The 91,507-nt window shown below is 58.6% G+C and carries 76 protein-coding genes, 1 rRNA gene, 1 other RNA gene and 1 pseudogene (1 of these 79 cut by a window edge); 35 read left to right on the top strand and 44 right to left on the bottom strand.

Going from position 1 to position 91,507, the window contains the following annotated elements:
* The 4 genes from glmM to rlmE all read right to left on the bottom strand — a co-directional run.
* A protein-coding gene (gene glmM / locus AC1DIG_RS13690) for a phosphoglucosamine mutase (RefSeq protein WP_477767726.1) crosses the window boundary here: on the bottom strand, window positions 1-1,316 show its 5' portion. It extends 22 nt beyond the left edge of the window; the window shows 1,316 of its 1,338 coding nt (coding positions 1-1,316); its start codon is at window positions 1,314-1,316; its stop codon lies beyond the left edge, outside the window.
* 16 nt (window positions 1,317-1,332) lie between these two features.
* The gene (gene folP / locus AC1DIG_RS13695) at window positions 1,333-2,184 is read right to left on the bottom strand and encodes a dihydropteroate synthase (protein ID WP_477767727.1); all 852 of its coding nucleotides are present in this window, start codon (window positions 2,182-2,184) and stop codon (window positions 1,333-1,335) included.
* An 8-nt stretch (window positions 2,185-2,192) separates the two neighbouring features.
* Window positions 2,193-4,097, bottom strand: coding sequence for an ATP-dependent zinc metalloprotease FtsH (gene ftsH / locus AC1DIG_RS13700; RefSeq protein WP_477767728.1), 1,905 nt, complete (start codon window positions 4,095-4,097; stop codon window positions 2,193-2,195).
* A gap of 202 nt (window positions 4,098-4,299) precedes the next feature.
* On the bottom strand, window positions 4,300-4,929 hold the full coding sequence (gene rlmE, locus AC1DIG_RS13705) for a 23S rRNA (uridine(2552)-2'-O)-methyltransferase RlmE (RefSeq protein WP_007933535.1): 630 nt from the start codon (window positions 4,927-4,929) through the stop codon (window positions 4,300-4,302).
* A gap of 101 nt (window positions 4,930-5,030) precedes the next feature.
* On the opposite strand from rlmE, the gene AC1DIG_RS13710 reads away from it, so the two are divergent.
* The gene (locus AC1DIG_RS13710) at window positions 5,031-5,339 is read left to right on the top strand and encodes a YhbY family RNA-binding protein (protein WP_019691785.1); all 309 of its coding nucleotides are present in this window, start codon (window positions 5,031-5,033) and stop codon (window positions 5,337-5,339) included.
* A 9-nt stretch (window positions 5,340-5,348) separates the two neighbouring features.
* Here AC1DIG_RS13710 and AC1DIG_RS13715 read toward each other — a convergent pair whose 3' ends face one another.
* The 8 genes from AC1DIG_RS13715 to grpE all read right to left on the bottom strand — a co-directional run bounded on the left by AC1DIG_RS13715 (window position 5,349) and on the right by grpE (window position 15,841).
* The gene (locus tag AC1DIG_RS13715; RefSeq protein ID WP_019691784.1) at window positions 5,349-5,753 is read right to left on the bottom strand and encodes a hypothetical protein; all 405 of its coding nucleotides are present in this window, start codon (window positions 5,751-5,753) and stop codon (window positions 5,349-5,351) included.
* Window positions 5,754-5,781: 28 nt separating this feature from the next.
* Window positions 5,782-6,258 (bottom strand): transcription elongation factor GreA, encoded by a 477-nt coding sequence (gene greA, locus AC1DIG_RS13720; protein ID WP_071555727.1) that lies wholly within the window; start codon window positions 6,256-6,258, stop codon window positions 5,782-5,784.
* Between the two features lie 2 nt (window positions 6,259-6,260).
* Window positions 6,261-9,482 (bottom strand): carbamoyl-phosphate synthase large subunit, encoded by a 3,222-nt coding sequence (carB, locus tag AC1DIG_RS13725; RefSeq protein WP_477767729.1) that lies wholly within the window; start codon window positions 9,480-9,482, stop codon window positions 6,261-6,263.
* A gap of 139 nt (window positions 9,483-9,621) precedes the next feature.
* Window positions 9,622-10,758, bottom strand: a complete 1,137-nt coding sequence (gene carA, locus AC1DIG_RS13730; RefSeq protein WP_477767730.1) for a glutamine-hydrolyzing carbamoyl-phosphate synthase small subunit — start codon at window positions 10,756-10,758, stop codon at window positions 9,622-9,624.
* Window positions 10,759-11,016: 258 nt separating this feature from the next.
* Entirely contained in the window at window positions 11,017-11,823 is an 807-nt protein-coding gene (gene dapB / locus AC1DIG_RS13735; RefSeq protein ID WP_477767731.1) for a 4-hydroxy-tetrahydrodipicolinate reductase, read from the bottom strand.
* Between the two features lie 10 nt (window positions 11,824-11,833).
* Window positions 11,834-12,958, bottom strand: coding sequence for a molecular chaperone DnaJ (dnaJ, locus tag AC1DIG_RS13740; RefSeq protein ID WP_477767732.1), 1,125 nt, complete (start codon window positions 12,956-12,958; stop codon window positions 11,834-11,836).
* A 297-nt stretch (window positions 12,959-13,255) separates the two neighbouring features.
* Window positions 13,256-15,172, bottom strand: coding sequence for a molecular chaperone DnaK (gene dnaK / locus AC1DIG_RS13745; protein ID WP_477767733.1), 1,917 nt, complete (start codon window positions 15,170-15,172; stop codon window positions 13,256-13,258).
* A 102-nt stretch (window positions 15,173-15,274) separates the two neighbouring features.
* The gene (gene grpE, locus AC1DIG_RS13750; protein WP_477767734.1) at window positions 15,275-15,841 is read right to left on the bottom strand and encodes a nucleotide exchange factor GrpE; all 567 of its coding nucleotides are present in this window, start codon (window positions 15,839-15,841) and stop codon (window positions 15,275-15,277) included.
* 248 nt (window positions 15,842-16,089) lie between these two features.
* Here grpE and recN point away from each other — a divergent pair, with 248 nt between their 5' ends.
* Window positions 16,090-17,763, top strand: coding sequence for a DNA repair protein RecN (gene recN, locus AC1DIG_RS13755; protein WP_401124749.1), 1,674 nt, complete (start codon window positions 16,090-16,092; stop codon window positions 17,761-17,763).
* Between the two features lie 75 nt (window positions 17,764-17,838).
* Here the strand turns inward: recN and fur are convergent, their stop codons facing one another.
* A complete protein-coding gene (gene fur / locus AC1DIG_RS13760) occupies window positions 17,839-18,243 on the bottom strand; it encodes a ferric iron uptake transcriptional regulator (RefSeq protein WP_019691775.1) in 405 nt (134 codons plus the stop codon).
* A gap of 97 nt (window positions 18,244-18,340) precedes the next feature.
* On the opposite strand from fur, the gene AC1DIG_RS13765 reads away from it, so the two are divergent.
* Complete coding sequence (locus tag AC1DIG_RS13765) at window positions 18,341-18,868, top strand: outer membrane protein assembly factor BamE (RefSeq protein ID WP_477767735.1); 528 nt, start codon at window positions 18,341-18,343, stop codon at window positions 18,866-18,868.
* Between the two features lie 60 nt (window positions 18,869-18,928).
* Here AC1DIG_RS13765 and AC1DIG_RS13770 read toward each other — a convergent pair whose 3' ends face one another.
* From AC1DIG_RS13770 to AC1DIG_RS13780, 3 genes are read right to left on the bottom strand one after another with little or no spacing between them, the layout of a single operon-like run.
* Window positions 18,929-19,252, bottom strand: coding sequence for an RnfH family protein (locus AC1DIG_RS13770; RefSeq protein ID WP_477767736.1), 324 nt, complete (start codon window positions 19,250-19,252; stop codon window positions 18,929-18,931).
* Window positions 19,245-19,679 (bottom strand): type II toxin-antitoxin system RatA family toxin, encoded by a 435-nt coding sequence (locus AC1DIG_RS13775; protein WP_477767737.1) that lies wholly within the window; start codon window positions 19,677-19,679, stop codon window positions 19,245-19,247. Before AC1DIG_RS13775 ends, AC1DIG_RS13770 begins: the two co-directional genes overlap by 8 nt.
* A gap of 7 nt (window positions 19,680-19,686) precedes the next feature.
* Window positions 19,687-21,090: a sodium-dependent transporter gene (locus tag AC1DIG_RS13780; RefSeq protein WP_103318585.1), complete on the bottom strand. Its 1,404-nt coding sequence runs from the start codon at window positions 21,088-21,090 to the stop codon at window positions 19,687-19,689.
* A gap of 118 nt (window positions 21,091-21,208) precedes the next feature.
* Between AC1DIG_RS13780 and smpB the strand changes: the two genes are divergently transcribed.
* Complete coding sequence (gene smpB, locus AC1DIG_RS13785; protein WP_019691770.1) at window positions 21,209-21,691, top strand: SsrA-binding protein SmpB; 483 nt, start codon at window positions 21,209-21,211, stop codon at window positions 21,689-21,691.
* A gap of 149 nt (window positions 21,692-21,840) precedes the next feature.
* Here smpB and AC1DIG_RS13790 read toward each other — a convergent pair whose 3' ends face one another.
* Window positions 21,841-22,608: an FCD domain-containing protein gene (locus AC1DIG_RS13790; RefSeq protein ID WP_477767738.1), complete on the bottom strand. Its 768-nt coding sequence runs from the start codon at window positions 22,606-22,608 to the stop codon at window positions 21,841-21,843.
* Window positions 22,609-22,869: 261 nt separating this feature from the next.
* Between AC1DIG_RS13790 and AC1DIG_RS13795 the strand changes: the two genes are divergently transcribed.
* From AC1DIG_RS13795 to AC1DIG_RS13830, 8 genes are all read left to right on the top strand, one after another.
* Entirely contained in the window at window positions 22,870-24,558 is a 1,689-nt protein-coding gene (locus tag AC1DIG_RS13795) for a lactate permease LctP family transporter (RefSeq protein WP_477767739.1), read from the top strand.
* 164 nt (window positions 24,559-24,722) lie between these two features.
* Window positions 24,723-25,547: a (Fe-S)-binding protein gene (locus AC1DIG_RS13800; protein WP_477767740.1), complete on the top strand. Its 825-nt coding sequence runs from the start codon at window positions 24,723-24,725 to the stop codon at window positions 25,545-25,547.
* The gene (locus tag AC1DIG_RS13805) at window positions 25,544-26,998 is read left to right on the top strand and encodes a LutB/LldF family L-lactate oxidation iron-sulfur protein (protein WP_477767741.1); all 1,455 of its coding nucleotides are present in this window, start codon (window positions 25,544-25,546) and stop codon (window positions 26,996-26,998) included. Before AC1DIG_RS13800 ends, AC1DIG_RS13805 begins: the two co-directional genes overlap by 4 nt.
* The gene (locus AC1DIG_RS13810; RefSeq protein ID WP_477767742.1) at window positions 26,998-27,669 is read left to right on the top strand and encodes a LutC/YkgG family protein; all 672 of its coding nucleotides are present in this window, start codon (window positions 26,998-27,000) and stop codon (window positions 27,667-27,669) included. Before AC1DIG_RS13805 ends, AC1DIG_RS13810 begins: the two co-directional genes overlap by 1 nt.
* A complete protein-coding gene (locus AC1DIG_RS13815; protein WP_477767743.1) occupies window positions 27,666-30,476 on the top strand; it encodes an FAD-binding and (Fe-S)-binding domain-containing protein in 2,811 nt (936 codons plus the stop codon). The genes AC1DIG_RS13810 and AC1DIG_RS13815 overlap by 4 nt, the downstream gene beginning before the upstream one ends.
* 162 nt (window positions 30,477-30,638) lie before the next feature.
* On the top strand, window positions 30,639-30,914 hold the full coding sequence (locus AC1DIG_RS13820) for a hypothetical protein (RefSeq protein ID WP_477767744.1): 276 nt from the start codon (window positions 30,639-30,641) through the stop codon (window positions 30,912-30,914).
* 93 nt (window positions 30,915-31,007) lie between these two features.
* Window positions 31,008-31,401, top strand: a transfer-messenger RNA (tmRNA) gene (gene ssrA, locus AC1DIG_RS13825).
* 220 nt (window positions 31,402-31,621) lie between these two features.
* A complete protein-coding gene (locus tag AC1DIG_RS13830; protein ID WP_477767745.1) occupies window positions 31,622-32,476 on the top strand; it encodes a DUF1460 domain-containing protein in 855 nt (284 codons plus the stop codon).
* A gap of 106 nt (window positions 32,477-32,582) precedes the next feature.
* Here the strand turns inward: AC1DIG_RS13830 and AC1DIG_RS13835 are convergent, their stop codons facing one another.
* The 3 genes from AC1DIG_RS13835 to AC1DIG_RS13845 are packed head-to-tail and all read right to left on the bottom strand — an operon-like array spanning window position 32,583 to window position 36,688.
* Window positions 32,583-33,923: an MFS transporter gene (locus AC1DIG_RS13835; RefSeq protein WP_477767746.1), complete on the bottom strand. Its 1,341-nt coding sequence runs from the start codon at window positions 33,921-33,923 to the stop codon at window positions 32,583-32,585.
* Window positions 33,924-33,965: 42 nt separating this feature from the next.
* On the bottom strand, window positions 33,966-35,507 hold the full coding sequence (locus AC1DIG_RS13840) for a class I adenylate-forming enzyme family protein (protein ID WP_477767747.1): 1,542 nt from the start codon (window positions 35,505-35,507) through the stop codon (window positions 33,966-33,968).
* 2 nt (window positions 35,508-35,509) lie between these two features.
* Window positions 35,510-36,688, bottom strand: coding sequence for an acetyl-CoA acetyltransferase (locus AC1DIG_RS13845; protein ID WP_477767748.1), 1,179 nt, complete (start codon window positions 36,686-36,688; stop codon window positions 35,510-35,512).
* Between the two features lie 150 nt (window positions 36,689-36,838).
* Between AC1DIG_RS13845 and AC1DIG_RS13850 the strand changes: the two genes are divergently transcribed.
* On the top strand, window positions 36,839-37,411 hold the full coding sequence (locus AC1DIG_RS13850) for a LuxR C-terminal-related transcriptional regulator (protein ID WP_477767749.1): 573 nt from the start codon (window positions 36,839-36,841) through the stop codon (window positions 37,409-37,411).
* Window positions 37,412-37,523: 112 nt separating this feature from the next.
* Here AC1DIG_RS13850 and AC1DIG_RS13855 read toward each other — a convergent pair whose 3' ends face one another.
* A complete protein-coding gene (locus AC1DIG_RS13855) occupies window positions 37,524-37,961 on the bottom strand; it encodes a YciI family protein (RefSeq protein ID WP_019691737.1) in 438 nt (145 codons plus the stop codon).
* Between AC1DIG_RS13855 and AC1DIG_RS13860 the strand changes: the two genes are divergently transcribed.
* The 3 genes from AC1DIG_RS13860 to AC1DIG_RS13870 are packed head-to-tail and all read left to right on the top strand — an operon-like array spanning window position 37,945 to window position 38,795.
* Complete coding sequence (locus tag AC1DIG_RS13860; RefSeq protein WP_477767750.1) at window positions 37,945-38,163, top strand: hypothetical protein; 219 nt, start codon at window positions 37,945-37,947, stop codon at window positions 38,161-38,163. The two genes, AC1DIG_RS13855 and AC1DIG_RS13860, sit on opposite strands and share 17 nt — an antisense overlap.
* 45 nt (window positions 38,164-38,208) lie before the next feature.
* Window positions 38,209-38,502, top strand: coding sequence for a DUF6124 family protein (locus AC1DIG_RS13865; protein WP_477767751.1), 294 nt, complete (start codon window positions 38,209-38,211; stop codon window positions 38,500-38,502).
* Between the two features lie 35 nt (window positions 38,503-38,537).
* Complete coding sequence (locus AC1DIG_RS13870; protein ID WP_477767752.1) at window positions 38,538-38,795, top strand: hypothetical protein; 258 nt, start codon at window positions 38,538-38,540, stop codon at window positions 38,793-38,795.
* A 250-nt stretch (window positions 38,796-39,045) separates the two neighbouring features.
* On the opposite strand, the gene AC1DIG_RS13875 is transcribed toward AC1DIG_RS13870, so the two are convergent.
* Entirely contained in the window at window positions 39,046-39,963 is a 918-nt protein-coding gene (locus AC1DIG_RS13875; protein ID WP_477767753.1) for a YeeE/YedE thiosulfate transporter family protein, read from the bottom strand.
* A 231-nt stretch (window positions 39,964-40,194) separates the two neighbouring features.
* On the opposite strand from AC1DIG_RS13875, the gene AC1DIG_RS13880 reads away from it, so the two are divergent.
* Both AC1DIG_RS13880 and AC1DIG_RS13885 read left to right on the top strand, forming a co-directional pair.
* On the top strand, window positions 40,195-41,604 hold the full coding sequence (locus AC1DIG_RS13880) for a DUF2252 domain-containing protein (RefSeq protein WP_477767754.1): 1,410 nt from the start codon (window positions 40,195-40,197) through the stop codon (window positions 41,602-41,604).
* A gap of 168 nt (window positions 41,605-41,772) precedes the next feature.
* Window positions 41,773-43,227, top strand: a complete 1,455-nt coding sequence (locus tag AC1DIG_RS13885; protein ID WP_477767789.1) for an ArnT family glycosyltransferase — start codon at window positions 41,773-41,775, stop codon at window positions 43,225-43,227.
* A 112-nt stretch (window positions 43,228-43,339) separates the two neighbouring features.
* On the opposite strand, the gene pmrG is transcribed toward AC1DIG_RS13885, so the two are convergent.
* Window positions 43,340-44,014, bottom strand: a complete 675-nt coding sequence (gene pmrG / locus AC1DIG_RS13890) for a lipopolysaccharide core heptose(II)-phosphate phosphatase PmrG (protein WP_477767755.1) — start codon at window positions 44,012-44,014, stop codon at window positions 43,340-43,342.
* A gap of 392 nt (window positions 44,015-44,406) precedes the next feature.
* Between pmrG and AC1DIG_RS13895 the strand changes: the two are divergent.
* The 4 genes and pseudogenes from AC1DIG_RS13895 to AC1DIG_RS13910 all read left to right on the top strand — a co-directional run.
* Window positions 44,407-45,333, top strand: a pseudogene (locus AC1DIG_RS13895) (methyl-accepting chemotaxis protein); the annotation flags it as partial.
* 144 nt (window positions 45,334-45,477) lie between these two features.
* Window positions 45,478-46,191 carry a methyl-accepting chemotaxis protein gene (locus tag AC1DIG_RS13900; RefSeq protein ID WP_404943199.1) on the top strand — a complete coding sequence of 238 codons (714 nt, stop codon included), beginning with the start codon at window positions 45,478-45,480 and terminating at the stop codon, window positions 46,189-46,191.
* A gap of 222 nt (window positions 46,192-46,413) precedes the next feature.
* A complete protein-coding gene (locus AC1DIG_RS13905) occupies window positions 46,414-48,636 on the top strand; it encodes a Tc toxin subunit A (protein WP_477767756.1) in 2,223 nt (740 codons plus the stop codon).
* Window positions 48,611-50,539 carry an RHS repeat-associated core domain-containing protein gene (locus AC1DIG_RS13910; RefSeq protein WP_477767757.1) on the top strand — a complete coding sequence of 643 codons (1,929 nt, stop codon included), beginning with the start codon at window positions 48,611-48,613 and terminating at the stop codon, window positions 50,537-50,539. Before AC1DIG_RS13905 ends, AC1DIG_RS13910 begins: the two co-directional genes overlap by 26 nt.
* A gap of 26 nt (window positions 50,540-50,565) precedes the next feature.
* Here the strand turns inward: AC1DIG_RS13910 and AC1DIG_RS13915 are convergent, their stop codons facing one another.
* The 6 genes from AC1DIG_RS13915 to mdaB all read right to left on the bottom strand — a co-directional run bounded on the left by AC1DIG_RS13915 (window position 50,566) and on the right by mdaB (window position 56,876).
* Window positions 50,566-50,934 carry a glyoxalase superfamily protein gene (locus AC1DIG_RS13915; protein WP_477767758.1) on the bottom strand — a complete coding sequence of 123 codons (369 nt, stop codon included), beginning with the start codon at window positions 50,932-50,934 and terminating at the stop codon, window positions 50,566-50,568.
* A 120-nt stretch (window positions 50,935-51,054) separates the two neighbouring features.
* Window positions 51,055-52,512 carry a D-aminoacylase gene (locus AC1DIG_RS13920; protein ID WP_477767790.1) on the bottom strand — a complete coding sequence of 486 codons (1,458 nt, stop codon included), beginning with the start codon at window positions 52,510-52,512 and terminating at the stop codon, window positions 51,055-51,057.
* A gap of 1 nt (window position 52,513) precedes the next feature.
* Window positions 52,514-53,374, bottom strand: a complete 861-nt coding sequence (locus AC1DIG_RS13925; protein ID WP_477767759.1) for a MurR/RpiR family transcriptional regulator — start codon at window positions 53,372-53,374, stop codon at window positions 52,514-52,516.
* Between the two features lie 16 nt (window positions 53,375-53,390).
* A complete protein-coding gene (locus AC1DIG_RS13930) occupies window positions 53,391-54,740 on the bottom strand; it encodes a GntT/GntP/DsdX family permease (RefSeq protein ID WP_477767760.1) in 1,350 nt (449 codons plus the stop codon).
* A gap of 519 nt (window positions 54,741-55,259) precedes the next feature.
* Complete coding sequence (locus AC1DIG_RS13935) at window positions 55,260-56,171, bottom strand: LysR substrate-binding domain-containing protein (protein WP_477767761.1); 912 nt, start codon at window positions 56,169-56,171, stop codon at window positions 55,260-55,262.
* A 114-nt stretch (window positions 56,172-56,285) separates the two neighbouring features.
* On the bottom strand, window positions 56,286-56,876 hold the full coding sequence (mdaB, locus tag AC1DIG_RS13940; protein ID WP_477767762.1) for an NADPH:quinone oxidoreductase MdaB: 591 nt from the start codon (window positions 56,874-56,876) through the stop codon (window positions 56,286-56,288).
* A 201-nt stretch (window positions 56,877-57,077) separates the two neighbouring features.
* Here mdaB and AC1DIG_RS13945 point away from each other — a divergent pair, with 201 nt between their 5' ends.
* Window positions 57,078-57,392, top strand: a complete 315-nt coding sequence (locus AC1DIG_RS13945; protein WP_019691724.1) for a putative quinol monooxygenase — start codon at window positions 57,078-57,080, stop codon at window positions 57,390-57,392.
* Here the strand turns inward: AC1DIG_RS13945 and AC1DIG_RS13950 are convergent.
* Window positions 57,382-58,146 (bottom strand): sulfite exporter TauE/SafE family protein, encoded by a 765-nt coding sequence (locus AC1DIG_RS13950; RefSeq protein WP_477767763.1) that lies wholly within the window; start codon window positions 58,144-58,146, stop codon window positions 57,382-57,384. The two genes, AC1DIG_RS13945 and AC1DIG_RS13950, sit on opposite strands and share 11 nt — an antisense overlap.
* Before the next feature lie 210 nt (window positions 58,147-58,356).
* Here AC1DIG_RS13950 and AC1DIG_RS13955 point away from each other — a divergent pair, with 210 nt between their 5' ends.
* On the top strand, window positions 58,357-59,250 hold the full coding sequence (locus AC1DIG_RS13955) for a LysR substrate-binding domain-containing protein (protein ID WP_477767764.1): 894 nt from the start codon (window positions 58,357-58,359) through the stop codon (window positions 59,248-59,250).
* 1 nt (window position 59,251) lies between these two features.
* Here the strand turns inward: AC1DIG_RS13955 and AC1DIG_RS13960 are convergent, their stop codons facing one another.
* Together AC1DIG_RS13960 and kynU are read right to left on the bottom strand one after the other, a co-directional pair.
* Window positions 59,252-60,667 (bottom strand): amino acid permease, encoded by a 1,416-nt coding sequence (locus AC1DIG_RS13960; RefSeq protein WP_477767765.1) that lies wholly within the window; start codon window positions 60,665-60,667, stop codon window positions 59,252-59,254.
* A 255-nt stretch (window positions 60,668-60,922) separates the two neighbouring features.
* Window positions 60,923-62,173, bottom strand: coding sequence for a kynureninase (gene kynU / locus AC1DIG_RS13965; protein ID WP_477767766.1), 1,251 nt, complete (start codon window positions 62,171-62,173; stop codon window positions 60,923-60,925).
* 176 nt (window positions 62,174-62,349) lie between these two features.
* On the opposite strand from kynU, the gene AC1DIG_RS13970 reads away from it, so the two are divergent.
* Entirely contained in the window at window positions 62,350-62,823 is a 474-nt protein-coding gene (locus AC1DIG_RS13970) for an Lrp/AsnC family transcriptional regulator (protein ID WP_123424152.1), read from the top strand.
* A gap of 22 nt (window positions 62,824-62,845) precedes the next feature.
* On the opposite strand, the gene AC1DIG_RS13975 is transcribed toward AC1DIG_RS13970, so the two are convergent.
* Window positions 62,846-63,859 carry an AraC family transcriptional regulator gene (locus AC1DIG_RS13975; protein WP_477767767.1) on the bottom strand — a complete coding sequence of 338 codons (1,014 nt, stop codon included), beginning with the start codon at window positions 63,857-63,859 and terminating at the stop codon, window positions 62,846-62,848.
* Window positions 63,860-64,456: 597 nt separating this feature from the next.
* On the opposite strand from AC1DIG_RS13975, the gene antA reads away from it, so the two are divergent.
* From antA to AC1DIG_RS13995, 4 genes are all read left to right on the top strand, one after another.
* Window positions 64,457-65,845, top strand: coding sequence for an anthranilate 1,2-dioxygenase large subunit (gene antA / locus AC1DIG_RS13980; RefSeq protein ID WP_477767768.1), 1,389 nt, complete (start codon window positions 64,457-64,459; stop codon window positions 65,843-65,845).
* Between the two features lie 2 nt (window positions 65,846-65,847).
* Complete coding sequence (gene antB / locus AC1DIG_RS13985; RefSeq protein WP_477767769.1) at window positions 65,848-66,339, top strand: anthranilate 1,2-dioxygenase small subunit; 492 nt, start codon at window positions 65,848-65,850, stop codon at window positions 66,337-66,339.
* An 18-nt stretch (window positions 66,340-66,357) separates the two neighbouring features.
* On the top strand, window positions 66,358-67,380 hold the full coding sequence (antC, locus tag AC1DIG_RS13990) for an anthranilate 1,2-dioxygenase electron transfer component AntC (protein WP_477767770.1): 1,023 nt from the start codon (window positions 66,358-66,360) through the stop codon (window positions 67,378-67,380).
* A gap of 77 nt (window positions 67,381-67,457) precedes the next feature.
* A complete protein-coding gene (locus AC1DIG_RS13995; RefSeq protein ID WP_477767771.1) occupies window positions 67,458-68,858 on the top strand; it encodes an amino acid permease in 1,401 nt (466 codons plus the stop codon).
* Window positions 68,859-69,086: 228 nt separating this feature from the next.
* Here AC1DIG_RS13995 and kynA read toward each other — a convergent pair whose 3' ends face one another.
* On the bottom strand, window positions 69,087-69,956 hold the full coding sequence (gene kynA, locus AC1DIG_RS14000; protein WP_477767772.1) for a tryptophan 2,3-dioxygenase: 870 nt from the start codon (window positions 69,954-69,956) through the stop codon (window positions 69,087-69,089).
* Window positions 69,953-70,618 (bottom strand): arylformamidase, encoded by a 666-nt coding sequence (gene kynB / locus AC1DIG_RS14005; RefSeq protein WP_477767773.1) that lies wholly within the window; start codon window positions 70,616-70,618, stop codon window positions 69,953-69,955. The genes kynA and kynB overlap by 4 nt, the downstream gene beginning before the upstream one ends.
* A gap of 280 nt (window positions 70,619-70,898) precedes the next feature.
* Here kynB and AC1DIG_RS14010 point away from each other — a divergent pair, with 280 nt between their 5' ends.
* Window positions 70,899-71,243 carry a cupin domain-containing protein gene (locus AC1DIG_RS14010; protein WP_019691702.1) on the top strand — a complete coding sequence of 115 codons (345 nt, stop codon included), beginning with the start codon at window positions 70,899-70,901 and terminating at the stop codon, window positions 71,241-71,243.
* Window positions 71,244-71,357: 114 nt separating this feature from the next.
* Here the strand turns inward: AC1DIG_RS14010 and mmsB are convergent, their stop codons facing one another.
* Together mmsB and AC1DIG_RS14020 are read right to left on the bottom strand one after the other, a co-directional pair.
* Complete coding sequence (mmsB, locus tag AC1DIG_RS14015) at window positions 71,358-72,245, bottom strand: 3-hydroxyisobutyrate dehydrogenase (RefSeq protein ID WP_477767774.1); 888 nt, start codon at window positions 72,243-72,245, stop codon at window positions 71,358-71,360.
* Window positions 72,246-72,255: 10 nt separating this feature from the next.
* Window positions 72,256-73,779 carry a CoA-acylating methylmalonate-semialdehyde dehydrogenase gene (locus AC1DIG_RS14020; RefSeq protein WP_477767775.1) on the bottom strand — a complete coding sequence of 508 codons (1,524 nt, stop codon included), beginning with the start codon at window positions 73,777-73,779 and terminating at the stop codon, window positions 72,256-72,258.
* A gap of 150 nt (window positions 73,780-73,929) precedes the next feature.
* On the opposite strand from AC1DIG_RS14020, the gene AC1DIG_RS14025 reads away from it, so the two are divergent.
* On the top strand, window positions 73,930-74,877 hold the full coding sequence (locus AC1DIG_RS14025; protein WP_477767776.1) for a LysR family transcriptional regulator: 948 nt from the start codon (window positions 73,930-73,932) through the stop codon (window positions 74,875-74,877).
* Here AC1DIG_RS14025 and yfiB read toward each other — a convergent pair.
* Genes yfiB through yfiR form a run of 3 tightly spaced genes read right to left on the bottom strand, consistent with a single transcriptional unit; the run spans window position 74,874 to window position 77,223 of the window.
* On the bottom strand, window positions 74,874-75,377 hold the full coding sequence (yfiB, locus tag AC1DIG_RS14030; RefSeq protein WP_477767777.1) for an outer membrane lipoprotein YfiB: 504 nt from the start codon (window positions 75,375-75,377) through the stop codon (window positions 74,874-74,876). The two genes, AC1DIG_RS14025 and yfiB, sit on opposite strands and share 4 nt — an antisense overlap.
* A gap of 5 nt (window positions 75,378-75,382) precedes the next feature.
* Window positions 75,383-76,651, bottom strand: a complete 1,269-nt coding sequence (gene dgcN, locus AC1DIG_RS14035) for a diguanylate cyclase DgcN/YfiN (protein WP_477767778.1) — start codon at window positions 76,649-76,651, stop codon at window positions 75,383-75,385.
* Window positions 76,648-77,223 carry a regulatory sequestration protein YfiR gene (gene yfiR, locus AC1DIG_RS14040; protein WP_477767779.1) on the bottom strand — a complete coding sequence of 192 codons (576 nt, stop codon included), beginning with the start codon at window positions 77,221-77,223 and terminating at the stop codon, window positions 76,648-76,650. Before yfiR ends, dgcN begins: the two co-directional genes overlap by 4 nt.
* Before the next feature lie 350 nt (window positions 77,224-77,573).
* On the opposite strand from yfiR, the gene AC1DIG_RS14045 reads away from it, so the two are divergent.
* The 4 genes from AC1DIG_RS14045 (at window position 77,574) to AC1DIG_RS14060 (ending at window position 81,977) form a co-directional block, all read left to right on the top strand.
* Window positions 77,574-78,425, top strand: coding sequence for a sugar phosphate isomerase/epimerase family protein (locus AC1DIG_RS14045; RefSeq protein WP_477767780.1), 852 nt, complete (start codon window positions 77,574-77,576; stop codon window positions 78,423-78,425).
* Window positions 78,426-78,437: 12 nt separating this feature from the next.
* Entirely contained in the window at window positions 78,438-79,496 is a 1,059-nt protein-coding gene (locus AC1DIG_RS14050; RefSeq protein WP_477767781.1) for an isopenicillin N synthase family dioxygenase, read from the top strand.
* Window positions 79,497-79,538: 42 nt separating this feature from the next.
* Window positions 79,539-80,339: an ABC transporter substrate-binding protein gene (locus tag AC1DIG_RS14055; protein WP_477767782.1), complete on the top strand. Its 801-nt coding sequence runs from the start codon at window positions 79,539-79,541 to the stop codon at window positions 80,337-80,339.
* 99 nt (window positions 80,340-80,438) lie between these two features.
* A complete protein-coding gene (locus AC1DIG_RS14060; RefSeq protein WP_477767783.1) occupies window positions 80,439-81,977 on the top strand; it encodes an amino acid ABC transporter permease/ATP-binding protein in 1,539 nt (512 codons plus the stop codon).
* Window positions 81,978-82,042: 65 nt separating this feature from the next.
* On the opposite strand, the gene recD is transcribed toward AC1DIG_RS14060, so the two are convergent.
* From recD to rrf, 4 genes are all read right to left on the bottom strand, one after another.
* Window positions 82,043-84,130: an exodeoxyribonuclease V subunit alpha gene (gene recD / locus AC1DIG_RS14065; RefSeq protein WP_477767784.1), complete on the bottom strand. Its 2,088-nt coding sequence runs from the start codon at window positions 84,128-84,130 to the stop codon at window positions 82,043-82,045.
* A complete protein-coding gene (gene recB, locus AC1DIG_RS14070; protein WP_477767785.1) occupies window positions 84,127-87,816 on the bottom strand; it encodes an exodeoxyribonuclease V subunit beta in 3,690 nt (1,229 codons plus the stop codon). Before recB ends, recD begins: the two co-directional genes overlap by 4 nt.
* A complete protein-coding gene (recC, locus tag AC1DIG_RS14075; protein WP_477767786.1) occupies window positions 87,813-91,265 on the bottom strand; it encodes an exodeoxyribonuclease V subunit gamma in 3,453 nt (1,150 codons plus the stop codon). The genes recB and recC overlap by 4 nt, the downstream gene beginning before the upstream one ends.
* 154 nt (window positions 91,266-91,419) lie before the next feature.
* A 5S ribosomal RNA gene (gene rrf, locus AC1DIG_RS14080) occupies window positions 91,420-91,507 on the bottom strand; the annotation flags it as partial.

A 91,507-nucleotide genomic window follows, 5' to 3' on the forward strand; every position in this document is an offset into this window, starting at 1 on the left:
AGTTTTGCCAGCTCTTCGGCGTAACCACGAACCAGAGTTTCGTCCTCGCCTTCGACCATGACACGCACCAGCGGCTCGGTGCCAGACTTGCGCAACAACACGCGACCACGCCCTGCCATAGCCTGGGTGACGCGCTCGGCGGTTTCTTTGACAGCGGCATGTTCGACCGGGTTTGCACCACCACCGAAACGCACATTGATCAAGACCTGAGGGCATTTGCGTAGCGCCTGGCGCGATTGCGCAAGACCTTCTGAACGACGCTTCAGCGCCATCAACACCTGCAACGCAGCGATAATCGCGTCACCTGTGGTGGTATGGCTGAAGCACACGACGTGACCGGAGTTTTCACCACCCACCAACCAGTTACGCTCAAGCAGCTCGGCGATTACATAGCGATCACCGACGTTGGCCCGCACAAAAGGAATCCCCAGGTCCGCCAGGGCCAATTCCAGCCCCAGGTTACTCATCAAGGTTCCAACAACGCCACCCTGCAACTTGTTACGCTCATGCAGATCGCGCGCAATGATGAACAGCAACTCATCACCATCGACGATCGCGCCAGTGTGATCAACCATCAACACCCGATCACCATCACCATCGAAAGCAATACCCAGGTCGGCCTGCTCGGCCACTACAGCCGCCTGCAATTGCCCCATATGGGTCGAACCGCAATTGTGATTGATGTTCAGGCCGTCAGGCTGTGCAGAAAGCACCGTCACCTGCGCGCCCAACTCACGAAAAACACTCGGCGCCACTTTGTAGGTAGCACCGTGAGCGCAGTCGATCACGACTTTCAGACCGGCGAAATTGGTACCCGTTGGAACACTGCTTTTGCAGAACTCGATGTAACGGCCAGAGGCATCATTGATTCGCGAGACTTTACCGATCTTGCTCGACTCAACGACGGTCATCGGCATATCGAGCAACTCTTCGATCATCAGCTCAACATCGTCCGGCAGTTTCGTGCCCTGGCCGGAGAAGAACTTGATGCCGTTATCGTCATGAGGGTTGTGCGAAGCACTGATCACAATGCCAGCTTCAGCATGGAAGGTACGCGTCAAATAGGCGATAGCCGGGGTAGGCATCGGCCCCAACAACATGACGTCAGCTCCGGCAGAGGTAAGCCCGGCCTCAAGTGCCGACTCGAACATATAACCAGAGATTCGAGTGTCCTTGCCGACCAGAACCTTGCAAGCACCCTTGCTGCGAAAGGCCATGCCCGCAGCCCAACCAAGCTTGAGCATGAATTCAGGGGTAATCGGATATTCGCCGACCCGACCACGAATGCCGTCGGTGCCAAAATATTTCTTAGTCATAAGCGCTCCATCATTCTTATTCGGCTGATTCAACTGCTGTGATCATCCGTACCACATCTACCGTTTCGGCCACGTCATGCACGCGCAAGATGCGCGCACCCTTGACGACAGCCAACGCCGCGAGAGCCAGGCCGCCATGCAGCCGCTCTCCCACCGGGCGATTCAATGCCTGCCCGATCATGCTCTTTCGCGAAACCCCGACCAACAGGGGCCGCCCCAAGGCATGCAGGGCTTCCATATGCTTGAACAGACTCAAATTGTGCTGCAAATTTTTCGCAAACCCGAAACCCGGATCAAGAATGATCCGTTCGGCCGGAATACCGACCGCAGCACATGACGCCATACGCTCGGAAAGAAACTCACCGACTTCGCTCGTCACGTCATCATAATGTGGATTGTCCTGCATATCTCCCGGCTCACCGAGCATATGCATCAGGCACACCGGCAATCCGGTAGCTGCCGCCGCATCCAGCGCGCCGTCTCGACGCAACGAACGTACGTCGTTGATCAGACCTGCTCCCAGGCGTGCAGTTTCACGCATGACTGCAGGTGTCGAGGTATCGACCGAGATAATCACGTCCAGTTCGCGATGAATACGCTCGACGATCGGCGCCACGCGCTCTAGCTCCTCAAGCGGCGAGACCGCCCGAGCGCCAGGTCGGGTCGACTCCCCCCCTACATCAATGAGGGTCGCACCGGCAGCCACCATCGCCTCAGCGTGTCGCAAAGCAGCATCAAGCTGGCTGAAGCGTCCACCATCGGAGAAGGAATCAGGAGTGACATTGAGAATGCCCATGACATGCGCATGGGCCAAATCAAGAACCCGGTTGCCGCAAGGCAACCGGGTTGAGGACTGTACAAGAGTCATTTCAAACCTTAGACGTCGGCGGCCGGGCCACCGATAGGAGTTTCCGGACGCTCTTCCTGTACGACAGGAGGAGGAGTACCGGTTCCACCCGACCAGTCACGAGGCTCACGCGGTGTGCGACCAGCCATGATGTCGTCGATCTGATCGGCATCGATGGTTTCGTACTTCATCAGCGCATCGGCCATGGCATCAAGCTTGTCGCGGTTATCCGTCAGGATCTGCTTGGCCGTGCCGTAGCACTGGTCAATGATGCTGCGCACTTCAGAGTCAATCAGCTTGGCAGTCTCGCCCGAGAAGCTGGCGTGTTGACCACCACCGCCACGACCGAGGAACACTTCGCCCTCTTCTTCGGCATACATCAAAGGACCGAGTTTTTCCGACAAGCCCCACTTAGTGACCATGTTTCGTGCTATCTGGCTGGCACGCATGATGTCGTTCGATGCACCCGTGGTCACGCCATCAAAGCCCAAGGTCATCTCTTCAGCAATACGGCCGCCATACAGCGAGCAGATCTGGCTGATCAACGCACGTTTGGACAGACTGTAGCGATCCTCTTCCGGCAGGAACATCGTCACACCCAACGCTCGGCCGCGCGGGATGATCGAGACCTTGTAGACCGGATCGTGCTCGGGAACCACACGACCAACGATCGCGTGACCCGCTTCGTGATAAGCGGTGTTCTGTTTCTCTTTCTCGGACATGACCATGGATTTGCGCTCAGCACCCATCATGATCTTGTCTTTCGCCAGTTCGAACTCTTTCATCTCGACAATACGCTTGCCGGTACGAGCAGCGAACAGCGAAGCCTCGTTCACCAGGTTGGCCAGGTCGGCACCGGAAAAACCAGGCGTACCACGTGCGATAACCGCTGGAGCAACGTCATCACCCATCGGCACTTTGCGCATATGGACCTTCAGGATTTGCTCACGACCACGAATATCCGGCAGCCCCACGACAACCTGACGGTCAAAACGGCCCGGACGCAACAGCGCAGGGTCAAGCACGTCAGGACGGTTGGTTGCGGCGATGACGATAATGCCGTCATTCATTTCGAAACCATCCATCTCTACCAGCAACTGGTTGAGAGTCTGTTCACGCTCGTCGTGACCACCGCCCATGCCTGCACCACGATGGCGACCGACAGCGTCGATTTCATCGATGAAGATAATGCACGGAGCGTGTTTTTTCGCCTGCTCGAACATATCGCGAACACGGCTGGCACCCACACCAACGAACATTTCGACGAAGTCGGAACCGGAGATGGTGAAAAACGGTACTTTGGCTTCACCGGCAATAGCTTTGGCTAACAGGGTTTTACCGGTACCCGGAGGCCCCACCATCAGCACACCGCGAGGAATACGACCACCCAGGCGCTGGAACTTGCCCGGATCACGCAGGAACTCGACCAGTTCGCCCACTTCTTCCTTGGCTTCGTCGCAACCGGCAACGTCAGCCAGGGTGGTTTTCACCTGATCTTCGGAAAGCAGGCGCGCCTTGCTCTTGCCGAAGCTCATCGGCCCGCCCTTGCCACCGGCACCGCCCTGCATCTGCCGCATGAAGAACATGAAGACGGCGATGATCACCAGGATCGGGAAGCTTGCGACCAGGAGCTGAGTCCAGATGCTTTGCTGTTCAGGCTGCTTGCCTTCAACGACTACGTGGTTATCCACCAGGTCGCCGATCAGACCGTTGTCCTGAATCGCCGGACGAATGGTCTTGAAGCTGTCGCCATCATTGCGCTTGCCAGTAATGACATAACCGTCCACGGCTACGCGCTCGACCTTGCCATCCTTGACCTGCTGGATGAAGTCGGAATAGTTGAGGGTCTGTGGCTCGTTAGGGCTGGAGAAGTTGTTCATCACCGTCACCAGGACAGCCGCGATGATCAACCACAGGATCAGATTCTTTGCCATATCGTTCAATTAACTACCCTCTGAAGCAAGCTCCGCTACTGGCGCGCGCTTCGCATGATATTCACCGGCCTAACTTACTACATTACCTACGGCTCTGGCAGGCGCCGTCTGTAACCCTTTGTGAAACACTTTCTACACGATATTCGCTAATGCACGCGGGGCGAAATATGAAAAACCTATCACCCCGCCAAAAAACCTCGTTTTACTCACTACGCCCGCGGTAACCCCAAGCCAGCATGTATTGCTCGCGGGAACTGTCACGGGAAGAGTCTGGCTTGATCATCTGGATCTTGTCGAATTTCCGACGAGCATCCTTCAGGTAAACATCAAACCCTTCGCCCTGAAAAATCTTGATCACAAAATTACCACCCGGCTTGAGTATCCGTTCCGCCAAATCTAGCGCCAGCTCGCAAAGAAACATGGCTTTTGGCATGTCCACTTCAGGCGTACCACTCATATTGGGGGCCATATCGGAAATCACAAGGTCCACCTGCGAATTACCCACAGCTTCAAGGATCCGCGTGAGCACTTCGTCCTCGGTGAAGTCCCCCTGAATGAAAGTCACGTCCGGAATGCTGTCCATTTCCAGAATGTCCGAGGCGATCAGACGCCCCTGACCACCAATCAGACGGCTAGTCACCTGCGACCACCCCCCGGGCGCCGCACCCAGGTCGACAACGCTCATGCCGGGACGGATCAGCTTGTATTTCTCCTGGACCTCCAGAAGCTTGTAACTCGCACGCGAGCGGTAGCCATCCTTCTGCGCCTGCTTCACATAGGGATCGTTGACATGTCTTTTCAGCCAACCAAGGCTTGTCTTGGAACGCGCCATTGGGCACCTCGATGATAAGGGTCGTGATTAATTGGGCGGATCCACGAGCCCTCGGGTAAAATGGCCGCCATTTTACAGAATCCAGACGAAAGGGTCAGATTATGCCGCTCACTCAAGAGCAGAAGAAACAGTACAAGTCCATTGGCCACCATCTGAAACCAGTTTTGACTGTGGCTGACAACGGTTTGACTGAAGGTGTTTTAGCCGAACTGGAACGCGCATTGGGCGATCACGAGCTGATCAAGATCAAGCTCAGCATCCTCGATCGCGAATCGCGCCTGGCAGCCATTGCAGAACTGTGCAAGGCCGGCAAAGCGGATCTGGTGCAAGTCATCGGCAAGATGGCGCTGATTTACCGCAAGAACTTCAGCGTCAACAAGCAGCTGTCGAACGTCCATCGCTTCAAGTGATGATACGGGTCAAGGGTGTGCTTCGCGCACCCTGCCACCCCATCCCGGCACCGGCTGCAAAACCAGCAGCAACCCGGAAAAACCCAGCACAAGATAGCTGAACAACAACCAGTGCTGCGCCTGCGGCCAGTCGATTCGCACGACGAAGTACATCGCACTCGCGTACAGCGCTATCAACAGCAGTTGCCCGCGAATATCGCGCCATAGACTGACAAGGCCCTTGGCCTGAACCAGCACCAAAACCTGAAAAACCACGCACGCCGCTGAAAACCCGACCAGCAGCGCACTCAGCATGCTTGAAATTTCTTCGACCAACAGCGGCGCCAGGCCAATACGGCCCAGCACCGGCAGCAGACCGATGTGCAACAACCACAGGCCGCCAACCCATAACATCTGAGTCAGTTGCCAAAGCATGGCGCCCGCACGACGCAGGCGCTTGCCTTCAGATATGGCGGACTTCGACAATCTCGTACTCGATAACGCCGCTAGGCGTTTTGACCGCCACCACATCACCCTCTTCCTTGGCAATCAAGGCGCGAGCAAGTGGTGAACTGACGGAGATCTTGCCGAGTTTGAAGTCAGCCTCATCCTCGCCCACGATGTGGTAAGTGACACTTTCATCCGTTTCGACGTTGGCGATTTCAACGGTGGTACCGAAAATCACTTTACCGGTGTGAGGAATGCTCGTGACATCGATGATTACCGCATTCTGCATGCGGCCTTCGATGTCACGGATCCGCGCCTCGACCATACCCTGCTGCTCGCGAGCAGCGTGGTATTCGGCGTTTTCCTTCAAGTCACCCAACTCGCGGGCCGTACCGATGTCCTGGCTGAGCTTCGGACGGACGACCTTGGTCAGGTGAGCGTGTTCTTCTTCCAGGGCCTTCGCGCCCTGAACGGTCATTGGGTACTTGGTTATGCTCATGCCTTCAATCCTGCGTGTAGATCCTGCAAGCGGCGCACAGTCTTCTCGGGACCGAACTTCAGCGCTTCACAGATAGCTTCGCCAGCAGCAATGGTGGTAGTGCAGTAAATCTTGTGCTGCAAGGCATTACGACGAATGGAGTACGAATCAGCGATCGACTGACGACCTTCGGTGGTGTTGATGATCAGCGTGACTTCGTCATTCTTGATCATGTCGACCACGTGCGGACGACCCTCGGTCACCTTGTTCACACGGCGCACTTTCAGGCCTGCAGCCTCGATCAGCTTGGCAGTACCGGCAGTGGCGACCACTTCGAAGCCCAAGTTGATCAGATCACGGGCCACGCCTGCAACCAGTGGCTTGTCATCGTCACGCACGCTGATGAACGCAGTACCGCCGGTCGGGAGCACTTCGCTGGCGCCCATCTGGGCTTTGGCAAAGGCTTCGCCGAAGGTGTCGCCCACGCCCATCACTTCACCGGTGGACTTCATTTCCGGGCCGAGGATCGGGTCAACGCCAGGGAATTTGGCGAATGGGAACACCGCCTCTTTCACACTGTAGAAGTTAGGAATGATTTCTTTGGTGAAACCAATTTCCTTCAGGGTTTTACCGGCCATCACGCGAGCCGCGATCATTGCCAGGGAAACACCGATGCATTTGGAGACGAACGGTACGGTACGGGACGCGCGCGGGTTGACTTCGATGACGTAGATGTCTTCGCCTTGCAGCGCCAACTGAACGTTCATCAGGCCGACAACGCCCAGCTCCAGGGCCATTTTCTTGACCTGCTCACGCATCTCGTCCTGGATATGCAAAGGCAACGAGTACGGCGGCAGCGAGCACGCGGAGTCACCGGAGTGAACACCTGCCTGTTCGATGTGCTGCATGATCGCGCCGATCACCACGTCGGTGCCGTCGCAAACCGCATCCACGTCCATTTCGATGGCACAGTTGAGGAAGTGGTCCAGCAGCACAGGACTGTCGTTGGACACTTGAACTGCTTCACGCAGGTAGCGCTTGAGTTCTTCTTCTTCGTAGACGATTTCCATCGCACGACCGCCCAGTACGTAGGACGGACGCACCACCAGCGGGTAACCGATCTTCGCGGCAGCACGAATGGCTTCGTCTTCGCTGCGCACGGTGGCGTTTGGCGGCTGACGCAGGTTCAGGCGCTGGACCATCTGCTGGAAGCGCTCACGGTCTTCGGCGCGGTCGATTGCGTCAGGGCTGGTGCCGATGATCGGCACGCCAGCAGCTTCCAGGGCGCGAGCCAGTTTTAGCGGAGTCTGGCCGCCGTACTGGACGATCACGCCTTTTGGCTTCTCGACGCGGACAATTTCCAGCACGTCTTCCAGGGTCACCGGCTCGAAGTACAGGCGATCGGAGGTGTCGTAGTCGGTGGATACGGTTTCCGGGTTGCAGTTGACCATGATGGTCTCGTACCCGTCATCGCGCAGGGCCAGTGCCGCGTGTACGCAGCAGTAGTCGAACTCGATGCCTTGGCCGATACGGTTAGGACCGCCGCCCAGGATCATGATCTTGTCGCGACCCGATGGCGCGGCTTCGCACTCTTCTTCGTACGTCGAGTACAGGTAAGCAGTGTCGGTGGCGAACTCGGCGGCGCAAGTGTCGACGCGCTTGTAGACCGGGAACACTTCAAGCTTGTGGCGATGGGCACGCAGGCTCTTCTCGGTCACACCCAGCAACTTGGCCAGGCGCTGATCGGAGAAACCCTTGCGCTTGAGGCGGAACATCATGTCGCGGTCGATGCTGGTCAGACCCAGGGTCTTGACCTTCTCTTCGTCCTTGATCAGATCTTCCATCTGCACCAGGAACCAAGGATCGATCATGGTCATGCCGAAGATGTCTTCAACGCTCATGCCGGCGCGCATTGCGTCCGCCACGTACCAGATACGCTCGGCGCCCGGCACGGTCAGCTCGCGTTTGAGCACGCTCATGCTTTCCGGGTTGCTCAGGTCGAGCTTCTCGTCCAGACCGCACACACCGACTTCCAGACCGCGCAGGGCTTTCTGCAGGGATTCCTGGAAGGTCCGGCCGATAGCCATGACTTCGCCAACCGACTTCATTTGAGTGGTCAGGCGGGCGTCGGCTTTCGGGAATTTTTCGAAGGCGAAGCGTGGCAGCTTGGTCACGACGTAGTCGATGGACGGTTCGAAAGACGCTGGGGTTTTACCGCCAGTGATGTCGTTCGACAGCTCATCCAGGGTGTAACCCACAGCCAGTTTGGCCGCGACCTTGGCAATCGGGAAACCGGTAGCTTTCGAAGCCAGCGCCGAGGAACGGGACACTCGCGGGTTCATCTCGATGACCACCATGCGACCGGTGTTCGGGCAGATGCCGAACTGGACGTTGGAGCCGCCGGTTTCCACGCCGATCTCGCGCAGTACCGCCAGGGAGGCGTTACGCAGGATCTGGTATTCCTTGTCGGTCAGGGTCTGTGCCGGAGCCACGGTGATCGAGTCACCGGTGTGCACGCCCATCGGGTCAAAGTTTTCGATCGAGCAGACGATGATGCAGTTGTCCTTTTTATCGCGGACAACCTCCATTTCGTACTCTTTCCAGCCGATCAGCGATTCGTCGATCAGCAGCTCTTTGGTCGGCGACAAGTCCAGACCGCGGGCACAGATTTCTTCGAACTCTTCACGGTTGTAAGCGATACCGCCGCCGGTGCCGCCCATGGTGAAGGACGGACGGATGATGCACGGGAAGCCAAGCTTCTCGAGAACCGCGTTGGCCTCTTCCATGCTGTGGGCGATGCCGGAACGCGGGCAAGCCAGGCCGATGGATTTCATCGCCTTGTCGAAACGCGAGCGGTCTTCAGCCTTGTCGATGGTGTCAGCGTTGGCACCGATCATCTCTACGCCGAACTTCTCCAGAACGCCTTCGCGCTCCAGGTCCAGGGCACAGTTCAGAGCAGTCTGGCCGCCCATGGTCGGCAGCAGCGCGTCCGGACGCTCTTTCTCGATGATCTTGGCAACGGTCTGCCATTTGATCGGTTCGATGTAGGTGGCGTCGGCCATGGCCGGGTCGGTCATGATGGTGGCCGGGTTGGAGTTCACCAGGATGACGCGGTAACCCTCTTCGCGCAGGGCTTTGCAAGCCTGGGCGCCAGAGTAGTCGAATTCGCAAGCCTGGCCGATCACGATCGGGCCAGCGCCGAGAATCAGGATGCTTTTAATGTCTGTACGTTTTGGCATAGGTAGTCACTCAAATCCGCAGGTCCGACGGCAATCCCCGAGGAGAAGCCGTCTTGATCAATCTCTGAAGCCCTTCAGGGACCGCCGGGTTACCGGGGCCACCCTCAGGGGCTTCTCGCTACATGCTCAAGCCCGGCGATTAACGTCGCTTGGCCATCTCGTTGATGAAGCGATCGAACAGCGGCGCCACATCGTTCGGACCAGGGCTGGCTTCAGGGTGACCCTGGAAGCTGAACGCGCTCTTGTCGGTACGCTCGATGCCTTGCAGGGTGCCGTCGAACAGCGATTTGTGGATCGCGCGAACGTTGCCTGGCAGGGTCGCTTCGTCTACCGCAAAACCGTGGTTCTGACTGGTGATCATCACCACGCCGCTGTCCAGATCCTGGACCGGGTGGTTGGCACCGTGGTGGCCGTGGCCCATTTTCAGGGTCTTGGCGCCAGAGGCCAGGGCCAGCAGTTGGTGGCCGAGACAGATGCCGAACACCGGAATCTCGGTTTCCAGCACATCTTTAATGGCCTGGATCGCGTAGTCGCATGGCTCAGGATCACCAGGGCCGTTGGACAGGAACACACCGTCCGGCTTCAGAGCCAGAACGTCAGCAGCCGGTGTTTGAGCTGGCACCACGGTCACGCGGCAACCGCGCTCGACCAGCATGCGCAGGATGTTGACCTTGACGCCGTAGTCGTAGGCAACCACGTGGTACGGCAGCTCGGAGGCTTCGAGGGTCGCGTGGCTGTCGGTTTTCAGATCCCAGACAGTCGAGCGCCATTCGTACTGCTCTTTGGTGCTGACGACTTTCGCCAGATCCATGCCCTTCAGGCCCGGGAAGCCGCGCGCCGCTGCAATCGCAGCTTCGTCGGAAATGTTGTCACCAGCCATGATGCAGCCGTTCTGCGCGCCTTTTTCACGCAGGATGCGTGTCAGGCGGCGAGTGTCGATACCGGCGATTGCCACGACATTGTTGGCTTTCAGGTAATCGGACAGGGACATCGTGTTACGCCAGTTGCTCGCAACCAGTGGCAGATCACGAATGACCAGACCTGCAGACCAGACGCGGTTGGACTCGGCATCTTCCGGCGTGGTGCCGGTGTTGCCGATGTGCGGGTAAGTCAGGGTAACGATCTGTTGGGCGTAGGAAGGATCGGTAAGGATTTCCTGATAGCCGGTCATGGCGGTGTTAAACACCACCTCACCAACGGTTTGACCGTCGGCTCCAATGGCTTCGCCGCGAAAAATGCTGCCATCAGCAAGGGCGAGTATGGCTGGCTTAGTCAAGAAGACCTCCCGTAAATAAAGCCTGAAAGGGCGATCGCAGGTTGTAAAAAAGCGGAGTGACGTATGGACACGTCACCCCGCTTCTTCACTGAATTATTCTGCGCGCTTTTAGTGGACACACTAAAGCTGTAGCTTACAGAAAAAGGCTTTTTTGGTCTACCGCCAATGAGCCTAAAAGGCCGGGGAATGCGACAGGACGTCGCTTGGCGGGATAAATCGGGCTCAAACGCAGTGTTTGAACCCGATTTCAGGGGCATCTTAACGCAGGTCGAGCACGTCTTGCATGTCGTAAAGACCCGGCTCACGACCATCCAGCCACAACGCGGCACGCACCGCACCCTTGGCGAAGGTCATGCGACTGGACGCTTTATGGGTGATCTCCAGCCGCTCGCCCTCACAGGCGAACAACACCGTATGATCGCCAACCACATCACCACCGCGAACCGTGGCAAAACCGATGGTTTCGCGCTCGCGCACACCGGTGTGGCCTTCACGCCCATAGACCGCTACTTTTTGCAGATCACGATCCAGCGCACTGGCGATCACCTCTCCCATGCGCAAAGCCGTACCCGAAGGTGCATCGATCTTGTTTCGATGATGGGCTTCGATGATTTCAATATCAGCATCATCACCCAACACGCGAGCTGCCATATCGAGCAGCTTCAGCGACAGGTTCACGCCAACACTGAAATTGGCTGCGAAGACAATTGGAATGTCCTTGCCTGCCTCGGCCAGCAACTGCTTTTGCGCAGCATCCAGCCCCGTAGTGCCGATGACCATGGCCTTGCCCACCTTGCGGCAGAACGCCAGGTTATTCAGCATGACCTCTGGGAGCGTGAAGTCGATCAGCACATCGAACTCAGCCGCCACCATATCCAGGTTACCGGACAGCGGCACACCGATCCGCCCCAGCGAGGCCAGCTCACCGGCATCCACCCCGATCAGCGTGCTACCGGGGCGCACGATTGCCGCCGTCAGCCCGGTGAGTGGCGCGCGCTGCTGCACCGCTTCGATCAGGATCTTGCCCATGCGCCCGGCAGCGCCCATCACAGCTATACGTCGCATGCCCGACTCCTTACAGATCGCCGAAGAAGCGCTTCACGCCTTCGAACCAACCGGTGGTTTTCGGCGAATGGCTGTTGTCATCCGCCAAGGAACTGCGGAACTCTTCCAGCAATTCGCGCTGACGACGCCCCAGATTGACCGGAGTCTCGACCACCACACTGCACATCAGGTCGCCCGCACCACCGCCACGAACCGGTGCCACGCCCTTGCCACGCACCCGGAACTGCTTGCCGGTCTGTGTGCCTTCAGGAATCTTCAACCTGACTCGACCATCAAGGGTCGGAATCTCCAGCTCGCCGCCCAGTGCTGCATCAACGAAGCTGATCGGCACTTCGCAGAACAGATGCTTGCCGTCACGCTGGAAGATTGCGTGCTCGCGCACATTGATCACCACGTACAGGTCGCCAGTCGGCCCACCTTGAGTACCCGCCTCGCCTTCGCCAGACAGACGAATACGGTCGCCGGTATCAACGCCAGCCGGCACTTTCACCGAGAGGGTCTTGTACTCTTCGACACGGCCTTCGCCATTGCAGGAGTTGCACGGATCGGAAATGATCTTGCCCTGGCCATGGCAACGCGGGCAGGTTTGCTGCACCGAGAAGAAGCCTTGCTGCATGCGCACCTGACCGATACCACCACAGGTCGGGCACGTGACCGGCGCAGAACCTTTCTTGGCACCCGAACCGTCGCATGGCTTGCAGTTGACCAGTGTCGGAACACGGATATTCACGGTCGTACCGCGCACCGCTTCTTCCAGGTTCAGCTCCAGGGTGTAACGCAGATCGCTGCCGCGCTGAGCGCCGCCACGAGAACCGCCACGACCACCACCGAAGAAATCACTGAACACATCACCGAAGATGTCGGAGAAGTTCTGACCACCAAAGCCAGCACCGCCGCCACCCATGCTTGGGTCGACACCGGCATGACCGTACTGGTCGTATGCCGCGCGCTTGCTGGAATCGGACAGTACTTCGTAGGCCTCGTTGGCCTCTTTGAATTTCTCTTCCGACGCTTTGTCGTCAGGATTACGGTCCGGGTGGTGCTTCATCGCCAAGCGACGGTAGGCCTTTTTCAGGTCTGCTTCGCTCGTGCCACGCTCAACACCCAACACTTCGTAATAGTCACGCTTTGCCATAAGTCTTTGCACTCTTAAGGACGTTCGGCAAACCCCTCCTGAGCTTCGCCAAACTCGTTGAGCCCCAATACAGGCCCGGACCCAACTCACGTCAATTCAACGATCCTGGTCTTTGATTCGATGCGGTACCTGTGGATCGGAAAGCAGGAGCATCCCCGTCCGCACCGCCAACATCCGAACGCTGTCGCATGCTGTAAAAATTCGTCTACTCCAGACACGCCAACGCGGGAGCAAGCTCCCGCGCGGCGACATCCTACCAGTCACCGCACAAAGGCAGTCAACCGGCCGACCAACAACTTACTTGTGTTCTTTGACTTCTTCGAACTCAGCGTCGACGACGTCGTCAGCTTTCTCAGCTTTTTCAGCGTGCGGTGCCGCACCTTCAGCTGGCTGGGCTTGCTCGGCGTACATTTTTTGCGCCACTGGAGCGGAGACTTTCGATAGTTCTTCAACCTTGGCTTCGATGGCAGCCTTGTCGTCGCCTTTGACAGCGGCTTCCAGGGCAACCACAGCGGCTTCGATTGCAGTCTTCTCTTCAGCAGTCACTTTTTCGCCAGCGTCAGCGACCATTTTGCGCGTCGAGTGAACCAGTGCGTCGCCCTGGTTGCGGGCAGTCGCCAGCTCTTCGAACTTGCGATCTTCGTCGGCGTTGGTTTCAGCATCGCGAATCATCTGCTGAATTTCTTCCTCGGACAGACCGGAGTTGGCCTTGATCACGATCGACTGAGTCTTGCCGGTGGCCTTGTCTTTGGCGCCTACGTGCAGGATGCCGTTGGCGTCGATGTCGAAGGTCACTTCAATTTGTGGCACGCCACGTGGTGCTGGTGGAATCTCGGCCAGGTCGAACTTGCCCAGGGACTTGTTCTGGGCAGCTTGCTTACGCTCGCCTTGCAGCACGTGAATGGTCACTGCGCCCTGGTTGTCATCGGCAGTCGAGAACACTTGCGATTTCTTGGTAGGAATCGTGGTGTTTTTCTCGATCAGCGCAGTCATCACGCCGCCCATGGTTTCGATACCCAGAGTCAGCGGGCTGACGTCGAGCAGCAGAACGTCTTTCACGTCGCCGGCCAATACTGCGCCCTGGATAGCAGCACCCATGGCAACCGCTTCGTCCGGGTTCACGTCTTTACGGGCTTCTTTACCGAAGAACTCGGTAACAGCCTTCTGAACCAGAGGCATACGGGTCTGACCGCCGACCAGGATCACGTCGTTGATCGCGCCAACGTCGATACCCGAATCTTTCAGGGCAATGCGGCAAGGCTCGATGGTGCGTTGAACCAGGTCTTCAACCAGCGCTTCCAGCTTGGCGCGGGAGATTTTCACGTTCAAGTGCTTAGGACCGGTCGCATCTGCAGTGATGTACGGCAGGTTAACGTCGGTCTGCAGGCTCGAAGACAGTTCGATCTTGGCTTTTTCAGCGGCTTCTTTCAGGCGCTGCATGGCCAGCGGGTCACCTTTGAGGTTCATGCCGCTTTCTTTCTTGAATTCGTCAACGAGGTAGTCGATCAGACGAATGTCGAAGTCTTCACCGCCCAGGAAGGTGTCACCGTTGGTGGCCAACACTTCGAACTGGTGCTCGCCATCAACTTCGGCGATTTCGATAACGGAAACGTCGAAAGTACCGCCACCCAGGTCATAAACGATCACGGTGTGATCGCCCTTGGCCTTGTCCATACCGTAGGCCAGAGCGGCTGCGGTTGGTTCGTTGATGATACGTTTTACGTCCAGGCCAGCAATACGGCCGGCGTCTTTGGTTGCCTGACGCTGGCTGTCGTTGAAGTAGGCCGGAACGGTGATGACCGCTTCAGTCACGGTCTCGCCGAGGTAGTCTTCGGCGGTTTTCTTCATCTTCTTCAGGATTTCAGCCGAGATCTGTGGCGGCGACATTTTCTGGCCGTTCACTTCAACCCAAGCGTCGCCATTGTCAGCCTTGGCGATTTTGTAAGGCACCATCTTGATGTCTTTCTGCACGACTTCTTCGTCGAACTTACGGCCGATCAGACGCTTCACCGCATACAGGGTGTTGTGCGGATTGGTCACAGCCTGACGCTTGGCCGACTGCCCTACCAGGATCTCACCATCATTGGCATAAGCGATGATCGACGGCGTCGTGCGCGCGCCTTCAGCGTTTTCAATAACTTTGGCTACGCCGTTTTCCAGCACGGAGACGCAGGAGTTGGTAGTCCCCAGGTCGATACCGATAATTTTGCCCATGTTCACTCTCCTGAAACTTTGGATTTGGTTGCCGCAGCAGTGGTGGCTAACTGCGGTAGCACTTAAACGCTTGACTTCTAAATGGGGGCCTTACGGCGGATTTCAAGCCTGCTCGTCAATCGAAGGCGAAACCGGCGCCGGAGCTTTGCTGACCACGACCATGGCCGGGCGCAGCAGGCGACCGTTAAGCATGTAACCCTTCTGGAACACCTTCAGCACGCTGTTGGGTTCGACGTCGGCGCTTTCCTGCATAGCCATCGCCTGGTGATGCGCAGCATTGAACGGTTCGCCTTCAGGATCGATCGCTTCCAGCTGATAGCGTTTCAGGGTGTCCTGGAACATTTTCAGGGTCAGCTGGATGCCTTCACGCATCGGACGAATGCTTTCGTCGTCTGGACTGGACAGCTCAAGGCCACGCTCCAGGCTGTCGATGATCGGCAGCAGGTCGTTGGCGAATTTTTCCAGCGCGAATTTGTGAGCTTTTTCTACATCCTGCTCGGCGCGACGGCGGACGTTCTGCAGATCGGCAGCAACACGCAAAGACTGATCCTGCGCCCCAGCCAGTTGCTCTTCGAGCACTTGTACACGAGCCACCAGGTCTTCACCCGATGCTTCGGGAGCCTGATTGGCGTCTAGATTTTGCGTATCCAGCGTCTGTTCGTCAGCCATAGATTTCTCCTTTCAAAATCGTGCGCGAACTCGACTCGCGCTTCTGCCCCGGTATATGGGGTCGCAAATTCCAGGTTCAAGGGCTGCCGGAGCGTTGAACGCCATTACCCTTACAAAATGACTGATTTAATATTCCAGCGGTTTTAAAAAAATCCATTTGCCAAGCAAATCGAGCTAAACACGGGCATTGTCAGCCAGAAACAAAACACTGTATAAATAACCAGACCTAAAGCCTGGGAGCGGCCTCTATGCTGGTGCACCTGTCCGTACATAACTACGCCATCGTTGAACATCTCGATCTGGAACTCGATCGCGGGATGAGCGTGATCACAGGGGAAACCGGCGCCGGCAAGTCGATCATGCTCGACGCCCTGGGCCTGACCCTAGGCGATCGCGCCGACAGCGGCGTGGTTCGCCCAGGCGCCGAAAAGGCCGACATCCTGGCCACGTTCGACCTGGCCGACATCCCGGAAGCCAGTGCCTGGCTGGCCGAGCGCGACCTCGATACCGACGGCCCGTGCATACTGCGCAGGGTAATTACCGCCGAAGGTCGCTCACGCGGCTACATCAATGGCAGCCCCTGCCCGCTTGGCGACCTTAAAGCCCTTGGCGAACTGCTGATCGATATCCACAGCCAGCATGAACACCAATCGTTACTGAAAACCGACACGCACCGTCGGCTGCTCGACGAATACGCCGGCGCCACGGACCTCGCCCGCCAGGTACAACTGGCCGCCCAGCGCTGGCGCCAGACCCGCCAAGAGCTGGAGCGCCTCTCCAATTCCGGAGACGAGCAGCGTGCTCGCCACCAGTTGCTCAGCTACCAACTCGAAGAACTGGAAAACCTCGGCCTCGGCGAAAGCGAGCTCGAGCAACTGGAACAGGAACACAAAAACCTGACCAACGCCGAAACCTTGCTGGGCATTTGCCGACAAGTGGTCGAGCAGTGCAGCGAAAGCGATTCCGGCAATGTACTGAACGCCCTGACGGCCAGCCTCAATCGCCTGTCGAGCGTGAACAATTCGGTGGGCGCCCTGGGCGAAGCGACCAACCTGCTGACCAGCGCGCAGATTCAGGTTGAAGAAGCCGTTGGCGAACTGAACCGCTTTCTCGACCATTTCGATGCCGATCCGGCACGCCTCCAGCAACTCGAAGAACGCCTGGATTCGATCTACACCCTGGCGCGTAAACACCGGATCCAGCCCACCGAAGTCGCAGAGCTTCAGCAAAGGTTGCTGGACGAAATCGAAACACTGAATGCCAACGACGAATCCATCGAACGACTGAGCGAAGAACTGGGTGCATTCGCCCGGCATTACCAGGAAAAAGCCCGGGAGCTGAGCGATCTGCGTCATCAGGCTTCGACCAGCCTGGCCAATGCCGTCGAACAGGAAATTCAACGCCTGGGCATGCCCGGCGGCCGCTTCACCATTGAGCTACGCCCCAACACCAGCACTGAACTGCTGCCCAACGGCCTCGAACAGGTGGAACTGCTGGTCAGCGCCAACCCAGGGCAACCGCTCAAGGCGCTGGCCAAAGTCGCATCGGGGGGCGAGTTGTCGCGAATCAGCCTGGCCATCCAGGTGATCACAGCACAAACCTCGCGAGTACCAACACTGGTGTTCGACGAAGTGGACGTCGGGATTGGCGGCCCGACAGCGGAAATTGTCGGCCAGCTCTTGCGCCGCCTCGGAGAGCGCGGACAGGTGCTGACCGTCACGCACTTGCCGCAGGTAGCCTCCCAGGGCCATCAGCATCTATTTGTCCACAAGGTGCGCGGTGACGATGCCACGCACACCGCCGTGTCCAAGCTGAGTAAAAACGAGCGTATTGAAGAAGTGGCGCGAATGCTGGGAGGGATCGACCTGACCAAGGAGTCCCTGGCCCACGCAAAGAAAATGGTCGTGACGGCAAAAATCTAAAGTCACCAGACAGCACGAAGGCGACCCTTGGGTCGCCTTCGTTCGTATCGCGGACCAGAAATCCGCGCGACATGCTTACTTTTTCTTGCGTACGTACAGCACCAGGTTGTGATCCACCAACTCGAAGCCGTGCTTCTCGACGATTGCCTTCTGAAGCTTTTCGATTTCTTCCTCGAAGAACTCGATCACTTCACCGTTCTCCACGTTAACCATATGGTCGTGGTGACCGCCGTCAGCCAGTTCGAAGACCGCGTGACCGCCGTCGAAATTGTGACGTACCACCAGACCAGCCGCTTCGAATTGGGTCAGTACACGGTAAACCGTGGCCAGACCGACATCCTCGCCAGCTTCCATCAGCGCCTTGTAAACATCTTCGGCACTCATGTGACGTTGCTCGGCGGAATCGAGCATTTGCAGAATTTTGACCCGTGGCAGGGTCACTTTAAGGCCGGCTTTGCGTAGTTCGCTATTTTCAACCATGGTCAGCTTTCTCGCGATGCTGCTTCGCAGCTACTCTTAATGCGGGTATGATCGGCGTTTACGTTGTCCCAGCCAAGATAGTGGAAGTCGCCCACCGATGCAAAACACCAAGCTCTTGCTAACCAGTTTCACCTTTGTGGGACTGCTCGCACTCGCCGGTTGTTCATTCCCCGGGGTTTACAAAATCGACATCCAGCAGGGCAATGTCGTCACGCAGGACATGATAGACCAGTTACGCCCGGGAATGACCCGTCGGCAAGTACGGTTTATCATGGGCAACCCTCTGCTGACCGACACGTTCCATGCCGATCGCTGGGATTACTTGTATAGCCTGCAGCCAGGCGGCGGTGAACGCCAACAGGAACGCATCAGCGTTATCTTCAACCCTAACGACCAGCTTGTCAGCCTGTCGGGCGATTTCATGCCTGGCGTGAGCCGTGACGAAGCGATTCTCGGCAAGAACAGCGGCACCACCGTGACCGCCCCTGTTGAAAACGCCGAGAAGCCGAAGCCAGAGAAACCGGTAAAACCGGGCTCGCTGCTGGACCAGATCCAGAAGGACGTCGACAAAGTCGAAACCGTTCCGGTCCCGACGCCAGCACCATTGGACACTTCACCGCAATAAATTGCGACACAACAAAAAGCCCGGCATGCCGGGCTTTTTGTTGCCTGTCATTTGGGAAATCTACTGGTCCCGGGCCTTGGCCTTGGCCTGCGCCGCAGCCTTGGCCGCACGTAACCGACGAACCTCTTTTGGATCCGCCAGCAACGCTCGATAAATCTCGATGCGGTCACCCGCCTGAACCTGGCAGCTCTCGGGATCGGCAATCACCTTGCCGAATATCCCTACCGGACAGGTTGCCGGATCCAACTCGGGAAATTGCTCGGCGATGCCTGACTCAGCCAATGCCGCTCGCAGAGTAGTGCCCACGGGCACCGCCACCTTGAGCAACATCTGGCGATCGACGGCGGCATACACCACCTCGACGACTATCACCGACTCAACCATGCAACTGCTTGGCGCGCTGACAGAACGCGTCCACCAGCGTGTTCGCCGCCTGATTGAACAACGGCCCCAGGGTCGCCCGAACAATCGGCCCGGCATAATCGAACGACAAGTCCAGGCTGATCTTGCAGGCTTTCTCACCCAACGGCTTGAACACCCAGACACCATGCAACTGATTGAATGGGCCCTCTTCGAGATTCATCTCGATCGACTGCCCAGGCACCAGCGTGTTGCGCGTCACGAAATGCTGGCTTAACCCGCCCTTGGCCACACCTACGCTTGCACGCATGTGCACGGTAGAGCTTTCCAGAACTTCGGCCTCGGAACACCAGGGCAAAAATTCCGGATAGCGCGCCACGTCATTGACCAGGTCATACAGCGCTTGCGCCGGATACGGCAACAGAGCCGAACGTTGAATATGTGTCGTCATGTCAGCGTCACTTCCACAGCTGGGCGGCAAACACTACAAGAATGCCGATTGGCGCCACATAGCGCATCAAGAACAATGTCAGAGCAAACAATGCCGGGCTGCGCATCGACAGTTCGTCGCGCACCGCTTCACGGCCCATCACCCAACCTGCAAACACCACAAAACACAAACCACCGAGCGGCAACATGATCCGCGAGGTGAAGAAATCGATCACGCCAAAGAAATCCAGACCATTTTGCGCCCCCCACTGGTAGAGGTGAAACGCACCACCATCATTCACGAAAAACTTGGCCTGCTTCCAGATATTGAAGGAAAACACCGTTCCCAAGCCAACAAACCAGCAACTGAATGCCAGCCAGAACGTTACCCAGCCACGACGGATGTTGGTCCGCTCGACCAGGTAGGCCACCATCGGCTCCAGCAAGGAAATCGCCGAACTCCAGGCCGCAATTGCCACCAACACGAAAAACACCACACCCATCAACTGGCCGAATGCGACGTTACCAAAGGCAAATGGCAGACTGACAAACATCAATCCCGGCCCTTCGCTTGGGTTCAAACCTGCCGCAAACACAATCGGAAACAACGCCAGGCCGGCCAGCAGTGAAACAAAGGTATCCAGTAACGCAACGCCGACGATGGTCCCGGAGATCGATGAATGCTTAGGCATATAAGCACCGTAGATCATGATCGAACCTACACCGACGCTCAGGGAAAAAAACGCATGCCCCATGGCCGGCAGCAAGCCGTCCAGCAACTTGTCCGGGTTGAAGTCGAACATGAAATGCACGCCTTCCATGAAATGCCCGGTGGTCAGGCTGTAGCCCAACAGAATCACCAGCATCACGAACAGCAACGGCATCATGATCCGCAGGCTGCGCTCAAGACCCGCGACTACGCCTTTTGCGATAACGAATGCCGACAGCAACATGAAGAGGGTATGCCACAGCGTCAGACGCCAAGGGTCGGCGATCACCCCGCCAAAATAGGCGCCGACCTGATCGGCCGTCACGCCCTGGAAGTCACCGCGCCCCATATCAATGATGTAATCCAGCGACCAGCCGCCCACCACACTATAGAACGACAGGATCAGCAGCGCCGTGATCATCCCGGCAAACGCACCCCAGGACCATTTCGCCGAATGTCCGGCTTCAAGCGCCAGCACCTTCAAGGCGTTTGCCGGACTTTGCCGGGCACGACGACCGATCAGGGTTTCGGCCAGCATCACCGGCACGCCGATCAGCGCAATACACGCCAGAAACACCAACACAAACGCGCCGCCGCCATAGACGCCGACCATGTACGGAAACTTCCAGATACTACCCAGCCCCACGGCTGAACCGGTCGCAGCGAGTATGAAAACCCAACGGCTAGCCCAACTCCCGTGGACTGAAACCTTGTCTGACGACATCCTGAACACGCCCAACCGATCAAAAAAGAGGGCGCATTGTCCGGGATTCACTCAATGCGCTCAAGCACGCAGGTTCACCGTAGCCGACTCGCGCGCAACTCCCTATAATGCCGCCCCTATGGCTAAACAGAAGAAACACCCCGAAGGGACCATCGCGCAAAATAAAAAGGCGCGACACGATTACTTCATCGAACACCGGTTCGAGGCTGGCATGGTCCTGGCCGGCTGGGAAGTAAAGAGTCTGCGTGCAGGCAAGGCACAACTGGTCGACAGTTATGTGCTGCTCAAGGATGGCGAGGCGTGGCTGCTCGGCAGTCATATCACTCCGCTGACCACCGCCAGCACCCACGTCATCGCCGACCCGACGCGCACGCGCAAGCTGCTGCTCAACCAGCGCGAGCTGGAGAAGCTGTTTGCCGCCGTGCAACAGAAGGGTTACGCCTGCGTCTGCCTGTCGTTGTACTGGAGCAAGCACTTGATCAAGTGCGAGATCGCTCTGGGCAAGGGCAAGAAGGAATACGACAAGCGTGATACCGAGCGCGAGCGCGATGCCGGTCGCGAGTTGCAGCGCGCGGTGCGGAACAAGGGCAAGGAAGACTAACTCCTCCCCTACTGATCGTTCCCACGCTCTGCGTGGGAATGCCGCCTTGGACGCTCTGCGTCCGCTCCGGATGTGACGCAGAGCGTCACGGGATGCATTCCCACGCGGGAGCGTGGGAACGATCATGCACACAAAATCCACTCACACAGCTACATCCCCTTGCGCCGCTCCGCCCGAGCCATGCGCTGCATTTCCTGACGCACTTCTTCGAGCACTTCCTGCACATACAAAATGTGTCGACTGGAAATTTCTCGCGCCTGCTCTGCACGCCCTTCGATAATCGCCTGATACAACTCCCGGTGCTGGCTGATCAGCATGTCGCGAGTTTCGGCGCGCTGCTTGTACATGCCACCGATGTTGGTCACCACGTTGCGCTTGAGCAGATCGAACAGCCCGCGAATGGTGTGCAACAGCACCGCATTGTGACTGGCTTCGGCGATGGCCAGGTGAAAATTCGCATCCGCCGCGCCCTCTTCCGCACGACTCACCTGATCATGGCGCGAGTAGCAATCCTGCAACTCTTCGAATGCCGCAGTCAGTCGCTCGCGGTCAACATCCGTCGCACGCAAGGCGGCGTAATAGGCGCATGACGCTTCCAGCGTATGGCGAAATTCCAGCAGATCACGCTGGGCTTCCGGGTTGCTTTCCAGCAGGTGCAGCAACGGATCGCTGAAGGTTGAACCAAGCGATTCAACCACATAGTTGCCGCCACCCTGACGACTGATCAGCAGCCCTTTGGCCGTCAGTTTCTGGATCGCCTCACGCAATGAAGGGCGCGACACACCGAACTGCTCGGCCAAGGCGCGCTCTGCCGGCAATCGCTCACCGGACTTCAGCGTGCCCTCAAGGATCATCCCCTCGAGCCGCTCGACAATATCGTCAGACAAACGGCGCTGACGAATCTGATCAAACCCCATAACTCATTCTCCACGATCCCGACGGCTCGCCGGGCTCTCTATTCTGGCCTATTGGCGTCACGCCAGCACCTACCAGGCGGCGTTTGATCGAACAGATCAGATGACCTCTGCACCGCTCATTCGACGAAAGTTTCAGGGCGGCAAATTGACACACCACACCCAAGGCTTTTACCCTAGCCGACAGCGATTGTAAATTGGTATTACCAATTAACCAAGAACGCTGACCAGTGCCTGACCAACAACAATTAGGGGCCACCCCATATGCAAACCTGGCAACAGCTCTACAGCCCGCTCGGCAGTCTCGGCTTGTCCGCGCTCGCGGCCGTTATCCCCATCGTATTTTTCTTCCTGGCTCTGGCCGTGTTCCGCCTCAAAGGACACGTCGCCGGGAGCATCACCCTGGCGTTGTCGATTCTGGTGGCGATCTTTGCCTTCCAGATGCCTGTCGACATGGCCTTCGCCGCGGCGGGCTATGGATTTGCCTACGGACTGTGGCCGATTGCCTGGATCATCGTAGCCGCAGTGTTCCTCTACAAACTGACGGTCAAGAGTGGCCAGTTCGAAGTGATCCGCAGCTCGGTGCTGTCGATTACCGACGACCAACGCCTGCAAGTGCTGCTGATCGGCTTCTGCTTCGGCGCGTTCCTGGAAGGTGCCGCCGGATTCGGCGCACCGGTAGCGATTACCGCCGCGCTGCTGGTAGGACTGGGTTTCAACCCGCTGTACGCCGCCGGCCTGTGCCTGATTGCCAACACCGCGCCGGTAGCCTTCGGTGCACTGGGGATTCCGATCATCGTCGCCGGGCAAGTAACCGGCATCGACGCGTTCAAGATTGGCGCCATGGCGGGTCGCCAGCTGCCGTTGCTGTCGGTGTTCGTGCCGTTCTGGCTGGTGTTCATGATGGACGGCTTGCGCGGCGTCAAAGAGACCTGGCCGGCAGCGTTGGTGGCGGGCTTGAGCTTTGCCGTGACCCAGTTCTTCACCTCGAACTTCATTGGCCCAGAGCTGCCGGACATTACGTCGGCGTTGGTCAGCCTGGTCTCCCTGACCCTGTTCCTCAAGGTCTGGCAGCCCAAGCGTTCGTTCGCCGAAGCGACCGCCAGCGTCGGTGCCGCAACCGTGAGAAGCGCCGGTGGTTTCGGTCAACCGCGTACGAGCCAGCCTTCGCCGTACAGCTTCGGCGAGATCTTCAAGGCCTGGTCGCCGTTCCTGATCCTCACCGCCTTGGTCACCATCTGGACGTTGAAACCCTTCAAAGCAATGTTCGCCGCCGGTGGTTCCATGTACAGCTGGGTGTTCAACTTCGCCATCCCGCACCTGGACCAACTGGTGATCAAGACCGCCCCGATCGTGGCCGCCCCGACTGCAATTCCTGCAGTGTTCAAACTCGATCCGATTTCGGCGACCGGCACAGCGATTTTCTTCTCTGCGCTGATCTCGATGCTGATCCTGAAGATCAATTTAAAAATTGGTCTTACCACCTTGAAAGAGACCTTCTTTGAACTGCGCTGGCCTATTTTGTCGATCGGCATGGTGCTGGCCTTCGCCTTCGTCACCAACTATTCGGGCATGTCATCGACCATGGCGCTGGTACTGGCAGCCACCGGCGCGGCCTTCCCGTTCTTCTCGCCATTCCTTGGCTGGCTGGGCGTGTTCCTGACCGGTTCGGACACCTCGTCCAACGCGCTGTTCAGCTCACTGCAAGCGACCACCGCCCACCAGATCGGCGTCAACGACACCTTGCTGGTCGCGGCGAACACCAGCGGTGGCGTGACCGGCAAGATGATCTCGCCACAATCGATCGCCGTGGCCTGCGCCGCGACCGGTCTGGTGGGCAAGGAATCCGACCTGTTCCGCTTCACCCTCAAGCACAGCCTATTCTTTGCGACTATCGTCGGCCTGATTACGCTGGCCCAGGCCTACTGGTTTACCGGCATGCTGGTGCACTAAGACTACGAGCAACTACATAAATTAAGAACCGAAAGAACCGACGCCGGACTTTGGCTCCGGCGTCAGCGACTCACTACCCGGTCTGCAAGGCTGCTGAAAGCTTCCCGCTTTATAGTCAGCAGCCTCAGCGGACGGATAACCGGGACCACCCGGAGACACGCCTGATGAGCGAGCTTTTTTACAACGCTGTGCCGAACGCGACCCGTGTCGCCCCGCCACTGCCTGAACCGCGCCAGTACCCCAGCGAAAAACCGCAGCGGGTCTACCTGTTCGGCACCTGTGTGGTCGACCTGTTTTATCCCGAGGCCGGGATGGACGCGATTCACCTGCTCGAACGCGAAGGCATTCGCGTGGAGTACCCGCAAGGGCAAAGCTGCTGCGGACAACCGGCCTACACCTCGGGTTACACCGAACAGGCCCGGACCGTAGCGCGCTCGCAATTGGCGCTGTTCGCCGGTGACTATCCGGTAGTGGTGCCTTCAGGCTCCTGCGCAGGAATGCTGCGTGAACATTACGCCGACTTGTTCAAGGACGAGCCGGACACGTTGAAACAGGTTCAGGCCCTGGCGGCGCGAACCTATGAGCTGGCCGAGTTTCTGCTGTTCGTCTGCAAGGTGCAGCTCAAGGACAGCGGCGAACCGGTCAAAGTGGCGCTGCACACCTCGTGCTCGGCACGGCGGGAGATGAACACCCACTTGCATGGTCGCGAGTTGTTGTCGCAACTGAGCAACGTGAAGCGGGTCGACCACGATCACGAAAGTGAATGCTGTGGCTTTGGTGGGACATTCAGCGTCCGAATGCCAGACATTTCCGGAGCAATGGTCGCTGACAAGACCAAAGCCCTGAAGGAATCCGGCGCACACACGGTGCTGAGTGCCGACTGCGGCTGCTTGATGAACATCAATGGCTCGCTGGAAAAACAGAACGAAGCGTTACGCGGCCAACATCTGGCCAGCTTCCTCTGGCAGCGTACCGGAGGTGCAAAATGAGCACTTCCACGCTGATTCCAACGGTAGCGGTTGAAGAAGATTTTCGCACCCGGGCTCACGAGGCGTTGGGTGACAAGCAACTGCGAAACAACTTTCGTAGTGCAATGGATTCACTGATGGCAAAGCGGGCAGCGTCCTTCAGCGATGCCTTCGAGCGAGAACACTTACGCGCACTGGGTAATGCTATTCGTGCCCGCGCGTTATCCAAGTTGCCCGACCTGCTCGAGCAACTGGAACAGAACCTGACCCGCAACGGTGTGACAGTGCACTGGGCGGAAACGGTGGACGAGGCCAATGGCATCGTCTTGTCGATCATCCGTGCTCACGAGGCGCGGCAAGTGATCAAGGGCAAATCGATGGTCAGCGAAGAGATGGAGATGAACCATGTCCTCGCTGAACAAGGCGTTGAATGCCTTGAGTCGGACATGGGCGAGTTCATCGTCCAGCTCGACCACGAGAAGCCTTCACACATTATTATGCCGGCGATCCACAAGAATGCCGGTCAGGTCGCGTCCTTGTTCCACAACAAACTTGGCGTGGAATACACCAAGGACGTTGACCAACTCATTCAGATCGGTCGCAAAGTCTTGCGGCAGAAATTCTTCGAAGCGGACATCGGCGTCTCCGGCGTCAACTTCGCCGTGGCCGAAACCGGCACCCTGCTGCTGGTGGAAAACGAAGGCAACGGCCGCATGTCGACCACCGTGCCTCCGGTACACATCGCGGTCACCGGGATCGAGAAAGTCGTCGAAAACCTGCGCGACGTTGTACCGCTGCTCTCCTTGCTGACGCGCTCGGCCCTCGGCCAGCCCATCACCACTTACGTCAACATGATCTCCGGCCCGCGCAAGGAGCATGAACTCGACGGCCCGCAAGAAGTGCACCTGGTATTGCTCGACAACGGTCGCAGCCAGGCCTTTGCCGACAGCGAACTGCGCCAGACCCTGAACTGCATCCGCTGCGGCGCCTGCATGAACCATTGCCCGGTTTACACGCGCATCGGTGGTCATGCCTATGGCGAGGTTTACCCAGGCCCGATCGGCAAGATCATCACCCCACACATGGTCGGCCTGGCGAAAGTCCCGGACCACCCAAGCGCCTCGTCGCTGTGCGGCGCCTGCGGTGAAGTCTGCCCGGTAAAAATTCCGATCCCGGCACTGCTGCGCCGCCTACGCGAAGAAAACGTCAAAGCCCCTGACAGTCCTCATCAAGTGATGCGCGGCCAAGGCAGCAAGTACTCGCGCAAAGAGCGCTTCATCTGGAACGCCTGGGCAAAGCTCAACAGCTCGCCGACGCTGTATCGGCTGTTCGGTTTCTTCGCCACTCGCCTGCGCGCCCTCACGCCAAGCAACGTTGGCCCGTGGACGCAAAACCATAGCGCGCCAAAACCCGCCGCCCGCTCACTGCATGACATGGCCCGCGAGCATCTGGCCAAACAGGGAGATCGCTGATGAGCGCCAAGCAAAACATCCTCGCCAAACTGCGCAACAGCCTGACCGGCACCACGCCAGTGCCTGACAACTTCGACGAAGCACTGGTGACCGAGCCTTACACCTACACCCCGGAACAACGCATCCCGCAACTGCGCAAACTGATGGAAGCGGTGCACACCGAAATCCACCTGACCAGCGAGCAAGGCTGGCCGGCGTTGCTCGCGCAATTGCTGCGCGACCGCCAGTTGCCGAGCCTGCTGATCGCACCGACTACGCCACACGGGCAACGTGTCACACAGCATTGGGCGAACAATCCCGACCTGCCCACACTGAAAGCCTACGACCGTCCGGTAGAAGAATGGAAAGCCGAGCTGTTCAATGACACCCCGGCCAGCCTCACCACCACTCTCGGCGCAATCGCCGCCACCGGCAGCCTGATCATCTGGCCGACCCGCGAAGAACCAAGGCTGATGAGCCTGGTGCCACCGGTGCATTTCGCCCTGCTCAAGGCCAGTGAAATTCGCGACAACTTTTATCAGGTGCAGCAAGAGTACGAGTGGGCCCAAGGCATGCCGACCAACGCCTTGCTGGTATCCGGCCCGTCGAAAACCGCCGACATCGAGCAAGTCCTGGCTTACGGCGCCCACGGCCCGAAAGACCTGGTGGTGCTGATCCTGGAGGACCAATGAGCCTACCGGCAGCTTTCCTGCGTGATGCGCAGCAACTGATTCCAGAGGACCGGCGTTTCGACGATCCGCTGTCGACCCTGGCCTTCGGCACCGACGCGAGCTTCTATCGGCTGATTCCGAAGCTGGTGATTCGCGTCGAGTCTGAAGACGAAGTGGTTGCCCTGCTGAAACTGGCCCAGCGTGACCGCGTGCCAGTGACCTTTCGCGCCGCTGGCACCAGCCTCTCTGGCCAGGCCATCAGCGACTCGGTGCTGATCGTACTCGGCGATAACTGGAACGGTCGCGAGATCCGCGCTCAGGGCACACAAATCCGCCTGCAACCGGGGGTGATCGGCGCACAGGCGAATGCCTGGCTGGCACCGTTTGGCCGCAAAATCGGCCCCGATCCGGCATCAATCAATGCCTGCAAAATCGGCGGTATCGTCGCCAACAACGCCAGCGGCATGTGCTGCGGCACCACGCAAAATACCTACCACACGCTGGCCGGCATTCGCCTGGTACTGGCCGATGGCAGCCGCCTCGACACCGAGGACGCCACCAGTGTCGCGGCATTTCGCAGCAGTCATTCCGAGTTGCTGGAGCGTCTGGCGACTTTGGGCCGCGAGACCCGCGCCAATGCCGAATTGGCCGCAAAGATTCGCCACAAATACCGTCTGAAAAATACCACCGGCCTGTCACTCAATGCCTTGGTGGATTTCGACGAGCCTGTGGATATCTTGAGCCACTTGCTGGTGGGCTCCGAAGGCACGCTGGGGTTTATCAGTGCGGTGACCTACGACACGGTGATCGACCATCCGAACAAAGCCTCTGCGCTGATCGTCTTCCCGGATGTCGAAACCTGCTGCAACGCCGTGACTGTACTGAAAAACCAACCAGTCTCGGCCGTGGAGCTGCTCGACCGCCGCAGCCTACGCTCGGTGCAGGACAAACCCGGGATGCCGACCTTCGTCCAGCAACTGTCGGCCAACGCCTGCGCTTTGCTGATCGAATCCCGCGCGGCATCAACTGCACTGCTGCACGAGCAACTGGCGCAGATCATGAATTCACTGGTCGCGTTCCCGGTGGAGAAACAGGTCGACTTCACACAAGACCCGACAGAAAACGCCAGGCTGTGGGCGATCCGCAAAGACACCTTCCCCGCCGTCGGCGCGGTGCGCAAAACTGGCACCACGGTGATCATCGAAGACGTGACCTTCCCGGTGGAGCAACTGGCGGCTGGTGTGAACCGCTTGATCGAGTTGTTCGACAAACATCACTACGACGAAGCGATACTTTTCGGTCATGCACTGGAAGGCAATCTGCACTTTGTCTTCACCCAAGGCTTCAATAGCGCGGAAGAAGTCGCACGCTACCAGGCGTTCATGGACGACGTGGCGCAATTGGTTGCCGTCGAGTTTGGCGGTTCGCTGAAAGCCGAACACGGCACCGGACGCAACATGGCGCCCTTCGTCGAACTGGAATGGGGCAGCGATGCCTATCAGTTGATGTGGCAGCTCAAGCGCCTGCTCGACCCGAACGGCATTCTTAACCCGGACGTGGTGCTCAGCGAGGATCCACAGATCCACCTCAAGCACCTGAAACCGCTGCCGGCCGCCGACGAGATTGTGGATAAGTGCATCGAGTGCGGTTTCTGCGAACCGGTCTGCCCATCGAAAGGCCTAACCTTGAGCCCGCGCCAGCGCATCGTGATCTGGCGTGACATTCAGGCAAAAAAACGCGCAGGCATCGATACCTCCCAGCTGGAAGAGGCTTATCAATATCAAGGCCTCGACACCTGCGCCGCCACCGGCCTCTGTGCGCAACGCTGCCCGGTCGGAATCAACACCGGTGAACTGGTGAAAAAACTCCGTAGCCGCACGGCAACCCGGACGAAAACTGCCAACTGGCTTGAAGGAAATTTCGCCACTGCACTGCAAGGCGCACGCTTCACACTACACGTGGCCAACGGTGCGCGGATGCTACTGGGCGCACCACGGCTGACGAAGATTTCTGCTGCACTGACCAAGCTGTCCAAAGGACAAATCCCGCAGTGGACCAATGCCATGCCGCAACCGGAACGAGCGATTCGCTTCAGCCCGACGGTGGCCGACGAGCGCCCGCGCGTGGTGTATCTGGCGGCGTGCGTGTCGCGGGTGATGGGCCCGGCGGTGGGAGACAAGGAACAAATGTCGCTGTACGACAAGACCCGTGGCCTGCTGGAAAAAGCCGGCTACCAGGTGGTTTCGCCGGACAATCAGGACAACCTCTGCTGCGGTCAGCCGTTCGCCTCCAAAGGCTATACCGAGCAAGCCGAGCACAAACGCCAGGAACTGATCGGTGCATTGCTGCACGCCAGCCGCGGCGGGCTCGACCCGATCTATTGCGACACCAGCCCCTGCACCTTGCGCCTGATGCAAGACCTTGGCGATGTGCGTCTGGACCTGTACGACCCGGTGCGCTTCATTCGTACGCACTTGATCGACCGACTGGACTTCACGCCTCAGGAAGCGCCGATTGCAGTACACGTCACCTGCAGCACTCAGCACCTTGGCGAGAGCCAGGCGCTGATCGATCTCGCGCGACGTTGCAGTAAAAACGTGGTGATTCCGGAAGGCATTCACTGCTGCGGGTTTGCCGGCGACAAGGGCTTCACCACACCGGAACTGAACGCTCACTCACTACGCACATTAAAAGACGCCGTGCAGCATTGTAGCGAAGGTATCTCCACCAGCCGCACCTGTGAAATCGGTCTGAGCCAGCATGGCGGGATCGACTACCACGGGCTGGTTTACCTGGTGGACCGGGTGACCCAAGCCAAAACGCTCTGAAATCGAGGTTATCCAGCAAGGGGCGCTCTGCCCCTTTGCTGTACTCTCCTGCCGACGAAATACAACGCTATTTCCCCCGTCACAAGAACCCTTGTGCGCCGCCACAGTCTATCTGTTAAGCCCAAGCCCCTTGGTTCCCGATGCTGCTCAAGGAGAAAACCCATGAAGCGATCCGCCCTGGCCGGACTGCTTATCTGCACAACACTGACAACCGCCCACGCCTTTGCCTCGAACGAGAGCGATATGTGCGCAAGGAACCTTCAAACACTCACCAGCGAACTGGCCAATGCGACCAAGCTCGATGCCGCCACACAAAGCGACGCCACGAGCAAACTCCAGCAAGCAAAATCTGCTTATTCCGCAAAAAACGACAGGGAATGCGTATCCCTGACGCAGCAAGCGCTGCAGTCGGTTCAAAGCCACAAGAACAGCCAGTAACCCGGCTCTGACACGCAAGCGCGGACAGAAGGTCGACTCGCTCCACGCATTGGCGTACACTGTGTTCACCTGCTGGTTACACACAGCAGGTTCGGGGCCGTTTAGGATTCGACGCCGGTTGCGAAACTTTAGGTGCATGCCGAGTTGGTAACAGAACTCGTAAATCCACTGTTGCAACTTCCTATAGTTGCCAATGACGAAACCTACGGGGAATACGCTCTCGCTGCGTAAGCAGCCTTAGCCCTTCCCTCCTGGTACCTTCGGGTCCAGCAATCATCAGGGGATGTCTGTAAACCCAAAGTGATTGTCATATAGAACAGAATCGCCGTGCAGTACGTTGTGGACGAAGCGGCTAAAACTTACACAACTCGCCCAAAGCACCCTGCCCGTCGGGTCGCTGAGGGTTAACTTAATAGACACGGCTACGCATGTAGTACCGACAGCGGAGTACTGGCGGACGGGGGTTCAAATCCCCCCGGCTCCACCAAACGAAGCATCAACAAAGCCCGCCTAGTGCGGGCTTTGTTGCATCTGGGGTTTGAGCTTTCGCAAAAGCATGCCAAAAACGCTCAAGCACGGCACAAAGCCAGCAGACAGCCCGTCGCTAAAGTACTTCGCTCCTCCCCCCGACAGTCTCAAAATCCCCACAGACCTATCAATAAACATTACCATTTACGACGTAACAGCCGAAAACGATGGGAATTCGAATGCGCAGGTCTGCTGTATTTCTTTTGGCATCCATGCTGACAGCGTGCGGGACTGGGCTGCCCGTCGGCAATACAAAAGCAGTGGAGAACGTCGTGTCCGCGAATGGGCACACGCCACTGGAGATGGATGGTTATACCGCCAGCAAACTGGATGCCCTGCTCAAAGAACGCTCAGCGATCAACCCCGATGACATAGGGCAGATGAACAATCTGATTTCACGGGAGTTTTTGGGACGGCCCTATTCCGCGAACAGATTGCAGGGCTCTGCTACCACGCCGGAAGCATTGGTCGTCGACTTCAGGGGCCTGGACTGTTTCACCTATCTGGATTACGTCGAAGCGCTGAGAAAGTCCAACAATGAAGCGGACTTCTTCAAAAACCTCATTCAGACGCGTTATGTGAACGGCAATCTCGATTACCTGCATCGCCGGCACTTCTTCACAGACTGGTCGCAAGCCGAGCAAAAGTTGGCCGACGATGTCACCGCGCAAATCAGCCCTCATGCGGTAACCGTGGTTAAGCGCCTCAATCGAAAAGCCGATGGCAGCGCCTACTTGCCGGGGGTGCCCATGACCGAGCGCACGATTACCTATATCCCCAGCGCATTTGTTAACGATCATGTGATCAGCCGTTTGCAGACTGGCGATTACGTTGGCATCTACACCCAACTCGCCGGCCTGGACGTTACCCATACCGGGTTCTTTATCAACAAGGACGAAGGGCCCGTGCTGCGTAATGCCTCTTCGAAGAAAAAGAACAGGGAAGTCGTAGACTCTCCCTTCAAGGACTACATCGCGAAGACTCCGGGGATCGTGGTGTTGCGGGCACGGCAATCTGTGCCTGAGGCTCAATGAGTTCTGGTTCGCCCGTGTTGTGCGAACCCTCTACACCCTCAAACATCGACAAAGCCCGTCTTGTACGGGCTTTGTTGCATCTGGGCTTTGTCTATTACTTACCTGTTCAAGGAGTGGGTGCCAACGCCAGATCGGCTCGCCCGGTCTTCGGCACCTCGGCGGGACTTGCGCAGGCGACAAAATCCTCCTTGCGCAGTAGCACCAGTGCGATCAGCGATACCACGCCCGTGCCGATGTAAAAGTACCAGGGCGAGGTAATGTCGCCGGTCACCTTGATCAGCCAAGTGGAAATCAGCGGTGCACTACCGCCAAATACCGCCACCGGGATGTTGTACGCCACCGCGATGCCCGTGGAGCGGATTCGCGTGGGCAACAACTCGCTCATCAATGCGTAAGTCGACGAGGCATACAGGCCGAACAGGATTGCCACTGCCATCAACGGGTAGATAAACGAAGCCGGCGTCGCCGTCGGTGCCGATTTGAACAGCCAGAACATCGCCAGGGTGGCCAAGGTGCCGATCACCAACAAAAACGGCTTGCGTCCGTATTTATCGGTGAATGCGCCGCCGAACGGCATGACCACTGCGGCCGAGAGGCTGGCAACGAAGACGTAGAGCAAGGTCGTGCCGCTGTCGAACTTGAGGATGCTCGACATGTAGGTCGAGGCGAAGGTCAGCACCAGATAGAAGATCGAGCTGTGCAGGGTAATGATGAAGAACACCAGGGCAATCGCCCGTTTCCACTGCCAGACTTCTCGCAGAGGCGCTTTGGAGGTTTCCCCTGCGCGCTGCAGCGCGAGGAACTCGGGACTGTCTTCGAGCTTCAGGCGGATGTACATCGAGATCAGGCCCAGCGGCGCCGCGATCAGAAACGGAATACGCCAGCCCCAGGCTTGCATCAGGTCAGCGCCCATGACCCAGGTCATGCCGTTGGCCACCGCACCGCCCAGCAACAGGCCGAGTACCGCCGTCACCATCAACCAGCACGTCGCAAACCCGCGTCGCCCGGGCCCGGCGTACTCGGAGATGAAACTGGTGATGGTGCCGATCTCGCCACCGGCCGAGAAGCCCTGCACACAGCGGATCAACACCAGAAGGATCGGCGCTGCGATCCCTATCGAGGCGTAAGTCGGCAGCAGCCCCAACAAAAAGGTGGAGCCAGCCATCATCACCAACACCGTGATCAGGGTCTTGCGCCGGCCGATCTTGTCCGCCAGCGGACCGAAGAACAGCCCCCCCAGCGGTCGAATGAAAAAGCTCAAGGCAAAAGCCGCAAAACTGGCGAGCAGGCTGGTGGTCGGGTCGTCGGAGACGAAGAACGCCTTGCCGATATAGACGGCGAGAAACCCATAAACGCCGTAGTCGTACCACTCGATGAGGTGGCCGGACGTTGCACCGATAAACGCCCGACGCCGTTGCCGGGTCGGGTTCTTCTGTTGAATGCCCACGTGAGGGACTCCTGTCTGATTTCTTTCCATGGAAAACACGTCTCAGGGAACTGCAGTGCCGCTCGCAACCTCCTTCAACCAGAGGCGCAAATCGGTCTTGAGAATCTTGCCGTAGCTGTTCCTGGGCAGCTCGGTACGAAACACATACTTCTTCGGCTTTTTGAACGACGCCATGCGCTCGATGAACCAGGCATTGAGCAAAGACTCGTCGAGCACCCCGGCACTGCGGGGGACGACAAACGCTACCACCGATTCCCCCCACTGCACATCCGGCTCGCCCACTACGCAGACTTCAAATACTTCAGGGTGTTGCGCCAGCACTTCCTCGACTTCCCGCGGGTACACGTTGCAGCCCCCGGAAATGATCACATCCTTGGAGCGATCGGTCAGCGTCAGATATCCCGCGCAATCAAGAAAACCAATGTCGCCGGTCAACAGCCAGCCATCCACCAAAGTCTGGCGAGTCGCGGCGTCATTGCGCCAGTAGCCCTGCATGACGGTGGGACCCCGCACGGCGATTTCCCCCGGCTGGCCAGGCGGTAACGGCCGGTGCTCAGGGTCCAGAATCCTGATCTCCACGCACGATTGCGCCCGCCCCACGGAAGCGGCCAGTGAGGCCCAGTCGGGACGGCTGCGATCTGCGATCAGCTCTCGCGACAAGGCACTGATCGTCATCGGGCTCTCGCCCTGACCATAGATCTGCACCAACCGCGCACCAAAGGTCTCGACCGCGTCTTGCAGATCCGCCAGGTACATCGGCGCGCCACCGTAGACGATGGTTTTGATCCCGTCGCCGCCATAGCCTTGGCGACGGGCCTGCTCAACCATGCGCTTGACCATGGTCGGGGCGGCGAACAGGGTGATATTGCGCAGCCCGCTCGCCAGCTCGAACAGCTCGTCAGCCTTGAAGCCACGGGACTCGGGGACCACATGGCGAGCACCGCAACGCACATGGATAAAGTTGTAGAGGCCGGCGCCATGGGACATCGGGGCCGCGTACACCACTGCGTCATCCGGGCTGACCGGATCAACGTCGAGCGGATAACACAGCGACATGGCCGTCAGATTGCCATGAGAGAGCATCACTCCTTTGGATCGTCCGGTGGTGCCGGAGGTGTAGAACAGCCAGGCAAGGTCATCGGCATCACGAGAACAGGGATCTTCCAACGTCGTCGCATCGACCGAAGCGCAAGCCAGACTGGCCGCTGCAGTCAGCTCTCGACAGCCCTGCGGCAATGCCTCGGGCGAGAACACGTTGTTGCCATCGGTGAAAATCAGCCGGGCTTGCGCATTGTCGACGATCCAGCCGGCTTCAGCAGGGTGCAGCTTGCAGTTGATCGGCACCACCACCGCGCCCACCCACCAGACGGCATAAAGCAGTTCGAGGTATTCGCAACTGTTCTTCATGAACAGCGCCACACGGTCGCCGGGCGCAATGCCGTGCTCGTCTATGAGCTGCGCGGCACGGCTACGGACACGGGCGGCAAACGTGGCGTAGTCGGCGACTTGCCGCTGCCCCTCAAACAACGCTGGACGTTCTGGCCAGCGTCGGCCGGCGTCGTTCAACCAGTTGGCAATGTTCATGCTCAAGCCCTGCGTGCCTGAAGCACCGAAGCATAGTTGGCGACCGCCATGCCGCCCATGTTGAACAACAGACCGAACTCGGGATTCGGCACAGCCAGGCCGATCGGCTCGCCGGTCAACTGCCGAAAGGCCATAGCGTGCATCGACACCCCCGTGGCGCCCACCGGATGCCCCTTGGCCTTGAGCCCGCCCGACAGGTTCACCGGCAGACGCCCACCCGCCCGCACGATACCGTCATCCAGCGCCCGATGGCCTTCGCCTTTGGGCGCCAGGCCCATGGCTTCGTAGATCAGCAATTCGGCGATGGTGAAGCAGTCATGAACCTCGGCAAAGCTCAGGTCGGCCAAGGTGATATTGGCCCCGCGCAGCGCCGAATGGATCGCGCGCTGCGGGCCTTCAAACGCGAGGATGTCGCGCTGGGCAATCGGCAGGAAATCGTTGACCTGCGTCGCCGAGCGAATCAGTACGTCACGACGAAACCGCCTGGCGCGCTTGGACGAGGCCAGCACAATGGCCGCAGCCCCATCGCTGATCAGCGAGCAATCGGTCAGGCGCAACGACTCCGCCACATACGGATTGCTTTTCGACACGTTGTTGCAGTGTTCGAAATCCATGACCCGGTGCATCTGCGCCAAGGGGTTGGCCATGGCATTGGAGTGGTTCTTGGTGGCGATCGCGGCCATTGACGCCATCGGGCACTGGTAGCGGTCACGGTACTGTTGCGCAGCCAGGCCGAACAATTGTGGAAAACTGAGCCCAGCCTCTTCGACATCGTTCTGATAACCGGCACCGGCCAGGGCCTTGGTGACGTCGGCCGTGGAGTTGGAGGTCATCTTCTCGGCGCCCACGACCAACACCAGTTCGGCTGAGCCTGAGCGGATCGCGTTGATCCCCGCATGAATCGCCGCCGAACCCGAAGCGCAGGCGTTTTCGCAACGGGTCGCGGGCTTGAAGCGCAAGCCTGGGTCAGCTTGCAGCATCAACGAGGCGGGAAAACCATCCGCAACCATCCCCGAGTTGAAATGTCCGAGGAACAGCGCGTCGATTGCCGAGGCGTCGATGGCGGCGTCCTCCAGGGCTTCGCGGGTGACCTGAACGATAAGGTCTTCCAGCGTGGAACCGTCCAGACGGCCAAAACGGGAGTGAGCGGCAGCGACGATGGATACGGAATCATGGGGCATGGTGATTTTCTTCTGTGCTTGGATCAGGCATTCCCTACAATGACCTACCGTCCGGATCGCTCGCTAGTTCGTGGAACTACGTACATGGATAAGTAACGGTGCTGGCCCATGGTGTCGTCAGTACCGGATTTAATCGAGGCAGGATGCCCAATGACCGTTTTCGCACATCAACTGAAAGACCTTGAGCGCCTGGCATTCAGGGTGTCACCCGCCCCTCAGCTCATCACCGGCAACCGTGTGATGCTCGATTGCAACGAGGCATTTCTGGAGTTGTTCGGCTACGAACGCGAAGAGCTTCTGGGTCATCTGACCCTGCTGATCTATCCCTCCCAGGCGGACTACAAGACCATCGGCAATCGCAGCCAGACCTGGTTGCGCAACAGCCAGAGCGGCTCCTACTCCGACGAACGCTTTATGCAACACAAAAACGGCGAAGTGTTCTGGGCCAGGTCGCACGGCTACAGCCTGACCCCGGACGATCCATTCAAACTGATGGTCTGGCACTTCGAACGCATGGACCGGCCACACCACGCCACCGTGAACCTCACGCCCCGTGAACGCGAAATCTCGATGCACATCGTCAACGGCCTGACCTGCAAGGAAGTGGCAAAAAAACTGGCGATTTCCCACAGAACCGTGGAAGTCCACCGCGCCCGCCTGATGAAAAAGCTACAGGCCAAGAACAGCGCGGAGTTGGTGTCGAAGATTATTTTTGTGAGTTGATCAACAAGCACTGCCACACAGGCCTTAGCATTGAACTCCGCACAACCTGATCGGGGGCGCGGGGAAAAGTATCCGATTCACGTCTCGATCCTTTCCCCGCGCCCATTGCGTTTCAGCACTTCTTCGCCTGATCTTTCGCCTGAGCCCACACACGCTCTTCCTGCTCGCGCAGCTCCGGTGTGAACTCCGCGCCGAAATCTTCCGCCTCGAACACCTGGCGAATTTCTATCTCGGCCTCAGTACCCGGCATCGGGTTGGGGCAGCGTTTGACCCAGTCGATGGCTTCCTGCTTCGACTTCACCTGCCACAGCCAGTAGCCGGCGATCAGTTCCTTGGTTTCGGCGAACGGGCCGTCGATCACCGTGCGTTTCTCGCCCGAGAAGCGTACGCGGGTGCCCTTGCTGCTGGGGTGCAGGCCTTCGCCGCCGAGGAGGATGCCAGCCTTGACCAGCTCTTCGTTGTAGTTGCCCATCGCGGTCAACAATTCCTGGCTGGGCATCACGCCGGCTTCAGAATCCTGGCTGGCTTTTATAATGATCATGAATCGCATCGTCGTCTCTCCGTTGGATGTGAACTACTCACTACCTTGTCGAACGGTAGCGCCGCAAATCGACAGCCCTTCATTTTTTATTACCGCGCGCCCAACGATCCTAGGACATTTCCCGCACACTGCGGCGGCATTGATGAACTGGAAAGCCTCTCGTCGCGAAGATACCTTTGAATCGTCGCAGCAAATGAGCGACCGGTTGTGACAGGCCGTAAAAGTGTAGGCCTCTCGAGACTACCGGAGTTCCAGCATGAAAAAGATCACCCCCAATCCCCCCGAAAAAACCACCACTCCTGCAAGCAATCTCTTCACCCTCCTCCCCGACATCGACACCGAAACCCTGCTGATCCACACCAGCGAAACCCTCGCCTCGCTCAACGTCATGACCAGCGACCTGGCCTTCCAGCTCGAAGACTCGCGTCGCAACGTGGCGCTGGCGATTCAGCAGTTGATCGTGCTGGGTGAGTTGCTGGTGAATCGGGCGCTGGAGCATTTCGACACGCCGGACGCATCGCACGAACCTCAACCTGCCGCTCACCACTGAGTGGTCACGTTCTGCTCATGAATGGAGGTTCTGCCATGGCTCGATACATGCCCATCACCGGCATCGACTGTACTGTTGCATCCCTGTTGATCGACACCGAGGCGCCGCTGGACGTGCTGCACGAAACAGCCGCCTACCGCATCCGCACCACGACCCAGTTGCTGGAGATCGTCGCCACCAGCGAGGGGATTCACAGTGAACTGGCGCGCGCACTGGTGGTTTCACTGCGCGATGGTTGTGATTTGCTGGACGTCGTTGGGCGACGATTGCAGGCGCAGGTTTTTCCGTCATAAGGAAAAAATGGCCCTTGTGAGTAATGCCTGCCAGTTAAGAGATTACAGGGGCATCGCCTGACCCGTAGCAGCTGGCGAAGCCTGCGTTCGACTGCGAAGCAGTCGTAAAATCATGCAGTGCGGTCTTCCAGATCGACCGAGGAGGCAGGATTTACGACTGTTGCACAGCCGAACGCAGGCTTCGCCAGCTGCTACGGAAGGTTTCATATTCTGTCACTTACCGTTAAGCCAACAGGTCATGGTGAGAGGGCTACCGCGCACGCGCCCACCACCGCTTCACCCACAACGTCCCCACAATCCCCACGACAATCGAGGCCAATGGCAACGTCGAGGTCAAACTCAGCGTCGGGAATACCAGCAAAATCTGTGAGTCGTTGCCGCCGAGCATCATCGACGCGCCAATGCCCATCAGCACCCCGGCCAATAAGTGCACGCATGCCTTTGACAAGTTGAACGGCTGATAGCTGAAAGTCTTGCGGCGCAGGGTGAAGCTGAGCATGCCCACCAGCAACATCACGAACACCACGACGCGCTGGCCGGTGAGGGTCGTTTGTTCGGGCATCCAGAACAGCTGTGACAGGTGGTAGAAGAACACGCTGGGCGTCCATTGCGGTTCGAAGGTGTACAGCGCGCTGGTCAGCGCCCCCAGCAGCATGCTGGAGAACACCAGATGTTTGTCGCCGTGAACATAGGCCAGAAACAGCAACGCCATCAACACCACACCCAGGGTGAGCAGGTAGTGGCTGCTGGAGATTTCGGGCATCAGCAGGGTTCTGTGCTCGGGCAACATGTTGAGCCGATACCAGAGCACGATCCCCAGCACCCAGCCGACAATCGTAAAGGCTTTATTGAGATTGCCGCAGGTGAGTTTGGTCAGGGTGCCGACGCTGCAACCGTCGTTGAGCACCGAGGCGACGCCAAATAACAGTCCGCCACCGATCAGCAACGGATACCCGACTTCGGGCGTGAACAACGGCTGGCTGATACCGAAATGGTGATAAAGCGGCGCCAGGAGCAGGCCAAACAACCCGCAGGAAACCAGTGCCACGAACAAGGTGGGCCGACGTTTGAGCATTAAAGCGCTGGCTTTGACCAGGCACATGCCCATCCGCTGCGAAACCCAGCCAATCAGGAATGCCAGCAATAACGCGATCAGCAACGAAAGCACACGCCTCCTCACACCTCGACAGGCCCATCGATGCATTAAAGACTAGTCGGCTTTTCAGTGGGCTCGGCAAGGCGACAACTACGCCATCGTATTGACCTGCTCAAGGTTGTCAGCCAACGCAAAGACTGGCTAACAGCGGGATTACTGCTAGCTTTCAAGCGAGTCCTACACTTCGCCCAGCGGCGCCTTTCCTGTCTGCGCCAGCCATTCAGCCCACCTCGAAGGGACCTCATGAACACCCTCAAAGACCGTCTGAAACAGGGCAAAGATGCGCGCAAGCAGTGCTCGCGCAATGACCAGGCGCTGCACGGGAAGATCGATCGCGACCCACTGCCCCTGATCAAAGCCTCCAGTGCAGGGCGAATCCGTTCGCTGAATGAATTGCGCTTCGGGCGCATGCTGGTTTCGCCGTTCGCCTTCTATCGTGGCAATGCCCTGCTTCATGCCCACGACCTGTCCGGTACACCGGACATGGGGCTGCACTCAACCATTTGCGGTGATTGTCACCTGATGAACTTCGGTGGTTTTGGTACGCCGGAACGCAACCTGCTGTTCAGCGTCAACGACTTCGACGAAGCTCACCCCGGCCCCTGGGAATGGGACCTGAAACGGCTGGTGACAAGCTTCGTGGTCGCCGTTCGCGACCTGCGCCACGGTGCGTCAGTGGAGGAAGCCATCTGTCGCCGTGTGGTCGCAGCCTATCAAGAGAGCATGGCCGAATGTGCCGAACAAAGTGCCCTGGAAATCTGGTACGACGCCCTCGGTTACAACGACTTGCTCAAACAGGAGCCTTCCACCAGCACGCTGGAGCATGTGAAAAATGCCATTAACAAAGCCGAGCATCGTACCCATGCCGAACTGCTGCCCAAGATATGCGAGCGCGATAAACACGGCCGCTTGCTGATCCGTGATGATCCGCCACATATCTTCCATCTGCACAAAAACTCCACGCTGCTGGACAACGATGATGACTGGATGCGCGTGGACGATTGGCGGCCACTGTACGATTCCCTCATGCGCGATTACCGAGCCACGCTGATGGGCGATCGTCGCGAATTACTGGCGCGCTTCCAGGCCCAGGACCTGGCGTTTAAAGTCGTTGGGGTGGGCAGTGTCGGGACGCGCTGCCTGGTCGCGCTGCTGACCGACGATCAGGAGCGACCGCTGTTTCTACAGATCAAGGAAGCACGCCGCTCGGTGCTCGCCGATTACGTCAAAGCCAAATCGCGGATACGCCATGACGGTCAGCGCGTGGTTGAAGGCCAGCGCCTGATGCAGTCGGCCAGCGATCTGTTTCTCGGTTGGACCACCAGCCCCAATGGCCAGCACTTCTACGTGCGCCAGCTACGGGACATGAAAATCTCGGCAGAGCTGGAAACCTTCGATGCCGAAACGTTTTCCGCCTATGGCCACATTTGTGGCAAAGCCCTGGCTCGGGCCCACGCCAAAGCCTCAGGGCAAGCTGCGCAGATCAGCGGTTACATTGGCAAGAGCGAGGTCATGACCAATGCACTGTTCAAGTACGCCAAGGCCTATTCCGAGCAGAACGAGCGCGACTTCGAACGCTTTCAACGAGCCTGCCGCAAAGGCAAACTACAGGCCCGTTCGGAAGCTGACTTTGCCGCCGATCATCTGCCTTAGGCGCATATCTAAACAAACGCAAAGAGTGACCGACCCGGTTCTACTGAGCTATAAACCGGTCGCCCTTACCAATGAATGTTTCCAATTCACAATTTGTTAAGAAGTGGCCTCGTATACTTTCGAGTCCTGTTTTACTCTCGGCCCTCATCCTTCGGTAGCCTGATGCCTATGTCACGCCCTGCCCCACTCCTGTTTCTACTCACCTGCCTGCTGTTCTTCTTCGCCCTCGGCAATCACCAGTTGCAAGGTTCCACCGAAGCCCGGGTTGCCGGCATCGCCATGGAAATGCACCTGGATAACGATTGGGTGACGCCGCGCCTGTTTGGCCAGCCTTTTCTGGAGAAGCCGCCACTGAGCCTTTGGCTTGATGCCGGGGCGATTCGTGCATTTGGTGGCACACCATGGGCGGTGCGGCTGGCGTCGGCCTTCGCCGGTTTGTTCAGTGTGATGCTGCTGTACACCCTGCTGCGTCGGTTCGGCCGGCCAACGACCATCGCCCTGGTCGCCGGGATCATGCTGGCAACCATGGCCAGTTACTGGGGCAACGTTCGCGGCGTCGGTGAAGACGCGCTGCTGAGCCTCGGCGTAACCCTGGCGCTGCTTTCGTTCTATCAGGCCCATCGCCAACAAGCCGAACGGCGTGGCGCCCTGGGCAGCTGGCTGCTTTTCGCCGTCGGCATCGCCATCGCCACGTTGAGCAAAGGCGTGCTCGGTCTGGCGATGCCGGGCGTGGTGATCTTCTTCTATCTGCTGACCGAGAGCCTGATCGACAAACGCTTCAGCCTTGCGCGCTGGATAGGCCCGGCACTGGCGACCCTGCTCGGGCTGATCCCCTTGGTGATCTGGCTTTTCATGCTCTATCAGCGCGGCGGCTCGCAGGCACTGGCCGAGGTGTTGCTGACCAATAGCGTTGGTCGCTTCAGCGGTTCGTTCGTTCAAGCCGGTCACTATGAGCCGTTCTATTACTATCTGACCAAACTGCCGGAAGCCTTCCTGCCGTGGAACATCCTGGTGTATCTGGGCCTGTGGCATTTCCGTAAGAGCCTGGCGAACAATCGCTACCTGTTGTTCTTTACGGTGTGGCTGCTTGCACAATTCCTGATGCTGACCCTGGCGTCGAGCAAGCGCACCGTTTACCTGATGTCACTGACACCGGCCGCCGCGGTAATCGCCGCGGAATATGCCGCCGTGCTGTTCGAGCGTCTGCGCCAGCACACCGAAGCATCGACCTTGCTTGGTAAAATCGCCCGCAACCGTCGTGGTATTGCGATCGGCATCATCAGTCTGTTCGTCGTCGCTTATCTGTCAGCGGCCCAATGGGCGTTCCCACGTGCCGACCGCAAAGAGTCGTTCCTGCCATTGACCGATCAAATCCAGACAATGCAGGCCAACGGCCAGGAAGTAGCGCTGTTCAAGGCGAACGAACGGACCGCCGGGGCGACCGTGTTCTACACCCATAGCCTGCTCAAGGACCTGGAGACCGACGCCGAGCTGACGACGTTTCTCGCCGCCTCCCCAAACAATGTGGCGCTGCTTGCCGGCGATAAAGAACCCACTGCACCGCTGAAAATAGTGAAGCAAATACTGGTGGGCCGTCAGGTGTACTACTTCGTCACGCTCTAAGACAGCCAACAAAAAAACGGCACCTGATACAGGTGCCGTTTTTTATTGTCCGGAAAAAGTAGCGACGTTGAGTATCAGCCCAACACCTGCGCCTGGTTGTGTCTGAGGTGGCTTACTTGATATCGACGGATTGCCAGTCAGCGGCTTCGATAAGCCCAAGCAGTTTCGGCTGGGTTTGCGCGGTATCCAGCGTAAAAAACAGCGACGCGCCATACCCTGGGGTCGATGTTGGCAACTTCAGTTCTTTTTCCAGATCCACCATGCACTCGCTGTGAGTGACCAGCACCAGGTTACGGCCGGTGACCTTGTGCGCCAGCACGTCACGCAGCATCGTGCCTTTGCAGTTGATGAGCCAATCCTGGGCACTGTCAAGTGTATTGAACATGTAGCGCGACGTTTGCGCGGTCCGCGTCAACGGGCTGTTGTAGATGTCAGCGTTAGTCAGGCCCAGGTGTGCGTATTGCGAACCAATCCCGGTAGCTACCGCGCGCGCGCGTTCGGTAATGCCATCGGCACTGTCCAGGCAAGGAGCGGTGGAGTGGTCGCATCGTTCAACATGACGGATCAGCACAATCGTATCGCCCTTGGCCCAACTGGCCGCCAGGGCTTTGTCCCCGGCAATGTTGCCATGGGCCAGGTCCGCCGGGCCGACTGGGCGCAGTAGCCAGAAAGCCAACGCGATAACAAAGAGCGATGCCAGTAGGGCAAGGGCAATGTATTTGGCACGAGTGAGCCCTCCCCTATTCAGTGAACGCTTGATACCCGCAAGACCCCATCTTGACTCCACCTTCACACCACCTCGGACACACGAATACCCAATTGTACGGGCAACATTAAAAGTCGACGCGTAACTACCCAGTGAAATGAATGTGAAAAAATGCTCAACCGACGCGCATGCCCCGTATTTTCTCGTTACGAAAAACGTTTCAGCTATCGCACCTGCCGCCGATACACCCTCTACGAATACATTCTGCTGGCCTCCAAAAACAATAATCTTCCAGCCAACTGACGATAAGAAGCACAACGTTCCTGGAGGAATTTTTGATGAATAGCTGGTTCGCCAATATCAGCGTCAACCTGAAGCTGGGCCTGGGTTTCGGCCTCGTGCTGGCCCTTACGTGCATTCTCGCCCTGACCGGCTGGACCAGCCTGGGTGGGCTGATCGACCGCAGCAACTGGATGAGCGATATCACTCAGCTCAATGCGGGCCTGACCAAACTGCGGGTTACCCGTTTGCAGTACATGCTGGCCGACGGCGACGAAACCGTGGCGCAAACCGTGCAAACCGCCCTCGACGGCTTCAAGGCCCAGCAGCAATCGCTGGTATCGAGCTTCAAGAGCCCGGAAAACCTCAAACTGCTCAAAGAACAGGGCGCGGTCATCGACGCCTACCAGCAGTCGTTGAACAAAATGCGCAACGCTTACCGAACCGGGAACAGCGCGCGTCAGGCCATGGGCGAGAATGCCGAGAGCGCCAACACGCTGATCGGTGATATCGACACCCGCGTGCGCCAGATGCCCTTGAGCGATCAACGCTTCGAGCAGTTCCTGGCCATTACTGAGGCCAAGGAACAGTTTCAGCTCGCCCGCTACGAAGTCCGCGGCTACACCGCCGACAGTAATCCGACCACCGAGCAAAAAGCCGTTGCCCAACTCGACGCGGCAATCGCCAGCCTGAAAGCACTCAACACGCATTTCGCCGACACCCAGCAAGACGCGTTGCGTCAGCTGCAAAGCGCCTTGCTGAATTACCGCAGTGCGTTGCAGGCCTTCAAGGCAGCCAACAGCGAAGCGGTTCTGGCTCGTCAGGAAATGACCGTTCAGGGTAACGACATCGTTGCGCGCAGTGATGCGCTGTATCAGATCCAGCTGGATCGCCGCGACATCGAAAGCACCCAGGCACGCACCCTGCAACTGATCAGTACATTGCTGGCGTTGCTGGTCGGCGTTCTCGCGGCCGTGATCATCACCCGTCAGATCACCCGCCCGCTGCGCGAAACCCTGGCGGTGGTCGAGCGTATCGCCGGTGGCGACCTGACCCATGACGTCCACGTCACCCGTCGTGACGAACTTGGCGTGTTGCAGCAAGGCATCGCACGGATGGGCGTCACCCTGCGCGACCTGATCAGCGGCATCCGCGATGGCGTCACGCAGATCGCCAGCGCTGCCGAAGAGCTGTCGGCCGTCACCGAAGAAACCAGTGCCGGGGTCAACAGCCAGAAGATTGAAACCGATCAGGTCGCCACCGCCATGCACGAAATGACGGCCACCGTGCAGGAAGTCGCGCGCAACGCCGAAGAAGCCTCGCAAGCGGCAGCCGCGGCTGACGGTGAAGCCCGCGAAGGCGATAAAGTGGTCAACGAAGCGATCGCCCAGATCGAACGCCTGGCCAGCGAAGTGGTGCGTTCCACCGAAGCCATGACCGTGCTGCAACAGGAAAGCGACAAGATTGGCAGCGTCATGGACGTGATCAAGGCCGTCGCCGAACAGACCAACCTGCTGGCACTCAACGCCGCCATCGAAGCGGCACGCGCCGGTGAAGCCGGTCGCGGTTTCGCCGTGGTTGCTGACGAAGTGCGTGGCCTGGCCCAACGCACGCAGAAATCCACCGAGGAAATCGAAGGTCTGGTCGCCGGTCTGCAGAACGGCACCCAGCAAGTGGCCGCGGTGATGAACAACAGCCGCAGCCTGACCGACAGCAGCGTCGAGCTGACCCGCAAGGCCGGTGTATCACTGGAAAACATCACCCGCACGGTGTCGAACATCCAGTCGATGAACCAGCAGATCGCCGCCGCTGCCGAGCAGCAAAGCGCGGTGGCCGAAGAGATCAGCCGCAGCATCATCAACGTGCGCGACGTCTCCGAGCAGACGGCCGCCGCCAGTGATGAAACCGCCGCGTCCAGCGTTGAACTGGCACGGTTGGGCAATCAGTTGCAGATGATGGTGAGCCACTTCCGCGTCTGACCTGCCAACCCTCAGTACTCGCGGCCTGTAACGCGCCGACTCAGCCCCTTTCCTGCAACAGGTGTGGGGCTGACTGTCGGCGTTCTCCCGACGAAAAATCCGAACAACGGATTGCTTTTTCATACAGCCCAATCCCCAGCCACCCTACCGCCATTCCTGACCCACTCCTGTACGTTTTCTTCTGCCCAAGAACATTCCGTTCGAACAGGAGAATGACAACACATGGACGTAAGCAACGACTCGCTGTTACACAGGCCGGTTGACTCCCCTGGCGACGAAGACGGGACAAAAGCCGACTTCAAGACAGCCATGCAACGCATGGGTTTTGAATCGGTGTTCGACATCGTGCGCATGACCCAAGAGCAGTTCACCCTTGAACTCGCCAGGCATACCGACGCAGACGCCGGGCAGGCGTATGCCAACGCGCAAAGCTACGCCCGACAGATCAGCCGCCTGTATCAGGAACATCAACTGTCGTCCGGCGATGCCAATCGACGCGTGCGGCGCAACGTTGGTTCCGACTCGACGTCAGCGCCCGCCACCTATCAAGCATTGTTCAAAGAGAATTGGGAACAGTTTTGCGAGGACGGTGATATCGCTGCGATCGACTCGCCTGTGGCATATCTGCGAGCGCTGTATATGTTTGCCAAACAACTGGAAAACTCATCCCCACACACAGACAAAATCACCTTGGAGAAACGGCGCCCGGACCTCAAGAATCTGACGCTGGATCACCAGAGTGCCTTTGCTCCGCGGCCGATGCTGAATATCGTTAATGACACCTTGAGCAGTCATATCCGACAACACCTGGAAGAAACCAACGACTCGAAGAGCGTTCACAACGTATTGGCGACTGAGCACTACCCGTTCTCGCTGCCCTACGACCTTCATCACCAACAATGCTTGCTTGGGCTGGGCGCAGACAAACCGGCGCTGGGCGAGCTGAACTATCGGGTCAGTCTGAAACTGCCGTTTTCGCAGGGCAATTCGGGTTATGGATTCGTTTCGAACGCCGTTGTTGAGGCACAGAAACTGCTGTCCGGCCTGAGCCCGGAGCAGCAAAGGATGGTGATCGCACTTTACGCTGAAGAGACCGCCCAGAAGGCCTATGGCACTGACAACATCGAGCGTTTGGGTGAACTCGAGTTTTTCAAAGAACGTACCGGGCTGACGACTGATCAGGTTGAACAGGTGTTATCGCAGGGTAAACACCGCCCTCGAACTTCAACCATCAGCCCGACGTCCACTCAGCCTAACTACGGTTCCAACTACATCAACGGACCGATCTCTGAACAACAATCGAAGGGTGTTCTGAAAATTTCCCGGGTCGAAAAAAGTACGCAGGAGATTATCAACAGGTCTAAAAAACGTTTCGATCGTCTGCAGCGAATGATCCGACTGCAACGCTGGACCGGTATTCCCTTTGCCGAACTTGACACACTAATCGTCAATGCCCTGCGTTCGGACGACACGGCATCACAGTTGCTCAACACCAATACCGTCCGCGTCCTGGGAGTGTATCGATACCTGAATCAGCGCTACGGCATCGCGCCCGAGGAATTTGCTTCGCTACTGCACGACATGCCGACTTCCGCTTGCGGTGATCGTGTTCCGTTGTTCGATCAAGTGTTCAATCGTACTCAGTTACTCTCAAGCCCTCTGTTGCAAAACGAGGGGCAGGAGATTGATATCGAGGGCTCCAGATCGCAACCGACCCTCAACTATCTCAGCGCAGGGTTGGGGTTGCCCGTCACGCAAGACTCGCTGTTACTACTCGCGAACCAGACCAAGAAACACCGTGCTTCGCTCAAACATGATTTGCCCACAGTATCCTCGCTCTATCGCCAGGCCCGTATCGCCCGGATGTTTGGTCTGTCACACATCGAGTGCACGGAACTGGCGCGAATGCTGGGAGGTGATGACTTCTGCAAACAGTTGGTGACCGGTGCGCTACGCAAACCGGATGAATCGACAGCCGACATTCTCGACGTGCTGATGGCAATGGATTGGGCCGTTGACTGGCTCAAGCAAAGCAATCGTGATGTGTTGCAATGGTGTCACCTGTTCAACTCAGCAAAGAACGACTTACCAAAGATCCAGGAATTGCAAAAACGGCTGAGGACACTGCAAACGGACGAGGATCCCACCAATGACCAGCAAACGCGTCTGGTAGAAAACCTGCTCCACGATATCGCAGACCTGTCCGCAGAATACGTCCCCTGCGTGATGAAAATGGCCAGCACCTCCGCCATGAAGTTTTTAGTAGATATCAAGACCTTCACCCCAGGAAAAGTGCCTGAGTCGTTGGCAAACGTACTACGCGCTATTCAAGCATGCCAAGAACTGCACCTGAGCAGCAGCACGCTACTGATATTGAGGAACAATCCAGCATGGCTCGTGCTGGGTATCCGCCGACACCTTGCAGGATTTGCACTACACCTATGACGCGGTGGGCAATGTGACGCAAATCGCCGACAAAGCCCAGCCGGTAACGTTCGGCAGCAACCAGCGGGTCGAAGCCGTCAGCACATTCACCTACGACAGCCTTTACCAACTGATCAGCGCAACGGGCCGTGAAGCGGCAGGACCCAACAACCAGCCCCACCTTCCCACCTCCAGCAGAGCACCGATTGATGCCCGGCTACTGTTCAATTTTACCGAGCACTACACGTACGACGCCGGCGGCAACCTGACCGAACTGCGCCACGTCCGCGACCGTAACAACTACACCCGGACCTTGAACGTTGCCGCTGCAAGCAATCGCCTCCTGTCCTGGAACGAGGGCGACTCAACACCCGACATTGCAGCAGCTTTCGATGCCAACGGTAACCAGCAGGCGCTGCAACCGGGCCAGGCGCTGGAATGGAACACCCGCAATCAACTCGCCAGTGTCATGCTGGTCCAGCGTGAAGACGGGCGCGATGACATTGAACGCTATAGCTATGACAGCAGCGGCCAGCGCGTACGCAAGGTACAAACAACCTATGCGGCGTCGGTGACTCACACCCGGGAAGTCCGTTATCTGCCGGGCCTGGAAATCCACACCCGCACTCACGAGCGACTGGAAGTCATCACCCTGCAAGCCGGTCGCTGCAGCGTTCGTTACCTGCACTGGACTGAAGGACAACCGTCGAGTATCCCGGCAGCCGGTCAACTGCGCTATAGCCTTGACGACCATCTGGGTTCCAGTTCACTGGAACTTGATGACCAGGCGTGGCTGATCAGTCAGGAAAGTTATTTGCCTTATGGGGGAACGGCGTGGACGGCGTCCCGCTCGGCGGTGGAAGCGGATTACAAAACGATTCGATATTCCGGTAAGGAGCGTGATGCCAGTGGGTTGTATTACTACGGCCAAAGGTATTACGCGCCGTGGTTGCAGCGCTGGATCAGTCCTGATCCAGCGGGGTCGGTGGATGGGTTGAACCTGTATTGCATGGTGGGGAACAACCCGGTGAGGTTCACCGATCACCAGGGCCTGATGAGAACGGAAGAGCTCGAAGAGTTCGCGGCATGGGGGAGAGGCCGTTCACAAGAAATCATGAATGCAGCGAGAGGGGATTTTACCTATCGAGTGACCCCGGCTCACGTTGATAACAGTTCTGATACACAACTCGCTCCGGAAGTGTTGAGTAGAGAGTTTCTTGCTCACTCTTATGGCTACACCGAGACCTATGACGTTGGACTCAGTGACTACTTCAACCTTCCAAAACCCGCTGGTGGCATTCAAAGATACCGAGGGGTAGACAGGAGATATGTAGACACCGCCGACCGCACTGCACACCCGCGACACTATTTGAGACATGGAACCTACAAAATCAATAACACTCATGAATACCTGGCCGATTTAAGCGAGCGGTACAGCAACGCGGAAGGTCAAATGTTCCAGAACATAACCATAGATAACAATGCACTGCTGGACGAACCGACGCTGAACAGACTCACCAGTAGAGTCCATGAATTGCAACCACTGATCCAAGACCGTATAGAGAGACATATCGATCGGATGCATGGAATCATGCCAACATTGGCGGGGCCGCCCGGGGCTCATGCAGAAGTCCGACTGGTGAACTCAATTGTTGCGCTCTACCCGGGTAGAGCGGAAAGGATGCTTCAAGACACAACGGTACTCACAGACACATTGTCTCGGGGAAACGCCCCTCAGCCGTTTCCTGCCTGCATTAACTGCAGCGGCATCATTCCCTGCGAGGTCAACATTCCGACCGGACGCCGAGACCCCGACTACGCGGGATACAACAGATATGCCCAGCCAAGAAACAGGTCACGAGGAGCACGGCCGCCCTACGGGCGGGCCAGTGGACATGGTTCATCACGGTACAATCCGTATTAAGCCACCGGTTCTGAACATCGATCCGCTCAAACACTGATCGCATTGCAAAACACCAACCGATTCCCAAACGGATCGCTGATGGTCATGTCCTGGCTCCCCCAGGGCATGGCCTGAATCTGTGGATGAGCGAAGCGGTATGCCTTGGCCAGCAATTGCTGCTGGAACGCTTCCAGCTCATCGGTCTCGATGCGTAGCGCCGAACCCGGCGTAGCGTCGCCGTGATGCTCGGACAGATGCAGCACGCATTCACCCCGCGACACTTGCAGATACAGCGGAAAGCTCTCGCCAAACTTGTGCTGCCAGTCGAGCGTGAAACCGAGGAAGTCGACGTAGAACTCCAGCGCCTTGGCTTCATCGAAGATCCGCAGGATCGGGGTGGTTTTACCGAAGCTCATGGCGCTACTCCCAAACTGAAAGGCCCCACTCTAAGTGGGTTGCATGACAGCGCTTCGGCTTGGGGAAGGCATTCTTTAATTGCACAGTGCCATCACTGTGATCAACCCCACAGATTGCTGTTACCTGAAGCCTGAACCGAGAGTTCCTTCACGCGCCAAAAACCGCCCTTCCCGACGTCCATTCGGCTGACCATCGATATAGCTGCGCACCCCATTGACCCACACACCGTCGATGCCCTCGGCCGCCCGTTGCGGGTCGTTGAAATCCGCCACGTCACGCACCCGCAACGGGTCGAACAGCACCAGATCCGCCCAATGCCCTTCGCGGATTTCACCACGCTCTTTCAGGCCGAAACGCGCCGCCGACAGTCCGGTCATCTTGTGCACCGCGGTGTGCAGCGGGAACAATCCGAGATCCCGACTGAAGTGCCCAAGCACCCGTGGAAACGCACCCCACAACCGTGGATGCGGGAACGGGTCTTCCGGCAAACCGTCGGAACCGATCATCGATAAGGGGTGGGCCAGAATCCGCCGCACATCCGCCTCATCCATCCCGTAATAGACCGCCCCGGCCGGTTGCAGGCGACGGGCCGCGTCCAGCAGCGGCACGCCCCACTCGGCGGCGATGTCCATCAGGTTGCGACCGCCCACTTCAGGGTGTGGCGTCGACCAGGTGATGGTGATGCGAAACGCGTCCGTTACCTGCTTGAGGTCCAGGGTCGAGGAACTCGCCGCATAGGGATAACAGTCGCAGCCCACCGGGTGGGTTTTCGCCGCGTGCTCGAGGGATGCCAATAGCTGCGGACTGCGCCCCCAGTTGCCGGCGCCAGCGCATTTGAGGTGAGAAATGATCACCGGACTTTTCGCGTGGCGAGCGATCTGGAATGCCTCGTCCATGGCCTCCAGCACAGGTTCGAATTCGCTGCGCAAATGGGTGGTGTAGACCGCGCCGAAAGCCGTCAGCTCTTCAGTCAGTTGCATGACTTCATCGGTAGATGCCGAGAAGGCGCTGGCGTAAGCCAACCCTGTGGACAAGCCCAACGCACCGGCCTCCAGGCTCTCACGCAGTTGCTCGCGCATCGCCGCAATTTCGCTCGGTGTGGCAGTGCGAAACAGGTCGTCCAGATGGTTACTGCGTAGCGCCGTGTGGCCGACCAGTGCCGCCACGTTCAGCGTCGGATTGGCCGCTTCGACTGCCGCACGGTAATCACTGAAACGCGGATAAACAAAGGCTGCGGACGTACCGAGCAGGTTCATCGGGTCCGGCGGATCGCCGCGCAAACTCACCGGCGAGGCGCTGATCCCGCAGTTGCCGACGATCACCGTGGTCACGCCCTGGCTGAGCTTGGGCAGCATCTGTGGTTGGCGAATCACCACCGTGTCGTCATGGGTGTGTACGTCGATAAAACCTGGCGCCAGCACCCGCCCGGTCGCGTCGATTTCCTCATCGGCGCTGGCCTCCTGCAAATCACCGATGCGCGCGACACGCCCATTCATAATCGCTACATCGGCGGAATAACCCGGTGTATTGCTGCCGTCGATGATCAGGGCGTTGCGGATCAGCGTGTGGTACTGCATGTCAGTCTCCCAGCGGCAGATGATCATCGCCGCCACGGTAGTCGTCGAGGGCAAGTTTGATCCGCCGCAGACGTTCTTGATTGTCTTCAGGTTGAGCCAGCGCCAGCTCGGTGGCCAGCACGTCGATCGCCAGCAGCATGCCGTAGCGCGCCGCCGTCGGTTTGTAGATGAACGAGGTTTCGGCGCTTTGCAGCGGCAGCACTACATCGGCCAATTGCGCCAGCGGCGAGTCAGCCAGGGTAATCGCCAGAATGCGCGTGCCGTAGCTGCGCGCCAACTCGACAGCCTCCAGCAATTCCGGGGTGATGCCAGTCAGTGAACAGGCAATCAGCGCATGCTCCGCGCCCAGCGATGCGGCGGTCACGCGCATCATCACCGGATCATGGCAGGTGGCAATCGGGTAGCCGAGGCGCACCAAACGCACTTGCAACTCATCGCTGCACAGCGTCGAACAACCGCCCATGCCGAACGCGTGAATCATCCGCGCCTTGCCCAGCAATTTCACCGCGTCGGCGAAACGCGACTCATCGAACGCCGACAAATGTTGATGCAACGTCGACTCGATATCGCCAACGATCTGCCGATAAAACGCCGACTGTTCCGGCGTCCCCGCCGGGTCGAGAAAACGACTGCCGACCCCACTGGCCTGGGCCAGTTGCAGGCGCAAATCACGCAGGTCACGGCAGCCGACACTGCGGGCAAACCGCGAGAGTGTCGCGCTGCTGACTTCGGCTCGCAGCGCCAGCTCGTCGAGGCTCGCCGAGGCGGCAAAGCCCACATCGTCGAGCATCAACCGGGCAATCCGCCCTTCACCGGCGCTGAAGGAATCCTGACGCGCGCGAATCTGGTAGAGGATGTCCATTTACCGCACCTGCTATTCAAAGCACATAGGAAAGACCCAGCGTCAGGCCGAAAGCGACCAGCGAGATCAAGGTTTCGAGCACCGTCCAGGTCTTGAAGGTCTGGGTCACGGTCATATTGAAGTACTCCTTGATCAACCAGAAGCCGCCGTCGTTGACGTGAGAAAAGATAACCGAACCCGCGCCTGTCGCCAGCACCAGCAATTCCGGATGGGGATAGCCCAGACCAATGGCCACCGGCGCCACAACACCTGAAGCGGTGGTCATGGCCACGGTCGCAGAACCGGTGGCGATGCGCATCAATGCCGCGAACAGCCAGCCCATCAACAACGGCGACAGCTGAAATTCGTGGGCCAGGCCGACGATCTGGTCCGTCACCCCGGCGTCCACCAGAATCCGGTTCAAGCCACCGCCAGCGCCCACCAGCAAGGTGATGCTGGCGGTCGGCGCCAGGCATTCGTTGGTGAACTTGAGGATCGATTCACGATTGAAACCCTGGGCCAGACCGAGGGTCCAGAAGCTCAGCAACGTTGCCAGCAACAGGGCGATCACCGAGTTGCCGATGAACAGCAGGAACTGGTTGAAACCGCTGCCCGGCGTGGAGATCAGATTGGCCCAGCCGCCGATCAGCATCAGCACCACCGGCAGCAGAATCGTCGCCATGGTGATGCCGAAACCCGGCAAGCGGTCGCGCGGTTCGCGCTCGATGAACTGTCGCTCCAACGGGTTTTCCGCGGGCAACTGGATGCGCGGCACGATGAATTTGGCGTACAGAGGACCGGCAATGATCGCCGTCGGGATGCCGATCAGAATCGCGTAGAGCAATGTCTGCCCCACCGAAGCCTGATAGGCCTGCACCGCGAGCATCGCCGCCGGATGCGGCGGCACCAGCGCATGTACCACCGAGAGCCCGGCAACCATCGGCAAACCGACCATCAGAATCGACACGCCCACCCGCCGCGCCACGGTAAAGGCAATCGGCACCAGCAACACAAAGCCGACTTCGAAGAACAGCGGCAGGCCCACCAGAAAGGCAATGCAAACCATCGCCCAGTGCGCGTTTTTCTCGCCGAAACGCTCGATCAGCGTGCGCGCCATCTGCTCGGCACCACCGGACTCGGCCATCATCTTGCCGAGCATCGTCCCCAGCGCCACCACCAACGCAATGTGCCCCAGGGTCTTGCCGACGCCCGCTTCATACGCGCCCACCACGCCCGACGGCGGCATCCCGGCGAGCAACGCCAGGCCAATGGAAACCATGGTAATGACAATGAACGGATTGAGTCGGTAACGGGCGATCAGAACGATCAGCGCAATGATGGCGATAGCGGCATAAACCAGCAGCCAATAGCCGAAGGACGGTGCCATGCGGTACTCCTCGAAAAGGGTCACGTCGATGTGTTGTGAAACCCATAAATCATTTCGAGGATGATCTTTCAAACCTGATGAAAGTAATTTTCGTGTAGAGGCATGAGATGTCGTTTTCAGGCATGTCTTGTCGCGATTAATGAAAATCTGCCGGGCGTTTTTTCATCCCTTCGACGCGAACCTTCCCATCACACAATTCACTACGGCGATAGCTGCTTCGATGATTATCAGGAGTGCTACCAACGGTGCGACGGAGTCATTACCCCGGTCATCCATCAGGACTGATCCCCCTGAGAATACAACCCACCGCCCCGCCTCCTCGCCGTCCCGTAGCAGCTGTCGAGCCTGCGAGGCTGCGTTCGAGGACGAAGTCCTCGCATATCCTGCGTACGCGGTTTACCAGAAAGAACGCGCTGTCTGATTTCACGACTGCTTTGCAGCCGAACGCAGCCTCCCAGGCTCGACAGCTGCTACGGGGATACAGGGATACGGGAGCCAGTTTCGCGCATTAGTCGCGGATCAGCCTTCAAACACCTCGTTCGCGTAACTCGCCAGCTTGCCCTGGATGAAGTCCAGGAAACATTGAATGCGCAAGGCCAGTTGCGAGTTGCGGTAGTACACCGCATTGATCGGTTGGCGATAGCCGCTATTGGCCTGCGCCAGCAGCAACTTCAGCCGGCCGGCCTTGATGTCGTCGATGGTCATGAAGTGCGACAGACACACAATGCCCTGCCCCTCCAGCGCCAGGTGCCGCAGGGTTTCGCCGCTGGAGGCGCTAAGGCTCGGCTGAATCTGCCAGCGGTCGCCGTGCACATGGCGCAATGGCCAGTGGTTGAGGCTTTCAGTCTGGGTGAAGCCCAGCAGCGAGTGGCCGGCCAGTTCGGCAACCGTGGTCGGCGTACCGTGTTTTTCCAGGTACGCGGGGCTGGCGAGGATGTGCAGCGGGCTGCTCCCCAGCGAGCGCGCGTGCAGGGTCGAATCCGCCAACGGCCCGATACGGATCGCGATGTCGGTGCTTTGCTCCAGCAGGTCGATGATCAGGTCATTGCTGTTGAGTTCCAGCTGGATGTCCGGGTACAGACGACGGAACTCATCGATGTAGGGCACGACGGCGTGCAGCATGAACGGCGACGCCGCGTTGATCCGCAGTCGCCCGGAAGGTGTCTTGTGGCGCGAGGACAGACGCTCTTCGAGCTCGTCCATCTGGTCGAGAATCAGCTTGGCCTGTTCGAAGAAGTACTTGCCCTCCTCGGTCAGGTCCATGCGCCGCGTGGTGCGATTGATCAACGTGGTGTCGAGCTTGGCCTCCAGACGCGACAGCGTACGGCTGACCGCCGAGGGCGTTTGCCCGACCTGTTCGGCCGCAGCAGAAATCGAACCGCACTCGATCACGCAGACGAAAATCTGCAACTCATCGGATCTGGCTTTCACAGGTGTCCTCGTTTTCGGGGGCTTTGAAAAGATCGCAGGCTTCGCCAGCGCCTACAATGCGAAACCGTAGGAGCCGGCGAAGCCTGCGATTTTCCCCCGGATACTAGCTCATGCCTACGCCTTCAGATCGAACACTTGCTTAAGGTGCTGCTCATAGCGCGCGACGTCGGCTTCAACGTTCGGCCGCTTCATCACGTCGACACACAGGAAGGTCGGCAAGCCGCTCATGCCGAGAAAGGTGTTGGCCTTGTGGAACGGGAAGTACACCGCGTCCACACCCTTGGCTTCAAAGAAGTCGCTCGGGTCATCGAAAGCTTGCTGCGGTGCGTTCCAGGTCAGCGACAGCATGTACTGCTTGCCCTGCACCAGGCCGCCACTGCCGTATTTCTGCGAAGCATCGGAACGGGTCCGGCCATCACTGGCGTAGAGGCTGCCGTGGCCTTCGGTGAAGACTTCGTCGATGTACTTCTTCACGATCCACGGCGCGCCCATCCACCAACCCGGCATCTGGTAAATGATTACGTCGGCCCAGAGAAACTTGGCGACTTCTTCAGCGACGTCGTAGCCCTCGTCGATATGGGTGACTTTCACATCGACACCGCCACGATCCAGCACGCTCAAGGCGGCTTCGTGCAGGGTGGCGTTGTAGCGACCGTCGGAGTGGGCGAATTTCTTGCCACCGTTGAGCAACAGAACTTTTTTCATGGAAAGCCTCATCAGGGTCCGATCCGCCACGCTGTGGATAAGTCGCGGGATCGAGAAGTTTCAAATGTGATGGCGGCAGAGTATCGATGCCCGTTCCCATGAATAAGCCCGAAGCCGGCAAAATACATTTGACCAAAACGCACGATTCACCAGCTGATTGTTGCCATAGAATTTTCTCAACCCTGACTTGAGGAGTTCTGCATGAGCGAACAACACGGTTTCATCCTGCACGCCAAAACCCGCCCGGAAAAAGCCGACGCCTTCGAAGCCCTGTTCCGCGCTTACGTCGAACCCAGTCGCGCCGAACCTGGCTGCATCGAGTACCACATGCTGCGCGACCAGCAAGACCCGACGCTGTTTATCTTCTACGAGATCTGGCAATCCCGGGCCCATCTGGACGTGCACTCGAACCTGCCGCACATGCAGCAGTTTTTCGAGAACCGCATGGATTACCTGGAGCGCGACTTCGATATTCGCCGCATCGACATGCTCAGCCCGTCTTCGGCTAGCCGCTGATCAGCAGATGGCCGCCGAGTACTCCAATGCCGACGAAGAACACTCGCTTGAACAGCACGGCGCTGATCCGCTCTCGCAACCATTGCCCCAGCAGCATGCCGAGCAGCGCCGGGATCAGCGCCAGCAGTGAAGCGCTCAATTCGCCGCCGCCCAGCGCCCCGCGCCACAACAGGCCGGCAGCGAGTGCCAGGGTCGACACGGTGAACGCCAGGCCCAGCGCCTGCACCAGTTGATCCTTGTCCAAGCCCAGCGCTTGCAGATACGGCACCGTCGGAATCACAAAGACTCCGGTGGCCGAGGTGATGATCCCGGTCAGCGCACCACTGAGCGGGCCGAGCCAGCATTCGGTTTTGCTGCTGACCCGCAAAGTTGGCAGAAACAATCCGCTCAAGGCATAGAGTAATAGCGCCACCCCAAGTCCTCGCACCACCCACTCTCCGCTCCCAATCCCCAGCCACAACGTACCCGCGCCAGTGCCGACGAATATCGCCAGCAGCAGGGGCCACAGCCGTTTGACCAGTGGACGCAAGTGCCCGCCGAATGCCAGTTGCCAGACGTTGGTCAGCGTCGCCGGAATGATCAACAACGCCGCAGCCTGTGTCGGCGCCATAGCCAGACCGAGCAAGCCCATGGCAACAGTCGGCAACCCAAGGCCGATCACCCCTTTGATCATCCCGGCCATCAAAAAGGTGATGATCACCAATAAAGACAAGGCCAGACCGAGGTTTTGATAGAACGCGAGAAATGTATTCATGGCGTTATCCTGGACCTTTCGAAGGGCCCTGAAAATCTGCCATATACTGAGCCTGCCTCTTGTTTTGACAGAGCCTAGATACCTTGATCGTTCCCATGCTCTGCGTGGGAATGCAGCCCGTGACGCTCCGCGTCACCTGCCGAAGCGGACGCAGAGCATCCAATGAGGCATTCCCACGCGGGAGCGTGGGAACGATCTTTAGGAACTCCCATGCACTTCGACCTGATCGACCTCAAGCTCTACCTGAACATCCTCGATGCTGGCAACATCACCGCCGGCGCGGCCAGCAGCCACCTGTCACTGGCGGCGGCGAGCGCGCGAATCCGTGCGATGGAAGCTTCGTTGGGCACGGCGTTTTTCGAGCGTGGGCGCCGAGGCATCAGCCCTACACCGGCCGGCAAGGCGTTGGCGCAACATGCCCGGGTATTGTTGCGACAGGCCGAACGCATGCAACAGGATCTGGCGGAATACGCCAAAGGCGTCAAAGGTCAGGTGCGGTTGTTGTGCAACACCACAGCGATCACGGAATACCTGCCCGAGTTGCTGGCGGACTTTCTGTGCGAACACCCCAACCTCGACATCGACCTGCAAGAACTGCCGAGCCTGCGCATCACCCATGCCTTGCGTCAGGGCGCGGCCGACCTTGGTATCGTTTCCGATGCGGTGGACACCCATGACCTCGACACCCGAGCATTCCGCGATGATCCACTGGTGCTGATCATGCCTTCCGATCATCCGTTGGCCGAAGGGCAAGCACCGAACTTCAGCCAGACCTTGTCTCACGATTACGTCGGGCTAAACGCCAACAGCGCGCTGGCGATCTATCTGGAAGAACAGGCGCTGCACGCCGGGTTGCGCATGCAGATCCGCATTCGCGCCGATGGTTTCGACGGGGTGATTCGCATGGTCACCCATGGCGCGGGATTGGCGATTGTGCCGTTGGCGGCGGTCGAGCGCTGGGCCGGTGGGCAAGCGCTCAAACGTCTCGCGCTGAACGAGCCATGGGCCCAGCGAAAACTGCTGCTGTGCGCACGCTCGTTCGACGGCCTGCCCCTTTATGCCAAAGCCCTGCTGGAGGCGTTGCAACCTCAGCAAGGCAGCTAGATCAGCCCTGGACTTTCGGCAACGGACTCAACGCCGCACTGGCCCTGGTTTTTCTGAAGAACACCGCGTAGACCAACGACAGGATCAGCAGGAACGGCACACCAAACACCAAGGTCATTTTGAACGCCTCGGTGAAGTAGGTGGTGATCATCACCGCGCCCATCAGCACCAGCCCCAACAGCGTGGTGTAAGGGAACAGGCGCATGCGGAACGACAGTTTCCGCTCGCCGTGACGCTCGTGATAACGACGGAAACAGTAGTGCGTGAGGAAGATCATGAACCAGGTGAAGATCGCGCCGAACATGGAGATCGCCATCATCAAGGTGAAGGAGCTTTCCGGGTACATCACGTTCAGCAGCGTCGCCAGCGCAATGCCCGAGCTCGACAGCAGCAAGGCATTCAGCGGAATTCCGCTCTTGCTCAACGCGCCCATCGCCTTGGGGGCGTAACCGCCACGGGACAGGCTGAACATCATCCGCGTGGTGATGTAGAGCTGACTGTTCATCGCCGACAACGCGGCTATCAGAATCACGAAATTCATCACCCCGGTGGCGCCGGGAATGCCGATGGTTTGCATGACCGTGACGAACGGGCTCTGCGCATGACCCGCCTGAACCCACGGCACAATCGCCAGCATCAAGGCCAGGGTCAGCAGGTAAAACACCACCAGCCGCACGATGGTCGCGCGAAAGGCTTTCTTCACTGCGCGCTCCGGATCCTCGGCTTCACCGGCTGCCACCGCGATCATTTCCACGCTCAGGTAGCTGAAGATCGACACGATCACCGCCACCCACATCCCTTGCAATCCATTGGGGAAAAACCCGCCGTGGCTGGTGTAGTGATGCACGCCGTACTCCGGATTTCCGGAACCGAACACCACGTACACCGCGAGGATGATGAAACCGACAATCGCGCCGATCTTGATGGTCGAGAACCAGTATTCGAAGGTGCCGAAGGTCTTCACGCTGATGGCGTTGAGCACGATCAGAATGCTCGAGAACGAGACGATCCAGATCCACTCGGGCACGTTAGCGAACCAGTACTTCATGTACATCGCAACCGCCGTCACTTCCGTGCCGACCGCCAACACAATCGCCGCCCAATAGGCGTAGCGCACCAGGAACCCGGCCAGCGGGCTGATATAGAACTCGGCATACGCGCCGAACGAACCCGAGGTCGAGTGGGCCACGGTCATTTCCGCCAGACAGCCCATCAACAGCAGCGTGATGACCGCGCCAATCGCATAGCTGAGCAGCACGCTCGGCCCGGCATAGCCAATGGCGTAGGCGCTGCCCATGAACAGCCCGGTGCCTATCGCACCGCCAATCGCGATCATGCTCATCTGCCCCGAAGTGAGCTGGCGCCTGAGGCCGTGCTCACGGTTGGAGATGGTTTCAAAACCGAGGGTGTCGGTCATTTCTCTGTCCTCTGAATATTGTCTTTTTTGAAGAGAGCACATGGTTTGAAAAAAACAGGCCGTGCGCAGCTATTGCGCACTCCCGTAGCAGCTGTCGAGCCTGCGAGGCTGCGTTCGGCCGCGGAGCGGTCGTAAAATCAGGCGGCGCGTTCTTCCAGGCAAACCGCGTATGCAGGACTTACGAGTACTTCGTACTCGAACGCAGGCTTCGCCAGCTGCTACAGACACTCGCCGCGAGTCCGGTTGTCAGAGGTTTCAGGTGACGCTATGGCGCACTTGGAACTGCGCTTGCGACCAGGTTTGCTGATCGAGAATCTCGCCAAGGATCTGCACCGCATCAAAGACTTCGGTGAAGCTGGTGTACAGCGGGGTGAAACCGAAGCGCATGATCCGCGGCTCGCGGTAATCACCGATCACGCCTCGGGCGATCAAGGCCTGGATCACTGCGTAGCCTTGCGAGTGTTCGAAGCTGACATGGCTGCCACGCCTGGCGTGTTCGCGTGGGGTAATCAGTTTCAAATCGTGAGCGGCGCAGCGCAGCTCGACCAACTGAATAAACAGATCGGTCAGTGCCAGGGATTTGCGGCGCAGGCTGGGCATATCGGTCTGGGCGAAAATCTCCAGGCCGCACTCGACCATGGCCAATGAGGTGATCGGTTGAGTGCCGCACAAGTAGCGAGCGATACCGCTGCTCGGCTCGTAGCCTGAGGCCATGTCGAACTGTCGGGAATGACCGAACCAGCCGGACAACGGCTGCGTGACCAGATCGCAAAGCTGCGGCGCAACCCAGACAAACGCTTGCGAACCGGGGCCACCATTGAGGTACTTGTAGGTGCAACCGATGGCGTAGTCCGCGCCGGCCTGACGCAGGTCGACCGGAACCGCACCGGCGGAATGTGCCAGGTCCCAGATCGCCAGCGCGCCGCATTCGTGAATCAACGCCGTCACGGCCTGCATGTCGTGCATGTAGCCGGTCTTGTAGTTGACGTGCGTAAGCATGACCACCGCGGTGTCCTGATCAATCGCCTGCGCCAGTTCTTCCGGGCTGTCGACCAGACGCAAGCTATAGCCCTGCTGGAGCAAGTCCATCAGCCCTTCGGCGATGTACAGATCCGTCGGGAAGTTACTGGACTCACTGACGATCACCCGCCGCGTCGGCGCCCGCGTGGCCTGCACGCGCAAGGCTGCGCCGAGGACCTTGAACAGGTTGATCGAGGTGGTGTCGGTGACCACCACTTCGCCCTCACCGGCGCCAATCAGCCCGGCCAACCGATTGCCCAGACGCTCCGGCAGATCGCGCCAGCCGGCACTGTTCCAGCTGCGGATCAAGCCATTGCCCCACTCCTCGGCGATGACCGCCTGAGCACGCTCAAGCGCCGCAATCGGACGCGCGCCAAGGGAGTTGCCGTCGAGGTAAATCACCCCTTCGGGGAGCGCAAACTGGTGACGCAGATGAGCCAAAGGGTCTTGCGTATCAAGCGCCAGGCAATCGTTTCTTGTGATCATTGTCGGTCCTGTTCTCTAGATGACATGTCGCCGTGTTTTGGGCATTTTCACGCCGGCACAATGAGCAAATAATGAACGAAGCTTTGGAGAATTTTCGTGCAAAGTGGGCAGCCATATAGTAGTTATCTCGAAGATAATTCGAATCCAACTCAAAAAATCGCGGATTTATTCAAGCCATGACCCTCGACTCGACAGACCTGCGGATCCTGCATTACTTGCAGCAGGACGGGCGTATCAGCAATCAGGAATTGGCGGAGAAAGTTGCGCTGTCGCCGTCGGCTTGCCTGCGGCGTTTGCGGCTCCTGGAAAGCGAGGGAATCATCACCGGCTATCGCGCGGTGTTGAACGCTGAACGGCTGGGCATCGAGCTGGAAGCAATCGTCCACGTGTCGTTGCGACAGGACGTCGAGGACTGGCACGAGACCTTTATCAAGAAGGTACAAGGGTGGCCGGAAGTCGCCACCGCGTACGTGATAACCGGCGCCAGCAACTATGTGCTGCGAGTTCAGGCGCGCAACCTGAAACACTTCTCGGATTTCATCGTCAACAAGCTCAATCGCACCGCGGGGGTGACCGATATTCGCTCGGAAATCGTCCTGCAGAAAATCAAGGAACGCGACGATTTGCTGGATCTGGTCGCCCGCAAATAAGCCTTTACCGACTGCCTCTGCGTCAAAGCCCGCGCATGCGCCGGGCCTCGTTGCGCTGCAAGGTGGCGCTCGGGGCTTCGTCGAACAACTTGCGGTACTCGGCGGAAAAACGCCCCATGTGGGTGAAGCCCCAGCCCATGGCAATCTCCGAGATATTGCGCGCCAGACCCTGTTCAAGAATGTCCTGGCGCACCGCATTCAAGCGGTATTTTTTCAGATAGGCCATCGGCGACAGGGCGAAGTATTTTCTGAAGGCCTCGAACAACTTGAACCGCGAAACCCCGGCTGCCGCTTCGATGTCTTCCAGGTGCACGGCTTCGCGAGCGTTGTCGTGAATGTATTGCTTGGCCCTGATCAGGTAATGCGGCAACTTCACACCCAACACGTCCCGCAGCTCATCGGAGTAATTGTTCGGCTGGGCGAGGATCAGGCCTTTGATCAACGAGCTTTCGATGTCCCGCGTGAAGACCACCTGTTCGAACAACGCGCTACTGCGCTCAAGTTCCCCGATGAAATACCGCGCCATGCGCCACCACGAGGCCGACGCACCGTCCACCGCATCCATCACCGGCTCGAAGCGCAACGGTACATCCAGTGGGCGCTGCAACATCCCCTCAAGGGATTCGCTCATGGCCGCACGAGTGATCACCACCTGGACCTTGCGGCAGTCACCGGAGATCGCCAGCATCTGGTTTTCATTCGGGGAGATGATCACGCCTTGATCGCGATTGGATTTGAGCAACGTGCCGTTCTTGCTCAGCTCCTGCTCACCGACCAGAGGCAGGCTGAGGCTGTAGCTACTGAAGTGCTCGGCGTCTTCGATATCGACGGTCACATCGGTGCCGTATTCGATGGTGCCCAGGGTCGTGGCCATCGACTTGAAGACGTTGGCGGTGTGATGAAAGCGGATCCGTTCGGGCGTCGCGGTTTCGAGACGGTGCGGCCCGCAGATACCCGACATCCAGGTCCGCGCGCCCTCAAGGTCATAGTGATCGATACGAATATCGCGAAACTGCGGATCGGCTTTGCTACTCATCACGGCGCACCCACGGCAATTTTTTTTCAGCACGCTCTGACGGCGCGCCTCTGACTTGAGCCGAGCAAGTTCCAGACCACTCAACGCCTGCGCCAACCCGATGGATAGCAATCATCGATTAACTGGATAACGCGGCGGTTCCGGTACCGGGGCTCACCTTCAAACAACGCTCAAGGCTGCCCAAGACAGTACCTCAATGCTGCAAACAGGGGCGGCCGTTCATCGAATGGTGAAAAGCCTTGAGTATTACCTGCCCAGAACAGCGCATGGGTGTTACCCCTTTGCGCGTCAGTACAAACCCCCGTAGCAGCTGCCGAGCCTGCGAGGCTGCGTTCGGCTGCGCAGCAGTCGTGAAGTCAGTCACCACGGTGCTACAGGAAGATCGTGCATGCAGGGTTTACGACTGCTGCGCAGCCGAACGCAGCCTCGCAGGCTCGGCAGCTGCTACGGAATCGGTGCACCACCGAATATCCATTTACTCACCCATTACCGTCGAACTTTATGGACTGCCTTCGTCGACAAACCGGATAGACCCCTGCCCGCCCCACTCTCTCTAATGAGTGCACCGATTGACCCGAATAAAAAAGGTGCACACCCATGAGTGGCGAAAAAAATGTCGAGCAGTGGAAAGCGTTCATTGAAGGCTGCCTGGACTTCCGTCCGGCAGAAGGCGTATTCCGCATCGCTCGGGATATCTTTACCGAGCCGCAACTGTTCGATCTGGAGATGGAACTGATCTTCGAGAAGAACTGGATCTACGCCTGCCACGAAAGCGAACTGGCGAACAACCACGACTTCATCACGATGCGCGCCGGTCGCCAGCCGATGATCATCACCCGTGACGGTGACGGCCAACTCAACGCACTGATCAACGCTTGCCAGCATCGCGGCACCACATTGACCCGCGTCGGCAAAGGCAACCAATCGACGTTTACCTGCCCGTTCCACGCCTGGTGCTACAAAAGCGACGGACGCCTGGTCAAGGTCAAGGCCCCCGGCGAGTACCCGGAAGGTTTCGACAAAGCCACTCGCGGTTTGAAAAAAGCCCGCATCCAGAGCTACAAGGGCTTCGTCTTTATCAGCCTGGATGTTCACGCGGATAACAGCCTCGAAGACTTCCTCGGCGATGCCAAAGTGTTCTTCGACATGATGGTCGCCCAATCGCCCACCGGTGAGCTGGAAGTACTGCCCGGCAAGTCGGCCTACACCTATGACGGTAACTGGAAACTGCAGAACGAGAACGGTCTGGACGGCTATCACGTCAGCACGGTCCACTATAACTATGTGGCCACGGTGCAACACCGCCAGCAGGTCGACAGCGAGAACGGCACCCGCGCCAGCGGCACGCTCGACTACAGCAAACTGGGGGCCGGCGACGCCAATACCGATGACGGCTGGTTTGCCTTCAACAACGGTCACAGCGTGCTGTTCAGCGACATGCCCAACCCGACAGTGCGTTCCGGCTACGCGACAATCATGCCGCGCCTGATCGAGGAGCACGGTCAGGAAAAAGCCGAATGGATGATGCATCGGCTGCGCAACCTGAACATCTACCCGAGCCTGTTTTTCCTCGATCAAATCAGCTCGCAGCTACGGATCATCCGTCCGGTGGCCTGGAACAAGACCGAGATCATCAGCCAGTGCCTGGGCGTGAAAAACGAATCGGACGCCGATCGGGAAAACCGGATCCGCCAGTTCGAAGACTTCTTCAACGTGTCCGGACTCGGCACCCCGGACGACCTGGTGGAGTTCCGTGAAGCCCAGCGCGGTTTCCAGGCGCGGCTGGAACGCTGGAGTGATATCTCGCGCGGCAGCCACCAGTGGGCGACCGGCGCCACGCCCAACAGCGAGGCGATCGGCATCGCTCCGGCCATGACCGGCACCGAATTCACCCACGAAGGGCTTTACGTCAACCAGCACAGCAACTGGCAGAAATTCCTGCTCGACGGCCTGGACGCGAAATCCCTGAAGCTACGTGAGGTGTGAACATGAATCCGCAATTGCAGTATCAGATCGAGCAGTTTTTCTACCGTAAATCCGAACTCTGCGACGCCAAGGACTGGGACGCCTACATCCAGCTCTTCGACGAGCAGAGTGAGTTTCACCTGCCGCAATGGGACTCCGAACACGTCTACACCCGTGACCCCAAGCGCGAAATGTCGTTGATCTACTACGCCAATCGCTCGGGCCTGGAAGACCGCGTGTTCCGTCTGCGCACCGGCAAAGCCGCGTCGGCTACACCGATGCCGCGCACCCTGCACCTGATCAACAACGTGCGCATCAGCGAACTCGAAGCCGGTGAGCTGGAGGTGCGGCTGAACTGGCACACGCTGTTCTATCGCCTGGCCACCTCCGAGCAGTTCTACGGGAACGCAACCTATCGCCTCAAGCCTCACGCGGACAGCTGGGTGATTACCCGCAAGCACGTATTGCTGCTCAACGACACCATCAACTCGGTGCTCGATTTCTACCACCTCTGAAACCATGGAGACCGGGGCATGAACCACAAGGTTGCGTTCAGTTTTGCCGACGGCAAAACACTGTTTTTTCCCGTGCAGGCCAACGAAATACTGCTCGATGCCGCCCTGCGCAACGGCATCAATATTCCGCTGGATTGCCGCGAGGGTGTCTGCGGAACCTGTCAGGGCCGCTGCGAATCCGGCGACTACAGCCAGGACTATGTGGATGAGGAAGCCCTCTCCAGCCTCGACCTGCAACAACGCAAGATGCTCACTTGCCAGACCCGCGTGAAGTCCGACGCCGCGTTCTATTTCGACTTCGCTTCCAGCCTGTGCAATGCCGCGGGGCCTGAACAGCTCAGCGGTACGGTCACGCATGTGCGTCAGGTCTCGGCCAGTACCGCGATCCTCCATCTGGATTTGGGCGCGGCCACCCAGCCACTGGATTTCCTGCCGGGGCAATATGCGCGCCTGTTGATTCCAGGGACCACAAGCAAGCGCTCCTACTCCTTCGCCAACCGCCCGAGCAGCAGCAATCAGCTGCAATTTCTGATTCGCCTGTTACCCGACGGGGTGATGAGTAATTACATTCGTGATCGCTGCAAAGTGGGCGATACCATTGGCCTGGAAGCACCGTTGGGCGCGTTCTATCTTCGCCACATCACCCGGCCGCTGATTTTGGTGGCCGGCGGCACCGGACTGTCCGCGCTGCTGGGGATGCTCGACGAAATCGTCGCGCGCGGATGCGAGCAGCCCGTGCATTTGTACTACGGTGTACGGGACGCGGCCGATCTGTGCGAAAGCGAACGAATCAGTGCCTATGCTCAACGCATTCCGGAGTTTCGCTACACGCCGGTGGTCAGCGACCCGTCACCGGGCTGGGAGGGAAAACGTGGCTACATTGCCGAGCATTTCGAGGCCAGCGAGCTGCGCGATGCCGCAGTCGACATGTACGTCTGCGGGCCACCGCCGATGGTCGAGTCGATCAAGAGCTGGTTGCAGGATCAAACCCTGGACAACGTGCAGCTGTATTACGAAAAGTTCACTGAAAGTAACGTCTGAGGGCCACAAACGAGCGGTAATTGAATAAGCTGTCGGCCTGCAACAAAGCCTGACCATAACAACTAGAAGGTATCCAGATGGCGGATGAACAACTGCAACAGGGCGTGCTGAAGCGGGGGCTGAAAAACAGGCATATTCAACTGATCGCGCTGGGTGGCGCGATTGGTACAGGGCTGTTTCTCGGCTCCGCCGGCGTGCTCAAATCGGCCGGCCCGTCGATGATCCTCGGCTATGCCATTGCCGGTTTCATCGCCTTTCTGATCATGCGCCAATTGGGAGAGATGATTGTCGAGGAGCCGGTCGCCGGGTCCTTCAGCCATTTCGCGCACAACTACTGGGGTGGTTTTGCCGGCTTCCTGTCCGGCTGGAATTACTGGGTGCTGTATGTGCTGGTAGGCATGGCCGAGCTGACTGCCGTTGGCAAGTACGTGCAGTTCTGGTGGCCAGAGGTCCCGACCTGGGTCAGCGCGGCGGCATTCTTCGTACTGGTCAACCTGATCAACACGATGAACGTCAAAGTCTTCGGGGAAATGGAGTTCTGGTTCGCCATCATCAAGGTCGTGGCGATCATCGGCATGATCGCCCTCGGCTGTTACATGCTGGTCAGCGGCACCGGCGGCCCGCAGGCCTCGGTGAGCAACCTGTGGAGCCACGGCGGTTTCTTCCCCAATGGCACCAACGGTTTGCTGATGGCGATGGCGTTCATCATGTTCTCCTTTGGCGGCCTGGAACTGGTGGGCATCACTGCCGCCGAAGCCAGCGAACCGAGGAAAGTCATTCCCAAGGCGATCAACCAGGTGGTTTACCGCGTGTTGATCTTCTACGTCGGCGCACTCACCGTGCTGCTGTCGTTGTACCCGTGGGACCAACTGCTACAAACAATGGGCGCTTCCGGCGATGCCTACAGCGGCAGTCCGTTTGTGCAGATTTTCGCCTTGATCGGCAGCGACACCGCGGCGCAGATCCTCAACGTTGTGGTGCTCACCGCAGCACTCTCGGTCTACAACAGCTGCGTCTATTGCAACAGCCGCATGCTCTACGGCCTGGCGGAACAGGGCGATGCCCCCAAGCCACTGATGAAGCTGAACAAACGGGGCGTGCCGTTACGGGCGCTGGGCGTATCGGCGCTGATGACGATGTTGTCCGTGCTGGTTAACTACGTCGCCCCGCATGAAGCGCTTGAGTTGCTGTTCGCGCTGGTGGTCGCCTCGTTGATGATCAACTGGGCGATGATCAGCCTGACGCATCTGAAGTTTCGCAAAGCCATGGGCCAACGCGGCATCGTCCCGGGCTTCAAGGCATTCTGGTCGCCATACACCAATTACCTGTGCCTGGCGTTCATGGCCATGATCATCTACGTGATGCTGCTGATTCCAGGTGTACGCGCGTCGGTCTATGCCATCCCGGTCTGGGTGCTGATCCTGTTCGTGTTCTACCGGATTCGGGTCGCCAGAACTCGCGCGTTGTCGGTCGCTTAATAGCCTTCAGCCAGTCGACAAAAAGCCCCGGCATTCGATGAATGCCGGGGCTTTTGCTTTCTGTAGCAGCTGGCGCAGCCTGCGTTCGAGCGCGCAGCGCTCGTAAATACAAACAACTCGGTGTGCCTGATGCACCTCAGCGGATGATTTTACGACTGCTGCGCAGCCGAACGCAGCCTTCGGCAGCTGCTACAGGGTCCGTGCGCCGGGAATCCCCTAGTGCCTGGTTCAGAGGGTCGAGCGCACGCGCCACAACTCCGGGAACAGCACGGTATCGAGCATCTTGCGCAGATAACCGACACCTTCGGTGCCGCCGGTACCCGGTTGGAAGCCGATGATCCGCTCAACCGTAGTGACATGGCGGAAGCGCCATTGACGGAACGAGTCCTCAAGGTCGATCAGTTTCTCCGCCAACTGGTAGAGATCCCAATACCGCGAAGGGTCGGTGTAGACCACACGCCAGGCAGCTTCGACCGAGGCGTCATAAGCGGTCGGGCTGACTGGATCGCGCTCGAAGCGCTGCGGATCAATCGCCAACCCGGCGCTGACCATCAACCGAATCGCCTCGTCATACAGCGACGGTGTGGCAATCGCCTTTTCCAGCTCCGCCAACAGTTCCGGCCGGTGCGCATGCGGACGCAACAGCGTTGCACTTTTGTTGCCGAGGATGAATTCGATCTCGCGGTACTGGAACGACTGGAAGCCCGATGACTGGCCCAGAAACGGCCGGATCGCGTGGTACTCGGTAGGCGTCATGGTCGCCAGCACCGTCCAGGCATGCACCAGTTGATCGAAGATCCGCGAGACCCGCGCCAGCATCTTGAACGCCGGCGGCAACTCGCCCAGCCTGACGTGTTCGCGAGCGGCCTTGAGCTCGTGCAGCATCAGCTTCATCCACAGCTCGGACGTCTGATGCTGGATGATGAACAGCATCTCGTTATGGTCCGGCGACAGAGGGTGCTGGGCACTAAGAATCTTCCCCAGATCCAGGTAATCGCCGTAGCTCATGGAGTCGGAAAAATTCAGCTCGGCGTTATGCCATTCTTCCGGCTGATTTGATGAAGACAGATTTGAAGAAGAATAGGGACATTGGCTCATTGAGCAGGCTCCTCAAGTGGCGGTTTGTTCAGTGGACGCAAAATAGCCCTGACCGGACTGGCGTCCAGGTTGGCAAACCGCAACGGCAGCGCAATCAGTTCATAGTCGCCTTCCGGCACGTCATCGAGCACGATGCCTTCAAGAATCGCCATGCCATGGCGGGCCACTGCGTTGTGCGAATCCATGGTCTTGGACTGTTGGGGGTCCAGCGACGGCGTATCGATACCGATCAACCGCACGCCAAGGCTCGACAGCAGGTCGACGGTTTCCTTGGCCACAGCGGTGAAGTCCGGGTCCCAGGCTGTCAGCGGCGCCTGTTGATAAGTGCGCAGCAAGACGCGCTCGGGCAGATCGGCAAGGCGTCCTTCCAGTTGCCCGGGCTGAACCAGCCGACCGCTGTCCAGACAATGCAAGACGCGACACGGACCGATGTAGACATCCAGCGATACATCGCCAATGGCCGCGCCGTCAGCGCTGTAATGCAGCGGCGCATCGACATGAGCGCCGGTATGAGGAGACAGGGTAATGCGGCCGACATTCACCGGGCATTCAGGTCCGAAGGTCCAGACGCGCTCTTCCTGAAACGGCGTATCACCCGGCCACGTCGGTGTTGCGGTGCTCAAGGGCGGGCTGATATCCCACCACAACATTGTTTTTTTCATTGCATAGCTCTCGGCAACTCTCGCGTGAATGATACGAGTGATGCCTGTGAAGATTCTTGCGAAATCCGTCGGGAACACTCAAATGTTTCGCACTTAATGCCAAGAACCTGAAGTTTAGCGGGTGAAAATTTCAATGCGCGAATCGGACTTCCGGATGTCCGCTTGAGCGGGTTTGATCGATAGCGCGTTTCTGGACAGCTGAATGTCGAGCACAGACAACTGACACCCTGCCGGGCGCTATAGGGTGCGACTTCAGTCCTGCCTAACGCTCGGAGTCAGCATGTCCAAACCCATTACCGTTCTTCGCGATACCCATCCACTGCCAGTGCTTGACGCCTGCAAATGGGAGAAACTCGAAGGTGACCCGCACACCGTCAACCTCAACGCCTACACCAGCGAAGACGGCAGCAAGATCATGGGCACCTGGATCTGCACACCGGGCAAGTGGTACGTGGAGTATGTGAAGTGGGAATACTGCCACTTCCAGGAAGGCTACTGCGTGATCACCCCGGACGGCATGGAACCGATCCATCTGCGCGCGGGCGATATTTTCGTCATTGAGCCGGGCATGAAAGGTACGTGGGAAGTGGTCGAGACCGTACGCAAGTATTTCGTTTTCGCCTGATAGAACAAAAGATCGCAGGCTACGGCATCTGTAGGAATTGCCGTAGCCTGCGATCTTTTTTTCGACGAATAAAAAACCGGGAACCCGCCCGACGCGGGTTCCCGGAAAAAACCCTTAGTGGGGTTTGCGATAGCTGTTGATGATTGCCGAGAAATCCTTGCCGCCTTCGCCACGCTGACTCATCGCCTGATACAGCTGCTGAGCCACCGCGCCGAGCATCACCGGTTGATGCGCCTGACGCGCAGCTTCCGTCGCCAGCCCCAGGTCCTTGAGCATCAGTTCGGCACCAAAACCACCGGTATAACCACGCGATGCCGGTGCTGTTTCGACGATACCCGGCCACGGGTTGTACATCTCCGAACTCCAGCAACGACCGGTCGAACTGTTGATGATCCCCGCCAGCACCTGAGTGTCGATGCCCAAGGCATCGCCAAGGGCCATGGCTTCGCTGACGCCGACCATGGAAATCGCCAACAACAGGTTGTTGCAGATCTTGGCGATTTGCCCGGTGCCGACTTCACCGCAATGCACGATGTTGCGACCCATTTGTGCCAATACCGGTTGCAGGGTGGCGAACAGCTCCGGCGTGGCGCCGACCATGAAGGTCAGCGTCCCGGCCGCAGCACCGCCGGTGCCACCGGAAACCGGTGCGTCCGCCATGGACACACCTTGCTTGGCCGCGGCCGCGGCGACATCGCGGGCAGTTTGCGGGTCGATGGTGCTGCAATCCACGGCGGGAACGCCCTTGGCGATCCCGGCCAGCACGCCGTCTTCACCCAGCCAGACGCTGCGCACATGGACAGCCGCCGGCAGCATGGTAATCACCAGTTCGGCGCCTTGGGCGGCTTCACGCGCGGTGGCGCTGATAGTGCCGCCCAGTTGCGCCAGTTCTGCGAGTACGGCTTTGTTCAGGTCGACCAGGTTCAGCGAATGCCCAGCCTTGATCAGGTTGCGCGCCATCGGCGCGCCCATGTTGCCGAGACCGATAAAAGCGATTTTCATGTCCGGCTCCTTAACGCAAATTAATGGTTGTGTTCACACCGTCATTGACGCTGTCATCGTCGAACCAGCGACTGGTGACGGTCTTGGTTTGAGTGTAGAACTGCACCACTTGCTTGCCATACGGACCGAGGTCGCCGAGCTTGGAACCCCGCGAGCCGGTGAAACTGAAGAACGGAACCGGTACCGGGATCGGGATGTTGATGCCAACCTGGCCAACGTCGATCTCGTTCTGGAATTTACGTGCCGCCGCACCGCTCTGGGTGAACAGACCGGTGCCGTTACCGAACGGGTTGGCGTTGACCATGGCGATCGCCTGATCGAGGGTGTCGACTTCCAGCACCACCAGCACCGGGCCGAAGATTTCCTGGGTGTAGATCTGCATGTCGGTGGTCACCCCGGAGAACAGGGTCGGGCCGACAAAGTTGCCTTTTTCGTACCCTGGGACGCTGATTTCACGGCCGTCCAGCTCCAGCTTTGCGCCTTCCTTGATGCCGCTTTCGATCAGATCAAGAATCCGCGCCTTGGCCCGTTTCGAAATCACCGGACCAACGTCGGTGCCTGGCTCGCTGCCGGCATTCACTTTAAGTTTTTGCGCCAGGGCCTTGAGGTCTGGCAGCCATTGCTTGGCCGCGCCCACCAGCACCACCACCGAGGTGGCCATGCAGCGTTGACCGGCCGCGCCGAAACCGGCACCGACCAGCGCATTGAGGGCTTGCTCACGATTGGCATCGGGCAGCACCACCGCGTGGTTCTTGGCGCCCATCATCGATTGCACGCGTTTGCCGTGTTTGCCGGCCAGGTCGTAGACATGAGTACCGACTGCCGTTGAACCGACGAACGAAACAGCCTTGATGTCTTTGTGGGTGCAGAGCGCGTCCACCACATCCTTGCCGCCGTGAACCACGTTGAGCACGCCGGCTGGAATGCCAGCCTCGATGGCCAGTTCCACCAGCAGCATGGTCGACATCGGGTCCTGTTCGGACGGTTTGAGCACAAAAGTGTTGCCGCAGGCGATGGCCATCGGGAACATCCACAGCGGGATCATCGCCGGGAAGTTGAACGGCGTGATGCCGGCGCAGACGCCGATCGGTTGGCGCAGGGTGTAGGTATCAACACCACCCGCCACGTTTTCAGCGAATTCGCCCATTTGCAGGCTGCCGATGGAGCACGCGTGCTCGACCACTTCCAGGCCACGGAAGATATCGCCTTCAGCGTCGGCGATGGTTTTGCCCTGCTCGGCGCTGAGAACCACGGCGATGCGCTTGGAGTGCTCGCGAATCAATGCCTGAAGCTTGAGCATGATGCGCATCCGCGCGCCGATCGGCGTCAGCTTCCAGGTCTGGAAGGCGCGGTGGGCGGCACTGATCGCAGCGTCGACTTCCTCAGCGGTCGCGAACGGTACTTTAGCCAGCACTTGCTGGGTCGCCGGGTTGACGATGTCGTGCCATTCGGTGGTCTGGGACTCGACCCATTGGCCGTCGATCAACAGCTTGACCTTTTGCACAGTGGTTTCTGGCGTGAGCGATGCGTTCATGACGGTCTCCTGGACTTGTTGTTATGCAGGGAGCCAAGGCGAGAAAAGTCGCCTTGTGATGAGGCGTGTGTCGCGAATTGGTTGTCGGACTGTTTTTGGAGTATAGATGTGCAAACTTCTAATAAGAACGCACATAAAAGCCGGTCCAACATGCAAAAAAACATCACATCGTTAGGCTCATTGAACTGGGACGACCTGAAGTTTTTCCTCGAGGTCGCCCGCACCCGCAAGGCCAGCAGCGCCGCCAAACGCCTGGCCGTGGATTACACCACCGTGTCACGACGGATCAGTTCGCTGGAAGGTGCATTGGGGACATTGTTGTTCGAAAAATCACGGACCAATGGCTTCGTTTTGACCGCCGAGGGTCAGCGTTTACTGGGTTATGCCGAGTCCATCGAAAGCACGCTGCACATGGCGTGCGAACAGGTGTCCGGCTCGGGCGTGGCGTTATCCGGCCATGTGCGGATGGGCTGCACCGAGGGGTTCGGCAGCTTTTTCATCACCCCGCAGCTCAGCCACTTCGTCGATGCCTATCCGGCGATTTCGGTGGATATCCTGCCGCTACCGCACTTCATCAGCTTGTCCAAGCGCGAGGCAGACATTGTCATCGCCCTGGAGCGCCCGGAGCACGGCCCGTACGTCTGCTGCAAACTCTGCGACTACCGTTTGCAGCTGTACGCGACCCAGGATTACCTCGACCAACACCCACCCATCCGCCGCCCGGCAGATTTGGGCAAGCATCAATTCATCAGTTATGTCGACGATCTGGCATTCAGCTCGGAGTTGCTGTACCTGGCCAATGTGCTGCCCGGCGCCAGCGCCAACCTGCGCAGCACCAGCGTCATTGCGCAATTCGTCGCCGCGCAGCAAGGCCGTTCGCTGGCGATTCTGCCGTGCTTCCTGGCGGCCCAGGATCCACGATTGCTGCCGGTGCTGCCGGAGGAAATCAACATCACCCGGCAATTCTGGATGTACTGCCGCGAGGACTTGCGCAAGCTCAAGCGGATCACGCTGTTGTGGGATTACATTCGCGCCGTGACCGAGCAGAATCAGGCGCTATTGATGGGGGAAACCCGCATGATGCACTTCGCCGACTAGTCAGCGCTCACCACGATCGATACCCGGCGATTCTCGGTGCGTCCGGCGACGGTGGTGTTGGATGCCACCGGTTCGGCGCTGCCCAGACCGCGCAGGCGAATGTTCTCCTCGCGCATGCCAACGCTGGTCAGCACTGCGCCGACACTCTTGGCGCGGCGAAGGGAAAGTTGTTCGTTATAGGCCTCTTTACCCGAGCCGTCGGTGTGGCCATCGACCCGCACGCGCTCAATGCCGGCACCGTGCAGCGCCTTGCCGATTCGCTCGACGATTTGGGTACTTTGCGTGTTCAGGTGATCAACGTCGCTGCCAAACAGCACCTTGCCCGACAAACCGAAGGCCCAGCCCTCCTCGGTCAATTCGAAACCCTGCTGTTTAAGCACCACGACCTGCGCTGGAGTAAGGCCTTTTTGCGGTGCGGTCTGGCAGCCGCTCAATGCCAGCACGGCCATGAACAAGGTAAAGGTAAAGAATCGCAGGGAACGCTGAGCAAGTGAAAACAAGGCTGTTAACTCCTGGTTTGGACGTTGGCGACAAGGTGCTCCGACCCTGCCGTATATTGCCCGCCTCGAGCGAGACGTTTGGCTTGATACATTGCCGCATCGGCGGCATCGAGCAGAGTCCCGGGTGTGGCGCCATGATCAGGGTAAATGGCGATGCCAACGCTGAGTGAGGTCAGCACCTGGGTATCGCCTGGCAACTGAACCGGCAACTCCATGCTGGCGATGATCTTTTCGGCAATTCGTTCGGCGTCTTCGGTTTTGTGCAACGGCGTCAGCAGCACCGCAAACTCATCGCCCCCCAGGCGCGCGACCAAGTCCTCTTCACGCAATTGCGCCCGGACTCGCGTTGCCACGGCAACCAGCACGGCATCGCCAGCGGCGTGACCGAAGTTGTCATTGATGCCCTTGAACCGGTCACTGTCGAGAAACAGTACGGCAACCCGTTCATCGTGCTTGCCGGCGTTGCGCAATGCACGGATCAGCCGACCTTCGAAAAACGCCCGGTTCGGCAAACCGGTGAGGCTGTCATGGCTGGCCTGGTGGGCCAGCGTTTCGTTTTCGCTTTGCAGGTGGGTTTGCCAGGACTCCAGTTCATCGAGCAAGGCATTGAAGTCGTTGCCCAGGCTGTCGAGTTCGGCAATTCGCGCCGGCGGCACGCGACGATCGAAGGCTCGCTCGCAGCGTGCAGCGTGAGCAACCTCAGCCAGGCTACGCAGTGGGCCGGTAATCCCGCGTAGCTGACGGCGTGCCAGATACAACGCGACCCAAGCGCTGACCGCCGTACACAAGACAATCCCGGCCAGACCGCTGAGCAAAAAACGCATCAGACTGCCGCCATGCCCGGTTAGCAGGATGCTGCCGACTTCCTGACCCTGATGGAGGATCGGCATATTGATCGGTTTTTCCAGAAGTGATCGGGCGATCTGCATTTCCAGCTCGGAAACCAGACCGGTTTCCGGTCGCTGCCAACGAGCGAGCAGTTGGCCCTTTTCATCGAACACCTGAGCATCGGCCACTTCTTCAGTGGATGCGATCAGCGCCAGCGCTTCAGTCGCCGCCGCGCTGTCGTTGAACACCACTGCGGCTTCCACGGTGTAATTGATCGAACGGGCAATCAGGTGCAGGTTGTGATCGGCATACACCCGCAAGGCCAGTACCCCGAGCAAGGTCAGGGACAGACTGGCCATGGCCACCCCAACCAACGCCACAATCAGGTGTCCACGGCCAATGACCGATTGCAAAGTCGGGCGGTTACCGGACCTCAACAGGCTCATGGGGCCGCCGCTTTACGGCGGGAGAGTTGCAAGACGCTGGGGTGAATGCGTACACCGCTGCGGGCTACCGAATCGAGGTTGACCTCAAACGAGACTTGATTGTCACTGACTCTCAGGCAGAACAGGCTGCCTACCGTGCATTGATCGCCCCCCTCGCTGATACTCAGCACCGGATGGCCTGCCAGGGAAGCGAAGAGCGTGCTTCGCTCTTCATTGGTCAGTTTGCCGATGTAGACCGCGTCGCACTCACTGGCGATTGCCGGGTAATTGGCCAACAGTCGCCGAACGACCACTGGACGACCCGTGGCTTGAGTGGTGCCTTTGAGCAAATCGTCGGTGTACTCGGTGGGACCGACCACGCATAACCGCAATTGCGCTGGCTCCACTGGCCAGCGAGCGTAGCTGAGGATTCCCAACACCACTTGAGTGACCGACATGGCGCGCTGATCAGCCATGCTCACTAGCGCCTGCGGCTCGGCGAAAACAGGGAGGCTCCACAAGCATAAAAGGCCGGCCAGCAGTAGCTGCTTCCAGCCAGCAATGCGTTCTGTCGTCCAGACAGCCAGCTTCATGCGGGAATTCTCGTTGATCGTCATGGATGATGCCGCAACGATAGCATATCCGGTGAAACGCTCACGAAAACCGCGAGCATTGATAGGCGCCTATTTGTTTATAAAATCCTGAAGTAACAATTTGGGGTTTCCTATTTTTCTCTGTTTCACCCCATGCCTACCATCGGCACCAACGTGACCTGTAACCGCACTGCGGTCCTAATAACAATAAAAGCTGACAGCGACGTAAATGAGAACGGATCCACCGAGATCCGACTCATGAAAACCTTTTGCTACTGCCATAACAGCTCGATTCGGTCATGCACCGGCGTCGAGCCTTGAGTAGTTGAAGGCGTCGTGGAGGTTCACCGATGAAACTGGAAATATTCCGTACCCTCTGGGGCTATAGCGCGAGCAAGGCCCAGGCACTCGATGAGTTGCTGAAAGCCGGCTTCGATGGCATGGAAGCTCGCCTGCCGCTGGAAGTCCGCGAGCGAGCCGAGTTCGGCGCCTTTCTGAAGGCCAATGAACTGGCTTACATCAGCACCGTGTTTACCGCCTATGACGTGCTGCCGGAACAATCCGCGTCGCCCACCGAACACCTTCTGGATCTGGACAAAAAACTCGCTTGGGCTGCCGAGCTCAATCCACGCTTCGTCAATGTGCTGGCCGGCAATGACCGCTGGCCACTGGCGCAGCAGGTGGAGTTCTTCGGCCAGGCCATGCTGCTGGCACGCAAGCACGGGCAATTCTGCAGCTTCGAAACCCATCGCTCACGTTCACTGTTCAACCCTTGGCTGACGCTTGAACTGATCCGGCAGCTACCCGACTTGCGGTTCACCAGCGATATCAGCCATTGGGTCGTGACGTGCGAGCGATTGTTGAATGATCCGGCGGATGACCTGAGTGCCTTCGTCGAGCGCGTGCACCACATCCAGGCCCGGGTCGGTTATGACCAAGGCCCGCAGGTTCCCCATCCCGCCGCCCCGGAGTACGCCCGGGAACTGGCCTTCCATCAACAGCACTGGGAAGCCATCTGGCGCTCCCAACAGGCTCGCGGCTATCAGGTCAGCACCCTGACGCCAGAGTTCGGTGCCGACGGCTATTTGCACCACTTGCCCTTCACCAATGTGCCGGTCGCGGACCTATGGTCGCTGAATGTCTGGATGGCCCACACAGAGCGCGAACACTTCGATCGCTTCAATCACTCAACCCTCGCGTGAGGTGCTTGCAACATGTCTGAGCAGATCAATAACTCTACGCCCCAAGCGAACTTCAAGAGCATTCCGGTGGTGGATATCGCCGGCCTGTTCAGCATCGAACGGGAGCATCGACTGGTCGTTGCAGAACAGCTCGGGGTGGCCGCCAGTGACGTCGGCTTTCTCTATATCACCAGCCACGGCATCGATCCGCAGCTGATCACCAACTTGCGCCAGGCAGCCAAGGACTACTTCGATCAGCCCCTGGAAACCAAGATGCAGCACTACATCGGCACCTCGAAGACTCACAAGGGCTTTGTCCCGGAAGGTGAAGAGGTTTACGCCAAGGGCAAACCGGATCATAAGGAAGCCTTCGACATCGGCTTCGAAGTTCCGGAAAGCGACCCGCTGGTGCTGGCGAACACGCCGCTGCTCGGGCCGAATGAATGGCCGTCGCTGCCAGGTTTCAAGGAAGCCGTACAGGCCTACTACGCCGCGATCTTCGCCCTCGGTCGACGGCTGTTCGGTGGCTTCGCCCTGGCATTGGGTCTGGAGGAAGACTATTTCGACAGCATGGTCACCCGGCCGCCCTCGAAGTTGCGGCTGATCCACTACCCATTCGACGGCACGGCTCAGGATGCACCCGGGATTGGTGCGCACACCGACTACGAGTGCTTCACCATTTTGCTGGCAGACAAACCCGGGCTGGAGGTGATGAACAATCTTGGCCAGTGGATCGATGCACCGCCTATTCCAGGGGCGTTCGTGGTGAACATCGGCGACATGCTCGAAGTCATGACCGCGGGTGCATTCGTTGCGACGGCTCACCGTGTCCGCAGTGTCAGCGAAGAGCGCTACTCCTTCCCGCTGTTCTATGCCTGCGACTTCCATACCCAGATCAAACCCCTGCCAGGTTTCGCCAAGACCGGGCAAGAGTATGAGCAGATCGCCATTGGCGAACACATGTACAGCCAGGCGCTGCAGACTTACCAATACCTGCGCAAGCGGGTGGAAAACGGAGAAATAACGTTGCCGGAGAAGGCGCGTAAGCCTTCGAGCTTCGGGCACCTGAAAAATCAGACGCAACCGTCCTGATCATTGCTGTCGGCCACTACTTTCTAATCGGAGTCACCGAAAATGCTTTACAAAAATAACCGTGCTGCCCGTTTGTCCCTGCTCGCCGCCAGCCTGTTTTGTGCAACTGCCAGCATGGCTTCCGCTGCCACACCGGGTCAGTTGAAAATCGGTATGGAAATCACCTACCCGCCGTTCGAATCCTATGACAGCCAGAAGAATATCGTCGGCTCCGATCCGGAACTGGCTCAAGCCCTGGCCAAGCAGATGGAAGCCAAGGCGGAGTTCGTCGATACCAAGTTCCCCAATCTGATTTCCGGCCTGAATTCCGGGCACTACGACGCGATCATCTCCGGCATGTACATCACGCCAGAGCGTCAGACTCAAGCGATGACCATTGGCTACGCGGTGACAGGCGCGGCGATCATGGCACCGAAAGACAGCGGTCTGAATGCGCAAACCCCAGAGGACCTCTGCGGCCTGAAAGTCGGGCTGGAACAAGGCACCACCTGGGTCGCTCAATTGAAGAAACTCTCGACCGACTATTGCGTGCCGAACAACAAGGGCGCCATCACTGTCAGCGAGTTCCCGTCGGCACCGGAAGTGACCCAGGCCCTGCTGTCGAAAAATATCCAGGCCCAAATGGAAATCGCCGGCGCAGCGAAGATGATCGCCGAACACACCAACGGTCGTGTAGTGATCACCTCCCAGCATCTGGTCTATCCGCAAACCCTCGGCATCTTCGTCAAAAAGGGCAACGAGGAGACCTATCAGGCGCTGCTCAAGGCATTTGATGAGGCGAAAAAAAGCGGTGACTACGCAGCTATCCTGAAGAAGTACAACCTGGAAGAAGCGTCCAACTAAGGCTCCGCCCCTTCGCGGGCCAGCACACGCTTACCAAAGTACCGCTCCCTATGCGGGAGCGGCTTACCCGCGAAGATTTCAATGCGGTTCGAGGTCCTTATGCAATTCGATTGGACGTATTTCTTCTCCCTGTTCGCAGACTCCGCCTTCTGGCAAGCCTGCGTCACCGTGATCGAACTCAGTGCCCTGGCCTGGTTCATTGGCATGCTGTTGGGCTTTCTGCTGGCCTCGGCCAAACTGTCGACTTCGGCCTGGCTCAGACTTCCGGCGACCGCTTATATCTGGTTCTTCCGCAGTATTCCGCTGCTGGTGCTGGTGGTCTTCGTCTACAACCTGCCGCAGTTATTCCCGATGACCGGCTCGGTCCTGTCCAACCCCTTCTACTCCGGGTTGTTCGCGCTGGTGATCACCGAAGCGGCGTATATGGCAGAGATCCATCGCGGTGGCCTGATTTCGGTCGCCAAGGGTCAGAAAGAGGCCGGGCGCGCGCTGGGTATCGGCTTCCTGGGCTTGCAGCGTTTGATCGTGATTCCTCAGGCTTTTCGCATTTCCCTGCCAACCTTGATCAACGAATACATCACGGTGGTGAAACTGACGTCGCTGATCTCGGTGATCTCCCTGACCGAACTGCTGACCGTCGGCCAGCGCCTGTACGCGCAGAACTTCCTGGTTATGGAAACCCTCGCCGCGGTAGCGGTGTATTACGTGTTTATCGTCAGCGTGTTCGGCTGGTTTTTGCAGCGACTGGAACGCCATCTGGATCTGAACCAACGCAAGCCGCAAACCCTCGACGAAACCGCCGTGAGCCAACTCAAGGCCCAATCCCAACCGCTGACCAGCACTGCCAGCTTCCCGGTCAACCGCGGTGCGGTACCGGTTCTACAACTGGAGAAGATCCACAAGCGCTATGGCAATCACGAAGTGCTCAAGGGCATCGACCTGACTGTCGGCAGTGGCCAGGTGATTTCGATCATTGGCCCCTCAGGCTCAGGTAAAACGTCGTTGATTCGCACCATCAATGGACTGGAAAGTATTGATCAAGGCGAGATCATGCTATTTGGCGAAAGCTTCATCGGTTCCAACGACACCCCCAACAGCGCGAGGGTTCGTAGTGGCGTACGGCATATCGGGATGGTGTTCCAGAACTTCAACCTGTTTCCCCATCGCTGCATTCTCGACAACATTACTCTGGCGCCGCGCTTCCACGGCAGCGCAAAACCCTTGAGCGAACAACGCGCTTATGCGCTGCTGGACAAGGTCGGACTGCTGGCCCACGCGCACAAGTATCCACATCAGCTTTCCGGCGGTCAGCAACAACGGGTAGCGATTGCCCGGGCATTGGCCATGGAGCCGAAGATCATGCTGTTCGACGAACCGACTTCGGCCCTCGATCCGGAACTGGTGGGCGACGTATTGAACGTGATCCGTGATTTGGCCAAAGAAGGCATGACCATGCTGATCGTGACCCACGAGATGGACTTCGCGATGTCGATTTCCGATCGGGTGATTTTCATGGAAGGCGGGAACATTCAGCTGGATGCAAGCCCGTATGCCATACGCAACAAACAGACCGGCGAACGTGTTCGACGCTTCATGGGCCTGACCGCCCAGACCGAAATGGCGCTGGCAGCGGAGTAGGCCTCGGAGCAGGCCAGGTCTTGGTGGCGAAAGGTCAAATCCTCTCGCCACCGCACAGCACCCGCTCACCCCAGTTCCAGCATCAACCCGCTCAAGCGCTTGACCTTGCGTCGTACGGCCTCTTCGAAAATCCCGGTACGTGGTTCGATCAGGCTGAACCAGTTCTTGGCGCGAGTGATTCCGGTGTAGATCAGCTCTTTGGTCAGCACCGGGTTCAGCGCATCGGGAAGGATCAACGCCGTGTGGGCGAATTCGGAGCCTTGGGATTTGTGCACGGTCATGGCGTAGACGGTTTCCACGTCATTGAGCCGGCTGGGCAGAACAAACCTCACACCACCCTGACCATCGTTACGCGCAAAAGCGACCCGCAGCACCTGGCGTCCAATCTCCTGACCATCGCGCTCAGGCAATTTCAGGGCGATACCGATATCGCCGTTCATCAGACCCAGACCGTAATCGTTGCGCGTCATCAGTACCGGACGCCCTTCGTACCATTGCTGATCATTGTCGATCAATCGTGCCTTCAGCAGCGCGCCGGTAATCCGCTGATTCAGCCCCTCGACACCCCACGGCCCCTTGCGTACGGCGCACAGCAACTGGAAAGCGTCGAAGGCTTGCAAGACATTGCGCGCCCACTCGACCCAGCACGGATCCTCAGGAAGTGAGTCGAAGGACGGACGTTGGTTGCGCAAGAGGCTCAGGTAATGCCGATACCCCTGCGGACCTTCGCCATGGCCTTCAAGCAACAGTCGCTCCAGCGCACGGTCCTGCTCCCCCTTGAGGGCCAGCGAATAAAGATCGGCATGACTGCGGGCGGCCAGCAGCTTGCGGGCCTCATCGGCCTGCTGCTGATTGACCCAGCGCGCTAGCTGACCAATACCGCTGCCTTCGCCAAATCGCCGCGAATGACGCAGCATCACGACCTGCTGGGCCAACGGATGACTGGCGTCGGTGTCTTCCTGCAAACCGCTGGAACCAAGATTTTCACCGCTGACGGCCTCCAGCCAGTCGCGGGTCTGCGGGCTGTACCAACCGGCTTCGGCATCGCGGCACAGATCACCGAGTACGGCCCCGGCTTCCACCGACGCCAACTGATCCTTGTCGCCGAGCAAGACCAACCGGGCATGCGTCGGCAACGCATCAAGCAAATTGGCCATCATCTCCAGGTCGATCATCGAGGCTTCGTCGACCACCAGCACATCCAGCGGCAGACGATTACCGGCGTGATGGCGGAAATGCCGGGTGCCCGGCCGGCTGCCGAGCAGGCGGTGGACCGTGGTCACGTCAGAGGGGATTTTGTCCCTGACGCTCTCGGCAACTTGCAGTGTTCGAACTTGCTGACTGATGGACTCTGTCAGCCGTGCGGCGGCCTTGCCCGTGGGCGCGGCAAGTCGAATCCGCAGTGGCTTGCCCGCCTCCACGGCGGGCGCCTGGAGCAGGGCCAGCAAACGCACAACCGTGGTGGTTTTGCCGGTTCCAGGCCCGCCCGTAACGATGCTGAATGCACCACGGGTGGCCAGGGCACAGGCGAGTTTCTGCCAATCGATCTGCGCACTGGAACTGGCCTGGCCAAACAGGCCACCCAGGCGTTCGGGCAGGTCATCAGGTGTTGGTTCATGGACGATAAGTCGTTGGCGCAGCGCACTGTCGATGCGCCGTTCGTACGTCCAGTAACGGCGTAAATACAGTCGCTTGCCAGACAATACCAATGGGCGCTGCTGTGATTCATCACGCCCATCGACGGCCAGCGCCACAATACTGCTGGACGCCAGGACCTTGCACCAGTGTGCCCCCTCCAATGCTTCAAGCAATTGCGATGGCAACAACAGGGTACCGGTCTGCAGATCGCCTTCCGGCGGCAGGGATAGCGCGAAATCCGGCTCCTTGAGCGTCTCGAACAGATCGAGGCACACATGCCCGTGTCCCAGTTGATGGCTGGTCAAGGCTGCCGCCAGCAATACCAGCGGATCGCCATCGGGTGCCAGTTCGTGGAGGAAGGCGACAAAGGCTTTGTCCAGTGCCCGAAGCCAGCCACGCTCGACCCAGCGCTCAAGTAACAACAACAGGTCATCGGCGCGGCTCAGCGGTGTCAGTTGCGCAAGGCTCTCGGCCGTCAACGGTGTGGGTAACAAATCGGCAAAGGAACGGCTCATAGCAATACACCCTGCTCCCAGGCCGGTTCAGGCTTGGGTTCTGGTTTTCCCTGGAACAGCCGGTCCAGTCGTTCGATCAATTCCCGTGGCGGACGAGTGAAATACACGCCTTGGCCAGGTGCCCGGGTGCCCCGCAGGAACAGGTACAAGGCGCCGCCCATGTGCCGGTCATAGTCGTAATCGGCGAGTCGCGCCTTGAGCTGGCGATGCAGCGCCAGTAGATACAACACGTATTGCAGGTCGTAGCGATGATCGAGCATCGACTGTTCCATGGCCTGCTCGGTATAGGCCGAATCGTCAGCACCGAGCCAGTTGGACTTGTAATCCGCAACGTAGTAACGCCCGGCGTGCTCGAATGTCAGGTCGATAAAGCCTTTGAACATGCCATTCAGCAGTACCGGCTCGGCAACGACACGAGAAGCGCCTGCATGGGTGTATTGGCGCACCAGTTCGTCGAGCTTCAACACATCGACTTTATGGCTGGCAAACCAGAATTCCATTTCGACCCGGTACTCGGTCAGTTGCTCGAACACCACCGGCGGTTGTTCGGCACCGATGCGTAGCGGCGCTTGCAACAAGTGCTGCAGCCAGTCGCTCAGGGTATTGATCCAGCCCTCCCAACCACGGCGGTTGCAGCGGCGCGCAATGGCGTCTTCGATGGATTTCGGGTCTGCGGCGAAACCTTCATCGCCCGCCCACTCCAATAACCCATGGAGAAAAGTCCCGGGATTCGGCCCGCGCGGGAAGCGATGGATATCACCACCGCTGGCGAGCACTTCGCGTGGAGCCTCGGGATCAAGTCGCTCGTCGTCAAAAAGCTTTTGCGCTTGCGGGCTTTCCGGCGCTTCGTCGCTGCCGGCGCTCAGGCTATCGCCAATGCGCAACGCACTGTAGGAGGCGATCCACCAGTTCTCGGCCGCCTTGCGCTTCGGTATCAGCGGTGCGAGCAACGTTGCCTCATTGCGTGGCGGGAGAAAACGTTCGGTTGTGGCTTCAGGCATCTCGCCATAGCTCAATGCGCTGCAGTCTTGCTGCAAGTCTTCCAGCCAACGCTTCAGCGCCGTCGATTCGGCCAGCTTCTCGCCGCCACCCAGCAGATAGCCCAATGCCGACAGGTGCAGTACCGAACTGTTGTTATTGCCGCGCTTGAGGTCGGTGACTCCCAGCCAGCAAGCATGTTGGGCACGGGTCAAGGCCACATAGAGCAGACGCAAATCTTCAGCCAGGCGCTCATCGTCCGCCAGGGCAATCAACTCAGGGGTTGGGCTCAACGTTATCTGGGCTTGCCCGTTCGCATCGTGGTAGTGCATCGGCAAGCGACTGCCGTCCACCGGTTTTGCCGAACAAATGAACGGCAGAAAAACCAGCGGATACTCAAGGCCTTTGGACTTGTGGATGGTCACTACCTTGACCAGTTGCTCATCGCTTTCCAGGCGCAGAATCTGCTCTTCGCCGGCCTGCCCGGATAACGCCAGATGCTCGGACAAATGACGGATCAGGGCTTGCTCGCCATCAAGCTCGGCAGCGGCTTGCTGCAACAGTTCCGAGAGATGCAGCAGGTTGGTCAGTACCCGCTCGCCATCGCTTCGGGCAATCAAGGCCTGAGGCAGTTCGAAATCGTGCAGCAACCGGCGCAACATTGGCAGGATGCCCTGACTGCGCCAGATCACCCGGTATTCGCGAAACTGCATGACGCGCTTCTCCCAGGCCAGCTCATCCTGGTTCAAGCGCTCAAGTTCTGTCAGTGACAGGTTCAGGGTGATGCTGGCCAGCGCTGCACGCAGCGGTCGCTCGACATCCGGCTCGGCGCAGGCCTTTAGCCAACTCAACAGGTCGTGAGCCTCCTGAGCCGCGAACACCGAGTCCTTGTCCGATAGATAAACACTGCGCACGCCTCGCGCGGACAACTCGTTACGTACCGCCTGAGCCTCTTTACCATCGCGTACCAGAATCGCGATATCTGCCGGTAGTAGCCCCTGTAGATCCTCTGTCCCCCGGACAAAACCCACACGCCGCTGCTGACCGCCATTGAGCAATGCAGTGATTTCACTGGCGCAAGCTGCAGCCAGTTGCTGTCGGTACACAACACCGGACAATGGTTGCTCGCTGGACAGCTGCCAGATATTCAGCGCGGGTACGGCCTGACCGTTGATCTGCAAAGACTCTTTACGGCCTTGAGATTCAACCGGCAGAAATGGAACCGGGTTTTCGCCGTTTTTCTCACGAAACAGAAACGCACCACGCCCCTGCTCGCGAGCTTCGGCACGCTGGAACACGTGGTTCACCGCATCGACCATCCCGTGACTGGAGCGGAAGTTGGTGCCCAGGGTATGCAAACGACCACTCGTTGCCTGGCGCGCGCGCAAGTAGGTATAGATATCGGCGCCACGGAAGGCATAGATCGCTTGTTTAGGGTCGCCGATCAGAAACAGCCCGCATTCGGGATTGTTATCTTCGATGCGATAAATGCTCTCGAAGATCCGGTACTGTACCGGGTCGGTGTCCTGGAATTCGTCGATCAACGCAACGGGAAACTGCTCGCGGATCAAGGTCGCCAGACGCTCGCCACCTTCGGCTCGCAATGCAGCATCGAGCCTGAGCAGCATGTCGTCGAAACCCATTTCAGCACGACGACGCTTCTCTTCTTCAAAGCGCGCCCCCACCCACTGCGCAGCATGTTTCAGGACCGCGGCGTCCGGAGTCGGCAATGCATCGAGACTGGCTTTCAGGCCGGGCATCGCATCCAGGCCCGGGTGACTCGGTGCCTGACCTTTCCAGGCCTCAGCCATGCCATCGGGTGTCAGACGATTGAAGCCAGTGCCGATATCCAGTTGCTCAACGCTGTCGTCCTCGGCCCAGGCAGTGATTTTTTCAAACCAGGGCTCGAAGTAACGCGCTTGCATCTTGCGTCCGTCGACGGACTTGCTGGCAACGCCTTGCAGACAGATCTCACGCAACTCCTGCGCCCATTGTCGCCAAGGTGCCTTGAGCTCCAGCAACGCATCACGTCGAGCTTGCAGGCACTCAGCGATCAACTCGGCAGGTTCTTTCCCTTCAGCGCTGTCATGCTCACTCGCGAATAACCCACGTACCCGTGGCAGCAAGGCCGCCGGGCCGCCCCAATGGCTGCGAACCCAGTTCAGTGCATCACCTTGCATCGGGTAGCAAAACAGCCGCCAGTAATCGCGCAGAACTTCACCGAGCAGATCGCTGTGATCAACTTCCAGGGTTTGGGTGAACAGACTGCCACTGTCGAATGCGTGCTCGCGCAGCATCCGTTGGCACCAACTGTGAATCGTCGAAACAGCCGCCTCATCCATCCACTGTGCGGCGATGTCCAAACGGTTCGCACAGCCGGACCACTGTTCGGGACTGAACTGCCCACGCAACTCGGCAATCAGGCTATCGGGCGCTGGCGTTTCGTCGCGGAAAAACCGCGCGGCCTCGGCAAGACGCGTACGGATCCGTTCACGCAGTTCTTTGGTCGCGGCATCGGTAAAGGTCACCACGAGGATTTGCGGTGGCAGGAGCTCACGGCCAAATCCGGCAGACTCGTCACCGTGACCAAGCACCAGTCGCAGATAGAGGGCGGAAATAGTGAACGTCTTGCCGGTGCCGGCACTGGCTTCGATCAGTTGACTACCGCGAAGCGGGAAGGCTAATGCCAGAGGGACTTTCGCCGTCATGAGTGCGACTCCTCATTGGTCAATGAGCGCCAGGGAGCTTCAAGCAGTGGACGGTAGAGCGCGTCACACCAATCGACAAAGGTTTCGTCGGCAATCAAGGCGTTGTAGTCGGTAAACTGGCGAGCCAGTGCAGGACTTTCGCGGCGCTCGCCATCGGTGGTCTGACCGTCGCCTTCATAGGCTTTGCGAGCGGCAGCCTCGGCTTTGAGCGGATCAGTCTGCCCCAGCCAGGCGAAAGCCGTTTTTACCGCTATGGGCAATGGCTGGCGCATACCTGATTGCCAGGCCTGTAACAGATTACCCAGGATTTTCAGCGCGGCGTCTTGTTCGATAGGTGCGAGCAGCAAGGTATCGTCACTGGCCACCAAACCCGTGGTCATCGACAAGCCGCTCGCACAGGCCACCAGGTGGTTAACCCAAGGTCGGATCAAACGATGCCACTTGCGGGTCTTGATCGAACCAATGCTGTTGGGGATCGTAGTGACAGCCAGCAACCCGCCATCGCTGCGTTGATGGAGACCGCTGAGCCAGCCTTCCAGGCTCACTCCCTGCAATTGGAGCGTCACCGGCAAAGCACTGTTTTGCGGTGTCGGCCACATTGCCAGCAACTGTTGATAACGTTGCAGCAGATCCGGTAGCGGCTCGATCAACTCACGTTGCAAGCACTCGCCGAAACCAGCCATCGGCAGCAAGCCACTGTCCTGCAACCTTTTGGCCTGCGCATGCAGAGCTTGTTCCGGTTGGTCGGGGCTAGCCAGCGCAGCTTCAAGCAAGCTGTCACTCAGGCTGTAGCGTTGCAACGCATCGAGCACGAAGGGCTCTTCATCCGCCAAAGGCGCTTCAGCCGCTTCGAAAAACACCTTGAGACGCTGACTAAAAAAATGCCGCACGGGGTTACGCAGGAAATCCTGTAGTTGACCAAGGCTCAGCGGCTCTTCCTGAACATAAGCATCAAGTATTTCCAAGGCTGGAGTGCTGTCATGTTGCTCATGCAACAGCTGCCATTCCCGGGCATAGCTGAACAGTTGATCCCCTTCATGGAAATAACGGGCACTGAAGGGTTGTAACGGATGCTCCTGGGTCATCGCCTCAAGGAGTTCTTTAGTACCGTCGGTGTTTTTCCAGCCGTTAGCCAGATGGTCACGCAGCTGACCGATCAATACCGATGCGGGGCGCTCGCTATTGTCGCGAATACTGCGCCCGACCCAGCTGATGTAAAGCTGGTCCCGCGCCGAGAGCAAGGCTTCGAGCAACAGATAGCGGTCATCCTCTCGCCGAGACCGATCACCGGGACGGTAATCGCTGCCCATCAGATCGAAGTCCAGTGGCGGTTGCGCACGCGGATAATCACCGTCGTTCATGCCCAGCAGGCAAACGAGTTTGAACGGGATCGCCCGCATCGGCATCAGCGTACAAAAATTCACTGCGCCGGCCAGGAAGCGTTGAGACAAACGCCCCTGATCGAGACCGGCCAACCAAGCCTCGCGGACCACCGTCAGTGGCAGTTCGTCCTGCAAACCAACCGATTCGCAAGTCTCCAGCCAGGTTTCGCGGAGCAACTCGAGCTGGGCCAGCAGATAGTCGTCATGCTCATTGCTGGCCAGGAAAAATAGCTGCATCAATGCTTGCAGACGCACACCCCATTGATCAGGCGATGCAGGTTGTGAGAGCTCCTTGTGAGCAATCTGCAAAGCATCGAGTAAAGCTACCAATGGGCCAATCAGTGCTGCATCCAGTCCGCCGATTTCATCATAAGGTTCGATGCCATCGCAGGAATGACCACTGCCAACGGCATACCCCAGAAGCATGCGACGCAAGCCAAAACGCCAGCTGTTTTGCTCAAGTTCATCAGGTAAACCTAGACCGGCGCGCTGTTCCGCGCTCATACCCCAGCGAACACCAGCCCCTTCGATCCAGCGATGCAAGGTCGGCAGGTCGCGCTCCTCTACTCCGAATCGCGCGCGCAATGCCGGAACGTCCAGCAAGTCGAGGATCTCGCTGACCGGAAAACGGCTGTCAGGCAGCTTGAGCAAATGCTCGACCGCGATCAGCAACGGGTCGCGACCACGCTGGCCCTGATCGGTCAGCGTAAACGGGATAAAGCGCCGATCCTCCCGCTCAAGTTGACCAAATACGGCGCGGATGTGTGGAGCGTAACTGTCGATATCCGGAACCATCACGATCACATCGCGTGGGCGCAACTGCGGGTCAGCGCTGAAGCACGCGAGCAACTGATCGTGAAGTATCTCCACTTCACGTTGTGCACTATGGGCAATGTGAAAACGGATCGACTCATCCTGCTTCAGATCGACCGCAGGCCAGAGCAGGCGGGTTTCATTCAGCGGACGCAACTCGAGGATGTCGTCCTGCAATTGATTGAGCATGCACGACGGCTGGCTTTCGCTGAAAAGATCGATACGTCCATCGCGAAAAGCTGATCGATAGCTGTTGGGATCGTCATAACTGTCGAGCAGGTTGATGTAGTCGCGCCCCTGCTTGCCCCAGGCTGCCAGCAGCGGGTGAGCATGTTGATGCAGGGTTTGCGGGTCAAGTACGACCGGCATGCCGGTCTTGCGCGCCTGCCGCTTATATTGGTGCCTTAAAAGGTCTTTATCGGCGACGATGTCGGCCCAGTGGTGGCGACATGGATTGTGCACACAGAGCAGAACCTGGCTGAAGCGAGCCAATCCTGCGAGTGCTTCCAGGGCTTGAGCAGGTAGCGAAGAAATGCCGAACACGATCACCCGTGGAGGTAATCCCTTAGGTGCAGTGTCCAGGCCAGTGATTGTCTCGATGAAACGTTGGTGAACGCCTGCCCGACTTTGCGCCATGCCTTGCTCACCGACGTCCAGCAACAGTGCACGCCACAACTCAGCCTGCCAGCAATTGGCCGGAGTGAGCGGTTTGCTCTCACCTCTACCGTTACGCAGTTGATGGCGACCTGCTGCCCAATCTTCCAGCCAGTCCGCCCGGTACACTTGATACTGGTCAAACAGATCCGCAAGCCGCTCAGCGAGCTGATAGCGCTTACGCAGGTCGGTATCGTGAGTCAGGAAGCGTTGCAGCGGTTCGAAGTGCGGTTGATCGATCAGTTCCGGCAATAGACGCATTAATCGCCAGGTTAGAGGGGCCTTGTCCAGCAACGACTTCGCTGGAATTTCATCACGCCCAAGCACTGATCGATAAAGTTGCCACATAAAGCTGCCGGGTAACTGCACATCAATGGCCGCGGCGATGCCACAGCCGCCCATGTCCTCATCTTCAGGGTCTTCAGCCAATGCCAGCTTCAGCCATTGGGCAATACCGTTGCTCTGCACCAGAGCGATTTCATTTTCCAGGGGCGCAAGCGGATAACGCCGCATCCAGCTGACTACCAGGCTACGCAGTTCGTCCAGGCGGTTGCCGTGAACCACCATAAAACCAGCACTGAGGAACGAGGCGTCCGCCATAAGGGCTTCCTTGGAGAAATACAAAAGCTAGGGCCGAACCTTAGCATTGTCAGGTGACTGTGACAGCCGTGAGACGTCCGATGTTGCTGTACGAACTTTCTCGCAGGCAAAACAAAACCCCAACTGCTTTCGCAATTGGGGTTTCGGAATTTAATCTTGACGATGACCTACTCTCACATGGGGAAACCCCACACTACCATCGGCGATGCATCGTTTCACTGCTGAGTTCGGGATGGGATCAG

The sequence above is a fragment of the Pseudomonas sp. 05N431 genome (assembly GCF_056397005.1).

What these genes read in the sequence shown, in the direction of transcription:
- AC1DIG_RS14055 (WP_477767782.1), top strand. Translation starts at nt 79,539, where the DNA reads ATGCTTTACAAAAATAACCGTGCTGCCCGTTTGTCCCTGCTCGCCGCC.
- AC1DIG_RS13775 (WP_477767737.1), bottom strand. Translation starts at nt 19,679, where the DNA reads ATGACGACACATATTCAACGTTCGGCTCTGTTGCCGTATCCGGCGCAA.
- AC1DIG_RS14045 (WP_477767780.1), top strand. Translation starts at nt 77,574, where the DNA reads ATGAAACTGGAAATATTCCGTACCCTCTGGGGCTATAGCGCGAGCAAG.
- carB (WP_477767729.1), bottom strand. Translation starts at nt 9,482, where the DNA reads ATGCCAAAACGTACAGACATTAAAAGCATCCTGATTCTCGGCGCTGGC.
- AC1DIG_RS13810 (WP_477767742.1), top strand. Translation starts at nt 26,998, where the DNA reads ATGAGCGCCAAGCAAAACATCCTCGCCAAACTGCGCAACAGCCTGACC.
- dnaJ (WP_477767732.1), bottom strand. Translation starts at nt 12,958, where the DNA reads ATGGCAAAGCGTGACTATTACGAAGTGTTGGGTGTTGAGCGTGGCACG.
- AC1DIG_RS13770 (WP_477767736.1), bottom strand. Translation starts at nt 19,252, where the DNA reads ATGGTTGAGTCGGTGATAGTCGTCGAGGTGGTGTATGCCGCCGTCGAT.
- AC1DIG_RS13915 (WP_477767758.1), bottom strand. Translation starts at nt 50,934, where the DNA reads ATGAGCTTCGGTAAAACCACCCCGATCCTGCGGATCTTCGATGAAGCC.
- AC1DIG_RS14020 (WP_477767775.1), bottom strand. Translation starts at nt 73,779, where the DNA reads ATGAACGCATCGCTCACGCCAGAAACCACTGTGCAAAAGGTCAAGCTG.
- AC1DIG_RS13920 (WP_477767790.1), bottom strand. Translation starts at nt 52,512, where the DNA reads ATGCAGTACCACACGCTGATCCGCAACGCCCTGATCATCGACGGCAGC.
- AC1DIG_RS13820 (WP_477767744.1), top strand. Translation starts at nt 30,639, where the DNA reads ATGAAGCGATCCGCCCTGGCCGGACTGCTTATCTGCACAACACTGACA.
- AC1DIG_RS13885 (WP_477767789.1), top strand. Translation starts at nt 41,773, where the DNA reads ATGTCACGCCCTGCCCCACTCCTGTTTCTACTCACCTGCCTGCTGTTC.
- AC1DIG_RS13900 (WP_404943199.1), top strand. Translation starts at nt 45,478, where the DNA reads ATGCACGAAATGACGGCCACCGTGCAGGAAGTCGCGCGCAACGCCGAA.
- yfiR (WP_477767779.1), bottom strand. Translation starts at nt 77,223, where the DNA reads ATGAAGCTGGCTGTCTGGACGACAGAACGCATTGCTGGCTGGAAGCAG.
- AC1DIG_RS13805 (WP_477767741.1), top strand. Translation starts at nt 25,544, where the DNA reads ATGAGCACTTCCACGCTGATTCCAACGGTAGCGGTTGAAGAAGATTTT.
- antB (WP_477767769.1), top strand. Translation starts at nt 65,848, where the DNA reads ATGAATCCGCAATTGCAGTATCAGATCGAGCAGTTTTTCTACCGTAAA.
- AC1DIG_RS13925 (WP_477767759.1), bottom strand. Translation starts at nt 53,374, where the DNA reads ATGGACATCCTCTACCAGATTCGCGCGCGTCAGGATTCCTTCAGCGCC.
- AC1DIG_RS13880 (WP_477767754.1), top strand. Translation starts at nt 40,195, where the DNA reads ATGAACACCCTCAAAGACCGTCTGAAACAGGGCAAAGATGCGCGCAAG.
- recD (WP_477767784.1), bottom strand. Translation starts at nt 84,130, where the DNA reads ATGAGCCGTTCCTTTGCCGATTTGTTACCCACACCGTTGACGGCCGAG.
- mmsB (WP_477767774.1), bottom strand. Translation starts at nt 72,245, where the DNA reads ATGAAAATCGCTTTTATCGGTCTCGGCAACATGGGCGCGCCGATGGCG.
- recB (WP_477767785.1), bottom strand. Translation starts at nt 87,816, where the DNA reads ATGACGGCGAAAGTCCCTCTGGCATTAGCCTTCCCGCTTCGCGGTAGT.
- recC (WP_477767786.1), bottom strand. Translation starts at nt 91,265, where the DNA reads ATGGCGGACGCCTCGTTCCTCAGTGCTGGTTTTATGGTGGTTCACGGC.
- AC1DIG_RS14060 (WP_477767783.1), top strand. Translation starts at nt 80,439, where the DNA reads ATGCAATTCGATTGGACGTATTTCTTCTCCCTGTTCGCAGACTCCGCC.
- AC1DIG_RS13975 (WP_477767767.1), bottom strand. Translation starts at nt 63,859, where the DNA reads ATGAGTAGCAAAGCCGATCCGCAGTTTCGCGATATTCGTATCGATCAC.
- dnaK (WP_477767733.1), bottom strand. Translation starts at nt 15,172, where the DNA reads ATGGGCAAAATTATCGGTATCGACCTGGGGACTACCAACTCCTGCGTC.
- AC1DIG_RS13840 (WP_477767747.1), bottom strand. Translation starts at nt 35,507, where the DNA reads ATGAACATTGCCAACTGGTTGAACGACGCCGGCCGACGCTGGCCAGAA.
- AC1DIG_RS13870 (WP_477767752.1), top strand. Translation starts at nt 38,538, where the DNA reads ATGGCTCGATACATGCCCATCACCGGCATCGACTGTACTGTTGCATCC.
- fur (WP_019691775.1), bottom strand. Translation starts at nt 18,243, where the DNA reads ATGGTTGAAAATAGCGAACTACGCAAAGCCGGCCTTAAAGTGACCCTG.
- smpB (WP_019691770.1), top strand. Translation starts at nt 21,209, where the DNA reads ATGGCTAAACAGAAGAAACACCCCGAAGGGACCATCGCGCAAAATAAA.
- AC1DIG_RS13715 (WP_019691784.1), bottom strand. Translation starts at nt 5,753, where the DNA reads ATGCTTTGGCAACTGACTCAGATGTTATGGGTTGGCGGCCTGTGGTTG.
- kynA (WP_477767772.1), bottom strand. Translation starts at nt 69,956, where the DNA reads ATGAGCCAATGTCCCTATTCTTCTTCAAATCTGTCTTCATCAAATCAG.
- AC1DIG_RS13970 (WP_123424152.1), top strand. Translation starts at nt 62,350, where the DNA reads ATGACCCTCGACTCGACAGACCTGCGGATCCTGCATTACTTGCAGCAG.
- AC1DIG_RS13860 (WP_477767750.1), top strand. Translation starts at nt 37,945, where the DNA reads ATGATCATGAATCGCATCGTCGTCTCTCCGTTGGATGTGAACTACTCA.
- recN (WP_401124749.1), top strand. Translation starts at nt 16,090, where the DNA reads ATGCTGGTGCACCTGTCCGTACATAACTACGCCATCGTTGAACATCTC.
- AC1DIG_RS13905 (WP_477767756.1), top strand. Translation starts at nt 46,414, where the DNA reads ATGGACGTAAGCAACGACTCGCTGTTACACAGGCCGGTTGACTCCCCT.
- AC1DIG_RS13765 (WP_477767735.1), top strand. Translation starts at nt 18,341, where the DNA reads ATGCAAAACACCAAGCTCTTGCTAACCAGTTTCACCTTTGTGGGACTG.
- AC1DIG_RS13955 (WP_477767764.1), top strand. Translation starts at nt 58,357, where the DNA reads ATGCACTTCGACCTGATCGACCTCAAGCTCTACCTGAACATCCTCGAT.
- AC1DIG_RS13850 (WP_477767749.1), top strand. Translation starts at nt 36,839, where the DNA reads ATGACCGTTTTCGCACATCAACTGAAAGACCTTGAGCGCCTGGCATTC.
- AC1DIG_RS13950 (WP_477767763.1), bottom strand. Translation starts at nt 58,146, where the DNA reads ATGAATACATTTCTCGCGTTCTATCAAAACCTCGGTCTGGCCTTGTCT.
- AC1DIG_RS13960 (WP_477767765.1), bottom strand. Translation starts at nt 60,667, where the DNA reads ATGACCGACACCCTCGGTTTTGAAACCATCTCCAACCGTGAGCACGGC.
- folP (WP_477767727.1), bottom strand. Translation starts at nt 2,184, where the DNA reads ATGACTCTTGTACAGTCCTCAACCCGGTTGCCTTGCGGCAACCGGGTT.
- AC1DIG_RS13780 (WP_103318585.1), bottom strand. Translation starts at nt 21,090, where the DNA reads ATGTCGTCAGACAAGGTTTCAGTCCACGGGAGTTGGGCTAGCCGTTGG.
- antC (WP_477767770.1), top strand. Translation starts at nt 66,358, where the DNA reads ATGAACCACAAGGTTGCGTTCAGTTTTGCCGACGGCAAAACACTGTTT.
- AC1DIG_RS14025 (WP_477767776.1), top strand. Translation starts at nt 73,930, where the DNA reads ATGCAAAAAAACATCACATCGTTAGGCTCATTGAACTGGGACGACCTG.
- kynU (WP_477767766.1), bottom strand. Translation starts at nt 62,173, where the DNA reads ATGATCACAAGAAACGATTGCCTGGCGCTTGATACGCAAGACCCTTTG.
- mdaB (WP_477767762.1), bottom strand. Translation starts at nt 56,876, where the DNA reads ATGAAAAAAGTTCTGTTGCTCAACGGTGGCAAGAAATTCGCCCACTCC.
- rlmE (WP_007933535.1), bottom strand. Translation starts at nt 4,929, where the DNA reads ATGGCGCGTTCCAAGACAAGCCTTGGTTGGCTGAAAAGACATGTCAAC.
- AC1DIG_RS13800 (WP_477767740.1), top strand. Translation starts at nt 24,723, where the DNA reads ATGAGCGAGCTTTTTTACAACGCTGTGCCGAACGCGACCCGTGTCGCC.
- antA (WP_477767768.1), top strand. Translation starts at nt 64,457, where the DNA reads ATGAGTGGCGAAAAAAATGTCGAGCAGTGGAAAGCGTTCATTGAAGGC.
- AC1DIG_RS13930 (WP_477767760.1), bottom strand. Translation starts at nt 54,740, where the DNA reads ATGGCACCGTCCTTCGGCTATTGGCTGCTGGTTTATGCCGCTATCGCC.
- AC1DIG_RS13995 (WP_477767771.1), top strand. Translation starts at nt 67,458, where the DNA reads ATGGCGGATGAACAACTGCAACAGGGCGTGCTGAAGCGGGGGCTGAAA.
- kynB (WP_477767773.1), bottom strand. Translation starts at nt 70,618, where the DNA reads ATGAAAAAAACAATGTTGTGGTGGGATATCAGCCCGCCCTTGAGCACC.
- AC1DIG_RS13845 (WP_477767748.1), bottom strand. Translation starts at nt 36,688, where the DNA reads ATGCCCCATGATTCCGTATCCATCGTCGCTGCCGCTCACTCCCGTTTT.
- AC1DIG_RS13795 (WP_477767739.1), top strand. Translation starts at nt 22,870, where the DNA reads ATGCAAACCTGGCAACAGCTCTACAGCCCGCTCGGCAGTCTCGGCTTG.
- AC1DIG_RS13710 (WP_019691785.1), top strand. Translation starts at nt 5,031, where the DNA reads ATGCCGCTCACTCAAGAGCAGAAGAAACAGTACAAGTCCATTGGCCAC.
- AC1DIG_RS13790 (WP_477767738.1), bottom strand. Translation starts at nt 22,608, where the DNA reads ATGGGGTTTGATCAGATTCGTCAGCGCCGTTTGTCTGACGATATTGTC.
- AC1DIG_RS13815 (WP_477767743.1), top strand. Translation starts at nt 27,666, where the DNA reads ATGAGCCTACCGGCAGCTTTCCTGCGTGATGCGCAGCAACTGATTCCA.
- AC1DIG_RS14010 (WP_019691702.1), top strand. Translation starts at nt 70,899, where the DNA reads ATGTCCAAACCCATTACCGTTCTTCGCGATACCCATCCACTGCCAGTG.
- AC1DIG_RS13945 (WP_019691724.1), top strand. Translation starts at nt 57,078, where the DNA reads ATGAGCGAACAACACGGTTTCATCCTGCACGCCAAAACCCGCCCGGAA.
- AC1DIG_RS13865 (WP_477767751.1), top strand. Translation starts at nt 38,209, where the DNA reads ATGAAAAAGATCACCCCCAATCCCCCCGAAAAAACCACCACTCCTGCA.
- grpE (WP_477767734.1), bottom strand. Translation starts at nt 15,841, where the DNA reads ATGGCTGACGAACAGACGCTGGATACGCAAAATCTAGACGCCAATCAG.
- AC1DIG_RS13830 (WP_477767745.1), top strand. Translation starts at nt 31,622, where the DNA reads ATGCGCAGGTCTGCTGTATTTCTTTTGGCATCCATGCTGACAGCGTGC.
- AC1DIG_RS14050 (WP_477767781.1), top strand. Translation starts at nt 78,438, where the DNA reads ATGTCTGAGCAGATCAATAACTCTACGCCCCAAGCGAACTTCAAGAGC.
- dgcN (WP_477767778.1), bottom strand. Translation starts at nt 76,651, where the DNA reads ATGAGCCTGTTGAGGTCCGGTAACCGCCCGACTTTGCAATCGGTCATT.
- dapB (WP_477767731.1), bottom strand. Translation starts at nt 11,823, where the DNA reads ATGCGACGTATAGCTGTGATGGGCGCTGCCGGGCGCATGGGCAAGATC.
- ftsH (WP_477767728.1), bottom strand. Translation starts at nt 4,097, where the DNA reads ATGGCAAAGAATCTGATCCTGTGGTTGATCATCGCGGCTGTCCTGGTG.
- AC1DIG_RS13855 (WP_019691737.1), bottom strand. Translation starts at nt 37,961, where the DNA reads ATGCGATTCATGATCATTATAAAAGCCAGCCAGGATTCTGAAGCCGGC.